This window comes from Streptomyces sp. BA2, from assembly GCF_009769735.1.
GTDB lineage: Bacteria > Actinomycetota > Actinomycetes > Streptomycetales > Streptomycetaceae > Streptomyces.
Genome location: NZ_WSRO01000002.1, coordinates 2,280,363 through 2,394,050, shown reverse-complemented (window position 1 = coordinate 2,394,050; position 113,688 = coordinate 2,280,363). Strand labels below are relative to the sequence as shown.

At 70.7% G+C, this 113,688-nt stretch carries 102 protein-coding genes and 4 pseudogenes (2 of these 106 running past the window's edge); 64 read left to right on the top strand and 42 right to left on the bottom strand.

The features are described 5' to 3' along the window. From ald to E5671_RS13400, 9 genes and pseudogenes are all read left to right on the top strand, one after another. Window positions 1-951 carry the 3' portion of an alanine dehydrogenase gene (ald, locus tag E5671_RS13440; RefSeq protein WP_160510163.1) on the top strand. 165 nt of this gene lie to the left of the window's left edge, so 951 of the gene's 1,116 nt are visible here — the last part of the coding sequence; its start codon lies beyond the left edge, outside the window; its stop codon occupies window positions 949-951. 324 nt (window positions 952-1,275) lie between these two features. Further along, window positions 1,276-2,457, top strand: coding sequence for an AAA family ATPase (locus tag E5671_RS46240; protein WP_160504203.1), 1,182 nt, complete (start codon window positions 1,276-1,278; stop codon window positions 2,455-2,457). Continuing rightward, a complete protein-coding gene (locus E5671_RS13430) occupies window positions 2,442-3,032 on the top strand; it encodes a hypothetical protein (RefSeq protein ID WP_160504202.1) in 591 nt (196 codons plus the stop codon). The genes E5671_RS46240 and E5671_RS13430 overlap by 16 nt, the downstream gene beginning before the upstream one ends. A gap of 17 nt (window positions 3,033-3,049) precedes the next feature. After that, entirely contained in the window at window positions 3,050-4,012 is a 963-nt protein-coding gene (locus tag E5671_RS13425; protein WP_160504201.1) for a segregation and condensation protein A, read from the top strand. Then, on the top strand, window positions 4,009-4,683 hold the full coding sequence (scpB, locus tag E5671_RS13420) for an SMC-Scp complex subunit ScpB (protein ID WP_160504200.1): 675 nt from the start codon (window positions 4,009-4,011) through the stop codon (window positions 4,681-4,683). Before E5671_RS13425 ends, scpB begins: the two co-directional genes overlap by 4 nt. A gap of 10 nt (window positions 4,684-4,693) precedes the next feature. Beyond that, window positions 4,694-5,920 (top strand): pseudouridine synthase, encoded by a 1,227-nt coding sequence (locus E5671_RS13415; RefSeq protein ID WP_160504199.1) that lies wholly within the window; start codon window positions 4,694-4,696, stop codon window positions 5,918-5,920. Between the two features lie 125 nt (window positions 5,921-6,045). After that, window positions 6,046-6,783, top strand: a complete 738-nt coding sequence (locus E5671_RS13410; RefSeq protein ID WP_160504198.1) for an NUDIX hydrolase — start codon at window positions 6,046-6,048, stop codon at window positions 6,781-6,783. Continuing rightward, entirely contained in the window at window positions 6,780-7,781 is a 1,002-nt protein-coding gene (locus E5671_RS13405; RefSeq protein WP_160504197.1) for an ADP-ribosylglycohydrolase family protein, read from the top strand. The genes E5671_RS13410 and E5671_RS13405 overlap by 4 nt, the downstream gene beginning before the upstream one ends. A gap of 26 nt (window positions 7,782-7,807) precedes the next feature. Continuing rightward, window positions 7,808-8,200: pseudogene (locus E5671_RS13400) on the top strand (DNA polymerase beta superfamily protein); the annotation flags it as partial. Here the strand turns inward: E5671_RS13400 and E5671_RS13395 are convergent. Genes E5671_RS13395 through E5671_RS13380 form a run of 4 tightly spaced genes read right to left on the bottom strand, consistent with a single transcriptional unit; the run spans window position 8,126 to window position 10,687 of the window. Then, window positions 8,126-8,884, bottom strand: a complete 759-nt coding sequence (locus tag E5671_RS13395) for a nucleotidyltransferase domain-containing protein (protein ID WP_160504196.1) — start codon at window positions 8,882-8,884, stop codon at window positions 8,126-8,128. The pseudogene E5671_RS13400 and the gene E5671_RS13395 sit on opposite strands and share 75 nt — an antisense overlap. A 22-nt stretch (window positions 8,885-8,906) precedes the next feature. Then, window positions 8,907-9,374: a Rieske (2Fe-2S) protein gene (locus E5671_RS13390; RefSeq protein WP_160504195.1), complete on the bottom strand. Its 468-nt coding sequence runs from the start codon at window positions 9,372-9,374 to the stop codon at window positions 8,907-8,909. Then, window positions 9,371-9,964, bottom strand: a complete 594-nt coding sequence (locus E5671_RS13385) for a DUF6529 family protein (RefSeq protein ID WP_160504194.1) — start codon at window positions 9,962-9,964, stop codon at window positions 9,371-9,373. Before E5671_RS13385 ends, E5671_RS13390 begins: the two co-directional genes overlap by 4 nt. A 30-nt stretch (window positions 9,965-9,994) precedes the next feature. Further along, window positions 9,995-10,687: a hypothetical protein gene (locus tag E5671_RS13380; RefSeq protein WP_160504193.1), complete on the bottom strand. Its 693-nt coding sequence runs from the start codon at window positions 10,685-10,687 to the stop codon at window positions 9,995-9,997. 132 nt (window positions 10,688-10,819) lie between these two features. Here E5671_RS13380 and E5671_RS13375 point away from each other — a divergent pair, with 132 nt between their 5' ends. From E5671_RS13375 to der, 6 genes are all read left to right on the top strand, one after another. Beyond that, window positions 10,820-11,269 (top strand): YidB family protein, encoded by a 450-nt coding sequence (locus E5671_RS13375; protein ID WP_443032786.1) that lies wholly within the window; start codon window positions 10,820-10,822, stop codon window positions 11,267-11,269. Window positions 11,270-11,390: 121 nt separating this feature from the next. Continuing rightward, the gene (gene aroH, locus E5671_RS13370) at window positions 11,391-11,753 is read left to right on the top strand and encodes a chorismate mutase (RefSeq protein WP_160504191.1); all 363 of its coding nucleotides are present in this window, start codon (window positions 11,391-11,393) and stop codon (window positions 11,751-11,753) included. After that, window positions 11,750-12,835, top strand: a complete 1,086-nt coding sequence (locus E5671_RS13365; RefSeq protein WP_160504190.1) for a prephenate dehydrogenase — start codon at window positions 11,750-11,752, stop codon at window positions 12,833-12,835. Before aroH ends, E5671_RS13365 begins: the two co-directional genes overlap by 4 nt. A 121-nt stretch (window positions 12,836-12,956) precedes the next feature. After that, complete coding sequence (gene cmk / locus E5671_RS13360) at window positions 12,957-13,640, top strand: (d)CMP kinase (protein WP_336606049.1); 684 nt, start codon at window positions 12,957-12,959, stop codon at window positions 13,638-13,640. Next, complete coding sequence (locus tag E5671_RS13355; protein ID WP_160504188.1) at window positions 13,598-14,284, top strand: 1-acyl-sn-glycerol-3-phosphate acyltransferase; 687 nt, start codon at window positions 13,598-13,600, stop codon at window positions 14,282-14,284. The genes cmk and E5671_RS13355 overlap by 43 nt, the downstream gene beginning before the upstream one ends. A gap of 70 nt (window positions 14,285-14,354) precedes the next feature. Continuing rightward, complete coding sequence (der, locus tag E5671_RS13350; protein WP_160504187.1) at window positions 14,355-15,827, top strand: ribosome biogenesis GTPase Der; 1,473 nt, start codon at window positions 14,355-14,357, stop codon at window positions 15,825-15,827. 75 nt (window positions 15,828-15,902) lie between these two features. Here der and E5671_RS47410 read toward each other — a convergent pair whose 3' ends face one another. Both E5671_RS47410 and E5671_RS13340 read right to left on the bottom strand, forming a co-directional pair. Beyond that, window positions 15,903-16,202 carry a hypothetical protein gene (locus tag E5671_RS47410; RefSeq protein ID WP_202122784.1) on the bottom strand — a complete coding sequence of 100 codons (300 nt, stop codon included), beginning with the start codon at window positions 16,200-16,202 and terminating at the stop codon, window positions 15,903-15,905. Window positions 16,203-16,380: 178 nt separating this feature from the next. Beyond that, a complete protein-coding gene (locus E5671_RS13340; RefSeq protein ID WP_160504186.1) occupies window positions 16,381-17,187 on the bottom strand; it encodes a hypothetical protein in 807 nt (268 codons plus the stop codon). 525 nt (window positions 17,188-17,712) lie between these two features. On the opposite strand from E5671_RS13340, the gene E5671_RS13335 reads away from it, so the two are divergent. Continuing rightward, on the top strand, window positions 17,713-18,348 hold the full coding sequence (locus E5671_RS13335) for a LysM peptidoglycan-binding domain-containing protein (RefSeq protein ID WP_160504185.1): 636 nt from the start codon (window positions 17,713-17,715) through the stop codon (window positions 18,346-18,348). Between the two features lie 110 nt (window positions 18,349-18,458). Further along, window positions 18,459-19,412: a transglycosylase family protein gene (locus E5671_RS47405; RefSeq protein WP_336605747.1), complete on the top strand. Its 954-nt coding sequence runs from the start codon at window positions 18,459-18,461 to the stop codon at window positions 19,410-19,412. On the opposite strand, the gene E5671_RS13325 is transcribed toward E5671_RS47405, so the two are convergent. From E5671_RS13325 to E5671_RS13310, 3 genes are read right to left on the bottom strand one after another with little or no spacing between them, the layout of a single operon-like run. Then, window positions 19,387-20,082 carry an ATP-binding cassette domain-containing protein gene (locus E5671_RS13325; RefSeq protein WP_160504184.1) on the bottom strand — a complete coding sequence of 232 codons (696 nt, stop codon included), beginning with the start codon at window positions 20,080-20,082 and terminating at the stop codon, window positions 19,387-19,389. The genes E5671_RS47405 and E5671_RS13325 overlap by 26 nt on opposite strands. Further along, complete coding sequence (locus E5671_RS46220; RefSeq protein WP_336605746.1) at window positions 20,079-23,363, bottom strand: ABC transporter permease subunit; 3,285 nt, start codon at window positions 23,361-23,363, stop codon at window positions 20,079-20,081. Before E5671_RS46220 ends, E5671_RS13325 begins: the two co-directional genes overlap by 4 nt. Before the next feature lie 4 nt (window positions 23,364-23,367). Then, window positions 23,368-23,880 (bottom strand): hypothetical protein, encoded by a 513-nt coding sequence (locus E5671_RS13310; RefSeq protein ID WP_160510159.1) that lies wholly within the window; start codon window positions 23,878-23,880, stop codon window positions 23,368-23,370. 135 nt (window positions 23,881-24,015) lie between these two features. On the opposite strand from E5671_RS13310, the gene E5671_RS13305 reads away from it, so the two are divergent. The 5 genes from E5671_RS13305 (at window position 24,016) to E5671_RS13285 (ending at window position 29,230) form a co-directional block, all read left to right on the top strand. Further along, on the top strand, window positions 24,016-24,591 hold the full coding sequence (locus E5671_RS13305) for a hypothetical protein (RefSeq protein ID WP_202121109.1): 576 nt from the start codon (window positions 24,016-24,018) through the stop codon (window positions 24,589-24,591). After that, window positions 24,566-25,846 (top strand): ABC transporter substrate-binding protein, encoded by a 1,281-nt coding sequence (locus tag E5671_RS13300; protein ID WP_160504183.1) that lies wholly within the window; start codon window positions 24,566-24,568, stop codon window positions 25,844-25,846. The genes E5671_RS13305 and E5671_RS13300 overlap by 26 nt, the downstream gene beginning before the upstream one ends. Window positions 25,847-26,010: 164 nt before the next feature. Next, on the top strand, window positions 26,011-27,291 hold the full coding sequence (locus tag E5671_RS13295; protein ID WP_160504182.1) for a glycosyltransferase family 4 protein: 1,281 nt from the start codon (window positions 26,011-26,013) through the stop codon (window positions 27,289-27,291). After that, a complete protein-coding gene (locus E5671_RS13290) occupies window positions 27,288-28,163 on the top strand; it encodes a FixH family protein (RefSeq protein ID WP_237330163.1) in 876 nt (291 codons plus the stop codon). Before E5671_RS13295 ends, E5671_RS13290 begins: the two co-directional genes overlap by 4 nt. Window positions 28,164-28,234: 71 nt before the next feature. After that, on the top strand, window positions 28,235-29,230 hold the full coding sequence (locus E5671_RS13285; RefSeq protein ID WP_336605745.1) for a helix-turn-helix transcriptional regulator: 996 nt from the start codon (window positions 28,235-28,237) through the stop codon (window positions 29,228-29,230). Here E5671_RS13285 and ctaD read toward each other — a convergent pair. After that, window positions 29,176-30,747 (bottom strand): annotated as a pseudogene (gene ctaD / locus E5671_RS13280) (aa3-type cytochrome oxidase subunit I); the annotation flags it as partial. The gene E5671_RS13285 and the pseudogene ctaD sit on opposite strands and share 55 nt — an antisense overlap. Before the next feature lie 416 nt (window positions 30,748-31,163). On the opposite strand from ctaD, the gene E5671_RS13275 reads away from it, so the two are divergent. After that, on the top strand, window positions 31,164-31,379 hold the full coding sequence (locus E5671_RS13275) for an I78 family peptidase inhibitor (RefSeq protein WP_160504181.1): 216 nt from the start codon (window positions 31,164-31,166) through the stop codon (window positions 31,377-31,379). Between the two features lie 129 nt (window positions 31,380-31,508). Here the strand turns inward: E5671_RS13275 and E5671_RS13270 are convergent, their stop codons facing one another. Beyond that, complete coding sequence (locus tag E5671_RS13270; protein WP_160504180.1) at window positions 31,509-32,522, bottom strand: phosphatase PAP2 family protein; 1,014 nt, start codon at window positions 32,520-32,522, stop codon at window positions 31,509-31,511. A 237-nt stretch (window positions 32,523-32,759) separates the two neighbouring features. Then, entirely contained in the window at window positions 32,760-33,920 is a 1,161-nt protein-coding gene (locus tag E5671_RS13265; RefSeq protein WP_336605744.1) for a glycosyltransferase family 39 protein, read from the bottom strand. A 230-nt stretch (window positions 33,921-34,150) separates the two neighbouring features. On the opposite strand from E5671_RS13265, the gene E5671_RS13260 reads away from it, so the two are divergent. Further along, entirely contained in the window at window positions 34,151-35,776 is a 1,626-nt protein-coding gene (locus tag E5671_RS13260) for an MFS transporter (RefSeq protein ID WP_160504179.1), read from the top strand. Window positions 35,777-35,908: 132 nt separating this feature from the next. Then, a complete protein-coding gene (locus tag E5671_RS13255) occupies window positions 35,909-37,105 on the top strand; it encodes an acyl-CoA dehydrogenase family protein (RefSeq protein ID WP_160504178.1) in 1,197 nt (398 codons plus the stop codon). 13 nt (window positions 37,106-37,118) lie between these two features. Here E5671_RS13255 and E5671_RS13250 read toward each other — a convergent pair whose 3' ends face one another. Next, window positions 37,119-37,562, bottom strand: coding sequence for a cell division protein SepF (locus tag E5671_RS13250; RefSeq protein ID WP_160504177.1), 444 nt, complete (start codon window positions 37,560-37,562; stop codon window positions 37,119-37,121). A gap of 289 nt (window positions 37,563-37,851) precedes the next feature. Here E5671_RS13250 and E5671_RS13245 point away from each other — a divergent pair, with 289 nt between their 5' ends. Continuing rightward, window positions 37,852-39,120, top strand: coding sequence for a DUF5685 family protein (locus E5671_RS13245; protein ID WP_160504176.1), 1,269 nt, complete (start codon window positions 37,852-37,854; stop codon window positions 39,118-39,120). Window positions 39,121-39,140: 20 nt separating this feature from the next. On the opposite strand, the gene E5671_RS13240 is transcribed toward E5671_RS13245, so the two are convergent. Beyond that, window positions 39,141-40,130 carry an ABC transporter substrate-binding protein gene (locus E5671_RS13240; protein ID WP_160504175.1) on the bottom strand — a complete coding sequence of 330 codons (990 nt, stop codon included), beginning with the start codon at window positions 40,128-40,130 and terminating at the stop codon, window positions 39,141-39,143. Window positions 40,131-40,574: 444 nt separating this feature from the next. On the opposite strand from E5671_RS13240, the gene E5671_RS13235 reads away from it, so the two are divergent. The 8 genes and pseudogenes from E5671_RS13235 (at window position 40,575) to E5671_RS13200 (ending at window position 48,481) form a co-directional block, all read left to right on the top strand. Beyond that, a complete protein-coding gene (locus E5671_RS13235) occupies window positions 40,575-41,432 on the top strand; it encodes an amino acid ABC transporter permease (RefSeq protein ID WP_160504174.1) in 858 nt (285 codons plus the stop codon). After that, window positions 41,429-42,304, top strand: a complete 876-nt coding sequence (locus E5671_RS13230; protein ID WP_160504173.1) for an amino acid ABC transporter permease — start codon at window positions 41,429-41,431, stop codon at window positions 42,302-42,304. The genes E5671_RS13235 and E5671_RS13230 overlap by 4 nt, the downstream gene beginning before the upstream one ends. After that, the gene (locus tag E5671_RS13225) at window positions 42,301-43,062 is read left to right on the top strand and encodes an amino acid ABC transporter ATP-binding protein (RefSeq protein WP_160504172.1); all 762 of its coding nucleotides are present in this window, start codon (window positions 42,301-42,303) and stop codon (window positions 43,060-43,062) included. Before E5671_RS13230 ends, E5671_RS13225 begins: the two co-directional genes overlap by 4 nt. A gap of 14 nt (window positions 43,063-43,076) precedes the next feature. Next, a pseudogene (locus E5671_RS13220) lies at window positions 43,077-43,975 on the top strand (transporter substrate-binding domain-containing protein). A 59-nt stretch (window positions 43,976-44,034) separates the two neighbouring features. Next, window positions 44,035-44,850, top strand: coding sequence for a DUF1684 domain-containing protein (locus E5671_RS13215; protein WP_160504171.1), 816 nt, complete (start codon window positions 44,035-44,037; stop codon window positions 44,848-44,850). Between the two features lie 261 nt (window positions 44,851-45,111). Then, window positions 45,112-46,011: a trypsin-like serine protease gene (locus E5671_RS13210; protein WP_160504170.1), complete on the top strand. Its 900-nt coding sequence runs from the start codon at window positions 45,112-45,114 to the stop codon at window positions 46,009-46,011. A gap of 177 nt (window positions 46,012-46,188) precedes the next feature. After that, window positions 46,189-47,121, top strand: coding sequence for a slipin family protein (locus E5671_RS13205; RefSeq protein ID WP_160504169.1), 933 nt, complete (start codon window positions 46,189-46,191; stop codon window positions 47,119-47,121). A 274-nt stretch (window positions 47,122-47,395) separates the two neighbouring features. After that, window positions 47,396-48,481 carry a S1 family peptidase gene (locus tag E5671_RS13200; protein ID WP_160504168.1) on the top strand — a complete coding sequence of 362 codons (1,086 nt, stop codon included), beginning with the start codon at window positions 47,396-47,398 and terminating at the stop codon, window positions 48,479-48,481. A gap of 57 nt (window positions 48,482-48,538) precedes the next feature. On the opposite strand, the gene E5671_RS13195 is transcribed toward E5671_RS13200, so the two are convergent. Then, window positions 48,539-49,684, bottom strand: coding sequence for an AAA family ATPase (locus E5671_RS13195; protein ID WP_160504167.1), 1,146 nt, complete (start codon window positions 49,682-49,684; stop codon window positions 48,539-48,541). Between the two features lie 67 nt (window positions 49,685-49,751). Beyond that, entirely contained in the window at window positions 49,752-50,798 is a 1,047-nt protein-coding gene (locus E5671_RS13190) for an ABC transporter permease (protein WP_160504166.1), read from the bottom strand. 163 nt (window positions 50,799-50,961) lie between these two features. On the opposite strand from E5671_RS13190, the gene E5671_RS13185 reads away from it, so the two are divergent. From E5671_RS13185 to E5671_RS13175, 3 genes are all read left to right on the top strand, one after another. Further along, window positions 50,962-54,408 carry a DNA polymerase III subunit alpha gene (locus tag E5671_RS13185; protein ID WP_160504165.1) on the top strand — a complete coding sequence of 1,149 codons (3,447 nt, stop codon included), beginning with the start codon at window positions 50,962-50,964 and terminating at the stop codon, window positions 54,406-54,408. Beyond that, entirely contained in the window at window positions 54,405-55,379 is a 975-nt protein-coding gene (locus tag E5671_RS13180) for a DNA polymerase Y family protein (RefSeq protein ID WP_160504164.1), read from the top strand. Before E5671_RS13185 ends, E5671_RS13180 begins: the two co-directional genes overlap by 4 nt. A gap of 182 nt (window positions 55,380-55,561) precedes the next feature. Continuing rightward, window positions 55,562-56,434, top strand: a complete 873-nt coding sequence (locus tag E5671_RS13175; protein ID WP_160504163.1) for an alpha/beta fold hydrolase — start codon at window positions 55,562-55,564, stop codon at window positions 56,432-56,434. Between the two features lie 74 nt (window positions 56,435-56,508). On the opposite strand, the gene E5671_RS13170 is transcribed toward E5671_RS13175, so the two are convergent. After that, on the bottom strand, window positions 56,509-57,519 hold the full coding sequence (locus tag E5671_RS13170) for a lytic polysaccharide monooxygenase auxiliary activity family 9 protein (RefSeq protein WP_160504162.1): 1,011 nt from the start codon (window positions 57,517-57,519) through the stop codon (window positions 56,509-56,511). 693 nt (window positions 57,520-58,212) lie between these two features. Between E5671_RS13170 and E5671_RS13165 the strand changes: the two genes are divergently transcribed. The 3 genes from E5671_RS13165 to E5671_RS13155 are packed head-to-tail and all read left to right on the top strand — an operon-like array spanning window position 58,213 to window position 59,727. Then, on the top strand, window positions 58,213-58,413 hold the full coding sequence (locus tag E5671_RS13165) for a hypothetical protein (protein ID WP_160504161.1): 201 nt from the start codon (window positions 58,213-58,215) through the stop codon (window positions 58,411-58,413). Next, a complete protein-coding gene (locus E5671_RS13160) occupies window positions 58,413-59,075 on the top strand; it encodes a sigma-70 family RNA polymerase sigma factor (protein WP_160504160.1) in 663 nt (220 codons plus the stop codon). The genes E5671_RS13165 and E5671_RS13160 overlap by 1 nt, the downstream gene beginning before the upstream one ends. 4 nt (window positions 59,076-59,079) lie before the next feature. Further along, on the top strand, window positions 59,080-59,727 hold the full coding sequence (locus E5671_RS13155) for a hypothetical protein (RefSeq protein WP_160504159.1): 648 nt from the start codon (window positions 59,080-59,082) through the stop codon (window positions 59,725-59,727). A 30-nt stretch (window positions 59,728-59,757) separates the two neighbouring features. On the opposite strand, the gene E5671_RS13150 is transcribed toward E5671_RS13155, so the two are convergent. Then, a complete protein-coding gene (locus E5671_RS13150) occupies window positions 59,758-60,444 on the bottom strand; it encodes a response regulator (protein WP_160504158.1) in 687 nt (228 codons plus the stop codon). Window positions 60,445-60,638: 194 nt separating this feature from the next. On the opposite strand from E5671_RS13150, the gene E5671_RS13145 reads away from it, so the two are divergent. From E5671_RS13145 to E5671_RS13130, 4 genes are read left to right on the top strand one after another with little or no spacing between them, the layout of a single operon-like run. Continuing rightward, complete coding sequence (locus E5671_RS13145) at window positions 60,639-61,622, top strand: tripartite tricarboxylate transporter substrate-binding protein (protein WP_160510155.1); 984 nt, start codon at window positions 60,639-60,641, stop codon at window positions 61,620-61,622. Next, on the top strand, window positions 61,619-62,158 hold the full coding sequence (locus tag E5671_RS13140; RefSeq protein ID WP_160504157.1) for a tripartite tricarboxylate transporter TctB family protein: 540 nt from the start codon (window positions 61,619-61,621) through the stop codon (window positions 62,156-62,158). The genes E5671_RS13145 and E5671_RS13140 overlap by 4 nt, the downstream gene beginning before the upstream one ends. Window position 62,159: 1 nt before the next feature. Then, on the top strand, window positions 62,160-63,668 hold the full coding sequence (locus E5671_RS13135) for a tripartite tricarboxylate transporter permease (RefSeq protein WP_160504156.1): 1,509 nt from the start codon (window positions 62,160-62,162) through the stop codon (window positions 63,666-63,668). After that, complete coding sequence (locus E5671_RS13130; RefSeq protein WP_160504155.1) at window positions 63,665-64,120, top strand: GNAT family N-acetyltransferase; 456 nt, start codon at window positions 63,665-63,667, stop codon at window positions 64,118-64,120. The genes E5671_RS13135 and E5671_RS13130 overlap by 4 nt, the downstream gene beginning before the upstream one ends. 46 nt (window positions 64,121-64,166) lie before the next feature. Here E5671_RS13130 and E5671_RS45380 read toward each other — a convergent pair whose 3' ends face one another. Next, window positions 64,167-64,307 carry a hypothetical protein gene (locus E5671_RS45380; RefSeq protein WP_202121105.1) on the bottom strand — a complete coding sequence of 47 codons (141 nt, stop codon included), beginning with the start codon at window positions 64,305-64,307 and terminating at the stop codon, window positions 64,167-64,169. Between the two features lie 108 nt (window positions 64,308-64,415). Here E5671_RS45380 and E5671_RS13125 point away from each other — a divergent pair, with 108 nt between their 5' ends. After that, window positions 64,416-65,786 (top strand): trifunctional class I SAM-dependent methyltransferase/NUDIX hydrolase/VOC family protein, encoded by a 1,371-nt coding sequence (locus E5671_RS13125; protein WP_160504154.1) that lies wholly within the window; start codon window positions 64,416-64,418, stop codon window positions 65,784-65,786. On the opposite strand, the gene E5671_RS13120 is transcribed toward E5671_RS13125, so the two are convergent. Together E5671_RS13120 and E5671_RS13115 are read right to left on the bottom strand one after the other, a co-directional pair. Further along, window positions 65,783-66,277 carry a DUF402 domain-containing protein gene (locus E5671_RS13120; RefSeq protein ID WP_160504153.1) on the bottom strand — a complete coding sequence of 165 codons (495 nt, stop codon included), beginning with the start codon at window positions 66,275-66,277 and terminating at the stop codon, window positions 65,783-65,785. The two genes, E5671_RS13125 and E5671_RS13120, sit on opposite strands and share 4 nt — an antisense overlap. After that, window positions 66,258-67,187 carry a GNAT family N-acetyltransferase gene (locus tag E5671_RS13115; RefSeq protein ID WP_160504152.1) on the bottom strand — a complete coding sequence of 310 codons (930 nt, stop codon included), beginning with the start codon at window positions 67,185-67,187 and terminating at the stop codon, window positions 66,258-66,260. The genes E5671_RS13120 and E5671_RS13115 overlap by 20 nt, the downstream gene beginning before the upstream one ends. 70 nt (window positions 67,188-67,257) lie before the next feature. On the opposite strand from E5671_RS13115, the gene E5671_RS13110 reads away from it, so the two are divergent. Then, window positions 67,258-67,659 (top strand): GntR family transcriptional regulator, encoded by a 402-nt coding sequence (locus E5671_RS13110; RefSeq protein WP_443032605.1) that lies wholly within the window; start codon window positions 67,258-67,260, stop codon window positions 67,657-67,659. A 110-nt stretch (window positions 67,660-67,769) separates the two neighbouring features. On the opposite strand, the gene E5671_RS13105 is transcribed toward E5671_RS13110, so the two are convergent. Then, the gene (locus E5671_RS13105) at window positions 67,770-68,864 is read right to left on the bottom strand and encodes a DUF5925 domain-containing protein (RefSeq protein ID WP_160504150.1); all 1,095 of its coding nucleotides are present in this window, start codon (window positions 68,862-68,864) and stop codon (window positions 67,770-67,772) included. A gap of 161 nt (window positions 68,865-69,025) precedes the next feature. Here E5671_RS13105 and E5671_RS13100 point away from each other — a divergent pair, with 161 nt between their 5' ends. Beyond that, window positions 69,026-70,450: a GH39 family glycosyl hydrolase gene (locus E5671_RS13100; RefSeq protein ID WP_160504149.1), complete on the top strand. Its 1,425-nt coding sequence runs from the start codon at window positions 69,026-69,028 to the stop codon at window positions 70,448-70,450. Between the two features lie 27 nt (window positions 70,451-70,477). On the opposite strand, the gene E5671_RS13095 is transcribed toward E5671_RS13100, so the two are convergent. The 6 genes from E5671_RS13095 to E5671_RS13070 form a co-directional block, all read right to left on the bottom strand. After that, window positions 70,478-74,380, bottom strand: coding sequence for a lipopolysaccharide biosynthesis protein (locus E5671_RS13095; RefSeq protein WP_160504148.1), 3,903 nt, complete (start codon window positions 74,378-74,380; stop codon window positions 70,478-70,480). Next, window positions 74,373-75,173, bottom strand: a complete 801-nt coding sequence (locus E5671_RS13090; protein WP_160504147.1) for a polysaccharide deacetylase family protein — start codon at window positions 75,171-75,173, stop codon at window positions 74,373-74,375. Before E5671_RS13090 ends, E5671_RS13095 begins: the two co-directional genes overlap by 8 nt. A 31-nt stretch (window positions 75,174-75,204) precedes the next feature. Continuing rightward, window positions 75,205-76,236, bottom strand: coding sequence for a glycosyltransferase family 2 protein (locus tag E5671_RS13085; protein WP_202121104.1), 1,032 nt, complete (start codon window positions 76,234-76,236; stop codon window positions 75,205-75,207). Beyond that, complete coding sequence (locus tag E5671_RS13080; protein WP_160504146.1) at window positions 76,233-77,066, bottom strand: glycosyltransferase family 2 protein; 834 nt, start codon at window positions 77,064-77,066, stop codon at window positions 76,233-76,235. The genes E5671_RS13085 and E5671_RS13080 overlap by 4 nt, the downstream gene beginning before the upstream one ends. Before the next feature lie 379 nt (window positions 77,067-77,445). Continuing rightward, window positions 77,446-78,546 carry a GNAT family N-acetyltransferase gene (locus E5671_RS13075; protein ID WP_160504145.1) on the bottom strand — a complete coding sequence of 367 codons (1,101 nt, stop codon included), beginning with the start codon at window positions 78,544-78,546 and terminating at the stop codon, window positions 77,446-77,448. Between the two features lies 1 nt (window position 78,547). Next, the gene (locus E5671_RS13070) at window positions 78,548-78,979 is read right to left on the bottom strand and encodes a hypothetical protein (RefSeq protein ID WP_160504144.1); all 432 of its coding nucleotides are present in this window, start codon (window positions 78,977-78,979) and stop codon (window positions 78,548-78,550) included. 234 nt (window positions 78,980-79,213) lie between these two features. Here E5671_RS13070 and E5671_RS13065 point away from each other — a divergent pair, with 234 nt between their 5' ends. Further along, entirely contained in the window at window positions 79,214-80,038 is an 825-nt protein-coding gene (locus E5671_RS13065) for an SGNH/GDSL hydrolase family protein (RefSeq protein WP_160504143.1), read from the top strand. A 14-nt stretch (window positions 80,039-80,052) separates the two neighbouring features. Here the strand turns inward: E5671_RS13065 and E5671_RS13060 are convergent, their stop codons facing one another. From E5671_RS13060 to E5671_RS13045, 4 genes are all read right to left on the bottom strand, one after another. Continuing rightward, a complete protein-coding gene (locus E5671_RS13060; protein WP_237330554.1) occupies window positions 80,053-81,669 on the bottom strand; it encodes a serine/threonine-protein kinase in 1,617 nt (538 codons plus the stop codon). A gap of 110 nt (window positions 81,670-81,779) precedes the next feature. Continuing rightward, entirely contained in the window at window positions 81,780-83,177 is a 1,398-nt protein-coding gene (locus tag E5671_RS13055) for an urease accessory protein UreH domain-containing protein (RefSeq protein ID WP_160504141.1), read from the bottom strand. Beyond that, window positions 83,174-84,496: a tetratricopeptide repeat protein gene (locus tag E5671_RS13050; RefSeq protein WP_336605743.1), complete on the bottom strand. Its 1,323-nt coding sequence runs from the start codon at window positions 84,494-84,496 to the stop codon at window positions 83,174-83,176. The genes E5671_RS13055 and E5671_RS13050 overlap by 4 nt, the downstream gene beginning before the upstream one ends. Window positions 84,497-84,640: 144 nt before the next feature. Continuing rightward, window positions 84,641-86,218, bottom strand: a complete 1,578-nt coding sequence (locus E5671_RS13045) for a DUF4331 domain-containing protein (RefSeq protein ID WP_160504139.1) — start codon at window positions 86,216-86,218, stop codon at window positions 84,641-84,643. Between the two features lie 208 nt (window positions 86,219-86,426). Here E5671_RS13045 and E5671_RS13040 point away from each other — a divergent pair, with 208 nt between their 5' ends. The 4 genes from E5671_RS13040 to E5671_RS13025 all read left to right on the top strand — a co-directional run bounded on the left by E5671_RS13040 (window position 86,427) and on the right by E5671_RS13025 (window position 90,080). Then, entirely contained in the window at window positions 86,427-86,969 is a 543-nt protein-coding gene (locus E5671_RS13040; RefSeq protein ID WP_160504138.1) for a sigma-70 family RNA polymerase sigma factor, read from the top strand. Continuing rightward, window positions 86,966-87,769: an anti-sigma factor gene (locus E5671_RS13035; RefSeq protein ID WP_160504137.1), complete on the top strand. Its 804-nt coding sequence runs from the start codon at window positions 86,966-86,968 to the stop codon at window positions 87,767-87,769. Before E5671_RS13040 ends, E5671_RS13035 begins: the two co-directional genes overlap by 4 nt. 116 nt (window positions 87,770-87,885) lie before the next feature. Then, entirely contained in the window at window positions 87,886-88,152 is a 267-nt protein-coding gene (locus E5671_RS46210) for a hypothetical protein (protein ID WP_160504136.1), read from the top strand. Between the two features lie 200 nt (window positions 88,153-88,352). After that, window positions 88,353-90,080 (top strand): amidohydrolase, encoded by a 1,728-nt coding sequence (locus E5671_RS13025; protein ID WP_336605742.1) that lies wholly within the window; start codon window positions 88,353-88,355, stop codon window positions 90,078-90,080. Between the two features lie 15 nt (window positions 90,081-90,095). Here E5671_RS13025 and E5671_RS13020 read toward each other — a convergent pair whose 3' ends face one another. Both E5671_RS13020 and E5671_RS13015 read right to left on the bottom strand, forming a co-directional pair. Further along, entirely contained in the window at window positions 90,096-90,878 is a 783-nt protein-coding gene (locus tag E5671_RS13020; RefSeq protein ID WP_160504134.1) for an ABC transporter permease, read from the bottom strand. Window positions 90,879-90,963: 85 nt separating this feature from the next. After that, window positions 90,964-91,905, bottom strand: coding sequence for an ATP-binding cassette domain-containing protein (locus E5671_RS13015; RefSeq protein WP_160504133.1), 942 nt, complete (start codon window positions 91,903-91,905; stop codon window positions 90,964-90,966). A gap of 63 nt (window positions 91,906-91,968) precedes the next feature. On the opposite strand from E5671_RS13015, the gene E5671_RS13010 reads away from it, so the two are divergent. After that, window positions 91,969-92,679 (top strand): TetR/AcrR family transcriptional regulator, encoded by a 711-nt coding sequence (locus tag E5671_RS13010; protein WP_160504132.1) that lies wholly within the window; start codon window positions 91,969-91,971, stop codon window positions 92,677-92,679. A gap of 92 nt (window positions 92,680-92,771) precedes the next feature. On the opposite strand, the gene E5671_RS13005 is transcribed toward E5671_RS13010, so the two are convergent. From E5671_RS13005 to hmgA, 3 genes are read right to left on the bottom strand one after another with little or no spacing between them, the layout of a single operon-like run. After that, complete coding sequence (locus E5671_RS13005) at window positions 92,772-93,974, bottom strand: type ISP restriction/modification enzyme (protein WP_202121103.1); 1,203 nt, start codon at window positions 93,972-93,974, stop codon at window positions 92,772-92,774. 15 nt (window positions 93,975-93,989) lie between these two features. Beyond that, window positions 93,990-94,739 carry a UTRA domain-containing protein gene (locus tag E5671_RS13000; protein WP_160504130.1) on the bottom strand — a complete coding sequence of 250 codons (750 nt, stop codon included), beginning with the start codon at window positions 94,737-94,739 and terminating at the stop codon, window positions 93,990-93,992. Between the two features lie 22 nt (window positions 94,740-94,761). Continuing rightward, window positions 94,762-96,108 carry a homogentisate 1,2-dioxygenase gene (gene hmgA / locus E5671_RS12995; RefSeq protein ID WP_160504129.1) on the bottom strand — a complete coding sequence of 449 codons (1,347 nt, stop codon included), beginning with the start codon at window positions 96,106-96,108 and terminating at the stop codon, window positions 94,762-94,764. A gap of 102 nt (window positions 96,109-96,210) precedes the next feature. Between hmgA and E5671_RS12990 the strand changes: the two genes are divergently transcribed. The 4 genes from E5671_RS12990 to E5671_RS12975 all read left to right on the top strand — a co-directional run bounded on the left by E5671_RS12990 (window position 96,211) and on the right by E5671_RS12975 (window position 102,087). Beyond that, window positions 96,211-96,843 (top strand): TetR/AcrR family transcriptional regulator, encoded by a 633-nt coding sequence (locus tag E5671_RS12990; protein WP_160504128.1) that lies wholly within the window; start codon window positions 96,211-96,213, stop codon window positions 96,841-96,843. Window positions 96,844-96,975: 132 nt separating this feature from the next. Next, on the top strand, window positions 96,976-99,234 hold the full coding sequence (locus E5671_RS12985) for a molybdopterin-dependent oxidoreductase (RefSeq protein ID WP_160504127.1): 2,259 nt from the start codon (window positions 96,976-96,978) through the stop codon (window positions 99,232-99,234). A 121-nt stretch (window positions 99,235-99,355) separates the two neighbouring features. Continuing rightward, complete coding sequence (locus tag E5671_RS12980) at window positions 99,356-100,807, top strand: CitMHS family transporter (protein WP_160504126.1); 1,452 nt, start codon at window positions 99,356-99,358, stop codon at window positions 100,805-100,807. Further along, a complete protein-coding gene (locus E5671_RS12975) occupies window positions 100,807-102,087 on the top strand; it encodes an MFS transporter (RefSeq protein WP_160504125.1) in 1,281 nt (426 codons plus the stop codon). Before E5671_RS12980 ends, E5671_RS12975 begins: the two co-directional genes overlap by 1 nt. On the opposite strand, the gene E5671_RS12970 is transcribed toward E5671_RS12975, so the two are convergent. Beyond that, window positions 102,071-103,285 (bottom strand): S8 family peptidase, encoded by a 1,215-nt coding sequence (locus tag E5671_RS12970; protein WP_160504124.1) that lies wholly within the window; start codon window positions 103,283-103,285, stop codon window positions 102,071-102,073. The two genes, E5671_RS12975 and E5671_RS12970, sit on opposite strands and share 17 nt — an antisense overlap. 368 nt (window positions 103,286-103,653) lie before the next feature. On the opposite strand from E5671_RS12970, the gene E5671_RS12965 reads away from it, so the two are divergent. The 3 genes from E5671_RS12965 to E5671_RS12955 all read left to right on the top strand — a co-directional run bounded on the left by E5671_RS12965 (window position 103,654) and on the right by E5671_RS12955 (window position 107,879). Then, entirely contained in the window at window positions 103,654-105,042 is a 1,389-nt protein-coding gene (locus tag E5671_RS12965; protein ID WP_160504123.1) for an aldehyde dehydrogenase family protein, read from the top strand. Between the two features lie 71 nt (window positions 105,043-105,113). Next, a complete protein-coding gene (locus E5671_RS12960; protein WP_160504122.1) occupies window positions 105,114-106,196 on the top strand; it encodes a zinc-binding dehydrogenase in 1,083 nt (360 codons plus the stop codon). A 333-nt stretch (window positions 106,197-106,529) separates the two neighbouring features. Next, window positions 106,530-107,879: an MFS transporter gene (locus E5671_RS12955; RefSeq protein WP_160504121.1), complete on the top strand. Its 1,350-nt coding sequence runs from the start codon at window positions 106,530-106,532 to the stop codon at window positions 107,877-107,879. Here E5671_RS12955 and E5671_RS12950 read toward each other — a convergent pair. Together E5671_RS12950 and E5671_RS12945 are read right to left on the bottom strand one after the other, a co-directional pair. After that, window positions 107,845-108,888: an urea transporter gene (locus tag E5671_RS12950; RefSeq protein ID WP_160504120.1), complete on the bottom strand. Its 1,044-nt coding sequence runs from the start codon at window positions 108,886-108,888 to the stop codon at window positions 107,845-107,847. The genes E5671_RS12955 and E5671_RS12950 overlap by 35 nt on opposite strands. A 160-nt stretch (window positions 108,889-109,048) precedes the next feature. Then, a complete protein-coding gene (locus E5671_RS12945; RefSeq protein WP_202121102.1) occupies window positions 109,049-109,708 on the bottom strand; it encodes a TetR/AcrR family transcriptional regulator in 660 nt (219 codons plus the stop codon). 63 nt (window positions 109,709-109,771) lie between these two features. Here E5671_RS12945 and E5671_RS12940 point away from each other — a divergent pair, with 63 nt between their 5' ends. From E5671_RS12940 to E5671_RS12930, 3 genes are all read left to right on the top strand, one after another. Further along, the gene (locus E5671_RS12940; RefSeq protein WP_160504118.1) at window positions 109,772-110,923 is read left to right on the top strand and encodes an acyl-CoA dehydrogenase family protein; all 1,152 of its coding nucleotides are present in this window, start codon (window positions 109,772-109,774) and stop codon (window positions 110,921-110,923) included. Between the two features lie 85 nt (window positions 110,924-111,008). Continuing rightward, window positions 111,009-111,299, top strand: a complete 291-nt coding sequence (locus E5671_RS12935; RefSeq protein ID WP_160504117.1) for a YiaA/YiaB family inner membrane protein — start codon at window positions 111,009-111,011, stop codon at window positions 111,297-111,299. A gap of 70 nt (window positions 111,300-111,369) precedes the next feature. Next, the gene (locus E5671_RS12930) at window positions 111,370-112,002 is read left to right on the top strand and encodes a TetR/AcrR family transcriptional regulator (protein WP_160504116.1); all 633 of its coding nucleotides are present in this window, start codon (window positions 111,370-111,372) and stop codon (window positions 112,000-112,002) included. A gap of 37 nt (window positions 112,003-112,039) precedes the next feature. Here E5671_RS12930 and E5671_RS12925 read toward each other — a convergent pair whose 3' ends face one another. Then, the gene (locus tag E5671_RS12925; RefSeq protein ID WP_160504115.1) at window positions 112,040-112,504 is read right to left on the bottom strand and encodes a MaoC family dehydratase; all 465 of its coding nucleotides are present in this window, start codon (window positions 112,502-112,504) and stop codon (window positions 112,040-112,042) included. Window positions 112,505-112,620: 116 nt separating this feature from the next. Between E5671_RS12925 and soxR the strand changes: the two are divergent. After that, window positions 112,621-113,087, top strand: a pseudogene (gene soxR, locus E5671_RS12920) (redox-sensitive transcriptional activator SoxR). Window positions 113,088-113,115: 28 nt separating this feature from the next. On the opposite strand, the gene E5671_RS12915 reads toward soxR, so the two are convergent. Next, window positions 113,116-113,688: the 3' portion of a 3-keto-5-aminohexanoate cleavage protein gene (locus E5671_RS12915; protein ID WP_160504114.1), read on the bottom strand. It continues 144 nt past the right edge of the window; only the last 573 of its 717 coding nucleotides appear in the window; its start codon lies beyond the right edge, outside the window; it ends in the stop codon at window positions 113,116-113,118.

The window sequence follows — 113,688 nt, the reverse complement described above, 5'->3', positions numbered from 1 at the left end:
GTCATCCTGGACACCGCCGACGAGGTCTGGGCCACCGCCGACCTCCTCCTGAAGGTCAAGGAGCCGGTCGCGGAGGAGTACCACCGCCTCCGCAAGGACCAGACCCTCTTCACCTACCTGCACCTGGCCGCGTCCAAGGAGTGCACGGACGCGCTCCTGGAGTCCGGCACCACCGCCATCGCGTACGAGACGGTCGAGACCGCGAACCGCGCGCTCCCGCTGCTCGCCCCGATGTCCGAGGTCGCGGGCCGCCTGGCCCCGCAGGTCGGCGCCTACCACCTGATGGCCGCCCAGGGCGGCCGCGGTGTCCTGCCCGGCGGTGTCCCGGGCGTCGCGGCCGGCAAGGCCGTCGTCATCGGCGGCGGCGTCTCCGGCTGGAACGCCATGCAGATCGCCATCGGTATGGGCTTCCACGTGACCCTGCTCGACAAGGACATCAACAAGCTCAAGGAGGCGGACAAGATCTTCGGCACGAAGATCCAGACCGTCGTCTCCAACGCCTTCGAGCTGGAGAAGGCCTGCCTCGACGCCGACCTCGTCATCGGCGCCGTCCTCATCCCGGGAGCCAAGGCCCCCAAGCTCGTCACCAACGAGCTCGTGTCGCGCATGAAGCCGGGAAGTGTCCTTGTCGACATCGCGATCGACCAGGGCGGCTGCTTCGAGGACTCGCACCCGACGACGCACGCCGAGCCGACCTTCCCGATCCACAACTCGGTGTTCTACTGCGTCGCCAACATGCCCGGCGCGGTGCCCAACACCTCGACGTACGCGCTGACCAACGCGACGCTGCCGTACATCGTCGAGCTGGCGAACCGCGGCTGGGTCGAGGCGCTGCGCCGTGACCACTCGCTCGCCCTGGGCCTCAACACCCATGACGGCCAGGTGGTTTACAAGGAGGTCGCCGAGTCGCACGGCCTCGAGCACGTCGAGCTGGAGACGCTCCTCGGCTGAACCTGACCGCTTTCGTCAACGAAAGTCGTCAATCTCACGCCCACGGCCGGACCTTGAGAGGGGTCCGGCCGTATGCGTATGTCCGTGGACATGGTCAACTCGCCTTGAACGTAACCCTTTAACCGATTCGACCACCCCGGAAATGTGCCAATGGCACCCCGTGCGCCCTTGACATGGGGGCGTTCGATTGCCGACACATCGGGCCGGGTCCGGCGGATTGTGTTGCTGCGGACCGGTGACACGCCATAGAGTCGCCAACCGTCGGCATGGTGCCACGCTGACCTATCGAGAAATTTCCTGGTCACCAAGGAGGTAAGACGACTTGTGAATGAGTCGACATTTGCTCCCGGGGGTGGTCAACCAGGAACCTCTGAGCGGGGCCAAGGACCCGTGGGGCTCGAGGCTGTCGGCTCCGTCGCTGTCCGCACCTTCGCAGCCCGCCAGAAACCGCAGCCGCAACCGACATCGTCTGCACCCCAGAGCATGGATGGCCATCACGTGAACGCCATGGCCGGCGACCGGAGTGGCGAGAACACCACCCACACCCAACTCGCCGACTACGAGGAACTGCCCCAGGGGCACTTCTACGACCCTGACGCCGAGTACGAGCCCGATCCCGAGTACGCGGCCACGCTGGCCCCGGACGCGGCCCGTCAGCGCCGTGAGCGCATCGGTCCCACGGGACGCCCGCTGCCGTACTTCCCGATTCCGGGCCCGCTGACCGATCACGGTCCCGCGAAGATCATCGCGATGTGCAACCAGAAGGGCGGCGTGGGCAAGACGACGTCGACCATCAACCTGGGTGCCGCGCTCGCGGAGTACGGACGCCGGGTCCTGCTGGTCGACTTCGACCCGCAGGGCGCCCTCTCGGTGGGGCTCGGGGTGAACCCGATGGAGCTGGACCTGACGGTCTACAACCTGCTCATGGAGCGGGGCATGTCGGCCGACGAGGTGCTGCTGAAGACGGCGGTCCCGAACATGGACCTGCTGCCCAGCAACATCGACCTGTCCGCCGCCGAAGTGCAGTTGGTGAGCGAGGTCGCGCGCGAGTCCACGCTGCAGCGGGCGCTCAAGCCGCTGATGCAGGACTACGACTACATCGTGATCGACTGTCAGCCCTCGCTCGGCCTGCTCACCGTGAACGCCCTGACGGCGGCTCACAAGGTGATCGTGCCGCTCGAGTGCGAGTTCTTCGCGCTGCGCGGTGTGGCCCTGCTGACGGAGACCATCGAGAAGGTCCAGGAGCGGCTCAACCCCGACCTGGAGCTCGACGGCATCCTGGCCACCATGTACGACTCCCGCACGGTGCACAGCCGTGAGGTGCTCGCGCGGGTGGTCGAGGCCTTCGACGATCACGTGTACCACACGGTGATCGGACGCACGGTCCGCTTCCCGGAGACCACGGTCGCCGGTGAGCCGATCACGACGTACGCATCGAACTCGGTCGGCGCGGCCGCTTATCGCCAGCTCGCCAGGGAGGTGCTCGCCCGGTGTCACGCCGAGTGAGTCTGCCGGGGGCCGACGAACTGTTCCGTACGACCGGGGGGATGGCGCTGCAGTCGTCGTCCCCGCGACGCCAGGCGAACGGCGAGGCCCGGGTACCGGGCCCCGCGGGGGAGAGCGACGAGACCGCCGCGGGGGATTCCCGCGGCGGCGCGGCGGCCACGGACGGCGGTGACGCCGAACACGGCGCCGCCGACGCGGAGTCGGGTGAATCCCGCAGCCGGTCGGCCACCGCCGATGCCGAGAAGGACGGGCGTCGTCCTGCCCAGGACCAGGAAGGCGCCGCACAGAGCGGCGGCCGGTCCGCGAATTCGTCCTCCACGGCGCAGGCGAGGCGGCGCGCGCGGGCGGCCAACCGGCGGCCCAGCGGGCGTGAGCGGCACGACGAGAAGATCACCGTGTACGTGTCCGCCGAGGAGCTGATGGACCTCGAGCACGCGCGTCTCGTGCTGCGGGGCGAGCACGGGCTCGCGGTCGACCGCGGGCGCATCGTCCGCGAGGCGGTGGCCGTCGTTCTCGCGGATCTTGAGTCCCGCGGGGACGCGAGCATTCTCGTACGACGGCTTCGCGGGCGGTAGCGGTAGCGTTCCCGCCGATGCCCCTGAACGACGATTCCGCACCGGCCGTCCGTCGGCGTGCGCTGGGGCGTGGCCCCGGGGCGGCTCCGGCGGAGCCGGAACCTGAGGCGGCAGCTCCCGAACCGGAGCCGTCAGCTGCCGAACCTGAGCCGCCAGCTTCTGAGCCGGACGACGGGCGGTTCAAGGTCCGGCTCGCCAATTTCGAGGGCCCCTTCGATCTGCTGCTTCAGCTCATCTCGAAGCACAAGATGGACGTCACCGAAGTCGCGCTCTCCACGGTGACCGACGAGTTCATGGCGCACATCCGCGCCATGGGGCCCGACTGGGACCTGGATCAGACCACCGAGTTCCTCGTGGTCGCCGCCACCCTGCTCGACCTCAAGGCGGCCCGTCTGCTGCCCTCCGCCGAGGTCGAGGACGAGGCGGACCTAGCGCTGCTCGAAGCGCGGGACCTGCTCTTCGCGAGGCTGCTCCAGTACCGCGCGTACAAGCAGATCGCCGACATCTTCAGCGGGCGGCTCGAAGAGGAGGCGCGGCGCTATCCGCGGACCGTCGGCCTGGAGGCCCACCACGCGGAGCTGCTGCCCGAGGTCGTCATCAGCATCGGCGCCGAGGGGTTCGCCAGGCTCGCCGTGAAGGCGATGCAGCCCCGGGCGAAGCCCCAGGTGTACGTCGACCACATCCATGCCCCGCTGGTCTCCGTGCAGGAGCAGGCAGGGCTTGTCGTGGCCCTGCTGCGGGAGCGGGGCGAGGTCAGCTTCCAGGTGCTCGTCGAGGACGCGGGGGACACCCTCACCGTCGTCGCCCGCTTCCTGGCGCTCCTGGAGCTGTACCGCGAGAAGGCCGTGGAGCTCGACCAGGAGGCCGCCCTGGGCGAGCTGATGGTGCGGTGGACCGGCGGGGACGGCGACGGGCAGCCGACGGTGACCGACGAGTTCGACCGCGCGCCCGAGCCGGTGAGTGAGGAGAAGCCCACATGAGCGTGGAAAACGCAGCGACCCCCGCGAGCCCCGCGGGAGACCTGGCGGGTGCCGTCGCCGATCTGGAGCTGCGGCCCGCCCTGGAGGCCGTGCTCATGGTCGTCGACGAACCGGCCACCGAGGAACACCTCGCCAAGATCCTCGACCGGCCACGGCGGCAGGTCGCCGACGCGGTGCGGGAGCTGGCCGACGAGTACACCGTGCAGAAGCGGGGCTTCGAGCTGCGGCTAGTGGCGGGCGGCTGGCGGTTCTACACGCGGCCCGAGTACGCCGCAGCCGTGGAGCGCTTCGTGCTCGACGGGCAGCAGGCACGGCTCACCCAGGCGGCCCTGGAGACCCTCGCGGTCGTCGCGTACCGCCAGCCGGTCAGCCGTTCCCGGGTCTCCGCGGTGCGCGGAGTGAACTGCGACGGCGTGATGCGGACGCTCCTCCAGCGGGGTCTGGTGGAGGAGGCGGGCGCGGAACCCGAAACAGGTGCGATCCTGTACAGGACGACGAACTACTTTCTGGAGCGGATGGGCCTGCGTGGCCTGGACGAGCTCCCGGAGCTCGCGCCCTTCCTCCCCGAGGCGGAGGCGATCGAGGCCGAGACGCTGGAAGGCGTTCCGTCGTTCGACCCGGATGCGCCCGACGCACCGGGGTACGAGTACACCCAGGACACAGCCGACTAACGGAAATTTGATGCGAAGCAGCAACGGCAGGAACAGCAGCGGAAACAACGGCGGGAGCCGTGGTGGCAACAGCGGCAGCCGTGGCAGCAGCGGTGGGCGCCCCAGCAGCGGTGGCCGCCCCAGCGGTGGCGGCCGCCCGAGCGGTGGTGGCCGTGGCAACAGCGGTGGCGGCCGCGATTACCGGGGCTCGGGCAACAGCCCGGACCGGCAGGGACGCGGCGCCGGTGGCGCGCGCGACGACCAGGCCGCGCCGAAGCGTGAGAGCAAGCCCCGCCCCGAGGAGCGCCGCTACGACGTAGGCGGCGACGCCTCCCGGAAGGGCCGTGGCGCGGCGGCACGCGGCGGCGCCAAGGGCGGCCCCAGGGCGCCTCAGGGCTCGGACAGGGGCACCCGGCGCGGCGCGGGAGCTCCCTCCACGTCCCGCGAGTACGACGCGCGGCAGGAAGAGCGCAACCGCGAGCGTTACGCGGGCAAGCCGAAGGTCAGCCCGCCCAAGACCTTCCCGGGCGCCGAGCAGGAGGGCGAGCGGCTGCAGAAGGTCCTCGCCCGTGCGGGCTACGGCTCGCGCCGTGCCTGCGAGGAGCTCGTCGAGCAGGCCCGTGTCGAGGTCAACGGCGAGATCGTGATGGAGCAGGGCCTGCGGGTCCAGCCGGAGCGGGACGAGATCAAGGTCGACGGCCTGACGGTCGCGACCCAGTCGTACCAGTTCTTCGCGCTGAACAAGCCCGCCGGTGTCGTCTCCACCATGGAGGACACCGAGGGGCGCCAGTGCCTGGGTGACTACGTGACCAACCGCGAGACGCGGCTGTTCCACGTGGGGCGCCTGGACACGGAGACCGAGGGCGTCATCCTCCTCACCAATCACGGTGAGCTGGCCCACCGCCTCACGCACCCGAAGTACGGCGTGAAGAAGGTCTACCTCGCGCACATCGTGGGCCCGATCCCGCGTGACCTGGGCAAGCAGCTCAAGGACGGCATCCAGCTCGAGGACGGGTACGCCCGCGCGGACCACTTCCGCGTCGTCGAGCAGACTGGCAAGAACTACCTGGTCGAGGTGACGCTGCACGAGGGCCGCAAGCACATCGTGCGCCGCATGCTCGCGGAGGCAGGCTTCCCGGTCGACAGGCTGGTGCGGACGTCCTTCGGGCCGATCACGCTCGGCGACCAGAAGTCGGGATGGCTGCGCAGGCTGTCCAACACCGAGGTCGGCATGCTGATGCAGGAAGTCGACCTCTAGGCGAACCCTGAGGTCAGCTGAGGCGGCCGGTCCCTGCGGATGCAGGGGCCGGCCGCCTTTTTGTGCCTTGCGGAGTTCACCTGCCCACATTTATAGTCGTCGTGACCATAAAAGGAGGGGGGTCCATGCAGGGCTACCAGGGCTACGACAAGTACGCCTTCGAGCCGTTCGCCGTCACCGTCGACCTCGCCGTCTTCACCGTCCGCGCGGGCCGCCTGCACGCGCTGCTCGTCGAGCGCGGTCAGGAGCCGTACGCGGGGCGCTGGGCGCTGCCCGGGGGATTCGTGCTGCCGGAGGAGTCCGCGGAGACCGCCGCGGGACGTGAGCTCGCCGAGGAGACCGGCCTCGCCGACAGCGCCGGACTCCACCTGGAGCAGCTGCGCACCTACAGCGAACCGGACCGCGACCCGCGGATGCGCGTCGTCTCGGTCGCCTTCGCGGCCCTCGTCCCCGACCCTCCCGCGGTGCGCGCGGGTAGCGACGCGGCCCGCGCGGAGTGGCTGCCGTACGGCACCCAGGGGCCGCTCGCCTTCGACCACGACCGGATCCTCGCCGACGCCCACGACCGCGTCTGCGCCAAGTTCGAGTACACCGGCCTCGCCACCGCCTTCTGCCCGCCCGAGTTCACGCTCGGCGAGCTGCGGCAGGTCTACGAGACGGTGTGGGGCGCCGAGCTCGACCCGGCCAACTTCCGCCGCAAGGTGCTCGGCACGTCCGGCTTCGTCGAGGCGATCCCCGGCGCCGCGCGCCTGACGGGCGGCCGTGGCAAACCGGCGGCCCTCTACCGTGCGGGCCCGGCCACGTCGCTGCACCCGCCGTTGCTCCGCCCCGCGACCATCCCCTCGGAAGGACAGCCCTCATGAAGCGTGCCGCCACCGGATCCCTCATAGGCCTCGCCCTGGGGGACGCGCTCGGCTTCCCGACCGAGTTCAACGACGTACCGTCGATCCTCGCCAAGTGCGGGCCGTGGCGGGAGATGGAGCTGCCGAGGCCCGCGATCGTCACGGACGACACGCAGATGACGCTGGCGCTCGGCCGTGGCCTGCGTACCGCCATGGACCGGGGACTGCTCGGGCCCCAGCGGATGGAGCGGCCGGTGCGCGAGGAGTTCGTGGAGTGGTACCAGTCACCGGAGAACAACCGCGCCCCCGGCAACACCTGCCTCAAGGCCTGCTACCTCCTGAAGACCGGCAAGCCGTGGGAAGAGGCGAGCCAGGTGCACTCCAAGGGCTGCGGCGCCAACATGCGTGTCGCGCCGATCGGGCTCGCCCCCGGCCTGAGCGACGAGCAGCGGGCGGGCGCGGCCCAGCTGCAGTCCGCGCTCACCCACGGCCACCCCACGGCGCTCGCCGCGTCGGACCTCACCGCGCACGCCGTACGGCTGCTCGCGGAGGGCGCCGAGCCGACGGGCCTTGTCGGGCTGCTGCGCTCGTACGCGTACGAGAACCGGGAGACGTACCACGGGCGTTGGCTCGGCGAGCTGTGGACGCGCGGCGGCGATCCGACGCCGGGCGCGTTCATGGCACGCGGCTGGGACGAGTGCCTTGCCGTCCTTGAACGCCTTGAGGTCACGCTGCGGGACGCCAACCCGGAGACGGACCCCTGTCTGGCCACGGGCGAGGGCTGGATCGCCGAAGAGGCGCTCGCCACGGGGCTGCTGTGCTTCCTGCAGTTCGTGGACGAGCCCGTGACGGCCCTGCGCAGAGCCGCCTGCACCTCCGGCGACTCCGACTCGATCGCCTGCCTCGCCGGTGCCTTCGCGGGAGCCCACTTGGGCGCTGCCGCCTGGCCCGCCGAGTGGGCCGAGCGGATCGAGTACCGGGGGGACCTCCTTGAGCTGGGGGCGCTCTGGGATTCTTGAGCCATGACTGTCGACCTGGGGCCCGACCTCTACGCGACTCCGACGTCGATCTGCGCGGGGTGCGCCTGCTGCCGGTGGCCGATCTGGTGGGGCTGCGGGAGCCCGACGAGGCCCGTACGAGGATGTGGGACCACGAGGGCGTGGAGATGGACCTCGTCACGCACGACCTGCGCAAGTTCGTGCGCCTGATGCTGCGGCACAACGGCTACGTCCTGGAGCAGCTGCTCTCGCCGCTGGTGGCGCACACGGCCGAGGCCGAGCACGGCGGCGCCGACGTGGACCGCGGCCGCGTGGCCGCCGATGTGGAGCGGCTGCACGGAGTTCTGGACCAGGCGCAGGCGGACTCAGGGCTTCCTGGGGGTCACTCCGCGTCCGACGCCCTGCATGATCTCGTCGTTCGGGTGCGGCTCCAGAGCTGACGCTCGCCGTACGCGGAACAGGAAGTCCGCCACGCGGTCCCGGTCCGGTTCGGCGGGGAGCGGGGTGCGTGTGGCCGCCGTGTCCGCCTCCTCGGCCAGGCGGCGCATCCAGGACTCGACCTCGCGCCAGGGCACCTCGCCGCGCTTGACCGCGAGCAGCGGCTCGCGCTCGTCGCCGACGTCGATCGTCAGTTGGCCGGTGCGCAGCAGGTCGCGGCAGCTCGTCAGGAGGCGCAGGAGGTGCATGGCGTGCTTCCAGCGGGGGGCGCCGTGCACGCGTACGTCCGCTTCCAGCTTCTTGTGCTGGCCCAGTGCGTAGCGGGCGAACGTGGTGTGGGCCTGGCGGGAGAGGAACGCTTCGCGCAGGGACAGGAGTTCGCGGCCGGTGTCCGTCACGTGTTCCACCACCGGGGAGTGCAGGCACTCCAGGATGTTCGGGTTGGCGCGCAGGGCCAGCTCGCAGAAGCGTTCCAACTCCCAGCTGAACTGCTCGTCCGCCGGGCCTTCCACGTGCGTGGGCGGCTTCTCGAAGTGCCAGAAGAGCGGTGTGGGGGCCAGGAAGACACCCCTGCGGTCGGTGTCGCTGCCGTCCGTGGCCAGGCCGAAGGCGCGCGAGCCCATCACGCAGGCGTAGACGGTGTGGTCGCGTACGAGGTCCAGGTCGGTGTCCGTGGGGCGGTGCATGCCGGGAGCGTACGGCTACCGGCTAGCCGCGCGTGATCGAATTTCCGGTGACCTTGATGCTCTCCGGAGCGAGCGGGCGTGGTGCCGGGCCGTCCGCGACCGAGGCGTCCGCGACGCGGTACTTGCTGCCGTGGCAGGCGCAGTTGATCGTGCCGTCCGCGACCTCGCTGACCGTACAGCCCGAGTGCGTGCAGACCGCGGAGAAGGCCTTGAAGTCGCCCTCTTCGGGCTGGGTCACGACGACCTTCTTGTCCTTGAGGACCTTGCCGCCGCCGACCGGGATGTCGGAGGTCTTGGCCAACTCCTCGGCCTTGGGAGGCGGTTGCTCCTTCCCGCCGGATTTCGGCGGCGAGGAGGACGCCGCGGGCGGCTGTGACTTCGGCTGCTCCGGTTCCGCGCCCTCGTCGCCGTACTTGCTGCACCCGGCGGTCAGCGCGACCACACCGCCCGCGGCCAGGACGGTGCGCCGTGAGGGGGCCGCGTCGCTCATGTCGTCACCCCGAACGTACGGAAGAACCACAGCGCCGACGTCCACCAGACCACCGTGAGGGCCACGAAGACCAGGCCGCCGACCACGGGAAGCAGCCAGCCGGGCAGCTTCTCCGAGCGGAGCAGCAGCATCTTGGCGCTGAACGCGCCGAAGAAGAAGCAGGCGAGCAGCGAGTGCCACATCACCCGGGTCGAGTACGTCTGGTACCCGAGGGCGTAGAGACAGTGGACCGCCACGGGGACCGACACCAGGAACGCGATCCGGCCCGACCAGCGGTGCAGCGCCGACGACCAGGAAGGCCCCGGCAGGCGCCCGTACACCATGAGCGCCGAGACGACCTGGACCAGCGCGAAGGCGAACGCCGTCGTACCCAACCAGGACTTCACCGCGCTCGTGCTGCTGAACCCGGCGAGGTTGAAGGCCGTGCCCTCGGGGTCGTGTGCCTTGCCGTACACCCCGAGGCCGACCGCGACCGCCCCGGCGACCAGGGCGGGCACGAGATAGCGGGCGGCGCTCGGGCGACGGTGGTCGCCCGCGGCGGGAGGCGGCGTGAAGCCGCCCTGCGTGGCGGCGTTCGGATCGACGCTCATGGCGGCTCCCTGGTCGGGGCGGAGCGGGGGTCAGGGCACGACGGGGCGGGCGGTGAGGTCACCGCCGTCGAACGGGACGGTGCCGGTCTCCGGGTCGAGGCGCGGGGCCTTGCGCGGCTTGCCGTCCTCCTTGAGGATCCCGACCTGCTGCCCGTCGGGCAGGACGATCCAGCCGCCGTCGATCTCGGCGCCGCGCACCTCGGTCGTCGCGCGGTACAGGCCGGAGGGCTTCTTCGCCCTGGCGGCGGTGAAGTCCCGTGGCTGTTCGTCGATCTCGACCGTGCCGCGAACCGCGTTCCCGGCGAGCGTGCCGTCCAGCTTCGCGCCCTTCTTGCCGGTGAGACGCATGGAGCCGTCGTCCTCGACGTCGCCCTTCAGCCATGCCTCCGCGTCGCGGCCGTTGCAGTAGTACGCGATGGCCTTGTCGTCACGGATCGAGAGGGAGACCGCGGCGGCGTCGTCGGCCGTGCGGCCCGCGTACTCGGACTTCCCGGGAGGCCTCTTCGACGGGCTCCGGGACGGGCTTTCGGACGGGCTCTCGGTGGGAGTGGCGGACGGCGTGCCCTCGGTGGGCTTCGCGGAGGTGGGCGCCGGCGACGCGGCGCCGGGCGAATCCCCTCCGTACGACGAATTGCCCGTCCCTGTAGTCGCGTTGAGCGACAGCATGAACAGGGCGAGCAGCAGCCCCCCGAGAAGCGTGTAGAGCGGGCCTGAGCGCTTCATGCGGCCTCCCCCGAGGCGTGGCCTTGACGGCCCCTCCATGCAAGCGGACCCGTGCCCCCGGCGTCCATAGTTGAACGGCCACCAATCGGGCCAAGTGGCGACAGGGGGCGATTCGGGCGACATTGTCATGGTCTGAGGTCCGCGCCCCTCCGAGGCGCCGACCCGGCCACTCACTCGAAAGGCGCGACCATGGCGGGTAACGATCTGGGAAGCCTTCTCGGCGGTCTCCTCGGCGGCGGCCAAGGCGGCCAAGGCGGCCAAGGCGGCCAAGGCGGCTCCGGCGGCGGCAGTCCGCTGGGCGGCCTCCTCGACATGATCACGAAGTCGGGCCTGGTCAGCCAGGAGCAGCTGGACTCCTGGGTCGGCAAGGGTGGCAACCAGCCGCTGAGCCCGGACCAGGTCAAGCAGGCCATCCCCGACGAGACCCTGGACAAGGTCGCCAACGACGCGGGCCTGAGCCGTGACGAGGTCGCCGAGCAGGTCTCGCAGCAGCTGCCCCAGGCCGTCGACAAGCTGACCCCGGAGGGGCAGGTTCCGTCGTCGGGCTCGCTGGAGGAGCTCATCAGGCAGCAGAAGCTCTGACCCCACCCCGGTGGGGCACGCGGCGTCCGTCTCGGCAGGCGGGCGCCGCGCACTCGTCCCCAGGGCCCTGACTACCCTTGTCGGTACATCAGTCATACGTACGCGAGCGAGGAGCAGCACTGTGGCGGTACGAGCGGTCCGGGGCGCCGTCCAACTGGAGCGGGACGCGGCCGACCACATGGACGAGCAGGTCAGCGAGCTGCTCACTGCCATCCTCGAGCGGAACGAGCTGACCCAGGAGGACCTGATCAGCATCTGGTTCACGGCGACGCCCGATCTGCACAGCGACTTCCCCGCGGCGGCGGCCCGCAAGCTGGGCATCCTCGACGTCCCGCTGATCTGCGCCCAGGAGCTGCAGATCGACGGAGCCATGCCGCGGGTCGTCCGCGTACTCGCGCACATAGAGTCCGACCGCCCCCGCAACGAGATCACGCACGTCTACCTCGGCGCCGCGGCCACCCTGCGCAAGGACATCGCCCAGTGAGAACCGCCCTCGTCATCGGCACCGGCCTGATCGGCACCTCAGCCGCCCTGGCCCTCGCGTCGCGCGGCGTGACCGTGCACCTCGCCGACCACGACCCCGGACAGGCCCGCACGGCGGCCGCGCTCGGCGCGGGCACCGACGAGGCCCCTGAGGGGCGGGTCGACCTGTGCGTCGTCGCCGTGCCGCCCGCGCACGTCGCGGCGACGCTGGCCGACGTCATGCGGCGCGATGTGGCCCGCGGCTACCTCGACGTGGCGAGCGTCAAGGGCGGCCCCCGCAGGGATCTGGAGGCGCTCGGCGTCGACCTCACCCCGTACATCGGCACGCACCCCATGTCGGGGCGCGAGCGCAGCGGCCCCCTCGCCGGCACCGCCGACCTCTTCGAGGGGCGGCCGTGGGTCCTCACGCCCACCCGCGACACCGACACCGAGGTCCTCAACCTCGCCCTGGAGCTCGTCGCCCTCTGCCGTGCCGTGCCGGTGGTCATGGACGCCGACGCGCACGACCGCGCGGTCGCGCTCGTCTCGCACATGCCTCACCTGGTCTCCAGCATGGTCGCTGCCCGCCTGGAGAACGCCGAGGAGACGGCGGTGCGCCTGTGCGGGCAGGGCATCCGTGACGTCACGCGCATCGCCGCGTCCGACCCGCGGATGTGGATCGACATCCTGTCGGCCAACCCCGGCCCCGTCGCCGATCTGCTGTCCGCCGTCGCCACCGATCTCGACGAGACGGTGACGGCGCTGCGGGCGCTGCAGTCGGCGGACGACGTCAAGCGGCGCGAGGGCGCCGCCGGGGTCGAGAACGTGCTGCGGCGCGGGAACGCGGGACAGATCCGGGTACCCGGCAAGCACGGGGCGGCCCCGGCCACGTACGAGGTCGTCGCGGTGCTCATCAACGACCAGCCGGGGCAGCTGGCCAGGATCTTCGCCGACGCGGACCGGGCCGGTGTGAACATCGAGGACGTCCGCATCGAGCACGCGACGGGCCAGCAGGCGGGCCTCATCCAGCTCCTGGTGGTGCCGAAGGCGGCCCCGGTGCTCGCCGCGGCACTGCGGGAGCGGGGCTGGGCGATCCGGCAGTGAAGGCCCGGGGCGTCCGGCAGTAAGAGGTGCGCGCGGGAGCCAGTAACCTTGTGCGGGGCGTGTCTGCGCCCCGCTACCTTGCCCCCGCGTCCTGAGAGAGGTTCCGCACCCCGTGGAAACCGTGGAAACCGCCCCGGCATCAGTGATCGTCGCCATCGACGGTCCCTCCGGCACGGGCAAGTCGAGCACCTCGAAGGCCGTCGCCGCCCAGCTCGGCCTCAGCTACCTGGACACCGGTGCCCAGTACCGCGCGATCACCTGGTGGATGGTGCACAACGGCATCGAGCTGACGGACCCGACCGCCATCGCCGCGGTCGCGGGCAAGCCCGAGATCATCTCCGGCACCGACCCGCTCGCCCCGACCATCACGGTCGACGGCACGGACGTCGCGGGGCCGATCCGCACCACCGAGGTCACCTCCAAGGTCAGCGCCGTCAGCGCCGTCCCCGAGGTGCGCGCCCGCATCACGGAGCTGCAGCGCACCATCGCCGCGTCCGCCGAGAAGGGCATCGTCGTCGAGGGGCGTGACATCGGTACGACCGTCCTGCCCGACGCCGACCTGAAGATCTTCCTCACGGCTTCGCCCGAGGCCCGCGCCGCCCGCCGCAGCGGCGAGCTCAAGGGTGCCGACGTCGCCGCCACGCGTGAGGCGCTCATCAAGCGGGACACGGCCGACTCCAGCCGCAAGACGTCCCCGCTCGCCAAGGCCGGCGACGCCGTCGAGGTGGACACCACCGAACTCACGCTGCAGCAGGTCATCGAGTGCGTCGTCACCCTCGTCGAGGAGAAGCGGGCGGCGAAGTGACCGCGGCGCCGTCGGAACGGGGTGCGGAGGTCGGCCGCCGCATCGGCGTCGGCCTCATGTACGGCCTGTGGAAGCCCCGCGTCCTCGGCGCCTGGAAGGTCCCCGCGACCGGCCCGGTGATCCTGGCCGTGAACCACTCCCACAACGTCGACGGCCCGATGGTGATGGGGACGGCACCCAGGCCGACGCACTTCCTCATCAAGAAGGAAGCCTTCATAGGCCCCCTGGACCGCTTCCTGCGCGGCATCGGGCAGGTGAAGGTGGACCGCGAGATCGCCGACCGCACGGCGATCACCCGGGCCCTCGGCGTGCTCGACGACGGCGGCGTCCTCGGGATCTTCCCGGAGGGCACCCGGGGCGAGGGCGACTTCGCCTCGCTGCGCGCAGGACTCGCGTACTTCGCCGTACGGAGCGGGGCGCCGATCGTTCCGGTCGCCGTTCTGGGAAGCACGGAGAAGCGCGGACGGTTGATAAAGAAGCTGCCCCCGCTGCGCAGCCGGGTCGATGTCGTCTTCGGCGACCCCTTCGAAGCGGGCGACGACAGCGGACGGCGTACGCGCAAGGCGCTGGACGAGGCGACCGTGCGCATCCAGGAGAGGCTGACCGCCCACCTGGCGGACGCCAGGCGCCTGACCGGGCGCTGAGCGAGACTTTCAGTAGTGGGCCGCCGCGAGGCGGTCCACCGATCACGAATACGACAGAGGTACGGACTTCATGAACGACCAGATCCAGCCCGAAGGCTCGCCTGAACACGAGCACGGGGCGCTTGGCGATGCCGAGTACGCGGAGTTCATGGAGCTCGCCGCGGAAGAGGGCTTCGACGCCGAGGAAGTCGAAGGCGCGATCGGCGAGGCGGGCCACGGCCCGCTGCCCGTCCTGGCGGTGATCGGCCGCCCGAACGTCGGCAAGTCGACGCTCGTCAACCGCATCATCGGCCGCCGCGAGGCCGTCGTCGAGGACCGCCCCGGCGTGACCCGCGACCGCGTGACGTACGAGGCCGAGTGGGCGGGCCGCCGCTTCAAGCTCGTCGACACCGGCGGCTGGGAGCAGGACGTCCTCGGCATCGACGCGTCCGTGGCCGCCCAGGCCGAGTACGCGATCGAGGCGGCCGACGCGGTCGTCTTCGTCGTGGACGCGACGGTCGGCGCCACCGACACGGACGAAGCCGTCGTGCGCCTCCTGCGCAAGTCCGGCAAGCCCGTCGTCCTCTGTGCCAACAAGGTCGACGGCCCCTCCGGCGAGGCCGACGCCACAGCCCTGTGGGCGCTCGGCCTCGGCGAGCCGCACCCCGTGTCCGCGCTGCACGGCCGCGGCACCGGAGACATGCTGGACGCCGTCCTCGACGCGCTGCCCGATGCGCCCGAGCAGTCCTTCGGCACCGCCATCGGAGGCCCCCGCCGCATCGCGCTCATCGGCCGCCCGAACGTCGGCAAGTCGTCGCTTCTCAACAAGGTGGCGAACGAGGACCGTGTGGTCGTCAACGAGATCGCGGGCACCACCCGCGACCCGGTCGACGAGCTCATCGAACTCGGCGGCGTCGTCTGGAAGTTCGTGGACACCGCGGGCATCCGCAAGCGCGTCCACCTCCAGCAGGGTGCCGACTACTACGCATCGCTGCGCACCGCCGCCGCCGTCGAGAAGGCGGAGGTCGCGGTCATCCTGATCGACGCGAGCGAGTCGATCAGCATCCAGGACCAGCGCATCGTCACGATGGCCGTCGAGGCGGGCCGCGCCATCGTCGTCGCGTACAACAAGTGGGACACCCTCGACGAGGAGCGCCGCTACTACCTGGAGCGGGAGATCGAGACCGAGCTCCTCCAGGTCGCGTGGGCGCCCCGGGTGAACGTCTCCGCCGAGACCGGCCGCCACATGGAGAAGCTCGTCCCGGCGATCGAGACAGCCCTCGCGGGCTGGGAGACGCGCGTCCCGACCGGCCGCCTCAACGCCTTCCTCGGCGAGCTCGTGGCCTCCCACCCGCACCCGATCCGCGGCGGCAAGCAGCCCCGCATCCTCTTCGGCACCCAGGCGGGCACGAAGCCGCCGCGGTTCGTGCTCTTCTCCTCCGGCTTCATCGAGCACGGCTACCGCCGCTTCGTGGAGCGCAGGCTCCGCGAGGAGTTCGGCTTCGAGGGCACGCCGATCCACATCTCGGTGCGGGTGCGCGAGAAGCGCGGCCGCAAGAAGTAGTCCCGGACGGACCAATGGGCCGGGCCCCGCCTTCATGAAGAAGGCGGGGCCCGGCCCATTGGCGCTTGTGCTGCCTCAGATTCCCCTGCGCGGGCCCGGCGGAAGGACCGCGGGGAACTGCTGGTGCACCGTGCCGTGCTGCTCGTGGCCGTAGCGGGTGACGTGCAGCTGGCTGAAGGTGTTGTGCCGCGGGTCGTACCGGTCGCCGACACGGTGCGTCCCGTACGGCGCGCTGCCGAACGACGTGAACCCCAGATCCTCCTCGCCGGTCCGGTCTCCCGGAAGAGCCTTGAACGACCTGCGGTACTCCGAGTAGAGCGCGTCGTAGATCGGTGTGGCCGAGTGGTCGCCCCCCGAGTCCTGCGCCGAGCGCATGGAGGGGATGGGGGACTGGTACGCCGGCCGGGGGCGGGAGGGGTCGTATGTGTGCACGTATGTGCCAACGACCCCGGTCTCGTACGGATGCGGGGGCCGCGCCGCTTTCACGGGGCGCCGGGGGCGTGACCGGCGCAGTCGGGACCCGGGGCGCGGCGGCGGCGCGGCCCGCACGGGCTCAGGTGCCCGCGAGAGGCATCGCCGCCGCGACGAGGCGGCCGTGCGTCGCCGCCTTGTCCAGGGCGTCGCGCAGCAGGTCCTCGCGTGGCTGGCGGCCGATGGAGCCGACGGGCGCCGCGAACAGGAGCACCGTCTGGAGCTTGTTCGCCGCGGTCCGCCAGGCCTCGGTGACCTGGAGCGGGTGGTGGGCCTGCCACCAGGCGACGGAGGCACCGCCGCCGGCACCGGGCTGGAGCACGGCGTGCAGCTGACCCGCGGCCAGCAGCACCGACCAGCCGTGCAGCACGGGAGGCACGCCGTCGAGCGAGGCCACCGGCGTGAAGCCCTGCTCGACCAGGAGCTGCAGGAAGTCGTCGCCGCCGCCGGGAGCGGACCCCGGGCGGGCGATGGCGCCGGTCGGCTCGACGACGAGGGCGGGCCGCAGCTCGCCCTCGATGAGGACGAGACCGCTGGTCACGCCGAGGACCGCCTGGTCGGGCGCTCCTTCGCCGGGGCCGGGCCCCGCGACACCGGCGAGGCCGGTGCCGTCCTCACCGGTGATCGAGCGCACGGCACCCTGCAGCTGCTCCTCGGAGACCTGGACGATCTGGGAGGGCAGGCAGGTGGCGTGGGCGAAGGCGAGTACGGCGGTCTCGTCGCCGATGAACAGGACCGTGCTGGTGCGTTCCTGCTCCGTGTCGCCCGGGGTACGGCAGGACGTGCAGTCGTAACTGCCCGGGGCGTTGTCTCCGGCGAGCAGCCGGTCGGCTTCTTCGTCGCCGATCTCGGCGCGTACGTCGTCGCCGACGTCGAGCATGCGCGGCACGGGGGGCTCCTCGGAATCGTTGCGTGCGGACCGGGGGTGCCCGGCTCATAAGGAGACAACGGGCGATCAGTGGCGCAAGTCACGCGCGAAGGCGAACGGAATCGAACCATCCGCAGCGGAGGGTGAGTTGCCCGGTGGAATCCGTCACTCCGCGCCAACGTCTTGTGCGTACAGGGAAGTTGGGTCGGTGAGGTGGGTCACAGATCGCCATGACGACAGGTCGACAAATCACGAAATCAGCGAATTAAGTGGCTGTCTTGAATTGGCTGATACTCCGGGTAACGGCCAACTGGCCTGGAATGACAAAGAGGTGGTTGATATCGGGCGACCGGACACCTAGATTCCACCGCCGTGTGCAGCGAGCACCGCTCGGGTACGTCCGCCGGCCGCACCAAGCAGCCAGCTCAAGCACCACGGCACGAACGTGCCGAACTCCGGCGGACGGGGTGGGCGGGCCTCCGGCGTCAGATGCGCGAGGAGGTCCGGGCCGCCTGGGGGACCCCGGGTCCTTCGAGAGGGATATTCATGTCCGCACGTCCCAAGTGCGTTCGCAGGACAGCAGTGATCGGCGGAGCGGCGTTGCTCGCCCCGCTGGGACTGCTCACCGCCGCCGGCCAGGCCGGAGCGGCGGACAGCGGAGTGTGGGATCGCATCGCTCAGTGCGAGAGCGGCGGAAACTGGCACATCAACACCGGGAACGGCTACTTCGGAGGACTCCAGTTCTCCGCGTCGACCTGGAGCGCGTACGGCGGAGGCGCCTACGCGGCGACCGCCGACAAGGCGTCCAAGGCGCAGCAGATCGCTGTCGCCACGAAGGTCCAGCGCGCCCAGGGTTGGGGCGCTTGGCCCACATGCTCGGCGCGGGCGGGTGCGTCCGGCAGCGCGCCGGGGGCGGCAGCCGCTCCTGCGGCGCCCAAGGCCGCCCAGGCCCCCAAGGCGCCCAAGGCGGCCGGGCAGCAGCCCGCCAAGCCGCAGAAGCGGACGCCGAGCCATGCCGACCGGGGCTCCGGGCGCGGTGACTACACCGTTCGGCAGGGGGACACCCTCAGCCGGATCGCGGCCGCGCACGGCGTCAGCTGGCAGAAGGTGTACTCCGCCAACAAGGCGGTCATCGGCGGGGATCCGAACGTGATCCTGCCCGGGCAGCGGCTCGATCTCTGAGCCGAGTCCCTCTGGGGTGCGGTCCCGCTCGGTCGTCCGACCGGGTGGGGCCGCGCCCGTGGCGGCGCGGCACGGCTCCGTGCCGCGGTGGCGCTGCCTAGCGTGGGCGGATGTATCCGATGCCGGTCAAGAGTCTTCGGTCGCTGTGGCCCGCTGGTCTGGTCGTCGCCGCCGTCACCTCACTGCTGCTGCCCGTGTCCGCGAACGCGGCTCCGACCGCGCCGACGTCGCCCCGGCCGTGGCCGGGGTCCGCCGCCGCGGCGTACGACTGCTCCCGGGCCGAGGGGGCGTGGAGCTGCCTCGCCAAGTGCGAGAGCACGAGCCGGTGGAACGCGAACACGGGGAACGGATTCTACGGAGGGCTGCAGTTCAAGCAGTCCACCTGGGAGGAGTTCGGCGGGCTCAAGTACGCGCCGCGTGCCGACCTCGCCACCAAGGCGGAACAGATCAAGGTCGCCGAGAAGGTGCTGTGGGTCCAGGGCTGGAACGCCTGGCCCGTGTGCTCCAAGAAGATCCCCAAGAAGATCCGGGAGGGCTGGGGCGTCGTGCACGTCGTCAAGGCGGGGGAGACGCTGAGCTCCATCGCCCGCCGCTATGACGTGAAGGGCGGATGGAAAGCTCTGTATCAAGCCAATCGCAAGGAGGTCGGGGGCAGCCCCGACAGGCTGGCCATCGGCACGGAGCTGGTCATCCCGAAGAAGGCGGCCAAGACGTCTGGGGCGGCGAAGACGTCCGAGGGGACCGGGGCGGAGAAGCCGTCGAAGTCGCCGAAGCCGTCGAAGTCGCCGGAGCCGTCGAAGTCGCCGGAGTCTGCTGAGCCTGCGAAGCCGAGTGCTTCCGCGAAACCCGGTGCGTCCGAGAAGCCGGGGGAGCCTGTGGAGCCTGGGGAGTCGGGGAAGCCTGCTGAGCCCGATGAGTCGGCTGAACCTGTGGAGCCTGGGGAGTCGGGGGAGCCTGCCGAGCCGGTTGAGACCGCGGAGCCCGGGGACTCGGCTGAGTCTGGGGCGCCTGGGGCGCCTGGGGTGTCTGGGGAGTCGGCTAGGCCTGTGGCCCCGGTCGGCTGAGTTCGCTTGCCTCGCCGCTGAACACGACCTCGCCACGGCGTAGTTCGTGCACCACCACTGCCGTCCGGTCCGCGCGCTCGCGCAGGCCGGGCGGCAGGCGTTGTTCCGCGGTGAGGACGCAGGTGGGGGCGGCGCGGGTGCTCAGGGCGATGAGGAGGTCGTACGTACGGGTCGCGACGGTGGGGGACATGCCCTGGGTGGGTTCGTCGATCAGGATCACCCCGGCGCCGGCCGTCAGGAGGGCGCGGGAGAGGGCGAGCATGCGTTGCTCTCCGCCGGAGAGGGTGCCTGCGGGGCGGGGGAGCAGGGGGCGTAGCTCGGGGTACGCGTCCAGGGCCGGGGTGATGTCGGGGGCGGGGGTGGACAGGCTGAGGTTCTCGGCGACCGTGAGGTGGCCGAACACCGCTTGGCCGTCCGGTACGAAGCACAGGCCCCGCCGAGCGCGATCGTGAGCGGTGAGCCGGGTGACGTCCGTGCCGTCCCAGGTGACGGTGCCGGAGGTGAGGCGGGCCGTGCCGGCCAGGGCCCGCAGCACTGTCGTACGGCCCGAGCCGTTGCGGCCCAGGAGGACGGTGAGGCCGGGGGCGGGAGCCGCGAGGGTCACGCCGTGCAGGGCTTCGAGGGGGCCGTAGCGGACGCGGGCCTCGTGGAGTGCGATGCCGGTTCTCATGGGGCTGCCCTGTGGAGGACTTCGGTCGGGGGGCCCGACGTGACGATGCGGCCCGCCGCCATGACGTGCACGGTGTCGGCCAGGTTCGCCACCAGGTCGATGTCGTGCTCGACCACCAGGAGTGCCATGCCGTCGGCGGCCAGGGCCCGCAGGACGCGGGCCAGGACGGCCACTTCGGCGGTGTCCAGGCCTGCTGCCGGTTCGTCCAGGAGGAGCGTGTGGGGGTGGCTTGCGAGGGCTCGGGCCAGTTCCACGCGTCTGAGGGTGCCGGTGGGGAGGGCTGTGGCGGGGTGGTTGCGGGTGTCTTGGCCGTGGAGGTGGAGGAGGCGAAGAGACTGGGTCGTGGCCTGAGGGCGCTTCAGGCGCCCTTGTTCCGCGCCTACTTGGACGTTCTCCGTGATGGTCAGCGACGGGAACACGGCCAGTTGCTGGAAGGTGCGGGCCACGCCGAGGCGGGTGCGGGCGTGGGCGGGGGTGCGGGTGATGTCGTGGCCGTCGAGGGTGACGCGGCCGGAGTCGGGGCGGAGGGTGCCGGCGAGACAGTGGAAGAGGGTGCTTTTGCCTGCGCCGTTGGGGCCTACTACGGCGGTGATGTGGCCTGGGGGTACGGAGAGGGTCACGTCGTCGAGGGCGGTGAAGCCGTCGTAGGTGGCGGTGATGTTGTGGGCCGTGAGGGGGTGTTGGTGGGGTGGGTCGGGGTGCGGGGCTTCGCGGCGGGCTCGGCTGGGGAGCGGGGCTTTGTGGGGCGTTGGGCTTGGGGGCTGGGCTTCGCGGTGGATTGGGCTTGAGGGTTGGGTTTCGCGGTGGGGTGGGCTTGGGAGCGGCGCTTCGGGGTGGGGGCGGCTTGGGGGCTGGGCTTCGCGGTGGCGTGCGTTCGGGGGCGGGGCCGCCTCGGTATGTCCGTCCTCGCTATCGTCCGGTGGCCGCGGGGTCGCTCCGGCGCCGGAGCGCCGCGAACCGTGCTCCGGGCGGACATACCGAACCGTCCCCTCGGGCCGCGACGGCGTCTGCGACCCGTCGCCAATTGCGCTGGGGGGCAGTCGGGTGGGGTCCGCTCGCCATCGAAGCAACCGGGTGAGTCCGGCCCGCCCGCTGCGAGGCAATCGGTCGAGTCCCACCCGCCCTCTGTGGGGCAGTCGGGTGGGGTCCGCCCGCCATCGAAGCAACCGGTCGAGTCCCGCCCGCCCGCTGCGGGGCAATCGGTCGAGTCCCGCCCGCCCGCTGCGGGGCAACCGAACGGGGTCCGCCCGCCACCGAAGCAACCGGGTGAGTCCCGCCCGCCCGCTGCGAGGCAATCGGTCGAGTCCCACCCGCCCTCTGTGGGGCAATCGCATGGGGTCCGCCCGCCACCGAAGCAACCGGTCGAGTCCCGCCCGCCCGCTGCGGGGCAATCGGGTGGGTGGGTGGGAAGGCTTGTTCGTTGCGGTGGGGCCGCGGGGTGATCGGGTGGGTGGGTGGGGAGCGGGGGTCAGGACACTGCGGGCCCGCCGGCCCAGCGGCGTCAGGGAAGGGCGGCGGAGCCACCCGGCGGCAGCCGGCACGCGGCCGACCAGCACCGCGAGGACGCCGATCAAGGCCGCCGCCACCCCACCCCGCGTACCCGCGTCAAGGCCCACCAGAAGCGCCGCCGCCACCAACGCCCCCAGCAGGCTGTCCGCCCCAAGGACCACCACCGCCGCGAACCAGAGAAGCCCGCGCACGGGGTCGTACGCGGCAGGGTCGAAGGCCCGTAGGCCCATGCCCAGCATCCCGCCCCCCAGGGCGGCAAGCGCCGCACCGGCCACGAAGGCCGTCAGCTTCAGGGTGCGTACCGGCACGCCCGCGGCCGCCGCCCCCGCCTCGTGATCCCGCATCGCGGCAAGCGCCCGCCCCATGCGGCCCCGGCGCATGCTGATCGCGAAGAGCAACGCGGCGGCGAGCAGGACCAGTTCGAGGACGTAGTACGCGCGGTCGCTGTCGAAGCCCGCCGGGCGGTCCAGGGTGAGGCCCGACGTCGCGTACGGCTGGGCGAAGACGAAACGGCTGACGCCGACGCCGACCGCGAACGTCGCCAGGGCGAGCGCGAGGCCGCGGCGGCTGATCGCGGGCCAGCCGGTGAGGAGACCGAGGGGGGCCACCAGGAGGACGGCCACGGCCAGGGCGGGGAGGTGGGGAAGTTCGGGAAGGCCCGGGAAGCGCCCCGCCGTCAGGAGGGCGGTGAAGAGAGCGCCAAGACCCGCGTACGCCGCTTGGCCCAATGAGATCTGGCCGCCTCTGCCGGTGACGATCACCAGCGAGAGGAGGATCACCGCCAGGGCCGGGACCTGGACGGACGTGGTCAGGTCCGAGCCCGCGAAGCCCAGCGGGATGAGGAAGAGGACCGCCGCCACTATCCACGCGCCCGGCGGCGCAGGGACGCGCGCCGCCGCCGTGCGGGGGAGCGTGTTCTGCGAGCCGATGCCAGGGAGTACGAGCGCCGCGATGAGGAGGGCCACTACGAAGAGGTTCGCTCCCAGGGCCTGGAGGAGGGGTTCCGCCCAGCCGGAAGGGTGCAGGCGGGTCAGCTGGCTCTGGGCCACGCCGAGCCCGAGGGCCACCGAGATCGCGATGAACAGGCTTCGCATGCGGGCCGCCACCGCTACGGCCACGACTTCCATCACCAGGAGCGGCATGCCGTACGGGTCCAGGCGTACGAAGGGGGCCAGCAACGCGCCGGTGAGGCCTGCCGTGAAGGCGCCGAACGCCCAGCCCGCCGATGCCACCCGGTCCGCGTCGATGCCGCTGAGGACCGCGAGGGGGCGGTTGTCGACCACGGCCCGCAGCTCGCTGCCGAAGCGGGTCCAGCGGGTGACCGCCCAGACGGCTGCGGCCAGGGCGACCGCCACCGCCAAGGGGGCCCAGGGGTCCGCCGACACGAGGGTGGGGGCGTCCGCCTTCGCTCCCGGGCCCCAGATCAGTGCGGCGCCTCCGACCAGGAGGATGAAGACGCCGATGGACGCCACCAGGGTCTGGGCCGGGTCGCTGCCCAGGATCGACAAGGGGCGGAAGACCGCCTTCTCCAGGAGCAGGCCGATGGCCGGGGCGATCAGGAGGAGCGTGACCGCCGTGGCAAGGGGCAGGGGCCAGTGCCACTCCACCGTCAGCTGGCGCAGGACGTACGCGCAGACCATCGCGATCGCGCCGTGCGCGAAGTTGAGGACACCGGTCGCGCGGTACGTGACGATCAGGCCGATGCCGGTGAGGGCCGCCGCGCTGCCGACCGCGAGCCCGGCCAGCGTCAGGTCGTAGCTCAGGGAGGCCACCGGGTCATCGCTCCGGTGACGGGGTGATGGGCGTCGGCTGCGGTTCGCAGATGGGGCAGGGGCTCAGGTCGCCGGTCGCGAGGATGTGGGCGTCCGCGGGGACCGCTTCCGGTTTTCCCGCCACCAGGGGGCAGTCCGCCCGGTGCCAGAGCGTGCCGCCGGGGATCATCAGGAGGTCGCCGCTCGTCGCCACCGGGTCCGGCCGTTCCGTCGGGGCGGGAGCCGGGCCGACCGTCACCAACAGCTCGTACAGCTCTTCCACGCGGGCCGTGGACAGGGCGCTCCTGCCATGAGCGAAGAGCACCGTCCCGGCGATGATCAGCGCCGCGCCCGGCACCGTGCACGACGCCAGATACGGGAGCTGACGCTCGGCGAAGCGTTCGCCCGACATGCCGTACCAGCCGATCACGCAGAGCACCGCACCGGCGGCGAGGGCGGCGAAGGCCACCCAGAGGACGGGGCGCACAGCACGGAGCCGGGCCGAACGATCTGTCTGATCCGGTTGAGCCGCCCGCATCTGCGCCCCCTGGGACACGTTCGTAGCGTCGGTGGGCTGTCCATGTCAGCCGATGGCTTGCACTATGCCTTCTGCAAGCTGACCCTGAAAGCACCGGGCCCTGATGGCCCGGACCGACACCCGGTGGTGAGCCAGATGGTTCTCTGGACCAGCCCCAAGCGGGGGAGCGATCTCAGGCGGGGAAGGGTACGGAGCGCGGCGCTTGCGGCAGCCGCGGTCCTGCTTGTCGCTCCGGCCGCCGTGGCATGCGGTGACGACAGCGGCGGGGGCGGCGACAGCGATCCGCCCAAGCCGTCCGCGGAGAAGTCGACCCCGGACGCCTCTTCGGAAGCGCCTGCGGAGGACGCGCCCGCGGATCCGGCGGCGGCCGAGAAACAGGTCAAGGAGAACTTCGAGAAGTTCTTCGATCCGGCCGTTTCCATGAAGGACAAGGAGGCCGTCCTCGAGAACGGGCCGAAGATGCGCGCCGTCCTGAAGAGCTTCAGCGGCGACGAGCGCGGCAAGCAGGTCAGCGCCGACGTCAACAAGGTCGAGTTCACCTCCGCGACCGAGGCGGACGTGACGTACGCCCTGACTTTGAAGGGTGCCACCGCGCTGCCCGACGCCTCGGGCACCTCCGTCAACCAGGACGACACCTGGAAGGTGTCCGTCAAGACTCTCTGCGCCCTGGTGAAGCTGAGCGGCAATGCCTCGCCCGGTCCGGGCTGTTGAGGTCCTAGCCGCAGCCGCGCTGCTCGTGGCCGTGGCGGGGTGCGGCAGCCGGCTCCCCGAGAGCGACTTCGAGTCCAGGAGCAGGGCGCCCGCCCCGTCCGGGGCGCCGATCCGGGTCGGCATCATCACCAGTGCGACGAGCCCCGTCGGCGGCTCCGCGTTCACCGGGCCCCGGGACGGGGCCAAGGCGTACTTCGAACGGCTGAACGCGCGCGGTGGAATCGACGGGCGCAAGGTCGAGGTGCGGACGTGTGACGACGGCGGCAGCGGTGTCGGCAACAACGAGTGCGTGCACAAGCTGGTCGACGAGGAGCGCGTCGTCGCGCTCGTCGCGACCAGCTCCCTCGACTACGCGGGGGCCTCCCGGGTCTCCCGAGCGCGCGTGCCCGATGTCGGGGGCCAGCCGATCGGGTCCGCGTACGACACCTATCCGCATCTGTACGGGATCTACGGCAGCCTCGCCCCGCGCGACGGGAAGCCGGGCTGGGGCGGCAAGCTGATCGGCGGGACCGAGGTCTACCGCTACTTCAAGCGGGAGCAGGGCGCACGCACCGCCGCCGTCGTCTCGTACAACCAGGCCTCGTCCGCCGCGTACGCCCGTCTCGTCACCCGGGGCCTGAAGGCCGAGGGCTACAAGGTGGTCACCGAGCAGGTCGACTTCGCGCTGCCCAACTTCCGTGCGGCGGCGGCCGATCTGAAGGAGCAGGGCGCCGACCTCGTCTTCGACGCGATGGACACCCACGGCAACGCCCAGCTGTGCGAGGCGATGGACGACGTGGGCGCCGACGTCACCGCCAAGGTCACCAACGTCCAGAACTGGACCTCCTCCGTGGCCGGCGACTACAAGGACGCGCCGCGCTGCCGCAACGCCCTGTGGGCCACCGGCGCGAGCCGCAACTACGAGGACACGGACCAGCCGGCCGTACGCGAGTTCCGCGATGCCATGAAGGGGCACAAGGAGCTCTCCCAGTGGCAGCTGGAGGGCTGGGCCGCCGCGATGTGGTTCACGGACGCGGCGAAGTCGTGCCGGGGCGACGTCACGCGCACGTGTGTCGACCGCTTCATGAACCGCGGCGAGCCCTACACGGCACGTGGACTGCTGCTCCCGGTGACGTACGAGGAGCGGGCCGAGCCGCCCGGCACGCGGAGGACCTGTATGTCGGTGGCCCGCTGGAAGGACGGTGAGGGCTGGGTCACACAGGGAAACATGAACGACAACTGCTTCGAGGTGCCGCAGCTCTCCTACCAGCCGTGATGCGTGTACCTAGCAGGAAAGTTCCCGAAATCGGATACCGATGGCACAACTGTTCAAAAACAAGATGATGATGGAGCCCAACCCTTGGTCCCTAATCCCCGTCTAACCCTGCGGTAGGCGGACGAGAAGGACTGTCCGCGGGGAAGCGTGGGATACGGGGACGCATGCATATCTCTTTCCTGATTCACAACGCGTACGGAATCGGCGGGACGATCCGGACGACGTACAACTTGGCGAACACTCTCGCCGAGCAGCACGACGTCGAGATCGTCTCCGTCTTCCGGCACCGCGACGATCCCGTGTTCTCGCCCGACTCCCGCGTCAGGCTCAGTCACCTCGTCGACATGCGCAAGGAAAGCCCCGGATATGAGGGGGAGGCCGCCGACGCCCTGCGGCCCGCCCGGACGTTCCCCAGCGCGGAGGGCCGCTACGGCCAGTACAGCGCCCTCACCGACCGGCGCATCGCCGAGCATCTCTCCTCGGTCAGCGCCGATGTGGTGGTCGGTACGCGTCCCGGCCTGAACGTGCACCTCGCGCGCGAGACCGCGCGCGGCCCGCTGCGGGTCGGTCAGGAGCACCTCACGCTCGACAGCCACTCCAAGGAACTGCGCCGCCAGCTGCGCAGCGTCTACCCCCGCCTCGACGTCCTGACCACGACCACCGAGGCCGACGCCCGCGCCTACCGCCGCAAGATGCGCCTGCCGGGCGTCCACGTCCAGGCCGTGCCCAACCCCGTGCCCGCGCCCGGCATCGAGCCCGCGGACGGCACCCAGAAGTGGGTCGTCGCGGCCGGGCGGCTCGCCCCCGTGAAGCGGTACGACCTGCTGATCCGGGCCTTCGACCAGGTGCGCGCAGAGCGCCCCGACTGGCGCCTTCGGATATACGGCGGCGGCAAGCAGAAGGACAAGCTGCGCGCCCTGATCGACGAGCTCGGCCTCTACAACCACGTCTTCCTGATGGGGCCCGCCCACCCCATCGAGCCCGAGTGGGCCAAGGGCTCCATCGCGGCCGTCACCTCCAGCCTCGAGTCCTTCGGCATGACCATCGTCGAGGCGATGCGCTGCGGCCTGCCCGTCGTGGCCACCGACTGCCCGCACGGTCCTGGCGAGATCATCGACAACGGTGTCGACGGGCGACTCGTCGAGGTCGGCAACCCCGACGCGATCGCGGGCGGACTGCTCGAACTGATCAACAACGACACGCTCCGCCGGCGGATGGCGGGCGCCGCTCTCGAGGACTCCGAGCGCTTCGACCCGGTCCGCATCGCCGAACGCTACGACGCGATGTTCACCGGGATGCTCGCCCGCGGCAGCTCCTTCGGCGGCCGGATGCGCGGCTCACTGCACCGCACCCGCGGCGCGCTCCTCGGCGGTGCGTACGCGGTGCGGGACATCGGACATGGGGTATCGACCAGCGGCATACAGACGAAGGGATCCACCGCATGACGGCCTTGGCCACCTCGGACGCCTCATCGCCCTGCGGCACCGGTGCCGATCAGGACGTCGCGGCGGCACCACGCGCCGACTGCATAGCCGACTCCGCCGGAGGCCTCACCTTCGACGTCACCGACCCCGGTGGCAAGGGCGCGGCCTACCTGCTGCTGCGCCGCCGCGACGCCGCATCCGCCGACGAGGACGTGCGCCTGCCGCTTTCCCCGGCGGCCGACGGCAGGCTGCGGGCCGCGCTGCCCAGCAGCGTCGAGCTGGCCGAGGGACGCTGGAACGCCTACGCGGAGGTCGGCGGCGGCACCCCCCGCCGCCTCGCGCCCGGCGTCAACGACCTGCGCTCGCTGGTCGACCGCGCCCCCAGCGGCGCCCGCGGCCACATCGCCGTACGCATTCCGTACGCGACCAAGCAGGGCAACCTCTCCGTACGCAGCTGGCTGCGCGCCCCGCACGCGGAGATCGGCGAGCTGCGGATCGAGGGCACCGAGGTGGCCGCGCAGGGCCGTGTGTACGGCACCACGCTGACCGGCGCCGCATACGCCGAGGCGTCCCGGCGCGCCGAGCCCGACCGGATCGAGCGCTACGAACTGACCGCCGACGGCGTGGAGTTCAGCTTCGGCCTGCACTGCGACGTGCTCGCCGACAGCGGCCCCGGCCCCTGGGACCTCTGGCTGCGCCCGGCGGGGGAGAGCGGGCCGCGGATCCGGCTCGCCCGGCTCCTGGACGACATCCCGGACAAGAAGCAGATCTTCACCTACCCGGTGGTCCGGCTCGACACGGCGGCGCACGGCCCGCTGGAGGCGGGGGCGTACTACACGAACGACAACGACCTCTCGGTACGGATCCGCGAGGCGAACACGGTCGAGGGCTGACGTCGGCCGGTCGGCGAAGGTGATGCCATCGCGGACCGTGGCTGTCCGCGACGCCGGGCACAATCGGCCCCATGTTGGAGACCTCCGCACGACTGCTCCGCCTGCTCTCGCTGCTGCAGGCCCACCGCGACTGGTCGGGCGCGGACCTGGCCGACCGGCTCGGCGTGACCCCGCGCACCGTGCGGCGCGACGTGGACCGGCTCCGCGAACTCGGCTACCCCGTCAACGCGAGCCCCGGCACGGGCGGCGGCTACCAGCTCGGCGCGGGCGCGGAGCTGCCGCCGCTGCTCCTTGACGACGACGAGGCGGTCGCCGTGGCCGTCGGCCTGCGCACCGCCGCCGGACACGGCATCGAGGGCATCGGCGAGACCTCCGTACGCGCCCTGACCAAGCTGGAGCAGGTCCTGCCGAGCAGGCTGCGGCGCAGGGTGGGCGCCCTGACGGCGTTCACCGTGCCGATGCTTCGAAGCCCCCAGCCGCAGGCCGTCGACCCCTCGGTCCTGACCGAACTGGCCCACGCCTGCCGGGACGCGGAGCGTCTGCGCTTCGACTACCGCGACCACGGCGGCAGTTCGACCCGCCGCACCGTCGAACCGCACCGCCTTGTCTGCACCGAGCGCCGCTGGTATCTGGTCGCCTGGGACGTCGACCGCGACGACTGGCGTACGTTCCGCGCGGACCGCATCACACCGAAGCCCCCGCACGGACCGCGCTTCGCGCCGCGCACCCCGCCGGCCGACGACCTCGCCGCGTACGTCTCCCAGGGCGTCTCCACGCGTGTGTACGCCGCACAGGCGGTGTTCCGGCTCCTGGTGCCCCTGGAGGAGGCGGCCCAGCGGGTCACGCCTCACCGAACGGCTCAGCTCGGCGAGGGACCTCCTGAGCCGGGCCCTGGACCGGGGTGTTCGGTCTGCGGGTCCGGGTACTGCGCCTGGGGCGGATGGAACGCGGCGAACTCCGGATGGTGCAGGTCGAACGCCGGGGACTCGGAGCGGATCCGGGGCAGCGTGACGAAGTTGTGGCGCGGCACCGGGCAGGAGGTGGCCCACTCCAGGGAGCGGCCATAGCCCCAGGGGTCGTCGACGTCGATCTTCTTGCCGTACTTGGCGGTCTTCCAGACGTTGTAGAGGAACGGCAGCGTGGACATGCCGAGCAGGAACGCCCCGATGGACGAGATGGTGTTGAGCGCCGTGAAGCCGTCCGCGGCCAGATAGTCCGCGTATCGCCGTGGCATGCCCTCCGCGCCCAGCCAGTGCTGGACGAGGAACGTCACGTGGAAGCCGACGAAGAGCGTCCAGAAGTGGATCTTGCCGAGCGTCTCGTCGAGCATCTTCCCGGTGAACTTCGGCCACCAGAAGTAGAAGCCGCCGAAGGTCGCGAAGACGACGGTGCCGAACACGACGTAGTGGAAGTGCGCCACGACGAAGTACGAGTCGGTGACGTGGAAGTCGAGGGGCGGCGAGGCCAGGATGACGCCGGTGAGGCCGCCGAAGAGGAAGCTCACCAGGAAGCCGATCGCCCACAGCATCGGTGTCTCGAACGACAGCGATCCCTTGAGCATCGTCCCCGTCCAGTTGAAGAACTTCACGCCCGTGGGGACCGCGATGAGGAAGGACATGAAGGAGAAGAAGGGCAGAAGCACCGCGCCCGTCGCGAACATGTGGTGCGCCCACACGACGATCGAGAGCCCGGTGATGGCCATCGTCGCGCCGATCAGGGGCAGATAGCCGAAGATCGGCTTCCTGCTGAACACCGGGATGATCTCGGAGATGATCCCGAAGAACGGCAGCGCGATGATGTAGACCTCGGGATGCCCGAAGAACCAGAAGAGGTGCTGCCACAGGAGCGCGCCCCCGTTCTCCGGGGCGAAGACCATGGAGCCGAAGCGCCGGTCCGCCTCCAGGACGAGCAGCGCGGCGGCGAGGACGGGGAACGCGAGCAGCACCAGGATCGAAGTGAACAGCACATTCCAGGTGAAGACGGGCATTCGGAACATTGTCATCCCCGGCGCGCGCATCCCGATGATGGTCGTCAGGAAGTTCACCGAACCGAGGATCGTGCCGAACCCGGAGAGCGCGAGCCCCATGATCCACAGGTCGGCGCCGATCCCCGGTGACCGCTCCATGCTGTTGAGCGGCGCGTAGGCGAACCAGCCGAAGTCGGCCGGGCCGCTGGGGACCAGGAGCGAGCCGAGCACCATCAGGCCGCCGAAGAGGAACAGCCAGTACGAGAGCATGTTGAGCCGCGGGAAGGCCACGTCGGGCGCGCCGATCTGCAGCGGCATGATCTCGTTGGCGAAGCCGGCGAAGGTGGGCGTCGCGAACAGCAGCAGCATGATCGTGCCGTGCATGGTGAACGCCTGGTTGAACTCCTCGTTCGTCATCAGCTGCAGCCCGGGACGGGCGAGTTCGGCCCGCATCATCAGGGCCATCAGCCCCGCGGCGAGGAAGAACACGAAGGACGTGACCAGGTACAGGTGGCCGATCTTCTTGTGGTCGGTGGTGGTCAGCCAGTCCACGAGGACCCGGCCCGGACTCTTCCGCAAGGCCGGCGGTGCCGCCGCGGTCGCGGTCTCAGTCCCCATCGCTCGCCCCTTCGCCGTCACGCCGCCGGTCCTGCTCGAAGCACCCGCCATGATGCTCGCGTCACACCCGGATCCGACAGGGGGCGTACGGGCCCGCTGTGCCGGAACCTCGAATTCCCTATGTGTCGTCACATCTCGTCGAGCGCCCTGGATTCAGAAATGAGGAGGGTATGTAAAGGCAACTCGGCACTCTGGCCGCCGCGCTATTTCAGTGGTACCGAGACGCTCTCAGGTAGCTCGCGGGAAATCCAGGAATGGCGTCGGAACAACTTAGGAACCGCCCGTACGTGTGACGGAGTTAAGGCGAAACGCACGTCGTGATCCTGTGACAAAAGCGTGACCGGAGGGGGACCGGTGACGCATGGTGTCCGGCTACGGCCTTCCCCGGCCGGGCCGCGGCGCCTAACGTGGCGCCCATGGCACCTATTCCGACCCCTCCCGCCGAACCCCAGGACACCTTGGACGCCTACGTCGGCCTCCCGGCCGAGGGCGCCGAGCAGCAGGCCCGCGAGCGCGGCTGGTCCACCGTCAGGTCATTGCCGCCGGGCGCGATCATCACCATGGAGTACCTCGCGGGGCGGCTCAACTTCGAGGTCAAGGAAGGCGTCGTGATCCGCTGCTGGAAGGGCTGACCTCCGGCGAGGCGCGAGACGCGTGACGCGAGACCACGGCACGGCGAAAGGCCCCGGTTCCTGGACGGAACCGGGGCCTTCGCGATGCGGGGGATGGGTTGTGCGTACCGACCCCCGCTGTCTTCGGGGCTAGCCGCCCGCCACCGGCCGCGGCGACGTGGCGGCGCGTGAGGCGCGCTCGGAGTGCGGCGGGCGGCGGCTGCCCGCAGGGGTGACCGGGCTGCGCTCGGAGCGCGGTGTGTGCGGGCCCGGCGCGAGGTAGGCCGGGGCGCGGGCGGGGCGGGCGGCGCCGACCGGCTCGCGCAGCGGGGGCTCGTCGGCCGGTGCGGGGGTGGGCTGCGGCACCCTCGCCGGAGCCGGGGCGACCGGGGCCGCGAGGCCGGCGCGACGGGCGCGCCACAGGTCCCGCAGGCTGAAGATCCAGCCCTCGACGCGGTTGATGAGCGGCTCCACCCAGGGCAGGGCGAGCAGGACGAGCAGGCCGGCGGCCCAGCCGAGGAAGACGTCGCTCAGCCAGTGGGTGCCGAGGTACACGGTGGTCAGGCCGACGCTGAGGGAGACCACCGCGGAGAGCGCCGAGAGGTAGCGGCGGGTGCGCGGGGTGGAGGCCATGTAGGCCAGGATTCCCCAGGTCACGACGGCGTTGGCGGTGTGGCCCGAAGGGAATATATCGCCGCCGAGCCACATCTCGTTGGCGCCGATCGTGGTGGCGTAGTGCGGGCCGAGCCGGCCCATGCCGATCTTGGCGGCGCCGACCGTGACGTTGAGGAGCAGCAGGGCGGCGCCGAACGTCAGGAGCGGGCGGATCGTGTGCTGACGCCAGGAGCGCCAGCCCAGCCAGGCCGCGACCATCACGGCGGTCGGGCCGCGCTGGCCGAGCACCACCCAGTAGTCGAGGAAGGCGTGGATCTCGGGCCACTGCTGGTAGGGCCTGAAGAACATGACCTGCCAGTCGAACCGCACCAGCCACGACGTGGTCAGCACGGCGACCACGATGGCGAGGTAGAAGGCCAGGGTCGCGCTGAAGAGCACGATCCTGTGTCTGCTCATCCTCGGCAGATCAAGGCCGGCAGGTCGTTCCGGCTCCCGGTCGAGACGGGCGAAGACCCGGTCCAGACGGGTGAGGTTTCGTTCGGTACGCACCCAATCGACGTTACAGCGAGTGAGTGCGGGACTAGGCCGAATCAGTGGCTTTGTGATGACGATGTGATGTGGCATTGATCTCAGACGGGGGTTTATTCCTGCGGTTTCCCTATTCCGAGATGAGCCCCTTACTGAATTCGTTGATCATTGGTGCGACCGTTTTATGGTCCTTATAAATTCGTTCACCGGGGTCTTGCGCGGAATTTGCCGTCCGCTCACCACGACGCCCGGAAACGATCATGGCGGACCTGAGCCGTTCAGCCAGAACGCCCCGTACACCGCGCTCGCGGCCGCCACACCCCCGAGCACCAGCGCCGACCTGGACGTACGCATCCTGGCGAGCCCCACCGCGAGGGGCAGGAGCAGCGGGAAGGCGGGCAGCAGGAGGCGCGGCTTCGAGCCGAAATAGCCCGCGGCGCACAGGGCGAGCGCCACGACGATCCCGCAGTAGACGAGGAGCGGCAGCGGCTGCTTCTCGCGTACGCCGATGACGTACAGCCAGACCACCAGGGCGACCCCGACGATCAGGCCGGCCCCCGCGAGGGCCGCGGGGAAAGCGGTGAACTTTTCGCCGATGAAGCGGGCGAAGGCGTATCCGAAGTCGAAGCCGTTGCCCCAGCCGGCCTGGACGTCGAGATAGCCGAGGAGGCCGTCACCCGTGCGGTGGCCGACCCACAGGACGTAACCCGCGGCGCCGAGCGGGGCGAGGACCACCCCGAGGATCATGCGCCGGTCCGCCGTGCGCTCCCGGCGGACGTGGACGGCCGCCGTCACCCAGAGCGCCGCCACGACCGCGGCGCCCACGGGCCGGGTCAGTCCCGCGAAGGAGGCGAGCACGCCCGCCCACACCCAGCGGCCGGTGAGCACCGCGTACAGCGACCAGGCCGCGAGCGCCGTGAAGAGGGACTCGCTGTACGCCATCGACTGCACGATCCCCACAGGCAGGACCGCCCACAGCGCGACCGCGCAGATCCCCGTCCGACGCCCGTAGAGGTGATCGGCGATCGCGAAGATCCCCCCGGCCGCGCAGAGCGAGGCGAGCCAGCTCACCACCAGGCCGGCATCGGCGTACGACAAGGGGCTGACCGCCGAGACGAGGCGCTCCAGCCAGGGCAGCAGCGGGAAGAACGCGAGGTTCGAGTGGACGCTGCCGTCCGGCAGCGTCACCTCCCAGCCGTAGCCGTGCTCGGCGACGCGGGTGTACCAGAGGGAGTCCCAGCGGGCGGTGAGGAGGGTGTGCGGGCTCTTGCCCGCCGCCGCGCTCCACACCGCGAGCACCGCGACCCCCAGGGCGCGCACCCCCGCGTAGGCGAGAAGCGCGGGCGCCGCACGGCGCAGCGCGGCGCTCGCACGGGCGCCGTACGACGGCGGGGGCAGGCGTTGGTCCAGGTCGGTCACGGGCTCGATTATCGGCGCAGCCGGGAACCGGCCGCCCTGCCGGGGGCGTGGTCCATGCGTGGGCAGCGTGGCGTATGCCACACCGTCTCCGTGCAACCGTGAGAGGTCCGCCACGCGCCACAGCCGTGAACTCGCGTACTCTGACGGCTCACTCGCCTTTCGTTGCCGCCAGCTGGGAGATCACGTCCCGCGGGGCCGCCGATGCGAGGGATCACTGGGAGGTATCGCACATGTCGGGTTCAACCACGGCCACCGCTCCTTCCGGCCGTCGGGTACCCGGGTCGCAGGGCGGCGCCAACCGCTGGCTGGTGCTCGTCGTTCTCTGCGTAAGCCTGCTGCTCGTCGCCGTCGACGCCACCGTTCTGCACGTGGCGGTGCCCGCCGTCACCGAGGACCTGAAGCCGGGTGGCATCGAGCTGCTGTGGATCGTGGACGTTTATCCACTGGTCTGCGCCTCGCTGCTCATCCTCTTCGGCACGCTCGGTGACCGGGTGGGCCGCAGACGGGTGCTCCTCCTCGGCTATGCCCTCTTCGGCGTGGCATCGGCCGTGGCCGCCATGGCCGACAACGCCCAGATCCTGATCGCGGCCCGCGCCCTGCTCGGCGTCGGCGGCGCGATGATCATGCCCGCGACGCTCTCGATCCTCCGCCAGGTCTTCCCCGACCGGCGTGAGCGCGCCGTCGCCATCGGTGTGTGGAGCGCGGTGGCCGGAATCGGCGCTGCGGGCGGGCCGCTGCTCGGCGGCTTCCTGCTCGAGCACTTCTGGTGGGGCTCGGTCTTCCTGATAAACATCCCGCTGATGCTGGTCAGCCTGCCCATCGGGCGCTGGCTGCTTCCCGAGTCGACGGGCGACCGCGACGGGCCGTGGGACGTGGTCGGCGCGCTGATGGCCGCGGCCGGTCTCTTCGGGCTCGTGTTCGCGGTGAAGCGGGCGGGCGGCGGAGAGTCGCCGTTCGGCATGACCACCCTCCTCTCGTTCTTCCTGGGCGCGGCCCTCCTGGTCGGTTTCGTCCGCAGGCAGCGGCGGCGCAAGCATCCGCTCATAGACCTGTCGATGTTCGCGCGGCCCGCGTTCAGCACCTCGCTCGGCTGCATCGTGCTCGCGATGCTCGCCCTGGTGGGCCTCGAACTGGTCGCCGCGCAGTACCTCCAGCTGGTGCTCGGCCTCTCCCCGCTGGAGACCGGCATGCGGCTCGTGCCGCTCACCGTCGCCGCGATGGCCGCGGGCCTCGCCGGATCGAAGCTCCTGCACCGCTTCGGCCCGCGCACGATGGTCGCGTCCGGCTTCACCCTGACCGCGGCGGCCGTGGTGGTGCTCACCGGCATGGGCGACCAGGCCAACGACCCGCTCCTGCTCTTCAGCTTCGTACTGCTCGGCCTCGGCCTGCAGACCACGCTCTTCGGGTCGTACGAGTCGATGCTCAGCGAGGCGCCCCAGTCGCAGGCGGGCGGCGCCGCCGCGATCGGCGAGACCTCGTACCAGCTGGGCGCCGGCATCGGCATCGCGCTCCTCGGCAGCGTCATGAACGCGGCGTACGCGCCGGGCCTCTCGTCCGTGCAGGGCGTCCCGGCCAAGGAGAGCGCCGCCGCGAGCCACTCGCTCGGCGAAGCGTACGAAGTCGCTTCGGGCCTCGGTGGCGGGGCGGGCGAGGCACTGCGCACCGCCGCGCGCGAGTCCTTCGTGCACGGGCTGCACGTGACCCTGCTGGTCAGCGCGGGGCTGCTGCTGCTCGGCGCGCTCATGGCGCTGAAGCTGCCGCGGACCATGGAGTGCGGGGCGCCTGCGGCGCGGCCTGAGCAGGGGGTCCCGGCGCCCCGAGGGGAGGCGGGGGTTCCTGTGGAGTCCGTCCGCTGACGTGATCCGGGCCTTCGGCCGGGGACTTCCCCCGCTCATCCGCCCTTATGGACGTGCGGGACACTGCGTCGTAACGTCAGCGCGAACCGTAGCTAACTACCACTGCTAGTTTTCGTGTCGCCGGAGGCCCGCATGTCCGCAAGCGCCCGCACCCCTCTGCCGCCCTTCGACCCCGCCGACCCCCTCGGTATCGACGACCTCCTGGAGCCGGAGGACCTGGCGATCCGCGAGACCGTCCGCACCTGGGCGGCCGACCGCGTCATGCCGCACATCGCCGACTGGTACGAGAAGGGCGAACTGCCCGGCATCCGCGAGCTCGCCCGTGAGCTCGGCTCGATCGGCGCGCTCGGCATGTCCCTGGAGGGCTACGGCTGCGCCGGGGCGAGCTCCGTCCAGTACGGGCTCGCCTGTCTGGAGCTGGAGGCCGCCGACTCCGGCATCCGCTCGCTCGTCTCCGTGCAGGGCTCCCTCGCCATGTACGCCATCCACCGCTTCGGCTCCGAGGAGCAGAAGCAGCGCTGGCTGCCCGGCATGGCCGCGGGCGAGATCATCGGCTGCTTCGGCCTGACCGAGCCCGACCACGGGTCCGACCCGGCGTCCATGCGCACCTTCGCCAAGAAGGACGGCACCGACTGGGTGCTCACCGGACGCAAGATGTGGATCACCAACGGCTCCGTGGCCGGGGTCGCCGTGGTCTGGGCGCACACCGACGACGGGATCAGGGGCTTCGTCGTCCCCACCGAGACCCCCGGCTTCTCGGCCCCCGAGATCAAGCACAAGTGGTCGCTGCGCGCGAGCGTCACCAGTGAGCTGGTCCTTGACGAGGTACGACTGCCGGCCGACGCCGTGCTTCCCGAGGTCACCGGACTCAAGGGCCCCCTGAGCTGCCTCTCCCACGCGCGCTACGGCATCGTCTGGGGAGCCATGGGCGCCGCCCGCTCCTCCTTCGAGGCCGCCGTCGAATACTCCAAGACCCGCGAGCAGTTCGGCAGGCCCATCGGCGGCTTCCAGCTCACCCAGGCCAAGCTCGCCGACATGGCGGTCGAGCTGCACAAGGGCATCCTGCTCGCGCACCACCTCGGCCGCCGCCTGGACGCGGGAAGGCTCCGCCCCGAACAGGTCAGCTTCGGCAAGCTCAACAACGTACGAGAAGCGATCGAGATCTGCCGCACGTCCCGGACGATCCTGGGTGCGAACGGGATCTCGCTGGAGTACCCCGTGATGCGGCATGCGACAAATCTCGAATCGGTGCTCACCTATGAGGGCACCGTCGAGATGCATCAACTCGTGTTGGGCAAGGCGCTCACCGGCCTTGACGCCTTCCGGTGAGCGGCCTCGCCCACTAGCTCTGGTTGAAGAAACCGTCCGTCGGACGGCTGGTGGCCTCCCCGTTGACGATGTGCGTGTCGGCGGGGGTGAGCAGGAAGACCCGCGTCGCCACGCGCTCGATGGAACCGCGCAGACCGAAGGTGAGGCCCGCCGCGAAGTCCACGACGCGCTTGGCGTCGCCGGGCTCCATCGACGTGAGGTTGATGATGACCGGGACACCGTCCCGGAAGAGCTCGCCGATGCCGCGCGCGTCCCGGAAACTGTCCGGGGTCACGGTCCCGATCCGGCGCCCTTCCTCCTCGGCGGCCTCGGCCACCACCCGCACCCGCGGGTCGGTCACCCAGGCTTCGCCGGGCCCCTCGGCCCCGTCGTCGTCGTAGCCGTCGTAGTAACGCTCGTCATTGTTGTTGTCGTCGACGAGGCCAAGCCAGGCACTCGCCTTGCGCACCGATCCCATGGACGCCTCCTCTCACAGCGGGCTTTCTGCGTTCCGCATCCCCATGTTCGTCCATGATGCGGATAGTGCGCCAAGTGGATAGTCGCCGCGCGGGGTTTTCGTGACGGTACTGGTGCAGAGTCAACACGCCGTTCCGCGTGATTCCCCAAGGGTCCAGCTGTGTACGGCTGCTGACAGTGAGTGAAATATGATTCTTCACGGCGTATGGGTGACGACCGGTGCGTCCGGGTGAACGTACCCCTCGATACGATGCCCGAGTTGATCGTCTGCGGGCTCTCGGGGGAGTCGTATGTTCGGAATCGTCAGGCCCTGCAGCCATCGTCTCGGTGAGGGTCTCAAGACGCAATGGATGGCGCATCTGTGCGGTCTCTGCCTCGCCCTTCGCGGTGATCACGGGCAGTTCGCCCGCGTCGTGACCAACTACGACGGCCTGATCATCTCGGTTCTGACGGAGGCTCAGGGCAAGCAGTCCACCGGCTGGCGCCGCACCGCGGGGCCCTGTCCGCTGCGCGGCATGCGCACCGCTTCCGTCGCGCAGGGCGAGGGAGCACGGCTCGCCGCCGCGGTCTCGCTGGTGCTCGCGTCGGCGAAGGTACGCGACCACGTCGTCGACGGGGACGGCCTCTTGGCGCGCAGGCCGGTGGCCGCCGCGGCCCGGAAGGTCGCACGGAGCTGGGACCGGGCGGGTGCCCGCACCGGCGCCGACGTGGGCTTCGACACGGCGGTCCTGCTCGACGCCGTCGAACGGCAGGTCGGCATCGAGGGCTTGGCGGGCCCCGGCACCTCCCTGCTCACGGTCACCGAGCCCACCGAGACGGCGACCGCCGCGGCCTTCGCGCACACCGCCGTCATCGCGGGCAGGCCGGGCAACGCCGAACCGCTCGCCGAGGCCGGGCGGCTCTTCGGCAGGCTCGCGCATCTCCTGGATGCCGTGGAGGACAAGGAAGCTGACGCCGCGTCGGGTGCGTGGAACCCCCTGACGGCCACGGGCACCGGCCTCGTAGAGGCGCGGCGCCTCGCCGACGACGCCCTGCACGGCATACGGCTCGCGCTGCGCGACGCCGAATTCACCGACGGCAAGCTGGCGCATGTGCTGCTCGCGCACGAGCTGGGGCGCTCGGTGGACCGGGCCTTCGGGACCGACGCGTGCGGACACACACATGAGGTGACGGCCCATCAAGGCGGTTCTTTCGGACCGCCGCCGTCATCCCCGGGGCAGAGTGGGCCATACGGACAGCAGGGCGGGCCGTACGGAAACAGCAACCCCTACGGAGGCGGGGCGCCGGGAGGTGCCGGTGGTCCCGGTGGTCCCAGTGGTCCCGGCGGCTTCGGTGGTGGGCCCTCGTTCGAGCCGCAGCCGCCGAAGCCGGGCAAGCGGGGCTTCTGGGCGGGGTGCGCGGTCGCCATCGGCCTCTGCTGCACCTGCAAGCTGTGCTGCGCCGATTCTTACGAGGGCCCCTGGTCCCGCAAGAAGCGGGAGGGCTGTTGCAGCAATTGTGGTGACAGCGGGTGTTGCTCGTGTTGCGAGTGCTGCTCTTGTTGTGACTGCGGGCTTTAGGCACGGGACTGGGGCGCGGGTCAGTCCTTGATCTCCGGAGGTGAGATCTGGGACTCCTCGATCGCTGAGCCCTGCGTGTCCCACTTCTTCAGGATGCGGTCGTACGTTCCGTCCTCGATCAGCCCGTTCACCGCCGCCCGGAAAGCCGGCGCCAGCCTCGTGCCCTTCTTGAAGGCGAAGCCGACGTCGAGACGGTGGTACTCGCCGAGGAACTTCAGGCCCTCCTGGTGGGCGACCGCGTAGCGCAGGCCGTTGATCGTGGACATCACCACATCGCTGCGGCCCAGCTGGAGCGAGCCCCAGATCGCGCCCTGCTCGGCGTACGTCTTCACGCTGTACGGCTTCTCGCCCGCGTCCTCGCACACGTGCTTGTTGTTCTCCAGCGTGACCTCGAAGGTGGTGCCGGCGCCGGTCGCCACGTTCAGGCCGCACAGCTGCCTGAAGTCGGTGACCTTCTTCAGCTCGCTGTCGTCGCGGACGGCGAAGCCCTGGCCGTCGTTGATGTACGTGACGAAGTCGATGGTCCTGCGCCGCTCCTCGGTCACGCCGAAGTTGCCGGTGCCCAGGTCGTACTTCCCGCTGTCCAGCGCGGGCAGGATCGCCTCGAAGCTCGCGGCCTCGCGCTGCAGCTTCAGGCCGAGCGCCTTGGCCACGGCCTCCGCGAAGTCGGCGTCCTGGCCGACGATTGTCCTGCCGTCCTCCAGATACGTGTTGCCGGGCGGACTTCCGCCGACGGCGGTCGCGAGACTCAGGGTGCCCCGCTCGCGTACGTCCGCCGGCAGGAGCTTCGCGGCCGCCGCGTTCTTCTTGACCGGGGAGACCACGTCCCGCGTGGGGATCTTGTCGCTCCTGCCAGCGGGTGCCGCGCCACCCGCGGTGTCTGCGGTGCCGCCGGAACCGCAGGCGGTGAGCGTGAGTGTGGCGGCGGTGATCAGGGCGAAGGCCGCCTGGATACGACGGGGATGCGGGGCGCGGGGATGCGGGGCGCGGGAATGCGCGGGCTTGCTCATGGCGTGACGTTCTCCATCGGGCAGCAGGGCAGGGTGAAGCGGACGTACGAGGGGAGGGGGCGCCGTCGCGCAGAGCGGCGCGGCGGCGGTGTACGCGTGTGAAGGCGAGGTCAACGGCGCGTGAGCGCACGGGAGATGCAAGGCGGGAGAGCCCCGGGAAACGGAAAAGGCTCAGCGCGCAGGGGGTCGGCTCAGAGAGTCGTCGAACACGACGCCGACCACACTCGACCGAAGTCGATGTGGGAGCGCGTGACCAGCCACTGCTGCGGATGCATGGGGCAAGTGGAGCAGGCATCCGTTTCCGCGTCAACTGCCGTGAGACGTAACGCTCATATCCTGGACAGCCTTGACAGCGGGCCGAAAGCGCCCCGTACTCTCAAGGCGGATCGTGCTGAGGGGCTCGGTCCGTGTGAAGGCACCACCCGTATCCACGGAGCCTTCGCCATGTCTTCCGACACGCTCGCCAAAGCCGCGACCGCCCCTCCCCATGACCCACCACCCGATGTACCGCGCATCGTGCCGCAACGCCGCGCCGGGCAGTGGGTGGCCGCCGCCGCGGTCCTCGTGCTCCTCGCGCTCGCCCTCAACTCGGTCGTCCGCAACGACGCGTTCCAGTGGGCCGTGGTCGGCGACTACTTCACCTCCGCGTCCGTGCTGCGCGGACTGTGGCTCACGCTCTGGCTGACCGCCGTCGTCATGGCGCTCGGCTTCGCGCTCGGCGCGGTGCTCGCCCTGGGGCGACTCTCGTCCAACCCCGTGCTGCGTGCGGTCAGTTGGGGCTATGTGTGGCTCTTCAGGTCGATGCCGATCCTGGTGCAGCTGCTGTTCTGGTTCAACATCGGGGCGCTGTATCCGTACCTCTTCGGCGTGAAGACGGTGAACCTCCTCGGGCCCGTCACCATCGCCGTCATCGGGCTCACCCTGCACGAGGCCGCGTACGCCGCCGAGGTGGTGCGCGGCGGCATCCTCTCCGTCGACCGCGGGCAGATCGAGGCCGCGCAGGCGCTCGGGCTCAGCCGGTGGCGCAGATGGCGGCGGATCGTCCTTCCGCAGGCGATGCGCTCCATCGTGCCGCCCGCCGGGAACATGCTGATCGGCACGCTCAAGGGCACGTCGATCGTCAGCGTGATCGCGGTGCAGGATCTCCTGTACTCCGTGCAGCTGGTCTACCACCGCACCTACCAGGTCATCCCGCTGCTCCTGGTCGCCACCCTCTGGTACGTCGTGATCACCTCGCTCCTCAGCGTCGGCCAGTACTACGTGGAGCGGCACTACGCGCGCGGTTCGGAGCGCGCCCGATGAGCGTGACGGAGCAGAAGCCGGCCAGTGACGTCGCGAAGGACGACTTCGGCGCGCTGAAGGTCGTCCCCGTGCGCCACCCCTGGCGCTGGGCCGCCGTTGTCGCGACCGCCGTCCTCGTGGCCCAGTTCGCGCACGGCCTCGCCACCAACTCCGGCTGGGAATGGGAGGTGTTCGCCGAGTTCTTCACCGCGGACGTGATCCTCAAGGCGGTCTGGGTCACCCTCCAGCTCACCTTCTACGGAACGGCTCTCGGCTTCGCGCTCGGCATCGTGATCGCCTTCATGCGGCTCTCTGCCAGCCCCTTCCTCAAGGCCGTGGCCTTCGCCTACATCTGGGCGTTCCGGTCGATCCCGCTGATCGTGCAGCTGCTGTTCTGGTTCAACCTCGCCTATCTCTACAAGGAGTTGCAGTTCGGGATCCCGTTCGGGCCCGGCTTCTTCTCCTTCGACACGATGGGGCTCGTCGGCGCGATGAGCGCGGCGGTCCTCGGACTCGCCCTGCACCAGGCCGCGTACGCCGCCGAGATCGTGCGCGCGGGCGTACTGTCCGTCGACGGCAGGCAGTTGGAGGCGGCGGCCGCGCTCGGCATCCCCCGGCTGCGGCAGATCCGCCGCATCGTCCTTCCGCAGGCGATGCGCTCGATCCTGCCCAACGCCGCCAACGAGATCATCTCCCTCTTCAAGGGCACCTCGATCGTCTCCGTGATGGCGATCGGCGAGCTCTTCTACCAGGTGCAGGTCATCTACGGCCGCAACGGCCGCGTCGTGCCGCTCCTGATGGTCGCCACCGCCTGGTACGTCCTGCTGACCAGCGCCCTCTCCATCCTCCAGCACTACGTCGAACGTCACTTCTCGAAGGGGGCATCGCGATGAGCGCGATGGTCGAACTCCGGTCCGTACACAAGTCCTTCGGGTCCCTGGAAGTACTGAGGGGCCTTGATCTTGAGGTGCGGAAGGGGGAAGTCACCGTCATCCTCGGCCCTTCCGGCTCCGGCAAGTCCACGCTCCTGCGCGCCATCAACCACCTGGAGAAGGTGGACAAGGGCTGGATCAGCGTCGACGGCGCGCTCGTCGGCTACCGGCGCTCCGGCGACAAGCTGTACGAGCTGCGCGAACGCGACGTACTCAAACAGCGCACCCGGATCGGCTTCGTCTTTCAGAACTTCAACCTCTTCCCGCACCTGACCGTCCTGGAGAACATCGTCGAGGCCCCCGTCTCGGCGCTGAAGCGGCCGCGCAAGGAAGCCGTCGCCCACGCCGGGACCCTGCTCGCCCGGGTCGGTCTCGCCGACAAGGCGGACGCGTACCCCAAGCAGCTCTCGGGCGGACAGCAGCAGCGCGTGGCCATCGCCCGCGCGCTCGCCCTTGAACCGAAGCTGCTGCTCTTCGACGAGCCGACGTCCGCGCTCGACCCCGAACTGGTCGGTGAAGTCCTCGACGTCATCAAGGACTTGGCGCGCCAGGGCACCACGATGATCGTCGTCACCCATGAGATCGGCTTCGCGCGTGAGGTCGCCGACACGGTCGTCTTCATGGACGAGGGGCTCATCGTCGAGCAGGGCGCCCCCGACGACGTACTGGACCGTCCGCGGCACGACCGCACCCGCGCGTTTCTTTCCAAGGTTCTTTAGCTAGGAGCTCCCGCATGTTTTCCCGACGCACTCTCTCCGTCTCTGTCGCCGCCCTGGCTCTCGCGCCCTTGCTGAGCGCCTGCGGCGGGGACAGCGACGCCGCGACCGGCGGTGAGCCCGGCACCAAGAAGGTCGGCGGCATCAACATCGGACCCGACCAGAACCGCGTACGCGGGAAGAAGGTCGACGCGATAGCGAAACTCGTGCCCGAGGAGGTGCGCGAGCGCGGCACGCTGCGGCTCGGCGGCAGCGCCGACTCGGTCGCGCCCCTCGGCTCGGCCTGCGGCCGAAGTTCGAACAGGTCTCCTGGGAGAACCTCTTCGTCGGTCTGGACAGCGGAAAGTTCGATGGCGTCTTCTCGAACGTCACAGTGACCGATGAGCGCAAGGAGAAGTACGACTTCGCGACCTACCGCCACGACAACATCGCTTTCGAGGCGCGCAAGGACGCCGACTGGACGGCGAAGAAGCCGGCGGACGTGGCGGGCAGGACGATCGCGGTCTCCTCCGGCACCAACCAGGAGAAGATCCTCGTCGACTGGAGCGAGCAGAACGAGAAGGCCGGGCGCGAGCCGGTCGCCATCAAGTACTTCCAGAAGGACTCCGACTACTACCTGGCCCTCCAGTCGGGCCGCATCGACGCGTATCTCGGACCGAACCCGTCGGCCGCCTATCACGTCGCGTCATCGGGGCAGACGAAGATCATCGGGACGCTGTCGGGCGGGGGCCCCGACATCCAGGGCGAGATCGCCGCCACCACGAAGAAGGACAGCGGCCTCGTCGACGCGTACGCCGCGGCGCTCAACCACGTGATCAAGGACGGCAGTTACGCCGAGGTCCTGGGGCGCTGGGATCTGACGAGCGAGGCCGTGAAGGAGTCGCAGATCAACCCCAAGGGCCTGCCGAAGCCGTAGGGGCCGTAAGCAGGGAGTCGTAAGGGGATGCCTTATGTCCATATGGAAGGGTTGGTCACATGACGACGGACGCAGTACGCGACTGGAAGCACTGGCACGAGCAGCGGACCGAGACGGTGGCGGCGCCCTACGGCCCGCTCTCCCTCACCGGCACGCACTGGCTCGCGGACTACCCGGACGGATCGCTTCCGGACATCCCCGGGCGCTGGACCGAGGCGGCCGACGAGATCGTCCTGACCGCTGAGGCCGGTGACGGGCTCACCCTCGACGGGCAGCTGTTCAGCGGCGAGGCCCGGCTCGCCGCCGACCCCGGTCCTGTCGGCGCGGCCCGCGTCGGGCACGGCGAACGCCGCCTGGTCGTGCTGCGGCGCGAAGGGCTCTGGGCGGTACGCGACTTCGACCCGGAGTCCGCAACGCGCCGAGCCTTCCAGGGCATCGAGGCCACCGCGTACGACGCGCGCTGGGCGGTGCCGGGCCGTTTCACGCCGTACGCCGCCGAGAGCACCGACGGCGACGGAACCGGGGTGCGCACCGTCCGGGTCGGCAACGCGGACGGGGTGGAGCGGGGCCTCGGCCTCGGCGGTGAGCTGGCCTTCACCCTGGCCGGAAAGGACCACACGCTCCAGGTGTCGGTGGAGGGCGACGGCTCATTGTGGGCGGTGTTCGCCGACGCGACCAGCGGGGTGTCCAGCTACCGGTTCCGGTTCCTGCGGCCCGCCGCGCCGGACGCCGATGGCCGCACGACGGTGGACTTCAACCGCGCGCTTCTTCCGCCGTGCGCTTTCGCCGACCACTTCATCTGCCCCTTCCCGCCCCCGGGCAACACCCTTGACGCCGAGATCGCCGCGGGAGAGCGGAACCTCATCGGTCGCTGACACGTCAGAAAAAGAGCCGATGACCCAAGCCCCGACGGCGTACGACAGGTACGACAGCCGTCGGGGCCGGTTGCCGTGTATCCGGCTGATGAAGGCCGAAAGGCGCCCTTGTGCGCGGTGTCCGTGGCCCGAATACTCCCGAGCAGCGCTTGTCAGGAGCACGGCGTATCCGGAATCCGGCTTGCCCTTTGCTCATTGGCTGCGCCTCACGGGCCCTCAACCCACAAGGGCCCACTGACTTCCCCTCGGGAGGAACAACAAGTGAGGAACAAGCGCACCACCCCCCGCAGCGGCATAGCGAGACGTACTCGTCTGCTCGCCGTGGCCACCGGACTCGTGGCCGTCGGCGCGCTCGCCGTCCCTGCTGCGAACGCCAACGACGTCACCACCTTCAGCTCGGCGCAGCTCACCAAGGCGAGCGACGCGGTGCTCGACGCGGATGTCGCAGGCACCGCATGGAGCGTCGACAAGGCGTCGAACCGCCTGGTCGTCACCGCCGACAGCACCGTCTCCAAGGCCGAGATCGCCAAGATCAAGGAGGCGGCGGGCAGCAACGCGGGCGCCCTCAAGGTCGAACGCACTCCCGGCAAGTTCACCAAGCTGATCTCCGGCGGCGACGCGACCTACGCGTCCAGCTGGCGCTGCTCGCTCGGCTTCAACGTCCGCAGCGGCAGCACCTACTACTTCCTCACCGCAGGGCACTGCACCGACGGTGCGGGCACCTGGTGGGCCAACTCCGCGAAGACCACGGTCCTCGGGTCCACGCACGGCTCCAGCTTCCCGACCAACGACTACGGCATCGTCAGGTACACCAACGGCTCGATCACCAAGTCGGGCACGGTCGGCAGCCAGGACATCACCAGCGCGGGCAACGCCACCATGAACCAGGCCGTCACCCGGCGCGGCTCGACCACCGGTACCCACAGCGGCAGGGTCACCGGCCTGAACGCGACCGTCAACTACGGCGGCGGCGACATCGTCTACGGCATGATCAAGACCACGGTCTGCGCCGAACCCGGAGACAGCGGCGGCCCGCTCTACGCGGGGACCAAGGCACTCGGTCTCACCTCGGGCGGCAGCGGCAACTGCTCCTCGGGTGGCACGACCTTCTTCCAGCCGGTCACCGAGGCGCTGAGCCGGTACGGCGTGAGCGTCTACTGATCCACGTACGACTGATCCACGTACGGCCAGTCTGCAGCCAGCAGCAGGAGAGCCCTCGTCCGGAAGAAGTCCGGGCGGAGGCTCTCTCTCCTGTCTCCCGTCTCCCTTTGTGCGCCCTGCGGCGTTACCTTCGAAGTGCACGCCCAACACGCCCAATTCGGACCCTGGGGGGCCGGCATGGTCGAGGAGCTGGTGGCGGCGGGAGTAGCCGTGGGGTCTGCCGGAGTGGTCTATGTCATGGCGGCGGCGCGTGTCGTCAAACAGTACGAACGGGGTGTGGTGCTCCGGCTCGGGCGGCTGCAGAGCTCGGTGCGCGGGCCCGGGTTCACGATGGTCGTGCCGTTCGTGGACCGGCTCCGTAAGGTGAACATGCAGATCGTGACGATGCCGGTCCCCGCGCAGGACGGCATCACCCGGGACAACGTCACGGTGCGCGTGGACGCGGTCATCTACTTCAGGGTGATCGATGCCGCCGAGGCCGTCGTCCAGGTGGAGGACTACCGCTTCGCGGTCTCGCAGATGGCGCAGACGTCCCTGCGCTCGATCATCGGCAAGAGCGACCTGGACGATCTCCTCTCCAACCGCGAGAAGCTCAACCAAGGCCTGGAGTTGATGATCGACTCTCCCGCGGTCGGGTGGGGCGTGCAGATCGACCGGGTCGAGATCAAGGACGTGTCGCTCCCGGAGACCATGAAACGGTCCATGGCGCGACAGGCCGAGGCGGACCGCGAGCGGCGGGCCCGCGTGATCAACGCGGACGCCGAGCTGCAGGCGTCCAAGAAGCTGGCCGAGGCCGCGCACCAGATGGCGGAGGAGCCTGCCGCGCTCCAACTGCGGCTGCTCCAGACCGTGGTGGCGGTCGCCGCCGAGAAGAACTCGACCCTCGTGCTGCCCTTCCCCGTGGAACTGCTGCGGTTCCTGGAGCGGGCCACACAGGCGCAGCAGCAGCAGCCGCCGCCCACCGCTGTGCCCGAGTCTCCCGCCGTGGCGGCCGATCCACCCGCCGCCGTGACCGAGACTCCCGCTGTCGCGCTGCCGGATTTCGGTGCTCCGGATTCGGAAGCCGGTGCGCGGGAGGCGCCAGGAGCGTCGAGAACCGGACAGGACTAGTCCTTACCCGCTGCCGATCACTCGCTCGCACGCGGTGTTTGCACCGGGAACCGACGTGGTGAGACCGGCGCTGGTGAAGAGGCGGGGGGCGCACGGTGATTGTCGCGTGCGCGTCCTGAAGTAGACCTTGTGTGCTACCAGGCGGTATCGGGATAGTGGGCCCAACCTTTGGCATGGACGCGGCTTTCGTAGCGTGTGCGACTCCGTGCCGGTACGCCTTCCGGTCCCCAGGTCCCCACACCGAACGGGCCGACCCCCCACAGGAGGACGTGAGTTGAAGCACCGACGCATATCCAAGCGACGTGCCGCCGTGGCAGGTGCGGGCATCACCGCACTGATCGCCGCCGGAATCACCTTCCAGACTGCGAACGCGAGTGAGAGTGCCCCGACCCCCACGCCGGACACCCTCTCGGTCGCGAAGGCCGGAAAGCTCGCCTCGTCCCTCGGCAAGGACCTCGGCCTGGACGCGGCAGGCACCTACTACGACGCCAAGGCCAAGAACCTCGTCGTGAACGTCCTGGACAAGAGCGCTGCCGACGCCGTCGAGTCGGCGGGCGCCAAGGCGAGAATCGTCGAGAACTCCCTCGCGGAGCTGAAGAGCGCCCGTTCGACGCTCAGCGACAAGGCATCCATCCCCGGCACCTCGTGGGCGGTCGACCCGGCCACCAACAAGGTCGTCGTCACGGCGGACCGCACGGTCAAGGGCGCCGAGCTCGACAAGCTCGGCGCGGTCGTGAAGGGACTCGGCTCCAAGGCCGAACTCCAGCACAGCAAGGGGGAGTTCAAACCCTTCATCGCCGGCGGCGACGCCATCTGGGGCGGCGGCAGCCGCTGCTCGCTCGGCTTCAACGTGGTCAAGGACGGTGCCCCGCACTTCCTGACCGCCGGGCACTGCACCGAGGCGGTGACCAGCTGGTCGGAGGAGCAGGGCGGCCCGGCCATCGGTGAGAACGCGGGCTCCAGCTTCCCCGACAACGACTACGGCATCGTCAAGTACAGCGGCGACACCGCGCACCCGAGCGAGGTGAACCTCTACAACGGCTCGACGCAGGCCATCACCAAGGCGGGCGACGCGACCGTCGGCCAGAAGGTGCAGCGCAGTGGCTCGACCACGAAGCTGCACGACGGCTCGGTCACCGGCCTCGACGCCACCGTGAACTACGGCAACGGCGACGTCGTCAACGGACTCATCCAGACCGATGTCTGCGCCGAGCCCGGTGACAGCGGTGGCGCGCTCTTCGCGGGTGACACCGCGCTGGGCCTCACCTCGGGCGGCAGTGGTGACTGCAGCGCCGGCGGGGAGACGTTCTTCCAGCCGGTTCCGGAGGCGCTTTCTGCCTTCGGCGCGGAGATCGGTTAAATCCCGGCCGGGATTAATGGGCAGGGCCCCCTGGTGAGGCGCCCCTTGCGGGGCGCCTCACCGTTTGGGCCAGTACCAGAGCGGCTCGTCCAGGAGGCTTTCCCTGCCCGCCACTGTCGTCTCGCCCGACTCCTTCACCAGTTCTATGGAGTTGACGTCCACCCGGTGGCGTGCCGCTCCCTGGGCCACAGCATCGGCGAGAGGGCGGGCGTGGGTCACCAGGACGACCTGCGTGTCCTTCGTCGCGGTCAGGATCAGGTCCGCGAGGGGGCGCAGGAGGTCCGGGTGCAGGCTCGTCTCCGGTTCGTTCAGGACGAGGAGGGAGGGTGGGCGGGGCGTGAGCAGCGCCGCGGTCCACAGCAGATAGCGCAGGGTGCCGTCGGACAGCTCGGCCGCTCCGAGGGGGCGGTTCAACCCATGCTGGTGCAGCTGGAGTTCGAAGCGTCCGCCCTGCTCGACGATGCCCACCCGGCTGCCGGGGAAGGCGTCGTCCACCGCCGCGTCGAGGGCCGCCGGATCACCGATCTCGCGGATGGTCTGCAGGGCCGCCGCCAGGTCCGCCCCGTCATGGCCGAGGACCGGGGTGCGGGTGCCGATGCGGGCGGCGCGGGCGGGGGCTTCGGCGTCGGTGCGGACGTGGTCGTAGAACCGCCAGGAGCGGATCAGCTCGCGCAGCCGCAGCAGGTCGGGGGCCAGCTGCGGATCGGCGAGCTCGCTCAGCATGCTGTCGTACGGGCGGATGCCCTGGGTCCGGTGCCAGCCGCCGTCGGCAGTGCGGGTGCGCACGGCGGGGCCCGCGCGGTCGCAGAGCAGCGCGGCCGGGCGCAGGACGGGCCCGGCCCAGGTGAACTCGCGCTTGATCTCCGGGTCGAGGTTGAACATCGAGGGCGCCGCGCCGGATCCCGAGGTGGGGATCGGATACCCGAAGTCGACCCCGTACCCGAACTCGTCGCCCGCGAAGCCGAGGCGCAGGCTGGTCGCCTCCGCCTTCGCGGGGCCCGCCCACAGCGCGGAGGGCAGCCCGCCCTCGCGGGCGAGGGCGGCCACCGCACCACCCCGCGCGGAGTCGGCGAGCAGCCGTAGCGCGCGATACAGGCTCGACTTGCCGGTGCCGTTCGCGCCCGTCACGACGTTCAGCCGGTCCAGGGGAACGATCAGTTTGCGCAGGGAGCGGTAGTTTTCGACCGCCAGGGTGGTGATCATCGCTCCAGCTTCGCACCCGGGTCTGACAACGCCCGTGGGGAGCGGGCCGCGGGGCAGGCCGCCCGGCTCACCGGCGGTGGGCGCCGGTGTCCTCCTCCATGGCGGGGCGCTGCCCCGGCTGGCGGTCCCCGCGCAGCGCGGACATGACCAGGGTGACGGCGGTGCCCACGACCGCCCAGGCGGCGAGCACCAGCATCGGCCCGGTGATCGCGTTGCCCTTGAAGTACGCGATGGAGCGGGCCACCCAGGTGCCCGCGCCCGGCGGCAGCCAGGGGCCGATCTCCTTCCAGAACGGCGGCAGCATCGGCAGCGGGAAGGCGCCGCCCGCGCTCGGGTTGCCCGCGATCACGACGAGCAGGACGGCGAGGCCGATGCCCACGATGCCGGTGAGCGACTGCAGGGCGAGCGTGATCATGCCGACCCCGAAGACGATCAGCGAGCCGAGGCCCCACAGGCCCATGACGCTGCCGGGCAGGGCGCCGAGGATCGGCCCGATGATGATCGCGCCGCCCAGACCGCCCGCGATCGAGTAGAGCGCCATGACGCCGGTCCTGATCAGTGCGCGCGGGCCGTTGGCGGCCCGGGAGCCCGCGCTGATCGCGAGGATCGATGCGCACAGATAGCCGCCGACGCACCAGCCGACGACCAGGTAGAAGGACGAGAGCCCGTCGAAGTCCTTGGTGGACGCGGGGGCCACGTCCACGGTCTTGACCGTCCGCTTCTCGGCCCCTTCGACCTGGGTGGCGATCTTCTCCAGGGCGGTGGCGAGGACGGTGCCGCCGCCCGAGCCGACCAGGAGGGTGTCGGTGGTGCCCCGGGGGTCGACGATCAGGGCGCCGTCGATGTCGCGGTTCATGATCTGGTGCCGGGCCGTGGCCTCGTCCTTGACCACGCGCGGGTCGAGCGGTTCGTCGGGGAGTTTGCCGAGCTTGTCCGACGTCTCCTGGGCGGCGGGTCCCGGAGCGACGACTCCGAAGGGCACGTCTCTCGGCTTCGGGTCGTGCAGGGCCCCTACGTAGGAGGCGATGAACAGCAGCTGCAAGGCCAGTACACCGATGACCAGCAGGGCTGCTCGCGGGGTGACGGCGCTCTTCAACTCATCGGTGAAACTCATGCCCCCACGCTCCGTGTCCCCTGTCGTTCCCGCAGGTGGGCGGGGCCGAATGGGCGAAACGGAGTGCCGTTCGACTCGGGTGTCGTACGTACGTTCGAAACTTGGTCTATGGTGGAGGCGGGGGATGTGAGAACGGATCGATTCAGGGTTTCAGGAGGTGCGTGTGCCCGGGTTCACGCATCTGCACACCGTCTCCGGGTTCTCCCCGCGGTACGGGGCCTCGCACCCGGAGCGGCTCGCCGAGCGCGCCGCCGAGCGGGGCATGGACGCCCTCGCGCTCACCGACAGGGACACCCTCGCGGGGGCCGTCCGGTTCGCCAAGGCCTGCGCGAAGGCGGGGGTGCGGCCGCTGTTCGGGGCCGAGCTCGCGGTGGGGGAGCCTGCCCCGTCGCGCGGTGCGCGGCGGCGGACCCCGGTGCGCGGAGGTGCCTTCATCGACGAGTCGACCCCACGCGTGACCTTCCTCGCCCGCGACGGTGCCACGGGCTGGGCCGCGCTGTGCCGGCTGATCACTGCCGCGCACCGGAGCGGCGAGGGGCAGCCCGTGCTTCCGTGGGAGGAGAACCACGGCGACGGCATGACCGTGCTCCTCGGCCCCGCTTCCGACGTGGGGCGCGCGCTCGCCGCGGGGCGCCCCGACCGGGCCGCCCGCCTCATCGCCCCCTGGCGCGAGCGCTACGGGGACGCGCTGCGCCTGGAGTCCGTGTGGCACGGCCGCGAAGGCACCGGACCTGGTTCGCTCCGGCTCGCCGCCCGCACCGTCGGCTTCGCCGCCGAGCAGGGCGTCCGCCCCGTACTGAGCAACGCCGTCCGCTACGCCGACGCCGGCATGGGCCCGGTCGCCGACGTGCTCGACGCCGCACGCCGCCTCGTCCCCGTCGACCCGACCAAGGAACTCGACGGCGGGGAGCGGTGGTTGAAGGGCGCCGACGCCATGCTGGGCAACGCCGAGCGGATCGTGGAGGCCGCCGGCTTCCGCCGTGACACCGCCCACCGCCTCGTCGAGCAGACGCAGACGGCCGCCGCCGAGTGTCTCGTCGACCCCGAGGACGACATCGGCCTCGGCTCCGTGCGCTTCCCCGAGCCGCACCTCGTCGGCGCGGGACGCCGCACCGCCCAGCGCGTACTCGCCTCGCGGGCGGCGGCGGGGATGGTTCTTCGGGGGTACGACCGCGCCCCCGAAGCCCGCGAGTACTGGGAGCGGATGCACCACGAGCTGGACATCATCGCGTACCACGGCTTCGCCTCCTACTTCCTCACCGTGGCACAAGTGGTCGACGACGTACGTGACTTGGGGATCAGGGTGGCGGCGCGCGGCTCCGGCGCCGGGTCCCTGGTCAACCACCTCATCGGCATCGCGCACGCCGACCCCGTCGAGCACGGCCTGCTCATGGAACGGTTCCTGTCCACGCGGCGTGCCGTCCTGCCGGACATCGACATCGACGTGGAGTCGGCTCGCCGCCTGGAGGTCTACCGCGCGATCATCGGCCGCTTCGGCACCGAGCGGGTCGCGACCGTCGCCATGCCCGAGACCTACCGCGTCCGCCACGCCATCCGCGATGTGGGCGCCGCCCTCTCCATGGACCCGGCCGAGATCGACAAGATCGCCAAGGCCTTCCCGCACATCCGCGCCCGGGACGCCCGCTCGGCCATGGAGGAGCTGCCCGAACTGCGGGAGGTCGCGGGGGAGTGGCAACGGGGAGGGGCGCGCCACGGCCGCCTGTGGGAACTGGTCGAGGCCCTGGACGCGCTGCCGCGCGGGGTCGCCATGCACCCGTGCGGGGTGCTGCTCTCCGACGCCTCGCTGCTCGCGCGTACGCCCGTCATGCCCACCAGCGGCGAGGGCTTCCCCATGTCCCAGTTCGACAAGGAGGACGTGGAGGACCTCGGGCTGCTCAAGCTCGATGTGCTCGGGGTGCGGATGCAGTCGGCGATGGCACACGCGGTGGAGGAGGTCGAGCGGGCCACGGGCACGCGGGTGGACGTGGACGCGGTGCCGCCGGGAGACCCGGCGACGTATCAACTCATCAAGTCCACCGAGACGTTGGGCTGTTTCCAGATCGAGTCGCCGGGCCAGCGTGACCTGGTGGGACGCCTTCAGCCCGCGACCTTCCACGACCTGGTCGTCGACATCTCGCTCTTCAGGCCGGGTCCTGTCGCCGCCGACATGGTGCGGCCCTTCATCGAGGCCCGGCACGGCCGCGCGCCCGTCCGCTATCCGCACCCGGACCTGGCGGGCCCGCTCAAGGAGACGTACGGCGTCGTCGTCTTCCACGAGCAGATCATCGAGATCGTGGACATCATGACCGGCTGCGGGCGCGACGAGGCGGACCGGGTGCGGCGCGGGCTCTCCGACCCCGAGTCGCAGGGGCGGATCCGGTTCTGGTTCGCGCAGCAGGCGGCGGCCAAGGGCTACGACGCCGAGACGATCGGCCGGACGTGGGAGATCATCGAGGCCTTCGGCTCGTACGGCTTCTGCAAGGCGCACGCGGTGGCCTTCGCTGTGCCGACGTACCAGTCGGCGTGGCTGAAGGCCCATCATCCGGCCGCCTTCTACGCGGGGTTGCTCACGCACGACCCCGGGATGTACCCGAAGCGGCTGCTGCTCGCGGACGCGCGCCGGCGGGGGGTGCCGATCCTTCCGCTGGACGTGAACCGGTCAGCGGTCGCTCACCGTATCGAACTGGTGTCCGAGCCTAGGGAGGCTTGGGGTCTGCGTCTCGCGCTGGCGGACGTCCACGGCATCAGCGAGGCCGAGGCCGCGCGGATCGCGGACGGGCAGCCCTACGCCTCGCTCCTCGACTTCTGGGAGCGGGCCAGGCCCGGCAAACCGCTCGCGCAGCGGCTCGCGCAGGTCGGCGCGCTCGACGCGTTCGGCGCCAACCGCCGCGATCTGCAGCTGCACCTGACGGAACTCCGGCGGGGCTCGCGGGGCTCCTCCGGGGCCCAACTCCCCCTGTCCGGCGGGCGGAAGACAGCCCCCGCCGGGCTGCCCGACCTGGACGACGCGGAACGGCTCAGCGCCGAGCTCGGCGTCCTCGGCATGGACTCCTCACGCCATCTCATGGGCGACCACGCGGAGTTCCTCCGGGAGCTCGGCGTGCTGACCGCCCGCCGCCTGCGGGAGGCCGAACACGGGGCGACCGTCCTTGTCGCGGGCGCCAAGGCGGCCACCCAGACCCCGCCGATCCGCTCCGGGAAACGCGTCATCTTCACCACCCTGGACGACGGCACGGGCCTGGTCGACCTGGCCTTCTTCGACGACGCGCACGAACGGTGCGCGCACACCGTCTTCCACTCCTGGCTGCTCCTGGTCCGCGGAGTGGTGCAGCGGCGCGGGCCCCGCAGCCTCAGCGTGGTCGGCGCCGCCGCGTGGAACCTGGCGGAACTGGTGGAGCTGCGGCAGGAGGGCGGACTCGAAGCGGTGGGAGCACGTCTCGCCGAACCGGGACCGGACGAAGCGTCCGACGGAACCCCGGCGGACGACGGCCGCCGCATCCGGATGTCCACGGGGTACGAGATGCACCCCTGGGCCGACCTCCAGCCGCCCGGTGAACGGGCGGCGACAGGGCGGAAGTTGTGGCACCAGAGTCCAGGGAGCGCGGGATGAGCACTCTTTGCGTACGGTTCCTTCTGCCGCCGATGTACGAGGCCGCCGTGCCCCGGCTGCTCACGCTGCTCGGCGAGTTCAGCCCGGTCGTCGAGGCCCTGCCGCCCGACGGCGCGCTCGTCGACGTACGGGGAGCGATGCGTTACTTCGGGCGGGACGCCGTCGAGCTCGCCTCGGTGATCCGGGTGCGGGCGCTCGCCCACCACGGCGTGGACTGCGTGATCGGCGCCGGGCCGGGGCCGATGCTCGCGCGGATGGCCGCCCGGGAGGCCGCGCCCGGGGTGACCCGGGCCGTGGGTGCCGGTCCGGACGCCGTCGCGGAGTTCCTGGGGCCGAAGCCGGTCGCCGAACTGCCGGGGGTCGGCCGCGCCACCGCCCGCACCCTCTGCTCGTACGGGCTCGACTCCGTCGGCAAGGTGGCCGCCGCGCCGCTGTCCACGCTGCAGCGCCTCGTCGGCGCCCGCGCGGGCCGCGAGCTGCACGAGAAGGCGCACGGCATCGACCGCGCACGCGTCGTGCCGAACGCCGCCGCCCGCTCCCTCGCCTCCGAACGCCCCTTCCCCCGCGACGAGTTGGACCCCACACGGCACCGCAGGGCGCTGCTTTCCATCACCGAGGAACTCGGCGCGCGGATGCGCGACGAGGACCAGGTGTGCCGCTCCCTGACCCTCACCGTGCGGTACGCGGACCGCACCACGACGACCCGTACGCGTGCGCTGCCCGAGCCGACCGCGCACTCCTGCGCGCTGACCGCGTCCGCGTACCGGATGTACGAGGCGCTCGGCCTCCAGCGGGCCCGGGTGCGCGGCATCTCGCTGCGCGCCGAAGGGCTCGGCCCCGCCGAACACGCCGCCCACCAGCTGATGTTCGACCCGGTGGACGACAGGGCCCGCAGGATCGAGGCGGTGGCCGACCGGGCGCGGGCGAAGTTCGGCCCCGGCGCGATCGTGCCGGGAACGCTGGCGGCGTAGCCACCCGGGGCTACAGAAGACGTTGCCGGTGTGACCGTGCCAGTGCCTGCTGGAAGTTTTGCCGACGCGCAACTTCACACTTTTACTACTCGCCCGTAATTTGTCGTGTGCACGGCATCCTCGTGATCCGGATCACAGGGCTCACCCATCGCAACTCCCTTGAGCCGCAAGGAGATCACCCGATGCTGCCCTGGAGACGAACGCTCAGAGCGTTCACCGCCGCCCTCCTCATGACACTTCTCGTGACGGGCCTGCTCACCCTCACTCCCGCCGTCGGCACGGCGTCCGCCGCCCCCGCCGCCTCGTCGCGCGGCTGGAACGACTACGACTGCAAGCCGTCCGCCGCTCACCCGCGCCCCGTGGTCCTCGTCCACGGCACCTTCGGCAACTCCATCGACAACTGGCTCGTCCTGGCGCCCTACTTGGTGAGGCGCGGCTACTGCGTCTACTCCCTCGACTACGGCCAGCTGCCCGGAGTGCCGTTCTTCAACGGGCTCGGCCCCATCGACAAGTCGGCCGAGCAGCTCGACGGCTTCGTCGACAAGGTGCTCGCCTCGACGGGCGCCGCCGAGGCGGACCTCGTGGGCCACTCGCAGGGCGGCATGATGCCCCGCTACTACCTGAAGTTCCTCGGTGGCGCGGAGAAGGTGAACGCCCTGGTCGGCCTCGCACCGGACAACCACGGCACCACGCTGCTCGGCCTCACCAAGCTGCTGCCCTACTTCCCCGGCATCGAGGACCTGCTCACCACCAAGACCCCGAGCCTCGCCGACCAGGTGGCCGGATCGCCGTTCCTGACCAAGCTCAACGAAGGCGGTGACACCGTCCCGGGCGTGCGCTACACCGTCATCGCCACCAAGTACGACGAGGTGGTCACCCCGTACCGCACGCAGTTCCTGAACGGCCCCGGCGTACGCAACGTCACCATCCAGGACCTGTGCCCCGTCGACCTGTCGGAGCACGTGGCGATCGGGATCCTCGACCGCGTCGCGCACCACGAGGTCACGAACGCGCTCGACCCGGCGCACGCGACGCCGAGCACCTGCTTCTCCTGAGCCGAGAGCCTTCTCCTGAGCCGAGAGCCGCCGCTGACTGGGGTCAGCGGCGGCTCAGCGGGCTCTCAGAGGATTCAGCGGCCGTGGCGGGCCGTGCGGCGGCGGGCCGTGCCGAACATGGCCGCGGCGCCGATCGCGAGGGCGGCCGCGCCGCCGATCGCGATGTACGGGGTGGTGCTGTCGCCGCCGGTCTCGGCGAGGTTCTCGTTGGCGGCAGCGGCGGGCTTCGCGGCGCCGCCGTTCACCTCGGGCTGGTTCGCGGCGGTGTCGTCGCCTCCGGCGGTGTCGTCACCGGCGGCCGGGGCCGCCTCGGAGGCTTCGGCGCCCGTCTTGGCGTCGCTGTCGCCGTGGCCCTGGTGCTCGACGGTGGACTTCTCGGCGCCCGCGGCGATGTCCTTCTCGGAGGGTGCGGACGCGGTCGGGGCCGGAGCCGCGGCCCCGCCGCCGCTGTCCTTGCCGAAGACGACGTCGGAGCAGGTGTAGAAGGCCTCGGGGGAGTCCGAGCGCTGCCAGATCGAGTAGATCAGGTGGCGGCCCGACTTGGCCGGGACCTTGCCGTCGAAGACGTAGTCACCGTTCTCCATCTTCGGGTCGGTGACGTCGACGAACGGCTTCTCCTCCAGGTCCGACCACTTCAGGGGCTTGGACGGGTCGTAAGAGTCCTTCGTGATGTACAGCTCGAAGGAACCCTTGTGCGGGGCGGTGCCCTTGTAGTGGAAGGTGTGGTTGCCGCCGGACATCTTGCTGGACGGCCAGTCGGCACGCGGCAGGTCGAGGCCCTTGTACTTGTCGTTGCCCGCGCTGCACAGCTTGCCGTCGGGGATGATCTCCTTCGACTTGCCCGCGGCATTGGCGATGTTCACGCCGTTCCAGTCGTAGAAGGCCTGCGCGCCACTGGCCGCGACAGCCGCCTTGCAGGCAGCCGACTTCGGGGCCTCGGGGCCTTCCTGGAAGCACGCGGAGACACGGCTCACCGGGTCCGTCATCGAACCGTGCGCGGCGGCGGGGGCGGCCGAAAGGGCGGTCAGGGCGAGCGGGGCGATGCCGACGGCGGCGATCGCGGCGACCTTGCGACGTGCGGTCATGAGTGGTTCTCCTCAGCGGCGGTTCTGGGGGGGGTGGGGACACGAGACGGTTGCGAACGGCCGGTGCCGCCCCCCGAATGCGTGCGGCGCCGACGGTTCGTAACCGGCCCGGCGACGAGAAAGCTAGCCGCTGAAATCCCCGAATTCGCCTGCTGGGAGGGGGTGATGGCGATCTTTATGGTGGGGTTAAGGGAGGGCTAACCGGGGGCTGAGGCTGGGCGCTTGGGAGTCCCTGTTTGACCAGTATGTGAACTACCGGGCGGTCCGGGGGAGTCCATGGGGATCCGCTGTAGGCCTTTCAACTCCGGATGACTCAACAGGCCGGTAAGCGACCGGAGTTGGACATCGTGGAGTGACGTCAGTCACATTGGGGGCGGATTCTGAACGCGGCGCGTCCGTGTGAGTGGCTCCGGGGGAGGCGTGGGCCGCGCGTGCGGGTGTCGTGCGGCGGGCAGGTTTGCGCTGGCCAGAGGGCTGCACTCAGAGTGACGGCCGGTTACCCGTCGTTCACTTCGAACGTGAATTCTGTCCCACAGTTACTCCCAAGTCACTTTGCGTCCAGAATTGGCTGCCTCTGGCATACGCGTTTGCCCCCGGCGATCCGAAATCCTGCGGTTGAGGACATCGACGTTCTCCGGCGGTCCGCACCTGGTGCAGGACGGACTGCCGTCAGCAGGACAAAGGACAGGAACAGTGACCTTCACCCTCGACGAACTTCTCGCCGCGACGGTCGTCGTCACCGCGCTGCGGGTCTTCGCCCCTGACGCACGCCATCTGACGCGCCGCCTGCTGCGTGCCGGAGTGCGCGTGGGCGCCGCCGAACTGCTCAAGGGGAAACGTCTCTCCGACACCGCCGAGCTGCTGCCGGCCCCGAGCGACGAGGGGGCCCAGTGATGAGCGACCACACCACGTCGGTGCCGTCCGAGGACGCCGAGCGGCCCAAGGACACCGTCTTCTCCCTGGCCGGCATGGACCACGCGCCGTTCTCGGATCTGCACAGCCTCACCGGCATGTCCTACGAGATGCCCCCCGACCTGGAAGCGTGCTACACCCGCAACGCCAAGCCCCAACTGCGCTACGCCCACTCGATGCTCGGCGACAAAGACGCCGCCAAGACCATAGTGCGCCGCTGCTACCGGTACCTCGCCCTGAACTGGCGCAACGTACAGAAGGAGGGGAGCCCGGAAGCCTACGCCTGGAAGCTCCTCAAGCAGCGCGTGGAGATCCACCTGCGGCTGGCCGGGCGGCCCGCCCGGTCCCAGGTGGCACAGAGCGCCGCCCTCCAGCACACCGCCCGCGCCACCCTGGAGGCCGCGCGTCACCGGTTCACCGCGATGGAATCCGCCCTCGGCCTTTACACCGCGATAGCGGGCCTTCCCGAGCGCCAGTACGACGTCATCGTGCTCCACTACGTCCTGGGCTATCCCTCTCGGCGCATCGCCCACATCATGGGCATCAAAGCTGATACCGTTCGCTACCACCGGCGCCTGGCGCGCCAGCGCCTGGCCATCAAACTCGATCTGTCGATCGATCCAGCCGCCGACGAGAAGGAGTAACACCGTGCCGAGCCACATCGACACCATCCTCGCCCAGGCTGCGATGGACGACGTGTTCACCGACGCCGACCTCGACGACCTCAAGCAGGAGATCGTCAGGGACGTCACCCAGAACCTGATGTTCGGGGCCGCGCCCGGCCCGGCAGGCCAGATGCCCACCGTCCACGAGCAGGCCACACTCCACCTGGACGCGGTGTCCGCCCAAGTCCTGCACCACCCCGAAGCCGCCGGACATCTCTCCCAGCTGGCGAGCCGTGGGCCCGACAACCCCGACGGCGCCCTGTACTTCGCCTGCCTGCTCAGCCTGGCCGGCTGCTGCGAAGGCGCCCAGTTCTGGTGGCAGTTCTCCGCCGGTGCCGGCAACGCGGTCGCCGCGCAGTGCCTGAGCCTCTACCACCGCAGCCGGGGCGAGGTCCGCGATGCCACCTTCTGGGCCGAGCAGGCCATCACCCTCGCCGAGCCGCCGGCCCCCCGCTCCCCGCACCAGCGCCGACCGGTCGCGCCGCGCGCGGCCCGTCTGCCGCGGCGCCTGCACGAGGCCGTACGCCGGCTCAAGGTCGACACCGTGGAGGACTTCGGCATGGGCAAGGTCCCCTACCCGGACTCCCACCTCGTGGACCAGGCGGTCGAAGAGCTGGCCAACGCCTCATAGCCCGTGCTCATGGTGGGCCCTCCGGGGCCCCTACCGCACCCACCGGTACCGCCGCTCCGGCCGCCCCGTCCCCCCGTACCGCAGCGTCACCTCGACCCGGCCCGTGTCCGCGAAGAACTCCAGGTAGCGGCGCGCGCTGACCCGGGACAGGGCACCCTCCTGTGCGCACTCCGAGGCGGAGAGTCCGGCCGGGTGGCCCCGCAGCGTCTGCTCGACCAGGTCCGCGGTGTGGGCCGCCAGGCCCTTCGGGAATTCGCGGGAGCCGGGCGGGCGGGGGCCGAAGATCTGGTCGACGTCCTCCTGGCGCGCCTCGTCCAGGCCGTCCAGGCGGGCCCGCAACGCCGCCACGTGCAGCAACTGCTCGCGCAGCGCGGCCTGGTTGAACGGCTTGATCAGGTAGTGCAGGGCCCCGGCCCGCAGCGCCGCCCGTACGATCTCCGCGTCCCGGGCGGCCGTGATGAACAGCGCGTCCAGCGGCTGCCGGTCCCGGTCGCGCTCCTCCACGGCCCGCAACTCCCGTAGCACTGCGATGCCGTCCATATCGGGCAGATAGATGTCAAGGAGTACGAGATCGGGGCGCAGCCGCTCCACCGCCGCCAGCGCCTCCGTACCGCTGTGCGCCACTCCCACCACCGAGAACCCGTCCACCGCGGACACATAACGGCTGTGCAGTTTGGCGACCATGAAGTCGTCGTCCACGACCAGCACCCTTGTCATCGCCGCAGGCTATGGGTGTGACCACAACGACCACAACGTCCGTTGATTCCGGAAGAGAGACAGCTTCTTAACGCGCAGGCAACATGTGGGCCACCTCACAGGTTCCCCGTCCCCGCGGATGGCGGCCGGGTTCCCTCCCCCCACGGGAGCCCGGCCGCTCACAAACTCCTACGTACCGACAGGTGGTGGCACACGTGCGTCTGCGCACACCCCTTGCCCTGCTCGGGGCCGCGCTGCTCGTGCTCGCAGGGCCGCCGCTGCTCTCCACGGGCAGCGGCTCCGAGACCGGCACACAGATCCCCGGCCTGCGCTTCATGGTCCCCAACACCCCGGGCGGCGGCTACGACATCACCGCCCGCACCGCGGCGAAGAACGCCGAGGACGCCGGACTCACCCACAACATCGAGGTGTTCAACCTGCCCGGCGCCGGCGGCACCGTCGGCCTCAGCCGCCTTGTCGGCGAGCACGGCAACGGCAAGCTCGCCATGTCCATGGGCCTCGGCGTCGTGGGCGCCGCACGCTCCAACCACTCGCCCAAGACCCTCGCCGACACCACCCCGATCGCCCGCCTCACCGAAGAGCCGGACGTCGTCGTGGTCGCCAAGGACTCGCCGTACAAGGACATCAAGCAGCTCGTCGCGGCATGGAAGAAGAATCCGGGCAAGCTCCCCGTCGGCGGCGGTTCGTCCCCCGGCGGCCCCGACCACCTCGCCCCGATGCTGATGGCCCGCGCCGCGGGGATCGCCCCGAAGAAGGTCAACTACGTTCCCTTCGACGGCGGCGGCGAGCTCCTCGCCTCGATCCTCGGCAAGAAGGTCGCCTTCGGCGTCTCGGGCGTCGGCGAGTACCTGGACCAGATCAAGTCGGGCGAGCTGCGCCTCCTCGCGGTCACCGGACCCGAGCGCGTCGACGGCCTCAAGGGGCCGACCCTCAAGGAGTCCGGCTACGACGTGGACTTCACCAACTGGCGCGGCATCGTCGCCCCGCCCGGCCTCTCCGACGCCGAACGCAAGAAGCTCACCGGCCTGGTCAGGAAGCTGCACGACTCCCCGGAGTGGCGCAAGTCCCTCAAGACCAACGGCTGGGACGACGCCTTCCTCACCGGCGACAAGTTCGGCGACTTCCTGGCCGAACAGGACAAGAGCGTGGTCTCCGTGCTGAAGGAGCTGGGACTGTGACGACGAGCACCGAGAACCCGCCCGAGGAGAGCGGGAGCAGCCGCCGCGCCTGGCTGCGCGAGCACTCCGAACTCGGCGTGAGCCTCATGCTGTTGGCCCTCGGCGTCCTCGTCCTCACCGACGCGCTCACCATGGACGTCGAGATCGCCCAGCGCGGTCCGATCGGCCCCAAGACGGTCCCGATCGCCGTGGGCATCGGACTCCTGGTCGTCGCCGTGCTCCTCGCGATCGACGTCCTGCGCGGCGGCCGCGGCGAGGCCGAGGGCGGCGAGGACATCGACCTGTCCGAACCCGCCGACTGGCGCACCGTACTGCTCCTGGCCGGCGTCTTCCTCGGCGCCGCCGTCCTCATCGAACCGCTCGGCTTCCCCATCGCGGGCGCCCTGCTCTTCTGGGGCGCGGCGTACGCCCTCGGCAGCCGCCACCTGGACCGCGATCCGCTCATCGCGGCAGGGCTCTCCCTCATCACGTACGTCGTCTTCAACAACCTGCTCGGGGTGCCGCTGCCCGGCGGGCCGCTGATGGGAGTGCTGTGACATGAACGCCTTCAACTCCCTGATGGACGGCTTCGGCACGGCCCTCACCCCCATGAACCTGCTCTGGGCCGCCGTCGGCGTGCTCCTGGGCACCGCGATCGGCGTCCTGCCCGGCATCGGCCCCGCGATGGCGGTGGCGCTGCTGCTGCCCGTCACGTACGGCCTGGAGCCGACCGGCGCGTTCATCATGTTCGCGGGCATCTACTACGGGGCGATGTTCGGCGGCTCGACGACCTCGATCCTGCTGAACACACCGGGCGAGAGCGCGGCGGTGGTGGCCGCCATGGAGGGCAACCCGATGGCGAAGGCCGGACGGGGCGCGCAAGCCCTCGCGGCCGCCGCCATCGGGCACTTCGCGGGCGGCATCATCGGCACGATCCTCCTGGTGGCGCTCGCGCCGACCGTCGCGGAGCTCGCCGTCGACATCGGCGCGCCCGACTACTTCGCCATCATGGTCCTCGCGTTCATCGCCGTGACGTCGGTGCTCGGCTCCTCGCGCGTACGAGGACTCGCCTCGCTCCTCATCGGCCTCACCCTCGGCCTGGTCGGCCTCGACCAGATGACCGGGCAGCAGCGTCTGACCTTCGGCTCGCTCCAACTCGCCGACGGCATCGACGTGGTGATCGTCGCGGTCGGTCTCTTCGCGATCGGCGAGGCCCTGTGGGTCGCGGCCCACCTGCGGCGCACGAGCGGCGAGGCGATCCCGGTCGGCCGCCCCTGGCTGGGCAAGGCAGACGTGAAGCGCACCTGGAAGTCCTGGCTGCGCGGCCCGCTCATCGGCTTCCCCTTCGGCGCGATCCCGGCGGGCGGCGCGGAGATCCCCACCTTCCTCTCGTACGTCACCGAGAAGCGCCTGTCCAAGCACAAGGACGAGTGGGGCAAGGGAGCGATCGAGGGAGTGGCGGGCCCCGAGTCGGCGTCATCGGCATCGGCGGCAGGCACTCTCGTCTCCATGCTGACACTGGGCCTGCCCACGACGGCGGTGGCGGCAGTGATGCTCGCGGCCTTCCAGCAGTACGGGATCCAGCCGGGCCCGCTCCTCTTCGAGCGCGAACCCGACCTGGTCTGGGGCCTGATCGCGTCCCTCTTCGTGGGCATGGTCCTGCTCCTGGCCCTGAACCTGCCGCTGGCCCCCGTCTGGGCGAAGCTGCTCCGCATCCCGAGGCCCTACCTCTACGCGGGCATTCTCTTCTTCGCGGCGGTCGGCGCGTACGCGGTCGGCGGCGAGGCCCTGGACCTGGTGATCCTCCTGATCATCGGCCTGATCGGCTTCGGCATGCGGCGCTACGGACTGCCCGTCCTGCCCGCCGTCATCGGCGTCATCCTCGGCCCGAACGCGGAGCAGCAGCTGCGCCGAGCCCTGCAGATCAGCGACGGCAGTGTCAGCGGTCTGGTCGACACGCCCTTCTCGATCACGGTGTACGTGATCATCGCGCTGATCCTTCTCTGGCCGCTCCTGAAGAAACTGCTGGTGCGGGGCAGGGGGACTGACGTAGACGTAAAGGCATGACCCAAGGCACGAACGACGACATCCGCCCCGCGACCGCCGCCGACGTCCCTGCTGTGAAGGCGGTGACGGACGCGGCGTACCACCCCTACATCGAGCGCATCGGTGTCGTGCCCGTCCCCATGGAGGCGGATCACGCGGCGGGGGTGGCGGCGGGGCGGGTGTACGTCACCGGGGACCCGGTGGTGGGTGTCCTGGTCCTCGTCCCGTACGAGGACCACCTGTTCCTGGACAGCATCGCGGTCCACCCCGACGCGGCGGGCCAAGGGGTGGGCCGCCGCCTGCTCGCTTTCGTGGACGAGCGGGCGCGGTCACTCGGCCTTCCCGAGGTCCGGCTCTACACGAACGCGATGATGTGGGAGAACCAGAAGCTCTACCCTCGGTACGGCTACGAGATGGTGGAGCGCAGGGTGGACGGCCCGTACGACCGCTACCACTACCGGAAGAGGATCTAGCTCTTCCTTCGCCCCGGGACCTCGCCCGGGACCCCGCCCCGGGGTCTCACCCGTCCGGCCACCAGGTCCGCTGGATGTCCTTGCGGACCTCGGGGCGCTCGCGAGGCCGTTCCTCGGAGTCGTACTTCTCCCGGATCTGCCGATTGGTGGGCTTCCCGACGGTCTTGTGCACGGTCACACGGCGCATGGCTGCCTCCCTGTACTACCGATGTCCAAGGTGGGACGTCTGTAGACCTCTGCGGGGAGGGTTTCTCATCCGAGGTGGATTGTCAGTGGCGGGTGTCACCATCGCCGGATGACGATCGACGCGTGGGCGGAGCGCCTGCGGGACTGGCTGCCGAAGACCCCCGGCGACGTCCTTGGCCTGGGCTGCGGCACCGGGAGCCTCTCCTTGCTCGCGGCGGAGGGAGGACACCGCGTCACGGAGGTGCTGGTCGGCGACGCAGACGCGCCTCCGGTGGAGGGACGCCGCTTCGACGTGATTCTGGCCCGGCACGTGCTGTGGATGCTGCCGGACCCGGAGGCGACGCTGCGGCACTGGTGCGGGCTGCTGCGGCCAGGGGGCCGCCTGGTCCTCATCGAGGGCGTATGGGGCACGGAAAACCCGTCCGGTATCCCCGCGGCCCGCCTGATCAGCGCACTGACTCCGATGGCCGCACATCTCCACTCCGAACGCCTCTCGGGCGACGAGCGGCTGTGGGGGAGGAGGGTGGAGGACGATCGCTACGCGTTGGTGGCGGTCCTCCCCGCGGCACCCAGCCGTCACAAGGAGGTGGTGGACGTCCACCTCATCCTCCGCCGCGGAGACGAGGTGCTCCTTGCCCGCCGCGCCAACACCGGTTACGGGGACGGCTTGTTCAACCTCCCCTCCGGCCACGTGGAGCCCGGCGAGGACGTCCGCACGGCGGTGATCCGAGAGGCCCACGAGGAGATCGGCCTGACCCTCACCCCCGCCGACGTAAGCGCCGAACTGGTCCTCCAGCACAGGGGCCCGGGCGAGGAGGCCCGCATCGGCTGGTTCTTCGAGGCGGAGTACGGCGCGGGCGGCGAGCCCCGCAACGCGGAGCCGGACAAGTGCGACGAGCTGAGCTGGCACAGGGCGGACGCGCTGCCGGACGACATGGTGGCGTACTGCAGGGCGGCACTTGAGGCATGGCGGACGGGCGAGCGGTTCGTGCTGCACTGGCAGGAGGAGGGGGATGCGGTGCGGTACGAGAGGGGCAGGGCCGAGCGGGCGACCGTCCTCGCGCCTGCTCGGGGCGCGCACCATGTGGAGCTCTGGGTACCGGACTTCGCCGCCGCGGAGGCTTCGTGGGGCTGGCTCCTGGGCGAGTTGGGACATGTCCGTGAGCAGCGGTGGGAGGGCGGCGGTAGCTGGCGCAGGGGTGCGACGTACGTGGTGCTCGAGCACTCGCCGGACATGCGGGGCGGAGGGCATGACCGGCTGCGGCCCGGACTGAACCACCTGGCGTTCCACGTCGGGACCACGGCGGAGCTGGACCGGCTGGTGGCCCAGGCTCCAGGGCACGGGTGGTCCCTGCTCTTCCCGGAGCGGCATCCGTTCGCGGGAGGGGAGGAGCACTGCGCGGCCTACTTGGAGGACGGGGCGGGGTTCGAGGTGGAGCTGGTGGTCGCGGGCTGGACCGGGGACAGGGGACCTTCCTAGCGCGGGCCGGGGGAGAGGGAACCTGCCCCGCGTGCCAGGCGCTCCAGCTCGTCCAGGGCGGACAGAGCCGCCGCGGCGGCCGCGGGGTCGCGTTCGGTGAGGCCGCTCTCGGTGAACTCGTCCTCGTCCAGGCGGATGATCGTCCCGCCGTCCGCCGAGCACCACAGGTCCAGGTCCAGATCCTCCACCGTCAGCGTGGCGCCGTCCCGTACCGCGGGGCGGGTCACGTCGCAGTACCAGCCCTTCAGGGCGCCCGTGGAGGTGCGGACCTCCTTCACCGCATACCAGCGGTCGCGCCAGTAGTGCTCCGTGAAGACGTCGCCCGGCTCGAAGCGTACGAAGCCGAAGTCCCGTACCCCGTCCGCCGCCCACGGTGCGCGGACCGTCACCACCGTGCCGTCGTCCGCCACGACCTCCGCCGGGTAGCGGATCTTCATGCGGCCCGCCTTCATCAGGATGACGTCCAGCTTGTCAGCCGAGGGTCCGGACATGACGTACCTCCGTTGCGCAGATCTCGTAGCCGAACCATTTGTTGATCGCCAGCATCGGCTCGTTTCCGGTGTCATTGCCTGTGAACGCCTCGGTGCAGCCGACGGTCCGCGCCCGGTGCAGGGAGTCGTTCTTGGCCAGCTTGGCAAGGCCGCGCCCGCGGAACGCGCGTGCGGTGCCTGTCATGCCGCTCGCGTAGCGCGACGAGTCGTCCGTACGGGCCAGGGTGAAGGCGGCAGGCGTGCCGTCCACCACTGCCACCGAGGTCAGTTCGCGGTTCACCAGAGGGTGGTTCCAGGTCTCGGCGAGCCACTGCTCGTAGTCCGTGAACTCCGCGGCCACATCGCTCGGTTCGTCCGCCACGGTCTCCGCGTCCAGCTCGAAGAGAGCGCGCGGGTCGTCCCCGAACTCCGCTCCCGTACGCAACTCCACCCCGGCGGGCAGCACTTGGCGCGGCGGCAGCCGGCCATCCGCCAGGTCGAGGCGCAGGAAGTGGGCCGAGCGGCTCGCGCGGTAGCCGCGTCCGGCGGCGAAGGCGCGGTTCGCGGGCTCGTCAAGGACCCAGGAGAAGACCGTGGTGGCTCCCGCGTCCGCCAGGTACTCCTCCGCCGTCCGCAGGATCAGCGAACCCGCGCCCAGCCTGCGCCGCTGCGGGTGTACGTAGACGTTGGCGAAGCCCTGGCCCGGTTCGGGGCTGTCGTAGGCGATGCCCACCTGCGCCGTGCCGACGATCTCCCCGCCGGCCTCGGCGACCAACTGGAGGTACCGGGACTCGGGATGAGCGTGCGCCAGGTCGAACCGGACCGAATCGGCGGTGGCGAGCATGGCGGGCACGCAGGCCCGGCGGACGGCGGCGAAGCCCTCGGCATCGGGGCTGCTGCCGGGGCGCAGTGCGCGGACTAGGACGGTCATGGGGCCGCACGCTACGCGCGGGGCGCGTCCAGGTGCCTCCTATTTTCCTGGGGTGCGGGACAATCGCCGCGTGACTTTGAAGATCGAGATCGAGAGTGACGGGGGCGGCGCCGCCGGTGCGAGTGGTGTGCCGCCCTACGAGCAGGTGCGGGCCCAGATCGCCGAGCAGGCGCTGGGCGGTGCGCTGCCGGTGGGGTACAAGTTGCCGACCGTGCGGGGGCTCGCCCAGGACCTTGGGCTTGCCGCCAATACGGTGGCCAAGGCGTACCGGGCGCTTGAGGCGGACGGGGTGATCGAGACGCGGGGGCGTCATGGGACGTTCATCGCCGCCGCGGGGGACGCTGCCGCGCGGGAGGCGTCCGCCGCCGCCCAGGCCTTTGCCGAGCGGGCTCGGCGGCTCGGCCTCTCCGAGGCGGGGGCGTTGTCCGCCGCGCGGGATGCTTTGCGGGCTGCTTATGGGGACTCGGGGTGACTGCCCCCCGGGGCCGAGGCGGGACTTGACGCCATACTGAATACGCACCCTGCGGCTTCGCGTTGTGCCCACCCGTTCCGCCGTGCGGAACGCCTGCCCACAACGGGGGGCTACAGGTACAGCCCCGCATCCGCCCCGCCCCGGGGGTCCGGGACCGACGTAGGGGAGGTTCCGCGACGCAAGGCGTACAGCTCCGCCAGCGTCGCGCCCTCGCGGGGAACGCCCTCCTCCGTGCCGAGCCAGTCGATCGACTCGGCGCGGGTCAGGCTTCCGACCTCGATCCGGGCGAGGCACCGGCCCGGCCGGACCACCGCCGGGTGGAGCCGCTCCAGGTCCTCGTTCGTCGTGACGCCGACCAGGACGTTGCGGCCCTGGCCAAGGAGACCGTCCGTCAGGTTCAGCAAACGCGACAACGCCTGCCCCGCGGTGTGCTTCGCCTCTCCCCGGATCAGCTCGTCGCAGTCCTCCAGGAGCAGCAGCCTCCAGCGGCCCTTCGCCGTGCCGTCGTCCTCACCGATCGCGATGTCCATCAAGTAGCCGACGTCGCTGAACAGCCGCTCCGGGTCCAGGACACAGTCCACCTGGCACCAGTCACGCCAGGACCGCGCGAGCGTCCGCAGCGCCGACGTCTTGCCCGTGCCCGGCGGGCCGTGCAGGAGCAGGAGGCGGCCCGAGATGTCCTCGGGGCCCGTCTTCATCAGGGAGTCCATGGCCCCGGCGACCGGCGCGGTGTAGTTCTCCCGCACCTCATCCCACGTACCGGCGGCGATCTGCCGTGTGGTGCGGTGCGGGCCGCGCCTGGGGGACACGTACCAGAACCCCATGGTCACGTTGTCCGGCTGGGGCTCCGGCTCGTCCTGCGCGCCGTCCGTCGCCTGCTTCAGAACCTTCTCCGCGAGGTCGGCGCTCGTCGCCGTCACGGTGACGTCCGCGCCGCGGTTCCAGCGCGAGATCAGGAGAGTCCAGCCTTCGCCCTCGGCCAGCGTCGCGCTGCGGTCGTCGTCGCGGGCCGCGCGCAGCACCGTCGCACCGGGCGGGAGCAGCGTGGAGCCGGACTTGACGCGGTCGATGTTGGAGCTGTGCGAGAAGGGCTGCTCCCCGGTGGCGAAGCGGCCGAGGAAGAGGGCGTCCACGACATCCGACGGAGAGTCGCTGTCGTCGACGTTGAGCCGGATCGGCAGGGTGTCCTGAGGGTTCGCAGACATGCCGCCATGATCCGGCACACAAGTGCCCTCGTGCATCCAGGTTTACGTACTCGGCCGTACTCCGTTCAGGTGGGTCAGGGCCGCCGAAGCCGCCGGAAAGCCGCGAACCCGTGATGCGGAACCTGTGTCACCGCCAACTTCCCTGGATAGTCTTGCCCTTGATGGGACGTCATGGGTGGAATTCGGGGGCACAGCGGTGGCGGCTCGCCGCGTTGCTCGGCGTTGCTCTGGCCGCACTGGCACTGATCCTGACCGTCGTCACCACGCTCCCCGATGACGGCACGGGCTCCGAAGGCACCACGCGCGACGGCGACAAGGTGCACGGCACCCCCGCGGTCCCGCCCGGCAAGGTGAAGCCGGCCGTCGGCTGGGGCTTCACCCACACCCAGTACAGCGCGGACGAGGGCGGCGAGGCCGCCACGCGGCGCGCCGAGGAGCTGCTCGCGGGCCAGCCGCGCCCGCTGCCGCAGATCCAGCACATCATGGGCTGGGGCGCGAGCAACCCCGAGCCGGTCAAGGGGCGTTACGACTTCACGGAGATGGACAGCCGGATGGACTTCATCCGCGCCACCGACGGCACGCCGGTCGTCACCCTGTGCTGCGCCCCGGACTGGATGAAGGGCGGTAAGCCCGGCGCGGACAACACCGACTGGAGCCAGCAGGCCCTGGAGACCGCTCCGGAACGCGCCCACTACAAGGACTACGCCAAGCTCGCGGCGACCGTCGCCAAACGCTATCCGGACGTACGGCACTTCATCGTCTGGAACGAGTTCAAGGGCTTCTGGAACAACGAGAAGGCCCGCTGGGACTACGAGGGCTACACCGAGCTCTACAACCTGGTCCACAAGGAGCTCAAGAAGGTCAACAAGGACATCATGGTCGGCGGCCCCTACCTCGTCATGGACAGCGTCGACCCGCGCCAGACCGAGGGCGCCTCGACGGAGGTCAAGGGCCCCTGGGGCCGCATGGACCAGCGGGTCCTCGACGCCTTCGACTACTGGAACAAGAACAAGGCGGGCGCGGACTTCGTCGTCGTGGACGGTTCCAGCTACACCGTCGACGACGAGATGATCCCCGACGAGTTCAAGGCCACCGAGAAGCTCACGGCCGTCGGTAAATGGGTGCGGGAGCGCACCGGGGACCTGCCGCTGTGGTGGGCCGAGTACTACGTGGAACCGGGCGACAGCGACGACGACCGCGACGACTGGTCCGAGCCGCACCGCGTCGCCGTCCACGCCACCGGGCTGATGGCGATGGCACGCGGCGGTGCGAGCAGCGGCTTCTACTGGAACCCGCAGAAGAGGGGCGAGAGCTGCGCGGGCTGCCTGTGGCGGTCCACCCAACTCGACGACGGCGGCACGGCGTTGCCGATGCTGAAGATGCTCTCCCGGTTCAACGACGCGTTCCCGCCCGGCACGGAGTACGAGAAGGTCTCCGTCGCCGCCGACGACGTACCGAACGTACGCGTCCTCGCCGACAAGGAGACCGTGCTCGTCGTGAACACCCTCGACCGCTCGATCGACGCGAAGGTCGACGGGAAGCGGTTCGGGATGAAGGGGTACGAGGTGAAGTGGCTGAAGCGGTGATCCGCTTCAGCCCTCTCCTGCCCCGTGTCACGCCATCGTCAGGAACCGCTGGATCAGCGAGGCGAGCAGCACCGCGAGCAGCGGCAGCGAGAACCAGAAGCTGCTCTGCAGCCAGCGCAGTTGCCGCACGCTCGGCTCCACCGCCACCCGCACGACCTCACGGGTGACGAGCAGCAGGACCAGGGCGATCGCCGCGAGCGCGCCGATCACTGACCAGGGAGTCCAGGTCACCTGCGGCCCGATCGGGCCCGGGTCGGCCTTCTCGACCTCGCCGTTCGGCTGCTTGCGCAGCGTGTAGAGGGTCGCGTCGTCGTTCGTGAGGACCTTCTTCAGCTCCTGGCGGTTGTCGAGGTTCGTGATCAGCCGGGAATCCCAGGACTTCGGGTAGCCCACGTCCATCTGGAGATAGACCGTCTGACTCTTGTTGATCATCAGATACGAGTTGGGGCCCGCGTCCTTGAGCGCCTTCACCAGGCTGGAGACCAGGACCGGGTCGGCAGGGGCGAGGGTCGGGACGTACTGCACCTTCTCCATGTCGCGCGTGCCCCAAGGCATCGCGGGCGTCACGTTGTTGAGCGTGTCGTCGCTCATCCAGAGGAGCCGTACCGTCGGGTCGTCGTGCTCGTACACGTACTCCATCGCGGCGACCTCGCCGGCCCGGGTCCGCTCGAAGGGTTCGTTGCCCCAGCGCGCCACCAGGAAGCCGCCCATCAGGACGAGCCCCGCCATCAGCGCGGCGAGCGGCGCCAGGCTCACCTTGTCGCGGTCCCGCTCCTTCGCGGTGATGCCCGCCCGCGGGAAGAACGCGAGCCCGGCGAGGAGCGCGGCGCCGGGCAGCGCGAACATGAAGACACGCAGGGCCATCTCGCCGCCGTACGACTGCATGCCGAAGCCCAGGAACGGGACGAAGGTCAGGACGAGCAGCGAGCGTTCCGTGTACTTGTGGTCGCGCCGCCGCCACCAGCCCCAGCAGGCGAACGCCATGACACCGCCGGCCAGCGCGACGCGTGCGTACAGGACGAGTTGGTGGGTCGAACTGCCGCCCTCGATCCGGCCGGACACCGACGACGACACGTTGCCGCCGACGCCGCCGATTCCGCCGAACAGCTCGTCGAAGTGCCCCGACCAGTACGGCTCCGCGAGGAAGCCCACCCAGACGGCGACGAGGACCGCGAAGAGGATCGGCAGGCCGCGCAACTCCGAGCGGCCCACCAGGACGAGCGCGGCCAGAACGCCGAGCATCACGAACGGTGTGAGCTGGTGCGCGGGGACGGTCGCCGCGAACAGGGCGATCAGGACGACGAGCAGGACCGCGCGCTGACGCCGGTCGGCGGGTTCGACCTCCAGCTCTCCCGGGCGCCGCTTGGCCCACAGCACGTGCGGCGCGCGGAACCACACGAGGAGCACCGCGACGAACACCAGATAGAGCAGGTACGTGAAACCCTGCGGGGAGAAGTAGTCCTGGCCGACCCAGCCGCTCAGCGCGGAGATCCACAGGCCGGCCCACTTGGCGCGCCAGGACGCCCGCATGGAGCGCACGAGCAGGAACATCGGGGCCAGGTAGAGCAGTTGCATGGCCAGCGGCCACCAGCGGATCACCTCGGTCATGTCCGAGACGCCGCACGCCTTCGCCACGAACGTGGCCGCCGCGAAGAACCCGGGCCAGCTCCAGCGCGCGTCCAGGTCGGGCACCGCGGAGCCGGTCCTGTCGATGTACTCCATGAAGCCCAGGTGCTGCCAGGCCGTCGCGAACCGCGGCACGTCCTCAAGGACGGCCGGCAGTGCGTGCAGACACACCACCGTGGTGAGCAGCGTCGTCAGGAGCAAAGCCTTGTGCGGCCGTTCCAGCCAGAGCAGCGAGGCGAAGACGACGACGAGCAGCGCGGCGCCGAGCAGGGTCGGCGCGGGCAGGATCGAGATGAGCCCGAGCCCGCCCATCTCGTCCAGATCGGCCTCGGTGATGCCCACGGTGGGCAGCCAGTAGAGGGCGAGCGCCAAGGCGAGGAACAGCGCCATGAAGACGGCGCGGCGGCGGGGGAGTGGTCCGGGCGCGACGACGGGCTCGGGCGGTGTCTCCGCCGCGCCCGGGGTGGTGGCGGGCTCCTCGGCGGGCGCGGTGACGGCCGACGACACCGAAGGCGGCATCGGCGACGAAGCCGCCGGTTCGCGCGGTTTGACCGGTGTTCTCAGCGCCCAGGTCGGCCGGTGCGCCGTGACCTCCGAGTCCTCCGTGTCCGGCATGTCGTCCCCCTTGTTCCCCGTGCCCGCGGCCTTCCCGAAAGCCGGTGCCCCGAAAGCCGGTGTCCCGAAAGCCGGTGTCCCGAAAGCCGGTGCCCCGGACGCGGGCGTTCCCGGCCCCGGACGCACGTCGGGCCTGCGCTCCGGATGGTCGAAGTCGGGCCGCACCGCCAGTTGCAGCGTGTCCGAGTCGAGCGACTCGCGCAGTGCCCAGGCGGGCCCGTGCCGCTCCTTCTTCTGACCCGCCGCGTCCGCCGCGGGCGCGGGCGGCGTCTCGGGCGTCCCCAGGTCCGCGAGATCGCCGTCCGGCGCCCCGCCGGCGTCCGACGGCGCAGCCCCCCGCGCCACCCGGTACAGCTTCGGCGCCGCGATCGCCACGATCACCGTGAGGCTGCAGATCTCGGCGACACCCGCCCCCGTGAGCCCCATCCGCGGCAGCAGAAGCAGCGTCAGGCCGAGCACCATGGCGCACAAGAGTCCCTGCATCCAGGCGATCCCGGACGTACGGCTCTGCGCGCGCTGCACCGCGAAGTACGTCTCCATGACGACCCGCAGCGCCGCGCCCACCGCGAACCAGCGAAGCAGCGGCGTCGCCGCGTCCGCGTACCCCTGGCCGAAGACCCGCAGGATGAACGGCGCCCCGATGAAGAGCAGACCGCACACCGGCAGCATGATGCGCGCCATGCGGCGCAGCGCGGCCCGGGTGTTCGCCGCGAGCCGCGCCGGGTCGTGCGCGCCCTCGACGGTCAGCGAGGCGCCCATGTTGATGGCGAGCAGATTGACCGTGCCGCCGATCGTGGTGGTGATGTAGAAGTACGCGTTGTCGACCGAGCTGACCTGCGAGGCGACGATCACCGGTACGAGATAGACCACGGCGAGCGAGAAGAGCGAGCCGGTGTAGTCGCCGGCCAGGAAGCGGCCCATCTCGCGCAGCGTCGGCGGCTGCGTCTTGTCCTGGGTGGCCTTCACGTGCCGCGGCACGAGGCGCCGGAACACCAGCCAGCCGAGCGGGATGACCGACAGGGCGATCGCGGCGACCCACGACACGAACACGCCCGCCGTCGGGATCGCCGCGGCCACCGCGATGAGCAGCCCCAGCTTGACGACCGAGAAGATGGTGTTGCCGACCGGTACCCACAGTGCGTTGCGCAGCCCCGTGAGCACCCCGTCCTGGAGGGTGAGCAGCGACCAGGCGATGACCGCGGCGATGAAGCCGAGGCCGTGCAGCGGTCCGTGCAGGAACTTGTACGAGGGTCCCCACAGGTCGAGCGTGAACAGGAAGATCAGCGCGGCGAACGCCACGACCACCGAACTGGCCGCGTACGTACGGAAGATGAGCTTGCCCGTGGCGCGTCCCGCTACCGGTATGTAGCGGGCGAGGGCACCCGTCAGGGTGAGGGCGGTGAGCCCCGCGAGGAGCTTCATGGCGGCGATCGCCGCCGAGCCCTGGCCGACCGCCGACTCGGAGTAGTACCGAGCGGCGGCCAGCCAGAAGCCGACGCCGAGCACGCCGGAGATGCCGGTGTTCAGCATCAGTGCATAGGCGTTGCGGAACAACGGGCTCCCACCACCACCGCCACCCCTGCCGGGCATGCGCATTCTGCGCGGCCTGCCCGACTTGCCGGACGGCGGCCGCTGTTCGGTGCTCGGAGTCCCAGAGACGTCTGCCTGGGCGGTCGACGTGTCAGACACGGGTACGAGTTGCCTTCCGGCGGGCCTGTCGGGCTCTGCGGACCACGGCGTACCCCTTGGTGTGGGCACGGTCCCTTGCGAAGTTGCGGGCGATCGAACGGCCCTCCACGAGCCGTTCGAACTCCTCGATGCCGGTGGAGCGGCGCACGGTCACCCGCTGCAGGGCGTACGGCCCCTGCGTACGCCGTGCGAGGGCGTTGCCGACCGCGAGCGACTGGGCGAATCCGGCGCCGCGCACCGTTCGGCGCACCCGGCGGCTGGAATAGCCGTAGGGGTAGGCGAAGGAGACCGGCCGGGTGCCGAGTTCTTCGGTGACGATCTCTCTACAGCGAAGGAGTTCAAACCAGAGGTCGTCGTCGTCCAGCTGGTCGAGCTGCGGGTGCGTGTGGCTGTGCCCGCCGATCTCCGTGCCCGCCGCGGCCAGTTCGCGCACCTGGCCCCAGTCGAGCATCAGGTCGAGGGCGCCCCCGGTGTCGTGCGCTCCGCGCAGCCAGCCCGTGGAGACGAAGAGCGTCGACACGAAGCCGTGCTCGGCGAGCACGGGCAGCGCGTGCCGGTGCACGCCTTCATAGCCGTCGTCGAAGGTGATCAGGACGGGCCTGGCCGGCAGGGCGCGGCCGGGAGTACGCCAGATCGCGGCGAGCCCGGCCGTGCTCAGTGGCGTGAACCCGCGCTCGCCGAGCAGTTCGAGCTGCTCGGTGAACGCCCCTGGAGACACGGACAACTCCCGTGTCTCCAGAGCCGGTTCATGCGCGATCGAGTGGTACATGAGTATCGGCACAGGAGCGTTCATGACGGCCCTCCTCGGCCGGTCGGTGCCGTGCTCATGCCGCAGCCCCCTCACCGTCCGCATCCGTCTCGATCTCCACGACCGAGAACGTGGCGCCTCCCCTGCGCGCGCGGACACTCCCGAGCACGTACCCCCCGGCCGCGGTGACCACGCCCGCCACGATGGCGCCCGCGCGGCCCGCGCCGCCCGGACGCGCGAGCAGCGCGTCACGCAGACCGCGCCCGACACCGGCCGGCAGGACACGCGTGGCATACCGGCGCTCGGACTCAAGCCCTTTGTCCGCACCGACACTTCGCGCCACGAGCGCCTTGGAGAGGCCCTCCGCGTACGTCCGTGCGCGGAAGTACTGGAAGCGCTCCCGTGCCGCGGGGACGCGGTGGTGGATCACCGCGCGGTCGTCGATGAGCAGGATCGCGTCCGGCCTCGCGCGGGTGAGACGGATGCACAGCTCCGTCTCCTCGCAGCCAAGGGGACGCTTGTCGCCGTCGCGCCCGATGCCGGTCGCGAAGCCGCCCGCCGCCTCGAACGCGCTGCGACGGAAGGAGGCGTTGCCGCCCAGGACGTTGCGCACGCGGACCCGCCCCTCGGGCAGCCCCTTGTACGTACAGCCGACGACCCAGTCGAACTCCTCGGGGAACCAGGCGGGCCTGCGCCGTGACTCCCAGATCGGCATGGTGCGCCCGCCCACCGCGAAGACCTTCGGGTCGGCGTACCCCTCGGCGAAGTGGCGCAGCCAGTCCCGCTCCGCGACGGCGTCGTCGTCGAGGAACGCGATGATCTCGCCGCCGGATGCGGCGATCCCGGTGTTGCGGCCCGCCGAGAGGCCGCGGGGGCCCGCGTTCGCGAGCACCCGCACCCCTTCGGTCTCCTTGTACTCCTTGGAAAGGCGGTCGAGGAGCGAGGCGTTGTGGTCCACCACGAGAAGCGTCTCGAGTGCCGCCAGGGACTGCGCCCGCACCGAGGCGACCGCCGCGAGGATGTCCTCCCAGCGGTCCTCGGTGTAGACGCAGATGACGACGGAGATGCCCGCCACCGTGCTACCCCCGTGGTGTCCGGAACCGCTCAAGACACCTCTCCCTGACGCGTGCGGAAGGGCACCCCACGGGTGCTGCGGCGCTTCCCGCGGCGGTTGGAACGCTCCGTGAGGATCACCTTCAGGACGCGCAGACCGTCGCGTACGGCCCTGAGGTTGCTGACGCCGTGGATGCGGAGGTACTCGTGGCTGGGGATCTCCTGCACCTTGAGCCCGGCCTTGACCACCCGGATGTTCATCAGGGTCTCCACCTCGAAGCCCGTGCAGTCGAGCTCTATCTTGTCGAGGCAGTGCCGCCAGAAGGCGTTGTAGCCGTAGCAGAGGTCGGTGTAGCGGGCGCCGAACTTGGCGTTCACGACGGAGCACAGGACGTGGTTGCCGAGCTTGCGGATCGGCGTCATGTCGTCCGTGGCACCGCCGTTGGCGAACCGCGAGCCCTTGGCGAAGTCCGCGCCCGAGACCAGGGCGGAGACATAGCTGACGATCTCGTGACCGTCGGCGGAGCCGTCCGCGTCGACCATCACGATGATGTCGCCGGTGCACGCCTCGAATCCGGTGATCAGGGCGTCACCCTTGCCCTTGCCGAGCTGGCGGACGACCTTCACGTCCGGCCACAGTTCCCGCGCGACGGCCACCGTGTCATCGGTGGAATTGCCGTCCACGAGCACGACCTCGTGGATCCATTCGGGCAATGTCTTGAAGACGTAGGGAAGATTCTCCGCCTCATTCATCGCGGGAATCACGACACTCACCGGCGGTGTGATCGCCAAGTGCGAGGAAATCGGCCGGTAGTTGCCGGACAGCGTCGGCTTGTTTAACGGATCTTGGCCCGGCTCGGTGGCAGGGCGCACAAAAGAAGTCATGAGTCTGATCCCTCTCGTCCGGTGGACCGCCCACCCCCGGGCGGTCCGGATATGTATCCGGTTCGAAAGGGGGGTTCTCACTTGCGCATGACGAAATAGATCTCCGTGCATGCCGAGTGAGCTGGCATCGCGCGGGACGTGACTCGGCACGAATTCAGTCGCCGAGCACGGCACCCCCCTACCGCGCCCCGCGCCGGTTCCATCGCGACCTTGAGCCCTCCCCTAGATCGCGTTGCGTGATGGACCGATGCGGGTGGATGTACGACGGTATTGATGATTGAGACCGTATGGCAAGACCTGGAACGTGGCCTCACGTTTTTGATGATTTGGCCAATCTTGGTGGGCACATACGGAGCGCCCTGTTCCCTCCCGCTACCCCTTATTCGTTCTTTCTTGATCGGATTTGGCCCATGCGTTTCAGCAGCTTGTCGGCCGGTTCAAAGAGTTCCGGCCGTGACAAGACCGTGTTGCGCAGCGCCCTGACCGGAGCGCGCCGCGCCCGGTGACCGATCGCTGCCGGATGGCGCAGAGCCACCCACCCCTCGGACACGGTGAGTTCGCGTGTCTTCAGGGAGTCCTTGTACTGCTTCTGGCCCCGCCCGAGATCGAGATACGCGATGCCGTCGGCGGCGGCCGCCTCGGCCATGCGCAGATGCAGGATCAGGCCGGGCGAGTACTTGGCGTACGCCGGGTCGTACGCAGGGAACCACTGGGCGAAGACCCGTTCGGAGCGCAGCCCGAAGTGCGCGGCGACGGGCACCTCGTCGGCGTAGAGCACGGAGAGCAGGCCGGCGAACTGATCGGACCTGGTGTGGAAGAGCTGCCGGACGAGCTGGTTGATCCACGTGGACGCGAAGCGGTCGCTGCGGCCCGTCCTGCGGTACTGGGCCGACTTCCACTCCATCAGGGTGCGAAGGACCGCGGGGTCGCGCTCGTCGTGCACGTAGCGCACGGTGTCGTGGTCGCGCTCGAGCCTGCGCACCTTGGAGAGCGTCGTGCGGGTGAACTTCGGTGACTTCGCCCTGAGCTGGCCGAGATACGCCTCGTACCCCTGGTCGATGTCCATGACGGGGGAGGCGAAGGAGCCGGAGGCGCCCGCCTCGAACGGCTCCTGGCCGTTGGTCAGATGGTCGAACTCGTACATCGCGAGCCCGCAGGCCCGTAACAGCTCTCGTGCGTCCCACGTGAAGCCGGGCCGGTGCACCAGGCCCTGGCAGTCGGAGACGCCGAGGCCGATGGCCCGGCCGACGCCGGTGATGGATCTCTGGAACGGGAAGAAGGCCGCGGGCTCGCCGCCTTCGCGTACGACCGCGATCCGCACTCCGCGCCGCCAGTGGCCCACCGCGAGGGTGAACTCCGGGGAGAGGAAAGGATTGGCCAGCTCCGGCGAGCCGTGGAGATGGGCCTTGGACTGCAGCGCTGTCCAGGCCGCCCGGTCCGCAGCGGTGAGTTCTCCAGGGCGGTGCACGGTGATGTCCACGTCAGGAGGTCCGCCTCGTCGGGGCACGGCGTCGCAGCCGCCGCGCCAGTACCAGCAGATAGATGAGCGAGCCGATCACGGTGATGGCGGCGACCCCGCCGCGTACCGACCACATGTGGAGGGCGAGCATCGCCTGCGCCACCAACAGGTTGACCGCGAAGGACCCGGAAACGGAAGCAATGATCCGGCCCCATGGATCAAGTCCCCTGAGAGCGGCGCCAATTGCTCCGCCGGGCGCCGCCAGCAGGAAGAACAGGGTGAACGGGGCGCGCAGCGGCGAATCGATGTCCGTGAGCGCGAGCATCGCGCCGACCGCGCCCACCGCCACAGCCGTGCCCGCGAGCAGGGGCAGCGCGTCTTCGTGACGGCCAGGCCGGTCGTGGGGCTCTCGCCCGGTGTCTGATGACGGTGACTTGATCCTGATGGTCTGCATTGGCGACTTTGCCCCCCGAAGCGCCGGATGCCGGGCTTCAATGTCGCGCAGTCGACGGCGGCCCGTCAAGATGCGGAGGGAGTGTGGAGATGTTCGCCGTCAGACCCTTGAACCGTAAGGGAACTCCCTGTGCGGGCAAGGGAATTGCAGAAGAACTCATTGACATGAACACTACCGGCGGCCGTGGGGGAGTGGTACCACAGTCGAGGCAGAAATCCTGCTAAGGGAGGTTCCATGAGATTGTCCCGAATCACGGCATACGCTTCCTCACTCCTCCTCGCCACCGCCTTCGCCCTCACCGGGGCCACAGCGGCTCAAGCGGACCAGCGATCCGATCAACAGGCCGCGGCCACCGGCTATGTGGCACTCGGCGACTCCTACTCGTCCGGTGTCGGAGCCGGCGGATACGACAGCGGAAGCGGGAACTGCAAGCGCACCCCGCGCGCGTACCCCGCGCTCTGGGCGGCCGCCAACTCACCCTCCAGCTTCAACTTCACGGCTTGCTCGGGCGCTCGTACGGGTGACGTCGTGGCCAACCAGCTCGGCCCGCTCGGCTCCGGAACGGGTCTCGTCAGCCTCTCCGTGGGCGGCAACGACGCAGGCTTCGCCGACGTCATGACGACCTGCGTGCTCCAGTCCGAGAGCAACTGTCTCGCGCGGATCGCTCAGGCCCGCAGTTACGTCGAGACGACGCTCCCCGGCAACCTCGACAAGGTCTACTCGGCGATCAGCGCCAAGGCACCGGCCGCCGAGGTCGTCGTGCTCGGATACCCCCGCTTCTACAAGCTCGGCGGCGGCTGCCTCGCCGGCCTCTCCGAGAAGGAGCGCAGCGCCATCAACAGCGCAGCGGACTTCCTCAACTCCACGACCGCCAAGCGCGCCGCCGACCACGGCTTCACCTTCGGCGACGTGACCTCCACCTTCACCGGGCACGAGATCTGCTCGGGCGACGCGTGGCTGCACAGCGTGAACTGGACCAACATCGGCGAGTCCTACCACCCCAAGGCCGCGGGCCAGTCCGGCGGCTACCTCCCCGTGTTCAGCGCCGCGGCGTCCTGACCCTTCAGTCCGGCTCAGTTCGGCGCATAGGAGGAGGCCCCGCCCGTCGGGGTCTCCTCTTCGCATGTCACCGAGTACGCGACCGAGTTGGAGCCGGCCTCCACCGGACCGCGCACCTCCACACTGATGTCGTTCTGATACGTCGAGCCCGGCTCCCCGTCGACCGTCTCCGTGTGGTGCGCCTGCTTGGACTTGCCCCCGCCAGAGGCGAAGCTGAGCGTCTTCCAGCCGGGGTCGCTCGGCTCGCCCGACTTGGTCACCCAGCGGTAGTCGACGGTGACCGGAACCCGCCCCACGGTGAACGTCGCCGTGAACGAGGGGGCCTGCCCGGCGGCCGGCGGACAGGTGCCGCTGTACTCCGTGTTCGCGCCGGTGACCGAGACCTTGACGGACTGCGCCGGGTGCGTGGTCGAACCGCCGTTGCCGCCACCGCCGTCGTCGCCGCCTCCGCCGCCACCGTCCGTGGAGCCGCCGCCGGTGGAGCCGCCGTCACTGCCGCCGCCGTCGCCCGACCCTCCGTCGTCACCGCTGCCCGACGTGTTGCCGCCGTTCTTGCCGCCGTCGGAACCGCCGCTCCCGTTCCCGCCGCTGCCGCCTCCTTCGGAGGACCCGCCGCTGGTGCCGCCCCCGCCTCCGTCGTCACGGTTGACCAGGGCGTAGACGAGTCCGCCCAGGGCGAGCGCCAGGGCGACAAGGCCCGCGGTGAGGACGAGGACCGTGCGGCGCGAGCGCGTCGCAGGAGCCGTGGTGGTCGTGGTGACGACGGGCTCCTGCCGGTACGACGGCGGCGGAAGCGGAGAGGGTACCTGCTGGTGCTGATGTGACTGCTGTGACGTGACAGTCGGCATGTACGGCAGCGGCGTCGCCACCTGGGGGGTGCCGCCCGCCGCGATGAGCCGCAGCTGGTTCTCCGCCTCGGCGGCGGAGATCCGGGCGGCGGGGTCCTTCCGCAGCAGCCCCTCGATGACCGGGACCAGCGGCCCCGCGTTCCGTGGCGGCGGCAACTCCTCGTCGACGACCGCGCGCAGCGTACTGAGCGGGGTGTCCTGCCGGAACGGGGAATGGCCCTCGACGGCCGCGTAGAGCAGCACACCCAGCGACCACAGATCGGACTCGGGCCCAGGGCGCTGGCCCAACGCCCGCTCCGGGGCGAGGAATTCGGGGGAGCCCACCACCTCACCCGTCATGGTGAGGGCCGAACTCCCCTCCACCATGGCGATCCCGAAGTCGGTCAGGACGACACGGCCGTCGTTCGCGATGAGTACGTTGCCGGGCTTGACGTCACGGTGCAGGACCCCGGCGTCGTGGGCGGCCCGGAGGGCGGCGAGCACCTCGGCGCTGACACGAGCGGCCCGCTGCGGGGCCATCGGACCCTCCGCGTCCAGGACGTCGGACAGCGAAAGACCCCGCACGATCTCCATGACGATCCACGGGCGCCCGTCCTCGCTCGCCACGTCATAGACCGTCACCACATTGCGGTGCGGGATACGGGCGGCGGCCCACGCCTCGCGCTCCAGGCGGGCGTACAACCGGTCGACCTCACTGGCCGGGAGCCCGGCGGGCGCGCGCACCTCCTTGACCGCGACCTCGCGGCCCAGGACTTCGTCGCGGGCACGCCAGACCGTGCCCATGCCGCCCTCGCCCAAGGGGGCGAGCAGGCGGTAGCGCCCCGCGATCACACGCTCGTTCTCGCTCACGGGCGTCCCCCATCCGCAGCCGTGCGATTCTCGACAAAACTACCTCAACCGAGCGCGGTTGCCGCCCCCTTGAACACCAATCCACACCCCAGGGCGAGCACGACGAACGCGGAGCCCAACGGCAGGAAACGATGCGTGGTCCGACGCAGCCACCGGGGCCCGTGGACCCGCCGCCCGGCGAGGGACCCGACCCGCACCACGAGGAACCCCGCGGCCGTCAGCGTGACGGCGAGCCCCACCCCGTACGCGAGGACGAGCAGCAACCCGAACCAGGCCTCGCCCAGGGCGGCGGCGCCCACGAGCACGACGACCGCGGACGGACTGGGTACGAGGCCGCCCGCGAAGCCGAGGAAGAGGGCGCCGCGGATCGTGGGCGGCGCCTCGTGCGTGTGGTGGTGATCGGCGTGGTGATGGTGACTGTGCCCGCGCCGCCGCCAGGCCCGCCGCAGGAGCAGGGCCCCCGCTCCGGTGACGAGCACGCCGCTGACCACTCCCAGCCAGGCGATGACCGACGGGGCGGCGGCGGAGCCACCCGCCACGAGCAGCCCCAGGGCGGTCACGCCGAGGGTGTGCGTGACGGTCACCGACGCGGCGAGGGGGAGGACGTCACGCAGGGACGCGTGCCCCCTCGCGGCGGCGCTCGCCGCCATCAACGTCTTGCCGTGCCCCGGCGCGACGGCGTGCAGCGCCCCCAGCAACAGGGCGATGGCCAGGGCGAGTCCGGCGAAGCCGGGGGTGAGGTCGTGGCGCGCCACGAGTCCGGTCAGGGCCTGCGTCCAACGGTCCGCGCCGCGTGGCAGCACGGAGGCCGGTGCCTCCGGCCGCTCCTCGTTCAGGGCGGGGCCGCCCGGCGTGATCCGCAGGGTGGCGGAGTCATCGCCGGGCGGCGAGTCGAGCAGCCGCTCCGGGTAGCGGGTCAGGCGCTTCGACACGGACGCCTCCGGTACGTCCGACGCGCTCAGGGTCATCCGGTCGCCCCGCGCGGTGACTTCCCGCCACCCGGGGCCCGGCTGTCCGGCAGCCGTGAACCGGGCCGCGAGCTCGGTGCCCCGGGGGAGCGGGGCACCGAGCTCGCACTCCACGCGGAGGGTGGGCAGGCCTGCCTGGCCCTCCCGGGTGACCGCCCGGGCCTCCTCCACGCGGAGTCCCGCCGTCCGCCCGTCCACTCGCAGCCGGCTGCCGCGGGCGGCGGCTTGACACCGCTCCTCGGCCCAACTCTCCATGCCCTCACGCTTGATGCGGGGCATGGCCTGGGTGGCCGGGATCTCGGCGAGGTCCTCGATGTGGTCCACGCGGAGGTGCCCCTGGCCCACCACGAGCCCGTCGTACTGATTGACGGTGAAGTTTCCCAAGGGGTGGGCGGAGGCTTCGCCTGCGGGCAGCAGGGCTATTGCGAGCCCTGCGGCCAGGGCGCCCCCGTAGCCGAGGGCGCGGCGCTTCATGGGTGCCCCGCAGTGCTTGTCGCCCGAACGGGCCTTTCCCGCCCACCCGCCCGATTGCCCCGCAGCGAGAACCCCGGGTTCAAGTCCCTCGCCGCCGACTTCCAGCGGCGGGCTGCGTCCGCGTCGCCCGTCGCCCCCTCGATCACGCCTCGGTGGCGCAGGATCGACGCCTCGCGGAAACCCGTGGCCGTGGCCCGGCGGGTGTACGGGAGGGCTTCCCGTGAGCGGCCGTTGACGTGCAGGGCCCAGGCCAGTGCGTCCGCCGTGTGGACCGTGTGGCGCCGTCCCCACTCCGCCTCCGCCGCCCGCAGCGCCTCCTTCCGCTCCTCCCGGGTCCCGTGATCCGTCAACGCGATCGCCGCGTCCAGGTCCGCGTTCACCCCGTTCGCCCGAGCCAGCGACACCCACGCGGACACCAGCGCGTACTGCTCCCGGGCCCTCGCCGCGTCACCCCGCTCGCCCCGCGCCTCGTACAACTCGCCCAGCGCGACCAACGGTCCCGGCAGCGGCGCCCGCGCCACCACCTCCCGCAGCCCCCGTATCGCACGCCCCGCATCGCCCTGCCCGGCCCACGCCCGAGCCCTGCACTCCAGCGCCGGAAGATAGGAGGCGTCCGCCCGCAGCGCCTTCCCGCACTGCTTCAGCGCCTCCCCGTACCGGCCCTGCCGCCAGGCGAGCTCCCCCAGCGCGGTGGCGACGTACGCGACGTCCGCGTCGCCGGACCCCGGCCCCACGGCCTGCGTCAGCGCCCGCCGGGCCCCCGCCACATCGCCACGGAGCTCCCGCACATACGCGTACCGCGTGAACACCGGCACCCCGGGCCGCCGCGCGTCCGCCTCGTCCGCGGCCCGCGCCGCCGCCCCGTACCGCCCGAGCTCGACCAGCGCGTCGATCCGCGACGCCAACGCGCCCTCGCTGTAAGGGTTCACGTCGAGCGCGGCCTCCGCGTGGCGCAGCGCCCCGGCGAAGTCATGGCGGGCGGCGGCCAGCGCCGCCCGTCCCGCGAGCCCCGCGTCGTTGCGGGGCCGCAGCTCCAGGGACCGGCCGAGAGCGCGTTCCGCCTCGCGGTACCGCGACGGGTCACCCCGGGTGCGGGCCTGCTCGACATAGGCCGCCCCCAGCGAAGCCCACGCCCCGAAGTCCCTTGGCTGGTCCCGCAGATGAGCCTGCAGCGCCTCGACGCCACGATCCAGGTCACCGCCCCGCAGAGCACCCGGCGCCACGGCTACGGACGACGGAGGCGGCCGGTCCTGCCCGCTCTCACCGCCGGTCACCACGGCACCCCCGGTGATCGCGAGCGCGAGAACGACAGCCGCCACCACGGACCGACCGCCAGGACGAGGTAATGCGGGTACTGCCATCACTGGATCACTGGACCTTCCGAAGCTTCCGTAGGAGGAGGGAGAGGGCGCGGCCCGCAGGGGGATGGTTGCGGGCCGCGCCGGTCAACGGGGGTGAGGAACTCAGCCGGTCAGGCCGCCGTCCCCGGCGGCCCGCCTGCGCCACCACGCGAGCCCGAGTCCGACAAGCAGCACCCCTGCCGCTCCCGCCGCCCCGGAGGCGATCAGCACGGCGTCGGTGGCGTCGCCGCCACCGCTGTCGTCGGACCCCGGACGTCCGGGCACCGCACCGCCGCCGCCCAGCGCGTCGCGCGCCGAGCTGTCGCCGCCCCCGCCGCCCTTGGCCAGCGGCCCCCGGGACCCGGACGTGGGCAGCGCCACGTACGGGAAGGTGTCGCCGAACTCCTGGTCGTTGACGTCCACCGCGTCGCCCAAGTCGTTCTTGTTTCCGGTGAGTTCGCCCTCGACGGCCTGCAGCTCGATGTCGACGACGTCGTCGGCGAGCCGCCGCCCGTTCGGGAACCCGGCGTTGTCGCCGTCGAGCACCCCGAGCCGCTTGGGCGAATCCGCGGGCTTGACGGATGTGTTGAGCCGCAGGGCCTCGGCGGGCCGGACGCCCGGCGGCTGGTTGAGACCCTTCACGCCCGTCAGGAACACCGACACGAGATCGTTGCGCGGCTCGGCGGGCGCCTTCAGCTTGTAGATCTTCTCCAGGAGCTTCGGCAGCTCCGGCTTGGTCACGTACTTCAGGAAGTCCGCGTCGTTCCAGGGCGAGGACGCGTTGAACTTGTCCTTGTCCTTCTGCGGCACGACCAGTTCGTTGACCAGCGGATTGCCGAGGCGCGACACCTGGGCCCACTTGCCGTTGGCGTTCTTGCGCTGCGTCGTCGACCAGATGCCGACGGTGGGCTGCTTCTCCGACTGCCGTAGCCGGGCGGTCGGCACCTGAAGGGCCAGGGAGTTCACGTTGTAGCCCTTGAGGGTGTCGTTCCCGACCTCCGACAGATCACCGCCGTACAGCAGGTCGAAGACCCGTAGATCCAGGAAGAACGGATCGTCGGCCTGCCCCGCGAACGTCGAGCCCCCGCCCTTGACCGGGCGCACGGCCTGATCACGCAGCTTCTTGTAGTTCGGCATGGACGCCTTGCCGACGTGCGACGGCGCCGCGGGCACGTCGTCGGCGACCTTCGTGGTCGAGACGACCTTCTGGTCCTTGAGCTTGATCAGCTCCAGGTCGTACGTCTGCGTCACGTTCAGGTCGGGATCGTCGAGGCTCGTCACGGGCCCGGTGTTGTAGAGGAACGTGTCGCCGTTCTTGGTCTTCGTGTCGAACGTCCACCGGTAGAGGAGGTCGCCCTGCGCGTCCCCGTCGCTGTCGATGTGGACGTCGTACTGGGCGTCATCGGCGAAGGGATAGAAGTTGGGACCGCCCGCGGGCTCCTCAAAAGGCAGCCAGTTCGCCACGATCGTCGTGGAGTCGGGCTTGTCCGGGCTCACGAACGCGTACACGTCCGTGGTGTCGTACTGAGGCTGCCCCGAGATCAGCGGGGCCTCCCGGTGGCTGGAGGCGTCGGCCGTCTCCGGTCGCAGTGCCGTCACGCCGGCGGCTGCGAGCCCCCCGGCGGCCAGCGCGCCACAGACGAGCGCGGCGAGGCCGCGCTTGCCGCGCCGCCCCGCTCGGCTCCTGGCGATAGCTGTCATCGCGTCCGTCCTTAACTGTTCCTCGCGCGACCCCGCGCTGCGCGCAAGCCGCCTGACGCACGCCATTCGGGGCGAAGGGCCCGGCGGATTGCCCTCGTTCCCAATCCGGTGCCTTGTCCCGTCCCGAATCCCGGTGCGACCGGACATCGACGCACCCGGCCCGGGAGGACGTGAGCCTCCGGGCCGGGGCAGGGGGAGAGGGACGCGCATGGAGCCCGACGAGCTGCTGCCACTGATCGCCGAGGGCGATCAGCGGGCCTTCGAGAAGCTGTACGGCCTGGTCTCCGGGCCGGTCTACGGCATGGTCCGCCGGGTGCTCCGCGACCCGGCACAGTCCGAGGAAGTGGTCCAGGAGGTGCTGCTCGAACTCTGGCGGACGGCGGCCCGGTTCGATCCGGCGCGCGGCAGCGCCCTCGCCTGGATCCTCACGCTCGCCCACCGCAGGGCGGTCGACCGGGTACGCAGCGCCCGTGCGGCGAGCGACCGCGAGCGGCGCGTGGCCGAGCGGGGCGAAGGACCCGCCTTCGACCAGGTCGCCGAGGCGGTCGAGGGCAGCCTGGAGCGCGAATGGGTGCGCCGCTGCCTCCGGCGCCTCACCGACCTCCAGCGCCAGGCCGTCACGCTCGCCTACTACGACGGCTATACGTACCGGGAAGTGGCCCGGCGCCTCTCCGTGCCCCTCGGCACCGTCAAGACGCGGATGCGGGACGGACTGCTGCGGCTGCGCGACTGCCTGGGCGCCGCGACATGAGCGGGGGCTTCGAGAGGGTCGCCGCCGGGCGACCGCGGCCCTGGCGACGCGTCCACTCCCTGGCCGTCCCCTACGCCCTGGACGCCCTCGACCCCCGCGAACTGCGCCGCTTCGAACGGCATCTGGCCCGCTGCGCACGCTGCCGTACGGAGACCAGGGAGCTGGGCGAGGGCACGGTACGTCTGGCGGGAGCGACGGCGGCCCCTCCTCCGCCCGCCCTGCGCGAGCGGGTGCTGAACGCCGTACGCGCGACGGAACAGGAGCCGCCCCAGCGGGCGCCCGTCGCTCCGAGCGCGCCCCCTCGCACCCGCGCGCTCCTTGTTCCCGTCGGCGTTCCCGTCGGCCTCGTCGGCGCCTTCACCGCCCTCGCGATGACCGCGTGCGCGATCCTCGCCGTCCAGCTGGCCCGTTCCGACGGCCGACTGGAGCGAGAGCGCGCCGAAGCACGTGAGATCGCCCACGTCCTGGCCGCTCCGGACGCCCGCGCGAGCGGGGAGAGGGAAACTTGGGGGCGCGGCATCAACGTCGTGGCGTCGGAGTCCAGGCGGCGCGCCGTGGTGAGCGTCACGGGGCTCGCGGCGCCGCCCGAGGGCCGTGCGCACCAACTGTGGCTGCTGCGGCCCGCCTCGGCGCCCCGTTCCCTGGGCCTGCTCGACGGCGAAACGCCCGTGATCGCCACGGGCCTGAGCGCGTCCGCCGCGTCACTGGCCGTGACCGTCGAACCCGACGGTGGCTCAGAGAGGCCCACTTCTGCCCCTCTTGTCCAACTCGCCCTGGAATCAGTTGTATTCGGAGAGTAATCGTCAACCTCCTTACGGGGTAGGTGAATCCTGTGACCGGGATACACGAGTGTCGTGGCGGGGCGATAGGGTTAACCTGCCCTGGGCCGGGTGCCCTCGTACGGGTGGGGAGTGACATGGAACAGATAACGGTGCGCAGCAGGGCGCGTGTCCCTGCGATCACCTGCGGGAGCAGCGCGACCAGCTCGCGTCTCGACCGCCATCTCGCAGTGCTGGGCGGCCCCGCCGTTCCGCAGCGTGAGACGGCGGAAGCGACGTTGCTGATGCGTGAGCTGACCTCACGGGGCGCGCATGACCACAGTGGCCGCGGTGCACGTGTGCGGAGGGTTTCCCTCTTCGCTCCCTTGCGCAGGCTGCGTCGGTCGCTCTTTGGGGGTCGCTGACCACGGGTGGTCGGGGGTTCGGCCGCCGCTCAGCGGCGGATTTGCTCCCACCCACCCGCCCCTTCCCACTCCGCACACGTCACTCATCAAGCACCCCGAGTAACACCCTTGTCACGCACACCTGTTGACGCCGCAACTTTCCGGCCCCAATGTGGCTGGTCGATTGGCTGATACACCCAACCTCACCCCCGGAGGTGCGCGTGTGTGACCTGCACGATCAGCATGAGCATGAAGCACTCCCCGCGAGCGGCCCGGCGTTGAGCCGCCGCCACATCATGCAGCTCCTCGGCGCGGCCGGTGTCACCGCCGGCGTCATGACCGCCGACGCGGACCCGGCGATGGCCGCGGGCGCCGACGACAGCCCGGCAGCCTACGAAGCTCCTGAGGGCCTCGCCGCCGACACCCCCGCCAAGCGCGCGGCGCTCGACTGGATCACCTCCCACGACGACCGGATCACCGGCCTGAACGCCGAGATCTGGGACAACGCCGAGCTGTCCCTGCGCGAGTGGAAGTCCTCCATCGCCGAGGCCGATTTCCTCGAACAGGCCGGATTCGACGTGAAGTTCGGCACCGCGGGCTTCCCGACGGCGTTCACCGCGACGTTCACGCACGCCAAGGGCGGCCCGGTCCTCGGCTTCAGCGGCGAGTACGACGCGCTGCCCGGCCTCTCGCAGAACAAGGGCGTGGGCCACCACGATCCGCGCGAGTACATCCACGACCCCTTCGCGCCCAGCTACGGCCCCGGCCACGGCTGCGGCCACAGCGCGCTCGGCACGGCGGCAGCGGCCGCCGCGGCGGCCGTGGCCCAGGCCGCCAAGAAGCACAAGCTCCCCGTCACCGTGAAGTTCTTCGGCTCCACGGCCGAGGAAGCGCTGATCGGCAAGACGTACGCCGTCAGCAAGGGCGTGTACGACGGGCTCGACGCGTTCCTCGACTGGCACCCCTCGACGGCCAACGCGACCGGCTGGGGCTCCACCACGGCGATGACCGCCGTCACCTTCACCTTCCTCGGTGTGGCAGGCCACGGCGGCACCCCGCTCGGCAACAAGTCCGCGCTCGACGCCGCCGTGATGATGGCGACGATGTCGGAGTTCCTGCGCGAGGAGAACCTCGCGCCGAGCGGCCGACTGCACTGGGTGATCAACAACGGCGGTGACATCCCGAACGTCACCCCGGAGATCGCCGAGATCTCGTACTACGTACGCGAAGGGAGCCCCGCCCGTGTCCAGGTCCTCCTGGACAAGGTGATCGCGGTCTCCGAGGCAGCGGCCAAGGCGTCACAGACGACCGTCCGCCACCGCGTCACCTCGGCCTGCTGGAACCAGCTCCCGGCCAAGGCCTTCGCCGAACTCCTGCACGCGAACATGCGGGAGATAGGCCCGCCCCGATTCCCCTCCGAGGCCCATGAGTTGGCCAAGGAGCTCCAGGAGTCCCTCGGTCTGCCGCAGAAGGGCATGCACGACAAGATCGGTGAACTGACCCCGCCCAACCCGGTGTTCATGGGCGGCGGCTCGACGGACGTCGCCGACATCAGCTGGAACGTCCCCACCGTCTCGATGGGCGCCGCCCTCGCTCCCATCGGCACCAAGATGCACACCTGGTCCACCGCCGCCTGCGCGGCGGCGGCTCCCGGCCAGGCCGCGGTGATCGCGGCGGCGAAGTACCTCGCGGCGACCGCGGTCGACCTGATCACGCAGCCCGAGCGCCTGAAGGCGGTCAAGGACGAGTTCAAGGAGCGTACGAAGGACGTCAGTTGGAAGACCGCGCTGCCGGACGGCTATGAGCCGCCGATGTACGAACCACCGGCGTGGTTCCTCAAGAAGACGGGCCAGAAGTGGCCGCCGTCGAACATCACCTGGCCGCCGAAGCGTGTGGTGTCCCAGGAGAAGTTCTCCTCGCTGGGACCCGAGCTCGCACCTCAGAAGTAAGGCGCGGCCCTCCGCTCACCGTCCTCCGTGCGTGTACCGGCGGACGGCGAGCGGCACGCACACGGCGAGCAGCACGAGCGACCAGAGGATCGCCCCGGCCACGGGGTGCGCCACCGGCCAGGCGGCGTCCGTCGGCACGGGCGCGTCGCCGCACAGGTCACGCACCGCCGTGGCGACCCCGCTGATCGGGTTCCACTCGGCGATGGTGCGCAGCCACCCGGGAAGCCCGTCGGTGGGGATGTACGCGTTCGAGAGCAGCGGCAGCATGAACGTCGCACTGCCCAGCTGTCCCGCCGCCTCCTCGCTCTGCGAAACGAGCCCGAACAGGATGCCGACCCAGGTCGTCGCGAACCGGAAGAGCATCAACAGGCCGAAGGCGCCCAGGGCTTGGAGCGGGCCGCCCTCGATCCGCCACCCCATCGCGAGCCCGACGAGCATCAGCGGCACGAGCCCCACGGCGGTGGTCAGCAGATCGGCGACGGCCTGCCCGAGCGGCACGGCGGAGCGGCTCATGGGCATCGTACGGAAGCGGTCCATGACGCCCCGGTGGGAGTCCTGGGCGGCGGTGAACATGCCGGTCATGATGCCGTTCGCGGCGGTCGCGACGAGCATGCCCGGGACGAGGAAGGCGCGGTAGTCGGCGCCGGGCATGGCGAGGGCGCTGCCGAAGACGTAGCCGAAGAAGAGCAGGAAGACGATGGGCATCGTCTGCGTCATGACGAGGATGGCGGGCGCGTGCTTGATGCGCTGCAGATGCCGGCTGAGGACGGCGGAGCCGTCGTAGAGGATGGCGCTCAAGGGGGAACTCCATGGGTAGACCCCACCCGCTCGCTACGGGGCAATCGGGCGGGTGGGCGGGAAAAACCCGCCGCGAAGCGGCGGTCTAGGAAACGCGAGCGGCGACGAGCCGCAGAAAAACCTCGTCCAAAGTCGGCGCCCGAAGCGTCGCGTCCACAACAGGCACCCCGGCAGCATCAAGCTCCCGTACGACACGCGGAAGCGTGAGATCCGGGTCCAGGGCGACAACCCCGGCGGTACGCCGCTCGGCATCGAGGACCGGCTCACCCCCGGTGAGCTGATCCAGAACGACCGCGGCACCGGCCAGCGCCTGCTCGGCCGAGTCCAGCGGGAGCACCACCTCGACGTAACTCCCGATCTGCGCCTTCAGCGAGGCAGGCGTGCCGCGATGCGCGGCACGCCCCCCGTCGATCAGGACGACCTCGTCGGCAAGCTGATCGGCCTCCTCCAGATACTGCGTGGTCAGCAGCACGGTCGTCCCCTCGGCGGCCAGTTCCCTGACGGCGTCCCAGATGCCGTTACGGCTGTGCGGATCGAGTCCGGTGGTCGGCTCGTCGAGGAAGAGCACTCTCGGCCGCACCAGAAGACTCGCGGCGAGGTCGAGCCGCCGCCGCATGCCGCCGGAGTACGTGCGTGCGGGACGGTCGGCCGCGTCCGTGAGGCCGAACCGTTCGAGCAGCTCGTCGCCCCGCGCCCGCGGAGCCCGCAGCAGCCGGGCGAAGAGCCGCAGGTTCTCCCGGCCCTTCAGATCCCCGTCGACGGAGGCGTACTGCCCGGTCACCCCGATGAGCCGCCGCACCGCGGCAGCCTCCCGCACCACGTCGTGCCCCGCGACGAGCGCCTTCCCGGCATCCGGCGTCTGGAGCGTGGTGAGCAGGCGCACCGCGGTCGTCTTGCCCGCCCCGTTGGGGCCGAGCAGCCCGCAGACGGCGCCCTCGGGGACGGCGAGGTCGAGGCCACGCAGGGCGTGGACGTCACCGTAGCGCTTCTCCAGACCCTCACTAAGTACAGCGTACGTAGAAGTCATGTCCGCACGGTACCTCACTACGTACGCTGTACGTAACTAACATGGTGAGCGAGGTGATGATCAATGGCGGGCCGAGCGGCCGAACCGGAAGTGATCTGGGCGCGCCCCGAGCGTGCGGGCCGAGGCCCGAAGCCCGCGTACAGCAGGGCGGACATCGCGGCGGCAGCCGTCCGCATCGCCGACGCGGACGGCATCGACGCGGTCTCCATGCGCAGGGTCGCGGCCGAGCTCGGCTGCGGCACCATGTCGCTCTACAACTACGTGCCGCGCAAGGAAGACCTGTACGAGCTGATGGTCGACGCGGTCAGCGGCGAGTACGAGCTGCCCGGGGGACCGCCCGGCTGCGGCTGGCGCGCCGAGATGCTGGCGCTCGGCCGCCAGACGCGCGGGATCGTGCGACGCCACCCGTGGCTGCCGCGGATCATGTCCACGCTCTACGGCTTCAGCCCGAACGCCCTGCGCTATCTGGAGCACTGCCTCGGCGCCCTGGAGGGGCTCGACGCGCCCTACGGCACCAAGATGGAACTCATCGGGATGGTCAACGGCTCGGTCATGACGTTCGTCGTCAACGAGTTCGCCATGGCGGAGCGCGCCCGGTCACTGCCGTGGTCGGAGGAGCAGGAGCAGCAGGTGCGGTTCGCGTATCTGGCCGGGCAGGTCGCGGGCGGGGCCTATCCACGGCTCGCGGCGGCACTCACGGAGGGCCCGTCCCCCGGTGACCCCGACGAACTCTTCGACAGGATGCTGAACCGGCTCCTGGACTCGTTCGCCTGAGAGGCGTCCAGATCGGTGACGGCACAGACCGGTCGACCCAGTGGCCAGTGGGCTCAGCGGCCAGTCGACTGTCGACTCAGCGGCCAGTTGGCTCAGATGAGGGCGAACTGGCCGCCGGGGCCTTCCTCATGGTGGTCGAGCACGGACGCGGGGCGTCGCGCGGCGGCCGGTACGGGAAGCACGCCCGCCCGGCGCAGCGTGTCCGCCGTGATGCGGGAGCCGAGCCCAGCGGCCAACTCCCGTTGCAGCGGGTGGAGTTCCGCCAGCAGTGCGAGCACCGTGATCAGCTCAAGGAGTTCGGACGTCCAGGCCTGTGGCCACTCCGCGGGGCGGATCGCCTCCAGGGAGCCCGCCTCACCTGCCGCCATCCGCCGCTCGAACCACAGCTCAAGGATCCGCACCCCGCTCACCTCGAAGTCCCACGCCTCCCGCGGCACCGGCGAGATGCGGCCCGCGTCCACGCACAGGGCCTCCTCGTCGGCGTCGTACGAGATTTCCGCGGGGCGGGCGGGGAGCGGCGCACGGACGTAGGGCCGCCGGCCACCGGGGAGCTTCGGCCGCGCACCGTCACCGCGCGCCTGGAGTGCGAGGATGCGGTGCCCCAACTCCGTACCCTGCGCCCAGAGCCCGGCGTCGGACGTCAGCGGCACCCGGCACCCGGACGGTGACGCCTCCGCGACGGCGAGCGTCCACGCCAGCAGGTCCCCGGCGTCGTCGACGTCCTGGCCGAGCGCGTCGGAGAGATACGCCAGCAGGCCGGGCGCCACATTGGGTTCGAGGCCTCCGGGGCGGCGGAACAGCGGCCGGATGCGCCCCGGCCGCCCGGCGGGGGAGCGGCCGTCCGGCAGCACTGCGGATGCGAGCACCGCAGGCCCCGTGGAACCGGTGACGTAGCCCTGCTCGACGAGGAACAGCTGCCCCTTGCCCGCGACCCGCCACAGCTCCGGGCGCGCGGCGTCGATGAGCCGGTGGTCCGGGATCAGCCACTGCTCGTCGAAGGGGCCGTGCAGGACGCGCACCGGCTCGGGGCAGGGGCCCGACTCGGCGGCCAGCGGGACCGTCGCGCCCTGGTGGCCCGGGAGTTGGGCGACCGCAGTGTGCAGGGTGCGCGAGCGCGAGGGGGAGAGCAGCCGCTCACGCTCCGCCGCGTCCGCCCGCACGAACGCCGCCCAACGGGCTCTGAGGGATGCGGCGTCAGGGTCCATCGGCCACCCGCGGCCCGGCCGGAGCGGTGCGACGGACCACGGCATCAGGTCGGCGAGCAGCGCCGCTTCGTCGTGCGTCACGCCCGGCATCGTACGTGGAGACCCTTACGTCGCGTCGAGGGTGACCGTGAAGGAGAAGCGGTCGCCGCGGTAGTGGATGCGCGCCACGTCCAGGGCGCGCCCGTCCTCGTCGTACGTGATGCCCGTGTAGTGCAGGATCGGGCTGAGCAGCGGCACTTCGAGGAGACGGGCCGTCTCCGGGTCGGCGAGCGTGGCCTCGACGGTGTCCGTGATGCGGCTGATGCGGACGCCCACCACATCGCGCAGGACCTTCGTCATGGGCCAGCGCGTCAGGTCGTCGAGGTCGATACGCTCCGCGAGCTCGGGGCGGATGAAGTTATGGGCGTGATTGGTCGGTTCGCCCGTCTTCTCGTCGCTGCGCAGCCGGTGGTACGTCGCCACCTCGGCCAGATCCGGGAAGTGCTCGACGAGTTCGGCGGAGACCGGAGCCGTGCCGTGTGCGAGCAGCCGGGTGCTCATGCCCGACTGCTGGGCCACGATCGCGTCGACCGAGCCGAGCAGCCGGACCGGTGAGCCGCGCTGGGCGCTGGGCTCGATGAACGTGCCGCGCCGCCGGTGGCGGGTGATCAGACCCTCGTCCTCGAGCTCCTTGAGCGCCTGGCGCATGGTCAGGACACTCACGCCGTAGTGCCCCGCGAGCTGCTCCTCGGTGGGCAGCCGGAGCGGGGCGTCGGGCGTGCGGCCGAGTATCGAGGCGCGCAGGGACTGCGACACCTGATACCAGAGCGGCAGTTTGCGATTCAGGACGATCGAGTCCGGGGCGAAAGCGGTCACGGTCTCTCCGAATCAGTCCGCATCAGTTTCGAAAATGGCGCTCCAGACCCTCCCACACATCGTCGTATCCGCGCTGCAGATGGGCGGCCTGAGCTGCTTGTTCGGTCGCCGTCACCGGCCAGCGGGTCTCGAACATGAAGGCAAGCCCGTCGTCGATCTTCTGCGGCTTCAGCTCGGCGGCCGACGCCTTCTCGAAGGTGTCGCGGTCGGGTCCGTGCGCCGACATCATGTTGTGCAGCGAGCCGCCGCCGGGCACGAAGCCCTCCGCCTTCGCGTCGTACGCGCCCTCGATCAGGCCCATGTACTCGCTCATCACGTTCCGGTGGAAGTACGGCGGCCGGAAGGTGTCCTCGCCGACCAGCCAGCGCGGCGCGAAGACCACGAAGTCGACGCCCGCGAGGCCCGGCGTATCGGACGGCGAGGTGAGGACCGTGAAGATCGACGGGTCCGGATGGTCGTAGCTGATGGTGCCGATGACGTTGAAGCGGCGCAGGTCGTACACGTACGGAACGTGGTTGCCGTGCCAGGCGACGACGTCGAGGGGCGAGTGGTCGTAGGTCGCCTGCCACAGGTTCCCGCAGAACTTGTTCACCACGTCCACCGGGCGGTCGTCGTCCTCGTACGCCGCGACGGGAGCCCTGAAGTCCCGTGCGTTGGCAAGGCCGTTCGCGCCGATCGGACCCAGGTCGGGGAGCTGGAAGGCCGCCCCGTAGTTCTCGCACACGTACCCGCGGGCGGTGTCGTCCAGGAGCTCCACGCGGAAGCGCACCCCGCGCGGGATCAGCGCGACCTCGCCCGGCTCGGCGCGCAGCAGGCCGAACTCGGTGCGAAGGAGCAGGCCGCCCTGCTCGGGCACGACGAGGAGTTCGCCGTCCGAGTCGCTGAACACCCTGTCCGTCATGGAGGAGTTGGCGTGGTAGAGGTGCACGGCCATGCCGGTGCGCTGGGTGGCGTCGCCATTGCCGCCCAGCGTCCACAGGCCCGCGAGGAAGTCCGTGCCGGGCGCGGGCACCGGGAGCGGGTTCCAGCGCAGCCGGTTGGGGTCGGGCGTCTCGGTGAAGGGCGCGGTCCGCAGAGCGCCGTTGTCGACGCGGGTGAACGCCGGGTGCGCGGCCGAGGGGCGGATGCGGTAGAGCCACGAGCGGCGGTTGTGCGCGCGGGGCTCGGTGAAGGCGGTGCCGCTCAGCTGCTCCGCGTACAGGCCGAGGGGTGCGCGCTGGGGTGAGTTGCGGCCGTGCGGAAGGGCGCCGGGCATCGCTTCGGAGCTGTGTTCGTTGCCGAAGCCGGAGAGGTACGTCAGTGCCTCGGCCGTCTTGCGCGGGTCGTTCGCGTCCGCACGTCCGGCGTCGCTGGTGTGTTCCCGGCTCATCATCGCTCCCTCGTCAACGATTCCTATGGGACACCGTAGGATTCAGGTTTTCCTTCCGCAAGGGGGACCCATGGATGTGAACGATGCTCTACTCTCCCGGGGATGCCCCGCCGTGATCAGCGCAAGCCGCCGCCACCCCCGAGAACCCTGCGCCGCGTGCCCGTGCAGGAGCGCAGTGCCGAGCGTCTGACCCGCATCCTCGACGCCTGCGCCGGCCTCCTGGACGAGGTCGGCTACGAAGATCTGAGCACTCGCGCCGTCGCCGCCCGCGCGGGCGTCCCGATCGGCTCGGTCTACCGCTTCTTCGGCAACAAGCGGGCCATGGCCGACGCCCTGGCCCACCGCAATCTCGACGCGTACGGAGAGCGCGTGGCGGCGCGCATGGCCGGCGTGGAGCGCGGCGACTGGCGCGGCGCCGTCGACGCGGCCTTCGACGAGTACCTCGCCATGAAACGCAGCGTCCCCGGCTTCGGCCTCGTCGACTTCGGCATTCCATCGGCCCCCGGCGCGATGCCGGACGCCAACTCGGATGTCGCCGAACGAGTTGCGGGACTGCTCGCCGCCCACATCGACCGGCCGCTCGACAAGAAGCTGCGCCGCACGGTGCTCGTCGGCGTCGAAGCGGTGGACGCCGTCCTCCAACTCGCCTTCCGCGCGCACCCGTCGGGCGACCCTGACCTGATCGAGGAGACGCGGACCCTGCTGCACTCCTACTTCGCGGGCTCGCTGGACTGAACCGGGCTCGCGGATTCGCGAGGAGGGCCGGCGGATTCGCGACCTCACCCCTCGCGGGTCCTGACGCCATGCATACCGGTCGGTATGGTGAGAGCGCACGTGCGCCGTAGCCGCCGCTCTGGAGGGTCCTCCATGCCCAGCACCGCCCTGCGTATCTGCCCCCTCTGCGAAGCCACCTGCGGGCTCACGCTCACCATCGAAGGACCCCCTGACGGCGCCGAAGGCGCGCGCGTGACCGGTGTGCGCGGGGACCGGGACGATGTGTTCAGCCACGGCTTCATCTGCCCCAAAGGCGCCTCCTTCGGAGAGGCCGACTCCGACCCCGACCGCCTGAAGGGCCCCCTCGTACGCAAGGACGGCGTACTCCAAGAGGCAAGCTGGGACGAGGCGTTCGACGCCGTCGCCGCAGGGCTTCGCCCCTTGATCGAGCGCTGCGGTCCGCAGGCGATCGGCGTCGTGCTCGGCAACCCGAACGTGCACACCATGGCGGGCGGTCTCTACCCATCCGTCCTGCTGAGCTCGCTCGGCACCCGCAACATCTTCTCCGCGAGCACCGTCGACCAGATGCCCAAGCACGTGTCCAGCGGGCTCCTCTTCGGCGACGCGTTCGCGATCCCGGTGCCCGACCTGGACCGCACCGACCATCTGCTCCTGCTCGGCGCCAACCCCCTGGACTCGAACGGGAGCCTGTGCACCGCCCCAGACTTCCCGGGCAAGCTGAAGGCGCTGCGCGCGCGGGGCGGCACGCTCACCGTCGTCGACCCGCGCCGCACCCGTACCGCGAAGCTCGCCGACCAGCACCTCGCGATCCGGCCCGGCACGGACGCGCTGCTGCTCGCGGCCATGGCCCAGGTCCTCTTCGAGGAGAAGCTCACCGGCATCGGCGCCCTTGAGGACCAGGTGGAGGGCGTCGATGACGTGCGCGATGCCGTACGCCACTTCACCCCCGACGCCGTCTCCGCCGCCTGCGACGTGCCCGCCGACACCATCCGCGCCCTCGCCCGCGACCTGGCCGCCGCGCCCACCGCCGCCGTCTACGCCCGCGTGGGCGCGAGCACCGTCGTCTACGGCACGCTCACCAACTGGCTGGTCGACGTCCTGAACGTCCTGACCGGCAACCTCGACCGGCCCGGCGGCGCCCTGTTCCCCCTCTCGGCCACCGACCGCGCGCCCCGCCCGGCAGGCCCCGGCAAGGGATTCGCGCTCGGCCGCTGGCACAGCCGCGTCAGCGGGCACCCTGAGGCCAAGGGCGAACTGCCGATCGCCGCGCTCGCCGAGGAGATCGACACCCCCGGCGACGGCGCGATCCGCGCGGTCGTCGCCGTCGCGGCCAACCCGGTCCTCTCGGCGCCCGACGGCGACCGCCTCGACAAGGCCCTGGCCTCACTGGACTTCATGGTCAGCGTCGACCCGTATCTGAACGAGACCTCCTGCCACGCCCACGTGGTCCTGCCGCCGCCCCCGCCCTCCCAGAGCGCGCACTTCGACTTCGCCTTCAACGGGTTCGCCGTGCACAACCAGGTCCGCTACACCCGTGCCGCACTGCCCCTGGCGGGCGGCAGGATCGCCGAGACGGAGATCCTCGCGCGTCTCGTCCTGGCTGCGAGCGGGATGCACGGCGCCGATCCTGCGGCCGTCGACGCCATGGTCATCGACAAGACCCTCGGCAAGGCCGTCACCGAGCCGCACTCGCCCGCGTACGGCCGCGACCCCAAGGAACTGGCCGCTCTCCTCACCGGCGACAGCGGCCCCGAGCGGCGGCTCGACCTGATGCTGCGCCTCGGCCCCTACGGCGACGGATTCGGCGCACGCGAGGACGGGCTCACCCTCGACCGGCTCATCGCGCACCCCCACGGCATCGACCTCGGACCGCTGGAGTCCCGCCTCCCGCAGGTCCTCAGGACCCGCAGCGGACGCGTGGAACTCCTCCCGGGGCCGATCGCGGACGACCTGCCCCGCCTGACGAACGCGCTGCGCGCCGCCCCGGACGAGCTCGTCCTCGTAGGACGCCGTCATCTGCGCTCCAACAACAGCTGGATGCACAACGTCCGCACCCTCACCGGCGGCTCCAACCGCTGCACCCTGCACGTCCACCCCGAGGACGCGGCCCGCATCGGCCTCGACAACGGCGGCCACGCGCGCGTGGAGGCCGCCGGCGGCCGGATCGCCGTCCCCGTCGAGGTGACCGACGCCGTGCGCCCCGGCGTGGTCAGCCTGCCGCACGGCTGGGGCCACGACCGCCCCGGCACCCGTCTGACCGTCGCCGCCGAGAACCCCGGGGCCAATGTGAACCAGCTCCTGGACGGCTCTCTCCTCGACCCGCTCTCCGGGACGTCCGTACTCAACGGCTTCCCGGTGTCCGTGCTGCCTCTGCTGCCGGCAACTCGTTGACCAGGAGTTTTGCGCTTATTGCTCACACGTCAACATCTTGTTAACGCTTGAGAACGGGTCCTAACGTCAACCGGACCGCCAGACCTGGTGGGAGTTCGATGGTGAACGTTAGGTAGCCCCCATGCTGACAATCCTCGGATTCGTCATGATCGCCACCTTCCTGGTGCTGATCATGATGAAGAAGATGTCGCCGATCGCGGCACTGGTGCTGATCCCCGCGCTCTTCTGCGTGTTCGTAGGAAAGGGAGCCCATCTCGGGGACTACGTCCTCGAAGGCGTCGGGAATCTGGCGCCCACGGCGGCCATGCTCATGTTCGCCATCGTGTACTTCGGCGTCATGATCGACGTCGGCCTCTTCGACCCGATCGTCCGGGGCATCCTGCGCTTCTGCAAGGCGGACCCGGTGCGCATCGTGGTCGGCACCGCGCTGCTCGCCGCGATCGTCTCGCTCGACGGCGACGGCTCGACGACCTTCATGATCACGGTCTCGGCGATGTATCCGCTCTACAAACGCCTCAAGATGAGCCTCGTCGTCATGACGGGCGTCGCGGCCACCGCCAACGGCGTCATGAACACCCTTCCCTGGGGCGGCCCCACGGCCCGCGCCGCGGCCGCGCTCAAGGTCGACGCGGCCGACATCTTCGTGCCGATGATCCCGGCGCTCGCGATGGGCCTCGTGGCCGTCTTCCTGCTCTCCTACGCACTGGGTCTGCGGGAGCGCAAGCGGCTCGGCATGCTCTCCCTGGACGAGGTCCTGGAGAAGGAGACGGCGGGCGAGACGGTCCTGGTGGGTGCCGGTGGCGGCACGGGCACCGGGCGTACGTCACTCACGAAGAAGACCACCGGGGGAGCGGGCTCCGGGACGGACGCGGAGGCGGCTGCCGCTTCTGGTGAGTCCGCTTCTGGTGAGGCCGATGAGGAGGACGACGGCTTCCAGGGGCTCGACCCGAACCGCTCCACCCTGCGCCCCAAGCTCTACTGGTTCAACGCCGGTCTCACCGTGGTCCTGCTGACCGCCATGATCATGGAGTGGCTGCCGATCCCGGTCCTCTTCCTGCTCGGTGCCGCGCTCGCCCTGACGGTCAACTTCCCCCACATGCCCGACCAGAAGGCCCGCATCGGCGCCCACGCGGAGAACGTCCTCAACGTCACCGGCATGGTCTTCGCGGCCGCCGTCTTCACCGGCGTCCTCCAGGGCACCGGCATGGTCGACAGCATGGCCAAGTGGCTCGTCGACGCCATCCCTGAGGGCATGGGCCCGCAGATGGGCCTGGTCACCGGCCTCCTGTCCCTGCCGCTCACCTACTTCATGTCGAACGACGGCTTCTACTTCGGTGTCCTGCCGGTCCTCGCCGAAGCGGGTCAGGCGCACGGGGTCGGCACCCTGGAGATCGCCCGCGCCTCGATCGCCGGACAGGCCCTGCACATGTCGAGCCCGCTGGTCCCCGCCGTGTACGTCCTCGTCGGCATGGCCAAGGTCGAGTTCGGCGACCACACCAAGTTCACCGTCAAATGGGCCGTGCTCACCTCGCTCGTGGTGCTCGGCTCCGGAATCCTCTTCGGCATCATCTGATGCCATCGACACCGGGCCGTGCCTGGTTGCTGCGCCTCGTCATCGCCTTCAGCTTCGCGCAGGGGGCGGTGTCGATGGCGCGTCCTGCCGTCTCCTACCGGGCCCTCTCGCTGGGCGCCGACGAGCGGGCGATCGGCGTCATCGCGGGTGTCTACGCGCTACTTCCGCTCTTCGCGGCCGTGCCGCTCGGGCGCAGGACGGACCACGGGCGGTGCGCGCCGCTGCTTCCGGTCGGCGTCGTCCTGATCGCCGGAGGGTGCGCGCTCAGCGGCACGGCGGGGTCGCTCGGCGCGCTCGCCGCCTGGAGCGGCGTGATGGGCCTCGGCCACCTCTGCTTCGTGATCGGCGCCCAGTCGATCGTCGCCCGGCAGTCCGCCCCCGACGAACAGGACCGCAACTTCGGGCACTTCACGATCGGTGCCTCGCTCGGGCAGCTGATCGGGCCGATCGCCGCGGGCTCCCTCATCGGCGGGGACATGGGCCGCACGAGCGCCATCGCCCTGCTCGTCTCCGGAGCGGTCGCGGCGGTCTCGCTCACCTCGCTGTGGCGCATCGAGCACGCCCGCCCCGCCGGTGCCTCGCCGAAGCGGGGCGACAAGGTGCCGGTGTTCGGCATCCTGCGCACCCGCGGTGTCCCCGCGGGGATCTTCATCAGCCTCGCGGTGCTCTCCGCCACGGACATCCTCACGGCCTATCTGCCGGTGGTCGGCGAGCACCGGGGCATCGCGCCCGCGACGGTCGGCGTGCTCCTCTCGCTGCGGGCCGCCGCGACGATCGCCTGCCGGCTCGTGATGACACCGCTGATCAATCTGCTCGGGCGTACGGCGCTGATCGTCGTCACGTGTCTGCTGGCCGCCGTGCTGTGCGCGGGAGTTGCGCTGCCGGTGCCTGTGTGGGGGCTCGCGGTGATGCTGGTGCTGCTGGGCTTCTGTCTGGGAGTCGGGCAGCCGCTGTCGATGACGACTGTGGTGCAGGCGGCGCCGGAGGGTGCCCGTTCTACCGCGCTTGCGCTTCGGCTTACGGGAAATCGGCTTGGCCAGGTCGCCGCGCCTGCCGGGGCGGGGCTCATCGCGGGGGTGGCGGGGGTCGCCGCGCCGTTCGTGATGCTGGGCGGGCTGTTGCTGGTGGCGGCTGGGCTGGGGCTGAGGCGGAGCCCTGCGGGGCCTCAACCGCCGGACGGGCTGGGAAAAGCCCGTCCGGCGATTGAGGACGAACTCGGCGGAGCCGGTGATGGACGGTGCACCGACCCCGGGTCACGGGCTGCTACGGGACGATCTTGAGCAGCCTGTTCGGCGAGCCGCTGCCCGGGCTCGTGACCTTGCCCGAGGTGGCTCCGTTCACCAGGGCCGAGGAGACCTGGGCAGGCGTGGCCGAGGAGTGGCCCGCCAAGTACACCGCCGCCGCACCCGCGACATGCGGAGTGGCCATCGACGTACCGGAGATGGTGTTCGTGGCCGTGTCGCCGGTGTGCCAGCCCGCCTTGATCGAGACGCCGGGCGCGAAGATGTCAAGGACCGAGCCGTAGTTGGACCAGCTGGCCTTGGCGTCCGTGTTGCTGGTGGCGCCCACCGTGATGGCCGCGGGGACCCGCGCCGGGGACGACGAGGAGGCGTTGACGCCCTCGTTGCCCGCGGCGACCGCGTAGCTGACGCCGTCGGCGATGGAGTTCTTCACCGCGTTGTCCAGCGAGGTGGAGGCGCCGCCGCCGAGCGACATGTTGGCCACGGCGGGGGCGCCTGCCGCGTGGTTGCTCGTCACCCAGTCGATGCCCGCGATGACACCGGCGGTCGTGCCGGAGCCGTTGTTGTCGAGCACGCGGACGGCCACGATCTTGGCCTTCTTGGCGACGCCGTACGTCTTGCCCGCGATGGTGGTGGCCACGTGCGTGCCGTGGCCGTTGCCGTCCTGGGCGGTGTTGTCGCGGTCGACCGCGTCATAGCCGTTCACCGCGCGCCCGCTGATCTCGGAGTGCGAGATGCGTACGCCGGTGTCGATCACGTACGCGGTGACGCCCGAGCCCGCGGTGTCCGGGTAGGTGTAGGTGCCGGACAGTGGCAGGCTCGTCTGGTCGATGCGGTCCAGGCCCCAAGGCGCGTTGCTCTGGGTCGCGTCCGCCCGGACGGTCCGGTTCTGCTCGACCGAGGCGACCGCGGGATCCGCGGCGAGGCGTCTCGCCTCACCCGCGCTCAGCTCGACGGTGTATCCGTCGAGCGCGGACTTGAAGGTCTTCTTCACCGACCCGCCGTACTCGGATATCAGACCCTTGCCCTGGGCCGATGCGGCCTTGAAGCCCGAGTTCTTCTTCAGCGTGACGATGTAGCTGCCCTTGACGGCGTCGGCCGAGCCGGCCCCGATCACGGTGCCTTCGGCGGGAGCGGCCTGGGCCGGAAGGGCGGTGACCGCACCGAACAGAGTGGCGGCGGTGGCGGTCGAGATCGCCGCGGCGATCACTGTTTTCTTGCTGCGCAGCATTGCCATTACGAGGGAGTCCTCCTCATAGGCGGCGCGCGCCCCGGTTCGGGCGGCGCAACTGTGGGGGCGTGTGCGTGATCGCACACACAGCCGGGAGCGGTGCGTTCCGCTCCCGGCGCGATCAGCAGAATGTCGGCTCTACAGGCGTAGATCAAGGGAGTTGACGCCTTGACATGTGTCTGTCACATGCACGAAATCGAATTTCGGAGCAACACGTGGGGGTAGGTGTCGAGCCGGGGTGAATGTCCCCGGCGTCGGCACCCTTCGGGCACCCCTGGTGCCAAAAAACTATCAGCGCTAGTTTGGGGTGCGGACGAGTGCGGACGAGCGCGGACGACTCACTGACGAGCGCGGACGACTAACTGAGGAGTGCGATGAAGGCCCACGACGGCATCTACATCGGCGGCGCCTGGCGGCCCGCCGTCGGCACGGACACGATCACGGTCCTGAACCCGGCCGACGAGCAGCCGGTCGGCCAGGTCCCCGCCGGCACGGCGCAGGACATCGACGCGGCGGTGCGCGCGGCCCGCGAGGCCTTCCCCGCCTGGGCGGCGACCCCGCCCGCCGAGCGCGGCGCGCTCATCGGGGCACTCCGTGACCAGCTGGTCGCCCGCAAGGATGAGATCGCCGAGACGGTGACGGCGGAGCTCGGCTCCCCGCTCCCGTTCTCGCAGATGGTGCACGCGGGCGTGCCGATCCTGGTCGCCGGTTCGTATGCCGATCTCGCGGCGACGTACGCCTTCGAGGAGAAGATCGGCAACTCCACCGTCTACATGGAGCCGGTCGGCGTGGTCGGCGCGATCACGCCCTGGAACTATCCCCTCCACCAGATCGTCAACAAGGTGGCCCCCGCGCTCGCCGCGGGCTGCACGGTGGTCCTGAAGCCGGCGGAGGACACTCCGCTCACCGCTCAGCTCTTCGCGGAGGCCGTACACGAGGCGGGCATCCCCGCCGGTGTCTTCAACCTGGTCACGGGCCTCGGTCCGGTCGCGGGACAGGCTCTCGCCGAGCACGAGGGCGTCGACCTGGTCTCCTTCACCGGCTCGACGGCGGTCGGCAAGCAGATCGGCGCTACCGCGGGCGCCGCGGTCAAGCGCGTCGCCCTGGAGCTCGGCGGCAAGTCCGCCAACGTCATCCTGCCCAGCGCCGACCTGACCAAGGCGGTCAACGTGGGCGTCGCGAACGTCATGTCCAACTCCGGCCAGACGTGCAGCGCGTGGACCCGCATGCTGGTGGACTCCGCGCGGTACGACGAGGCGGTGGAGCTCGCGGCGGCGGCCGCGGCCAAGTACGGCTCCCGCATCGGCCCCGTCGTCAACGCCAAGCAGCAGGCGCGCGTGCGGGGTTACATCGACAAGGGCGTCGAGGAAGGCGCGCGCGTGGTGGCCGGCGGCTCCGAAGCACCGCGCGAGCAGGGCTACTTCGTCCAGCCGACGGTCTTCGCCGACGTCACCCCGGAGATGACGATCGCCCAGGAGGAGATCTTCGGTCCGGTCGTCTCGATCATCAGGTACGAGGACGAGGACGAGGCCCTGCGGATCGCGAACGGGACCGTGTACGGGCTCGCGGGCGCGGTCTGGGCGGCCGACGACGCGGAGGCGATCGCGTTCGCCCGCCGCATGGACACGGGTCAGGTCGACATCAACGGCGGCAGCTTCAACCCCCTTGCCCCGTTCGGCGGTTACAAGCAGTCGGGGGTGGGGCGCGAGCTGGGCCCGCACGGGCTCACCGAGTACCTCCAGACGAAGTCCCTCCAGTTCTGACCAGTTCTGACCAGGGCTGATTCTGACCAGTTCTGAGCCTCTGTTCCGCACCTTCTGAGGAGTACGTCACCGTGGTCCGCGCCGCTGTTCTGCCCGCCGTCGGTTCTCCCCTGGAGATCACCGAGATCGACCTGCCCGAGCCGGGCCCCGGCCAGGTGCGGGTGCGCCTCGCCGCCGCCGGGGTCTGCCACTCCGACCTGTCCCTGACCAACGGCACGATGCGGGTGCCGGTGCCCGCCGTGCTCGGGCACGAGGGTGCGGGGACGGTCGTATCCGTGGGCGAGGGGGTCACGCATGTCGTGCCGGGCGACGGAGTCGTCCTCAACTGGGCTCCCTCCTGCGGCAGTTGTCACGCCTGCTCGCTCGGCGAGGTGTGGCTGTGCGTGAACGCCCTTGCCGGTGCGGCCGACGTGTACGCACGCCGCGCCTCGGACGGCGCGGACCTCCACCCCGGCCTGAACGTCGCCGCGTTCGCCGAGGAGACGGTGGTCGCGGGCAACTGCGTGCTGCCCGCCCCGGACGGCGTCCCGCTGACGGACGCGGCGCTCCTCGGCTGCGCCGTACTCACCGGGTACGGCGCCGTGCACCACTCCGCGAAGGTCCGCGAGGGCGAGACGGTAGCGGTCTACGGGGTCGGGGGAGTGGGCCTCGCCACGCTCCAGGCGGCACGGATCGCCGGTGCCTCGAAGATCATCGCGGTCGATGTGTCGCAGGAGAAGGAGGAGTTGGCGCGGTCGGCGGGAGCGACCGAGTACGTGGTCGCCTCCGAGACGACGGCGAAGGACATCCGCAAGCTGACGGGTGGCCAGGGCGTGGACGTGGCGGTGGAGTGCGTGGGGCGTGCGGTGACGATCCGTACGGCCTGGGAGTCGACGCGGCGCGGCGGGCGTACGACGGTGGTCGGCATCGGCGGCAAGGACCAGCAGGTCACCTTCAACGCTCTGGAGATCTTCCACTGGGGGCGGACGCTTTCGGGCTGCGTGTACGGGAACTCCGACCCTGCGGTGGACTTGCCGGTCCTGGCTGACCACATCCGGGAGGGGCGTTTTGACCTGGGGGTCCTTGTGACGGATCGGATCGGTCTTGAAGGGATTCCCGCGGCCTTCGAGAACATGGTCGCGGGGAAGGGTGGGCGAGCGCTGGTGGTGTTCTAGGCGCGGGTCAGAGCGTTTTTCTTTCCCCAATCCCGCCCCTTCCCGAAACCATGGGGCTCCGCCCCCTGGGCCCCCGTACAAGATGTCCTCAAACGCCGGACGGGCTGATTCTCAGCCCGTCCGGCGTTTGAGGACGAACTCGGCGGAGCCGGTGATGACGGCAGTCAAAGCCCCCGAAAGGCCCCTGCGCCGAGCGGGTTTTCGGGAAGGGGCGGGGTTGGGGAAAACCTCTCTGCATGAACCGTTGACCACATACCCACCGGTCGGTACGGTCCCTGCAATCACACGCCCACCCCCTGTCCCGTCCCCGGACCCACCGGAGTGTGCACCCGCATGGACCCCGCACCGATCTCCACCGCTCCCCCCACCGCTCCCGCGTCACCGGCGGATCCCCACCGCCGCAAGGTGGCCACCGCGGCCGCCCTCGCGTCGGCCGTCGAGTGGTACGACTACTTCGTCTTCGGCATCGCAGCAGCCCTCGTCCTGGGCGACCTGTACTTCCCCTCCGGCAGCTCGTCCGCCGGAGTGCTCGCCGCGTTCGCCACCTTCGCCGTCGGCTTCCTGGCCCGCCCCATCGGCGGCATCATCGCGGGGCACCTCGGCGACAAGCGCGGCCGCAAGCCCATGCTGGTCCTCGCGCTGACCCTGATGGGCCTGTCCACCACGGGCATCGGCCTGCTCCCCACGTACGAGACGGTCGGCATCGCCGCGCCGATCCTCCTCGTCACCCTCCGCGTGTTCCAGGGCATCGCGGTCGGCGCGCAGTGGGGCGGCGCGATGCTGATGGCCACCGAGTACGCCCCCGAGGGCAAGCGCGGCCTCTACGGCAGCCTGGTCCAACTGGGCGTCCCCATCGGCGTGGTGACCGCCAACACGGTCTTCCTGGTCGCCGGGGCCGTCACCAGCGAGAGCACCTTCGAGGCGTGGGGCTGGCGGGTGCCCTTCATGGTCGGGATCCTCGTGCTCGTACTCGCCTGGTACATCCACACGCGTGTGGAGGAGACCCCGGAGTTCCGTGAGGCGGAGAAGGCGCTCGCGGAGAAGGAGAAGGCGCAGAAGGGCGCAGGCGGTGAAGGCGGCAACTCGCCTCTGCGCACCATCCTCCGCCACCACCTCGGCACCGTCTTCCTGGCGGGCGGCTCCTTCGCGGTGAACACCGCGACGTTCTACATCATCATCACCGGCGTCCTCGACTACACCACTCGCGAGCTCGACATGAAACGCAGCGCCGTCCTCACCGTCTCGCTCTGCGTCAGCCTCACCCAACTCGCCCTGATCCCGGCGTCCGCCGCGCTCTCCGACCGCATCGGACGGCTGAAGATCTACGCCCTTGGCGCCGCGGGGCTCGCGGTCTGGGCCGTGCCGATGTTCCTGCTCATCGACACAGGGTCGCTGCTGTGGCTGGCTGTCGGCACCTTCGTCACCAGCTGCTTCCTCAGCATCATGTACGGGCCGCAGGCCGCGCTGTTCGCGGAGCTGTTCACCGCCGAGATGCGCTACACGGGAGCCTCGCTCGGCTACCAGATCGCGGCCGTGTTCGGCGGCGGGCTCGCGCCGTTCGTGATGGTGCTGCTCCTGGAGGCGACGGGCACGTCGATGGCCGTCGCCGCGTACATCATCGGTCTCGCGGTGATCGCGCTGATCTCCATCAAGGTGCTTGCGGGACGGGCGAGTTCCCGCTGACGGCAGCGGTCGTGGCCGGCTGCGGCTCCGTCTCCACCGATGGTGCCGCGGCCGGTTCGCCCAGGCGCGAGAAGGACTTCGCCGCCGCCAGGAACGCGAGCGTCGTCAGTACGAACGGCCAGGTGAACGCGTGCCCGCCGGACGGCGCGAGAAGCGCCGTCATGGCCGAGCCCGCGATGGTCGCCGTGGCGGCACCGACGAGCGCGTACGCGAGCGTCACTCCCCGGACGGGCAGGAAGACGCCGCACAGCGCGAGCGCCACGAGCACCGCGTTGTATCCCATTGTCCCGTCCGCGATCCGCGCGGCCGGCGCCCCGAGCGCGACCGCGGTGCCGATGCCGGTCAGGCTGCCGAGGCAGGCCACGGCCCCCGCGCGACGGCTCGCGACGAAGAGACCGAGCAGCACCAGCGCACCGACGTACCACTGCGGCATGAAGAAGATCTGGGCGAATCCCGCGAAGAACGCGCGCGCCAGATCGGTGGGTTGGAGCGCTGTCGGACCGCTCGCCGCCTGCGTCAGCGCCGCCGGGTCGACCCTGTGGTGCCAGACCCGCTCGAAGCCGAGTGCCGCCATAGTCGTCACGCTCGCGAGCAGGCAGTACGGGAGTGTGAGCGAGGGCAGGCCCCAGACGGCGAGGAGGTTGGTGGCCGCAGCCGTCACGACCGTGACCACCACGCAGCCCGCGAGGGCGAGCACGGCCGTGGACAGGTGACCGGCGCCGAGGAACACCGCGAAACACAGCGCGGTGAGGCAGGCGTTGAAGCCTTCGAGCCCGGTCGTCACGCGGTCCCGTGCCGCCCCGAGGAGCCGCGCCGTGGCCGTGCCGACGGCCGTTCCCACAAGCCCGTAGAGCCCGTACTCCCAGCCCGCCGCGAAGAGCGCCGCACAGAAGACGGCGCCCGCCGCCGCGCTGGGCAGGAAGGTGACCTGCGCCTGCCCGCGCAGGACTTGGGCGGCGAAGACCGGCGCGCCAAAAGGCCGGCGACCGGCGTCTGTTGAGTGCCGCACGGCTCACTCCCGTGTTACGTCCATGTTTCGCCCGGCAAGACGGATGGACTTTACATCTACCTGTCGAGGTCTGCGATACCGAGGTTCGCGATACCGAGGTGCGCCTCCGGCGCCCTGGCCCCGGTGGCGTCCCTGCCGCTCCTCGGTGGTCGCTGAACCGTCACCCCGTGGGCGCCGCCACCTGCGCGTACTGGAGCGTGAGTCCGTCGAGCAGCGCGCGAAGGCCCGTCTCGAAGGCCCGTTCGTCGATCTCCTGCTGGCGCTCGGCCAGGAGATGCGCCTGGCCCAGGTGCGGATAGTCGGCCGGATCGTATGCGGTCTCGTCGTCCACGAAGCCGCCGGCGAAGGAGCCGAGCGCCGAGCCCATGATGAAGTACCGCATCAGCGCGCCGATCGACGTGGCCTGCGCGGCGGGCCAGCCCGCGTCGACCATCGCCCCGAACACCGCGTCCGCGAGCCGCAGTCCGGCCGGGCGGCGGCCGGGGCCGCTCGCGAGCACCGGAACGATGTTGGGGTGCAGGGTGAGCGCCGCGCGGTACGAGACGGCCCAGTCGTGCAGCGCCGTCCGCCAGTCGCGCTCGTCGGCGGCCTCGAACATCGACAGGTCGACCTGCGCGCTCACCGAGTCCGCGACCGCCTCCAGGATCTCGTCCTTCGTGCGGAAGTGGTTGTAGAGCGAGGGCCCGCTGACCCCGAGCTCGGCGGCGAGGCGGCGCGTCGAGACGGCGGCGAGGCCCTCGGCGTCCACGAGCGCGCGCGCCGTCTCGACGATGCGTTCTCTGCTGAGGAGGGGCTTGCGCGGTCGGGCCATGCGGCACATAGTAGGGCTGCCGTAAGAAACTAGCAGTGCTAATTTAAATCCGACCCGAAGAGGTGCCACACGATGAACCTGGAGCTCAGCGAGGAGCAGACCGCCGTCCGGCAGCTGGCCAAGGACTTCGTGGCCCGCGAGATCGCGCCCCATGTCATCGAGTGGGACCGCGCCGAGAGCGTGGACCGGGGCATCGTGAAGAAGCTCGGCGAGGTCGGCTTCCTCGGGCTCACCGTCGACGAGGAGTACGGCGGCTCGGGCGGCGACCACCTCGCGTACTGCCTGGTGACCGAGGAGCTGGGGCGCGGTGACTCCTCCGTGCGCGGCATCGTGTCGGTCTCCCTTGGCCTCGTGGCCAAGACCATCGCGTACTGGGGGAGCGAGGAGCAGAAGCGGCAGTGGCTGCCCGGTCTCACCTCCGGTGAGTACGTCGGCTGCTTCGGGCTCACCGAGCCGGGCACCGGGTCCGACGCGGGGAACCTCTCGACCAAGGCCGTGCGCGACGGCGACGACTTCGTCGTCAACGGCTCCAAGATGTTCATCACGAACGGCACCTGGGCCGATGTCGTGCTGCTCTTCGCGCGGACCAACGACGCCCCAGGACACAAGGGCGTCTCCGCCTTCCTCGTGCCGACCGACACCCCCGGCCTGAGCCGCCGCACGATCCACGGCAAGCTCGGCCTGCGCGGCCAGGCCACCGCCGAGCTGGTCCTCGAGGACGTCCGCGTCCCGGCATCGGCCATGATCGCGCCCGAGGGCAAGGGCTTCTCGGTCGCCATGTCGGCGCTCGCCAAGGGGCGGATGTCGGTCGCCGCGGGCTGCGTGGGCATCGCCCAGGCCGCCCTCGACGCGGCCGTGGCGTACGCGACCGAGCGCGAGCAGTTCGGCAAGCCCATCGCGGGGCACCAGCTGGTGCAGGAGCTGATCAGCGACATCGCGGTGGACGTGGACGCCGCGCGCCTGCTGACCTGGCGCGTCGCCGACCTCATCGACCGCGGTCAGCCCTTCACCACGGAGTCCTCCAAGGCCAAGCTGTTCGCCTCCGAGGCCGCGGTGCGCGCCGCCAACAACGCGCTCCAGGTCTTCGGCGGCTACGGCTACATCGACGAGTACCCCGCGGGCAAACTGCTGCGCGACGCGCGCGTCATGACGCTCTACGAAGGCACGAGCCAGATCCAGAAGCTGGTCATCGGGCGGGCGCTGACCGGGGTTTCGGCGTTCTGAGCGCGTGTTCCCGGTGTGAGAGCTGAGTACGAAGCTGAGTACGGGAACGGATGTGGCGCGGCCGCTCGCGGGCGAGGCTCTGGTCATGAGTGAGACACCGGTCAAGCAGCAGAGCACCACCGCCTACTACGGTCAGGCCGTCGCGTCGTTCGCCGTGGCGCTCGGCGCCGTGGCGATCGGCATCTACAGCCTCGACGTCAGCGGCTGGATCCGCGCCTTCCTCGCCATCTCCGTCCTGTACCTGACGACGTCCGCGTTCACCCTCGCCAAGGTGATCAGGGACCGGCAGGAGGCGGACCAGATCGTCAGCCGCGTCGACCAGGCCCGTCTGGAGAAGATTCTCGCCGAACACGACCCCTTCAAACCGGCCGCCTGACCCGGCGTCCTAAGCGCTTGCTCACCGTCAGGGGTATGGTGTCCCTCCCGACCGGCGGAAGGAGTGGGCGATGAGCACGGCGGAGAAGACCGAGGGCGAGGACCTGCCATGGGGCGAGGTCACGCCTGATGCGGCGCGGCGGCTGCTGATCGCCGCCGTCGAGGCCTTCGCCGAGCGTGGGTACCACGCGACGACGACCCGGGACATCGCGGGCCGCGCCGGCATGAGCCCGGCGGCGCTCTACATCCACTACAAGACCAAGGAAGAGCTGCTCCACCGCATCAGCCGGATCGGCCACGACAAGGCGCTGCGGCTCCTGCGCGACGCGGCCGACGGTCCGGGCACCGCGGCGGAGCGGCTCGACGACGCCGTACGGTCCTTCGTCCGCTGGCACGCCGACCATCACACCACCGCCCGCGTGGTCCAGTACGAGCTGGACGCGCTCGGCGAGGCGCACCGCACGGAGATCGTCGCGCTGCGCCGCCAGTCGGACGCCGCCGTGCGGGACATGATCAACGACGGGGTCCGGGACGGGGAGTTCGACGTCCCCGACGTGCCGGGCACCACGCTGGCCGTGCTCTCGCTCTGCATCGACGTGGCCCGCTGGTTCAACGTCGCAGGCACCCGGACGCCCGACGAGGTCGGCGCGCTCTACGCCGACCTCGTGCTGCGCATGGTGGGGGCCCGGCAGCAGGCCTCCTGAGCCCCTGAGCCCCCGCCCGTATGCCGGCCAGCCCGCCTCAGAAGTAGTAGCGGGACACCGACTCCGCGACGCAGGCGGGCTTCTCGGCGCCCTCGCGCTCGACGGTGACCACGGCCGTCACCTGCACGCCGCCGTCCTTGGTCTGCTCGACCTCCTTGAGCACGGCGGTCGCCCGCACCCGGGAGCCCGAGGGGACCGGCGAGGGGAAGCGGACCTTGTTGGTGCCGTAATTGACACCCATCTTCATGCCCTCGACCCGCATGACCTGCGGCACCAGGCTCGGCAGCAGCGACAGCGTCAGATAGCCGTGCGCGATGGTCGTCTTGAAGGGGCCCTGCGCCGCCTTCTCCGCGTCCACGTGGATCCACTGGTGGTCGCCCGTGGCGTCGGCGAACAGGTCGATCCGCTTCTGGTCGACCTCCAGCCATTCGCTGTGCCCGAGCTGCTCGCCGACTCCGGCACGCAGGTCGTCGGCCGACGCGAAGATCCTCGGCTCTGCCATGTCCCTGGCCTCCTCAAAGTATTCGAACTAAGCGCTTGCTCAGCATGCTGTGTGCGCCGACGTGTGTCAACGGACACGTCACCAGGGCCGGCGGATCAGCCATTAGGGTTGGAGGGGTGCCCCAGATCCCAGAGAAGATCCACGAGCTCACGGTCGGCCAGCTCTCGGCCCGCAGCGGCGCGGCCGTCTCCGCCCTGCACTTCTACGAGTCCAAGGGCCTGATCACCAGCCGCCGCACCTCGGGCAACCAGCGCCGCACCACCGTGACGCGCTGCGCCGCGTCGCCTTCGTCCGCGCCGCCCAGCGCGTCGGCATCCCGCTGGCCACGATCCGCGAGGCGCTCGACTCGCTCCCCGAGGAGCGCACCCCCACCCGCGAGGACTGGGCACGCCTCTCGGAGACCTGGCGCTCGGAACTGGACGAGCGCATCCAGCAGTTGGGCCGGCTGCGCGATCACCTCACGGACTGCATCGGCTGCGGCTGCCTCTCCCTGGAGACGTGCGTGCTCTCCAACCCCGACGACGTCTTCGGCGAACGCCTCACCGGCTCCCGTCTGCTGGTCGAGCGCCGGCCCCGGTCGTGACCTCGGGCTGTTCCGCCTCGGGCCGTTCTTAGGCGGACGCGGACGCGGACAGCGCCGCCCGGACCAACTGGGCGTTGGACGTGGCCGGTTCACCGTCCGGCAGGGCCAGCGTGTCCTCAAGGCCGATGCGGGTCGCGAGACCCAGGCGCCCCGCGAGGCGCAGCACGGGCCAGGTGCCGCCCTCCTCGCCGTGCAGCAGGACGGGGCGGCCGTGCGCCCGGCCGATCACGGCGAGAAGAGCGCGGGCCGAGTCGCGTGCCGTCGCCGGGTCGGGGTCCGTCACCTCCGCGAGGACCCGCAGGACGCGCGGGCCGAGTGGGGACGCCGCGAACTGCTCCGCCGCGTCCGTGCCGGACCAGATGCCCGCCTCCACGCCCACGCCCCGGTCCAGGAGCGCCTCGGCCACCGCCTCCGCGCCCGGCTCGTGCCAGTTCACCGACGCGTGATCGGGCAGCACCGTCCACGCGCGGATGTGCGCCACCCGCTGTTCGGGGTCCGGGTCGGCCCAGGCGCCCGTGGTCACGCCGACCGGTACGGAGGTCACGGAACGGACCGCTTCCAGCGCGGCCGCAACCGCACGTGGCGCCAACGTGTCTTGCCC

Coding starts and splice junctions, on each gene's coding strand:
- E5671_RS13425 (WP_160504201.1), top strand. CDS start 3,050: ATGCCCCTGAACGACGATTCCGCACCGGCCGTCCGTCGGCGTGCGCTG.
- scpB (WP_160504200.1), top strand. CDS start 4,009: ATGAGCGTGGAAAACGCAGCGACCCCCGCGAGCCCCGCGGGAGACCTG.
- E5671_RS13415 (WP_160504199.1), top strand. CDS start 4,694: ATGCGAAGCAGCAACGGCAGGAACAGCAGCGGAAACAACGGCGGGAGC.
- E5671_RS13410 (WP_160504198.1), top strand. CDS start 6,046: ATGCAGGGCTACCAGGGCTACGACAAGTACGCCTTCGAGCCGTTCGCC.
- E5671_RS13405 (WP_160504197.1), top strand. CDS start 6,780: ATGAAGCGTGCCGCCACCGGATCCCTCATAGGCCTCGCCCTGGGGGAC.
- E5671_RS13395 (WP_160504196.1), bottom strand. CDS start 8,884: ATGCACCGCCCCACGGACACCGACCTGGACCTCGTACGCGACCACACC.
- E5671_RS13390 (WP_160504195.1), bottom strand. CDS start 9,374: ATGAGCGACGCGGCCCCCTCACGGCGCACCGTCCTGGCCGCGGGCGGT.
- E5671_RS13385 (WP_160504194.1), bottom strand. CDS start 9,964: ATGAGCGTCGATCCGAACGCCGCCACGCAGGGCGGCTTCACGCCGCCT.
- E5671_RS13380 (WP_160504193.1), bottom strand. CDS start 10,687: ATGAAGCGCTCAGGCCCGCTCTACACGCTTCTCGGGGGGCTGCTGCTC.
- der (WP_160504187.1), top strand. CDS start 14,355: ATGAACGACCAGATCCAGCCCGAAGGCTCGCCTGAACACGAGCACGGG.
- E5671_RS47410 (WP_202122784.1), bottom strand. CDS start 16,202: ATGCGCTCGGCGCAGGACTCGGGGGGCGACCACTCGGCCACACCGATC.
- E5671_RS13335 (WP_160504185.1), top strand. CDS start 17,713: ATGTCCGCACGTCCCAAGTGCGTTCGCAGGACAGCAGTGATCGGCGGA.
- E5671_RS47405 (WP_336605747.1), top strand. CDS start 18,459: ATGTATCCGATGCCGGTCAAGAGTCTTCGGTCGCTGTGGCCCGCTGGT.
- E5671_RS13325 (WP_160504184.1), bottom strand. CDS start 20,082: ATGAGAACCGGCATCGCACTCCACGAGGCCCGCGTCCGCTACGGCCCC.
- E5671_RS13310 (WP_160510159.1), bottom strand. CDS start 23,880: ATGCGGGCGGCTCAACCGGATCAGACAGATCGTTCGGCCCGGCTCCGT.
- E5671_RS13305 (WP_202121109.1), top strand. CDS start 24,016: ATGGTTCTCTGGACCAGCCCCAAGCGGGGGAGCGATCTCAGGCGGGGA.
- E5671_RS13300 (WP_160504183.1), top strand. CDS start 24,566: ATGCCTCGCCCGGTCCGGGCTGTTGAGGTCCTAGCCGCAGCCGCGCTG.
- E5671_RS13295 (WP_160504182.1), top strand. CDS start 26,011: ATGCATATCTCTTTCCTGATTCACAACGCGTACGGAATCGGCGGGACG.
- E5671_RS13290 (WP_237330163.1), top strand. CDS start 27,288: ATGACGGCCTTGGCCACCTCGGACGCCTCATCGCCCTGCGGCACCGGT.
- E5671_RS13285 (WP_336605745.1), top strand. CDS start 28,235: ATGTTGGAGACCTCCGCACGACTGCTCCGCCTGCTCTCGCTGCTGCAG.
- E5671_RS13275 (WP_160504181.1), top strand. CDS start 31,164: ATGGCACCTATTCCGACCCCTCCCGCCGAACCCCAGGACACCTTGGAC.
- E5671_RS13260 (WP_160504179.1), top strand. CDS start 34,151: ATGTCGGGTTCAACCACGGCCACCGCTCCTTCCGGCCGTCGGGTACCC.
- E5671_RS13255 (WP_160504178.1), top strand. CDS start 35,909: ATGTCCGCAAGCGCCCGCACCCCTCTGCCGCCCTTCGACCCCGCCGAC.
- E5671_RS13250 (WP_160504177.1), bottom strand. CDS start 37,562: ATGGGATCGGTGCGCAAGGCGAGTGCCTGGCTTGGCCTCGTCGACGAC.
- E5671_RS13245 (WP_160504176.1), top strand. CDS start 37,852: ATGTTCGGAATCGTCAGGCCCTGCAGCCATCGTCTCGGTGAGGGTCTC.
- E5671_RS13240 (WP_160504175.1), bottom strand. CDS start 40,130: ATGAGCAAGCCCGCGCATTCCCGCGCCCCGCATCCCCGCGCCCCGCAT.
- E5671_RS13235 (WP_160504174.1), top strand. CDS start 40,575: ATGTCTTCCGACACGCTCGCCAAAGCCGCGACCGCCCCTCCCCATGAC.
- E5671_RS13230 (WP_160504173.1), top strand. CDS start 41,429: ATGAGCGTGACGGAGCAGAAGCCGGCCAGTGACGTCGCGAAGGACGAC.
- E5671_RS13225 (WP_160504172.1), top strand. CDS start 42,301: ATGAGCGCGATGGTCGAACTCCGGTCCGTACACAAGTCCTTCGGGTCC.
- E5671_RS13215 (WP_160504171.1), top strand. CDS start 44,035: ATGACGACGGACGCAGTACGCGACTGGAAGCACTGGCACGAGCAGCGG.
- E5671_RS13205 (WP_160504169.1), top strand. CDS start 46,189: ATGGTCGAGGAGCTGGTGGCGGCGGGAGTAGCCGTGGGGTCTGCCGGA.
- E5671_RS13195 (WP_160504167.1), bottom strand. CDS start 49,684: ATGATCACCACCCTGGCGGTCGAAAACTACCGCTCCCTGCGCAAACTG.
- E5671_RS13190 (WP_160504166.1), bottom strand. CDS start 50,798: ATGAGTTTCACCGATGAGTTGAAGAGCGCCGTCACCCCGCGAGCAGCC.
- E5671_RS13180 (WP_160504164.1), top strand. CDS start 54,405: ATGAGCACTCTTTGCGTACGGTTCCTTCTGCCGCCGATGTACGAGGCC.
- E5671_RS13175 (WP_160504163.1), top strand. CDS start 55,562: ATGCTGCCCTGGAGACGAACGCTCAGAGCGTTCACCGCCGCCCTCCTC.
- E5671_RS13170 (WP_160504162.1), bottom strand. CDS start 57,519: ATGACCGCACGTCGCAAGGTCGCCGCGATCGCCGCCGTCGGCATCGCC.
- E5671_RS13160 (WP_160504160.1), top strand. CDS start 58,413: ATGAGCGACCACACCACGTCGGTGCCGTCCGAGGACGCCGAGCGGCCC.
- E5671_RS13150 (WP_160504158.1), bottom strand. CDS start 60,444: ATGACAAGGGTGCTGGTCGTGGACGACGACTTCATGGTCGCCAAACTG.
- E5671_RS13135 (WP_160504156.1), top strand. CDS start 62,160: ATGAACGCCTTCAACTCCCTGATGGACGGCTTCGGCACGGCCCTCACC.
- E5671_RS13130 (WP_160504155.1), top strand. CDS start 63,665: ATGACCCAAGGCACGAACGACGACATCCGCCCCGCGACCGCCGCCGAC.
- E5671_RS45380 (WP_202121105.1), bottom strand. CDS start 64,307: ATGCGCCGTGTGACCGTGCACAAGACCGTCGGGAAGCCCACCAATCGG.
- E5671_RS13125 (WP_160504154.1), top strand. CDS start 64,416: ATGACGATCGACGCGTGGGCGGAGCGCCTGCGGGACTGGCTGCCGAAG.
- E5671_RS13120 (WP_160504153.1), bottom strand. CDS start 66,277: ATGTCCGGACCCTCGGCTGACAAGCTGGACGTCATCCTGATGAAGGCG.
- E5671_RS13115 (WP_160504152.1), bottom strand. CDS start 67,187: ATGACCGTCCTAGTCCGCGCACTGCGCCCCGGCAGCAGCCCCGATGCC.
- E5671_RS13105 (WP_160504150.1), bottom strand. CDS start 68,864: ATGTCTGCGAACCCTCAGGACACCCTGCCGATCCGGCTCAACGTCGAC.
- E5671_RS13100 (WP_160504149.1), top strand. CDS start 69,026: ATGGGACGTCATGGGTGGAATTCGGGGGCACAGCGGTGGCGGCTCGCC.
- E5671_RS13090 (WP_160504147.1), bottom strand. CDS start 75,173: ATGAACGCTCCTGTGCCGATACTCATGTACCACTCGATCGCGCATGAA.
- E5671_RS13080 (WP_160504146.1), bottom strand. CDS start 77,066: ATGACTTCTTTTGTGCGCCCTGCCACCGAGCCGGGCCAAGATCCGTTA.
- E5671_RS13070 (WP_160504144.1), bottom strand. CDS start 78,979: ATGCAGACCATCAGGATCAAGTCACCGTCATCAGACACCGGGCGAGAG.
- E5671_RS13065 (WP_160504143.1), top strand. CDS start 79,214: ATGAGATTGTCCCGAATCACGGCATACGCTTCCTCACTCCTCCTCGCC.
- E5671_RS13060 (WP_237330554.1), bottom strand. CDS start 81,669: ATGGGCACGGTCTGGCGTGCCCGCGACGAAGTCCTGGGCCGCGAGGTC.
- E5671_RS13055 (WP_160504141.1), bottom strand. CDS start 83,177: ATGAAGCGCCGCGCCCTCGGCTACGGGGGCGCCCTGGCCGCAGGGCTC.
- E5671_RS13045 (WP_160504139.1), bottom strand. CDS start 86,218: ATGACAGCTATCGCCAGGAGCCGAGCGGGGCGGCGCGGCAAGCGCGGC.
- E5671_RS13040 (WP_160504138.1), top strand. CDS start 86,427: ATGGAGCCCGACGAGCTGCTGCCACTGATCGCCGAGGGCGATCAGCGG.
- E5671_RS13035 (WP_160504137.1), top strand. CDS start 86,966: ATGAGCGGGGGCTTCGAGAGGGTCGCCGCCGGGCGACCGCGGCCCTGG.
- E5671_RS46210 (WP_160504136.1), top strand. CDS start 87,886: ATGGAACAGATAACGGTGCGCAGCAGGGCGCGTGTCCCTGCGATCACC.
- E5671_RS13015 (WP_160504133.1), bottom strand. CDS start 91,905: ATGACTTCTACGTACGCTGTACTTAGTGAGGGTCTGGAGAAGCGCTAC.
- E5671_RS13010 (WP_160504132.1), top strand. CDS start 91,969: ATGGCGGGCCGAGCGGCCGAACCGGAAGTGATCTGGGCGCGCCCCGAG.
- E5671_RS13005 (WP_202121103.1), bottom strand. CDS start 93,974: ATGCCGGGCGTGACGCACGACGAAGCGGCGCTGCTCGCCGACCTGATG.
- hmgA (WP_160504129.1), bottom strand. CDS start 96,108: ATGAGCCGGGAACACACCAGCGACGCCGGACGTGCGGACGCGAACGAC.
- E5671_RS12990 (WP_160504128.1), top strand. CDS start 96,211: ATGCCCCGCCGTGATCAGCGCAAGCCGCCGCCACCCCCGAGAACCCTG.
- E5671_RS12985 (WP_160504127.1), top strand. CDS start 96,976: ATGCCCAGCACCGCCCTGCGTATCTGCCCCCTCTGCGAAGCCACCTGC.
- E5671_RS12980 (WP_160504126.1), top strand. CDS start 99,356: ATGCTGACAATCCTCGGATTCGTCATGATCGCCACCTTCCTGGTGCTG.
- E5671_RS12975 (WP_160504125.1), top strand. CDS start 100,807: ATGCCATCGACACCGGGCCGTGCCTGGTTGCTGCGCCTCGTCATCGCC.
- E5671_RS12970 (WP_160504124.1), bottom strand. CDS start 103,285: ATGGCAATGCTGCGCAGCAAGAAAACAGTGATCGCCGCGGCGATCTCG.
- E5671_RS12965 (WP_160504123.1), top strand. CDS start 103,654: ATGAAGGCCCACGACGGCATCTACATCGGCGGCGCCTGGCGGCCCGCC.
- E5671_RS12955 (WP_160504121.1), top strand. CDS start 106,530: ATGGACCCCGCACCGATCTCCACCGCTCCCCCCACCGCTCCCGCGTCA.
- E5671_RS12945 (WP_202121102.1), bottom strand. CDS start 109,708: ATGTGCCGCATGGCCCGACCGCGCAAGCCCCTCCTCAGCAGAGAACGC.
- E5671_RS12940 (WP_160504118.1), top strand. CDS start 109,772: ATGAACCTGGAGCTCAGCGAGGAGCAGACCGCCGTCCGGCAGCTGGCC.
- E5671_RS12935 (WP_160504117.1), top strand. CDS start 111,009: ATGAGTGAGACACCGGTCAAGCAGCAGAGCACCACCGCCTACTACGGT.
- E5671_RS12930 (WP_160504116.1), top strand. CDS start 111,370: ATGAGCACGGCGGAGAAGACCGAGGGCGAGGACCTGCCATGGGGCGAG.
- E5671_RS12925 (WP_160504115.1), bottom strand. CDS start 112,504: ATGGCAGAGCCGAGGATCTTCGCGTCGGCCGACGACCTGCGTGCCGGA.